This is a genomic window from Limnothrix sp. FACHB-881, assembly GCF_014698135.1.
In the GTDB taxonomy this organism is placed as follows: Bacteria; Cyanobacteriota; Cyanobacteriia; order CACIAM-69d; family CACIAM-69d; genus CACIAM-69d.
The window spans coordinates 1-115,343 of record NZ_JACJSN010000011.1; the positions used below are offsets into that span (position 1 = coordinate 1).

The window sequence follows — 115,343 nt, forward strand, 5'->3', positions numbered from 1 at the left end:
GGAGAAGGTTTGGTGGCAAGCTGGACAAAGATAGCGCTGATGTCCATTGGGCATCCTGCCGTGTTTATGGGCTTTGCTGTGACCGCACAGAGGGCATTCCATGGCGTGAACCTTCATCCATCAGTCTCTCTACTCTATCAATCCCACATTAGATTGACGTACGACCAAAATGACGACTTTTGCCCCGATAGCGACATCGATGTTTTAGTCAGCTTCGCCCCTACCGCTCAACGGGGCCTCACGGAAACCCTGCAAATCCGTGATGAACTAGAAGCACTATTCGGCCGTCCCGTTGACTTGTTGGTAAAGGCCGCGATCGACAGGTTAACGATCAGCAATTTCTCTCAAGCTATTATATAAACCAGGAAGATCAGACTGAATGGTTTCCCAGATAATCATCAAATCCACCTGAAAATATTCGTGAATAGCAATGTTTCGCAGTCCGCGCATTTGTCGCCAGGGAATTTGTGGATATCTTGTTGCTACCTCTGGAATTAAATTGGCCGCCGCTTCTCCAATCACAGCCAAGCTATAGAGAGTTGCTTTAATCGTCCGCCGATCTTGACAAAAAGATTCAAAGGTTAAACCCTCAACCATTTGCTGAATTTCTTCAATCTCAGTCAAAATATCTTTGACCCGCTCTGCAAAACTTCTAGAAGGCACGCACCGCCTCCTGTAGCACAATATCTTTCAGGTAGGGTCGCAGCGATTGTGGTGTCCCTAAGTCAACCGAACAATTTAAAATTTCCTCCAGATAGTCCTTCAGCTCAATAAACGTAAATAATCCCACGGGTTTCTCGAACTCCACCAGTAAATCCACATCACTATCAGCACCGGCTTCATCTCGTGCCACGGAGCCAAATAGAAATAGAGTTTTCACCGCAAATGTCTGAATTTGCTGCTGATGGGCTAATAGCGTTTCGATGACCGTTTGCCGACTCAGCATTTTCAGTGCCCCCATCATTGGTTGAACCGACGCTAGCCTTTCTCGTTATACCAAAGAGAAGCGCGATCGCTGAGTTGCAACGGCTCAATCTCGAAGACGATGCCAGCCTCCCCGATCGCCCAGAAGCTCACCGATTAAAATACTAAGTAGATTAGCCGTCAGGAAAAATGACAATTACAGCCAGCACAGCAAGAAATCGATCATGCCCGCCAAAGATATTTTCCATAATTGCGTCAAAAATTCTCTAGTCAAAGCAGGCTGGACAATCACCCATGATCCCTTCCGGATTCGATTAACGCGCAAAAACCTCTTCGTTGACCTCGGTGCCGAGCGCTTAATTGCAGCCGATCGGGGTACAGAAAAAATCGCCGTTGAAATCAAAAGCTTCACCCGCGCCTCCGACATCAAAGATTTAGAAGATGCCCTCGGTCAATTTATTCTTTATGAACGACTCCTCTTGCGCTACGCTCCCGAAAGAACCCTTTACTTAGCTGTCACTCATTCAGTCTATAAAACTGTTTTTGAAGAAGAAGCTGGTCAAATACTGCTGGAAGATAAGTTAATTCGCTTGCTGACATTCGACCCTAATCAGGAGGTGATTAAGCAATGGATTTCAACTTAGACACCGACCAATCAATCATTCAGAAAATCTTCAATGGCTACATTGAATTCTTAGGAACCAGTGACGATATTCAGCTAGAAACGATCATCGACACCCACAATCACCATTATCTGCTGGTCGAAGTCGGCTGGCACAATGGGCGACGCATCTATGGCACGCTCCTACACATTGACATCATCGATCAGAAGCTTTGGATTCAACAGGATGGAACAGAAGAAGGAATCGCCGATGAACTAGTCGCCTTAGGAATTCCCAAAAATCGCATTGTCCTGGGATTTAAACCCAGCGATCGCCGTCAAATCACTGAATTTGCTGTTTCCTAAACCACTTGTCAGAGTCATCACTCAGCACTGTCCGAACCACCCAATCTGGAGCGTTGACCATGCCAGCCTCCTCGATCGCCCACAACTCAACCGATCAAGACGCGGTACTGATGCGATCGCTGGCTGGGCAATCACGCCATCCTCACCTGGGTCAAATCGCGATCGCCCTGCGCGACAACCTGGTCAACATCTACGGCGATCGCCTAGCCCACCTCATTCTCTTTGGCTCCCAAGCCCGAGGCGATGCCAAACCAGACTCCGATCTCGATTTGCTGATTGTTCTGCACGACCAGAAAGCCAAAATCGATCGCCTGCAAGAACAAGAACGAACCCAGTTCATCACTGATCTTTGTCTAGACTATGAATTAGTCATCTGCCCCATTTTCTGGCTAGAGCATCAGCTAGATTGGGAACACCATCCACTCCTGCAAAATATCAAAGCTGACGGAATTCCACTGATCAATGTCTAGCGAGATTATTGACCGAATCCAAAAAGCCTGTGACAGCCTACGCGCGGCCCAATTATTGCTAGGCGAAGGGCTTCCAGATTTTGCAATGTCAAGAGCCTATTACACAATGTTCTATGTTGCAGAAGCCTTTCTAATTTCTCGGGATTTTCGATTCTCTAGCCACTCAGCGACTATCAGTGCCTTTGGGCGTGAGTTCATTAAACCCAAAGAATTACCCGTTGAATTTCATCAGTTTTTATTGCAAGCGTTTCAGTCTCGGGCGATCGGAGATTATGGCGCTTGTGGCTCAATTGAAATCGAAGAAGCACAAATTCATATTGAGCGTGCACAAAAGTTTATTGATTTAGCAAACAATTATTTTCAGGTTGAACCCGATCCAGATAAGTAACAAGAGTCTTGCACTTAGTCTACAAAACTTCTAGAAGGCACGCACCGCCTCCCGTAGCACAATGTCTTTCAGGTAGGGGCGCAGCGACTGTGACGATGCCAGCCTCCCCGATCGCCCAGGAACTCACCGATTAAAATACTAAGTAGATTAGCCGTCAGGAAAAATGACGATTACAGCCAGCACAGCAAGAAATCGATCATGCCCGCCAAAGATATTTTCCATAATTGCGTCAAAAATTCTCTAGTCAAAGCAGGCTGGACAATCACCCATGATCCCTTTCGGATTCGATTAACGCGCAAAAACCTTTTTGTTGACCTCGGTGCTGAGCGCTTAATTGCAGCCGATCGGGGCACAGAAAAAATCGCCGTTGAAATCAAAAGCTTCACCCGTGCCTCCGACATCAAAGATTTAGAAGATGCCCTCGGTCAATTTATTCTCTATGAACGACTCCTCTTGCGCTACGCTCCCGAAAGAACCCTTTATTTAGCTGTCACCCATTCAGTCTACAAGACTGTTTTTGAAGAAGAAGCTGGTCAAATACTGCTGGAAGATAAATTAATTCGCTTGCTGACATTCGACCCTAACCAGGAGGTTATTAAGCAATGGATTTCAACTTAGACACCGACCAATCAATCATTCAGAAAATCTTCAATAGCTACATTGAATTTCTGGGGACAAGTGATGATGTTCAGCTAGAAACAATCATCGATACTCAGAACCACCATTATCTGTTGGTCGAAGTTGGCTGGCACAATGGGCGACGCATCTATGGCACGCTTCTACATATTGACATCATTGATCAGAAACTTTGGATTCAACAGGATGGCACAGAAGAAGGAATCGCCGATGAACTAGTCGCCTTAGGAATTCCCAAAAATCGCATTGTCCTAGGATTTAAACCCAGTGATCGCCGTCAAATCACTGAATTTGCTGTTTCCTAAACCGCTTGTCAGAGTCATCACTCAGCACTGTCCGAAACACCCAATCTGGAGCGTTGACCATGCCAGCTTCCCTGCCCCAATCAACCATTCAGCTAGAATCGATCAACCACTCATCCAACATCATTCTTGATCATTGGCAGCGCGGAACCTGGGAAGAATTCATCGAGATCGCCCAACAAACCAACCCCGATAATTGTCAGAATTCGCGAGGCTACTACTACAACGGATGGATGCGCCTAGAACACACTCGATCGGGTGCGGATCAAGCACGTAGCCATGCCATGGTTGCCAGCTTGGTCGGCTTGTACGCAGCCCTTGCACCAATGAAGCTGGCGGGCTACGTGAATCCCATTATTCAACGGTGTCAACAACAGCAAGCACAACCACACCTAGCGTTTTATATCGATCGCGACCTCAAAGACCTGCCAACCGGCAATGCACCGATCGACCTCGATTGCTTTGATCCACCCTCCCTCGTAGTCGAAGTGGGCGCAAGCAGTTTTGCCGATGATGTGGGTATGAAACGGCTGCTATATGAGCGGCTTGGCGTGGCGGAATATTGGGTAGTGAACGTCGAAGCGCGATCGATCATTGGATTTGCGATCGCCGATCGGGGCAGTCGAGAAATTCAAGTCTCCCAAGTGTTGCCCGGTTTAGAATTGTCGATTATCACTGAAGCGCTGCAACGGCTCGATCGCGAAGACGACGGACAAATCACCCGCTGGCTAATTGATCAATTCCAGGAGAAACCTTGAGTCAAAATGCCAAAGTTATCAATTCCTTACTTGGTCATCTGCCCCATTTTCTGGCTAGAGCATCAGCTAGATTGGGAACACCATCCACTCCTGCAAAATATCAAAGCCGACGGAATTCCACTGATCAATTAAGGTGCATTTTCCCAATCAGGAGAAAGGGCACGGAAATTAAAGAAATCAGCACGGGGATGACAACGAATGCAGGTGCTGAGTTGAACGGGGTCTGGTAGCTGAACGCGGGGGTGCAAAGCCTTGAAAGTGGTGGTTCTGCCAACGCGGTAGTTAATTTGTTCGTTGTTTTCGGCGGGACGTGAATATTCTTTCAAATAGTTCCAAATGATTTGGAGGCTGGGATCTCGGGGTGTTTCAATCGTGGTTCCGTAGTGGTCGCGATCGCGAATCAGATTTCGCCAAACCTGACTAGGCATCAATCCTGGGGGCACGCCGATATGACAGGAGGCGCAATTTTCCAGGTACAGTTCTCGCCCCAGCGTGAAAGAGGGCGCAACGCGATCGATGTCGCCGTTGGGGTCGATGAGCACCGATCGCTCGGCTTGGGCGATGACCGATTGGCCAGAATCCGCGATCGGGAGCGAACTCGGCGCGATCGCCCGGGCCAGCCCGACCCCAAACAGCATGGCCAGCAGTGCCAGCAAGAGCGCAATCCCCCAGGATGCACGCCGCGATCGGATGAGATGCCCAAATTTGCTGTCTGCCATGCCCGATGGTTGCCGTGAAGGATTTAGAGGAAAGAAATGGGTGGGAGCTAGTCCACGGGAATCGTTTGCAGGAGCCGATCGACCACGGTGCGGGCGTTTTTGCCCCCAGCGGGAATCAGACGGTGCGCCAAAACCGAGAGCGCCAATTGTTTCACGTCATCGGGCAAAATATAATCCCGATTTTGCAAGAAGGCGAGGGCTTGGGCGGAACGTTGCATGGCAACCGCGCCCCGGGGACTGACTCCAAGGGTGATTTCGTCATCTTGGCGGGTCGATCGCACCAGGCGCAAGATATAGTCCTGGACTGCGGCGGAAACCTGCACTTGGCGACAGGCTTTTTGCAGTTCCCGCACCGACTCCAGCGTAATGCAGGGTTGCAAATCTTGGTCGATCGCCCCCATCTGGTGTCGCTGCAACATCCGCAGTTCATCTTCCGCCGACGGATAGCCTAGGGAAAAGGACAGGGCAAAGCGATCCATTTGGGCTTCCGGCAGCGGAAACGTCCCTTGATACTCGATCGGGTTTTGGGTCGCAATCACAAAAAACGGCTCCGGCACGGGCCGCGACAACCCATCCAAGGTCACCTGCCGCTCTTCCATCACTTCCAACAACGCCGCTTGGGTGCGCGGTGTGGCTCGGTTAATTTCATCGGCCAACAGCACATTGCTGAAAGCGGGCCCCGCCACAAACTCGAATTGCCCCTTTTGGGGATTCCAAATATTGGTACCGGTCACGTCGGCGGGCAACAGGTCGGGGGTGCATTGCAAGCGCTGGAACTTACCATCAATCGATCGCGCTAGGGACTTGGCCAACAGCGTTTTGCCCACCCCGGGCACATCCTCCAGCAGCGCATGGCCACCCCCCAGCAGCGCCACCAACACAAGCTGGATTGCCCCATCTTTGCCAACGATCGCCCGTTGGAGATTGTTCTGAAGTGCTTGCAGTGCCTGTTTGTGCGACTCGATCGTCGGCGAACTTTCACCCATAATTCAATCCTAAAATTTGGCCGAATTGGGCCGAACTTGGCAACGCCAGCTCCAGAGCTTCCGCCCTGAGGGTGCAACCCCAAGGACATGGCCCCAAGCCATCGGCAAGCCATGAAACTGTCGGTCTGAAGGCGGCGGAGGGGCTGGGAAACCAAGCCTTCCGTCAGCTTAACTTAAGGGAACGGCAGTGAGGCGATCGCGGGCCTGTTGACGATCCTGCTCAATTTGAGTTTTCAGGTCTGCCAAAGATACAAACCGCTGCTCCGGGCGCAGAAAATCAACTAACTCGATCGTCACCCATTGTCCATACAAGTCTCCTGACCAATCCAGCAGATGCACTTCCACGGTCACCGCCGCCTGTTCACCGACCGTGGGCCGCCGACCAATATTCGTGACTCCCGGCCGCAGGGAACCATCGGCCAAGGTGACCCGCACCGCATAGACCCCCAATCGGGGCAGTAGTTTTTCCGGGGGAATGGTTAAGTTGGCTGTCGGGAAGCCCAATTGCCGCCCCAGTTGTTGACCCGCTTCCACCCGTCCGGCGATCGCGTAGGGCCGGCCCAGGAGCGCTTGGGTCTTATGCACATCCCCATCCCCAAGGGCGGCCCGAATTCGGGAACTGCTGATGCGCCCTTCTTGGTCAGACATCAGCGACACAATTTTGACCGGCACGCCAAATTCGGCGGCAATTTCTCGCAGGCGATCGGCTGTTCCCGATCGACCTCGGCCAAAATGAAAGTCGGCCCCCACGGCGATCGCCCGGGCCTGCAAGCCCCGAATCAGGATCTCCACCGTAAAATCTTCGGGGGTCAAATCCGCCAGCGATCGACCAAAGGGCAAAATCACAAATTGCTCAATGCCCAGGCGATCGAGCACCTGCGCCTTCTCATCCATCGGCGTGAGCAAAGGGTGCGATCGCCCACTGAAAAACGCCTTGGGGTGGGGCGAAAAGGAAACCACCGTGCTCACCGGCATCGAACCTGGCTCAGCGGCAGAATCACTTGGGTCGATCGCCGGGCCATTCAAAATGGGCGCAATTACCCGTTGGTGACCCCGATGCACACCATCAAAATTACCGAGTGCGATCGTGGTCGGCGACAGTACCGAATCCAGTGCAGACGTGATCCAAACCAATAGGACTCTCTAAGCTCCCCGAACAACAAACTCCTGCGAGCTGCGCCCTCTAGATCGATCAACAACCTAGAGTGATGACCTAGACCGAGATCCAGGTTCATGACTCCGATGCATTACCTAGCTCAAGACTGGCTAGCTCAAGACCCGATCGCGGCAATCTCAGCTTAGTCCAGGTGTGCAATCTAGGGATGGCTGTCAGTCATCTAGGCGAGCACCGTCACCTCTGGGCGAATGGTCGGTTGTTCCGGTCGTCGGGGGGTCAGTTGAATCGTCATCCCCTCCATTGCAATCAACGCATGGGGGAAAGCCGCTGCCGCCTGCCGACCCATTTCATCCAAGAAGGCATCCGTGTGCAGAGGATCATGATGGAAAATGACCAACTGGTCAACATTGGCCGCCTGCGCCACCTTCACCGCCTCTTGCCAGGTGGAATGGCCCCAGCCCACCTTGCTGGTCTTAGGCGAATTGTATTCATCATCGGTGTAGGTGGCATCGTAAATCAGCACATCCGCATCCTTGGCCAGGTGCAGCACGTTCTCATCCAGGCGATCGGAAAAATGTTCTGTATCGGTGACGTAAGCCACAACTCGCCCTTGCCAGGTGATGCGATAGCCCACCGCTTCGCCAGGGTGATTGAGAGACGCATTTTCCACATGCAGATCATCGATCGCGATCGTGTCTCCCACCTGCATGTCATAAAAGGCCAAATCCGCCCCCATCACTTGCAGGGGAACCGGGAAGTTGGGATGCAACATTTGGTCATTCATGCGCTGCTTAATCGTCGCCCCATTGGGCGCGGGCGCTCCATAGATGTGGAAGCGATTGCCCTTGATAAAAGCAGGCACAAAGAACGGGAAGCCTTGAATGTGGTCCCAATGACTGTGGGTGAAGAACATGTGGGCTTCAACGGGCATCTCGGCTAGCATGGACTGCCCCAAGACCCTTAACCCCGTACCACCATCAAAAATCAACCGACGATCGCCCACGCGCATTTCGACACAGGGGGTGTTACCGCCGTATTTAACCGTCTCAGGGCCGGGGCAGGGAATACTGCCACGAACACCCCAAAAGCGGATCTGGAACTGGCTGTTCGGACTGGACATGGGTAAGCGGATAAGCCAAATTTCAGTGCAGAGTGACGCTCCCCGATGCCATACAGCCTAGCGCGATCGGTCGCATGACTGGGGAAAACATTGCGGTGGGTCAGCAGATGGAGATTCAGGCGGAATTCATACGGAGCATGACCAACGATGTTTGCCGAAAGCATTGCCGAAAACAACCGACGGTCGCAGCCCGGCCCTAGGCATAGATTGCATTGCTGAGGAATGCATCTCTAGAATTTTCAGCAAGAATTCCCAGTGAGGAATCTCGGCTTGAAGCTCTAGATTGACTTTGCATTAGGCCAATTGATGCACAGGGATTCGCAAGATGCAAGGTGGTTGGACTGTCACCCAGGTAGAGTCTGGTGAAACCAAAACTAGAGTAAAGCCGCATTCGCACAGGCGAGGTGATTTAAATCAAAGCTTGTCCCGATTGCCGTCAGATTTGTAGTCTGGGATAGCATTTGGGCAATTCTAAAATTTTCATCGACCTAGAGCTTTGACCCAGATCCTCGACCCAGATCCTCGCCTCAGATGCCAAAGCTATGTTGGGCCCTGAGCGGCTCCGCAACCTCTGGATCCAGATCCTGAATCCGGATGACGGATTGATCAGACAGATCGACTAGCAAGCGTGAAATTCCAGCAGCGCTGGGTGACTTCGATTTTGACCCGTTGGGCCCCGATCGTGCCAGGTTATGACCCGACAACTATATTGACCTAATCTGACTCAATTGGGCACTAACCGTTTTGACGAATCGGAACCGATGGCGGGTGGGGGTGGCCCAAGGAAGCGATCGAACCTGAACCTGTTGAACCTCCCAGCATCTTAGCTGACATTCTCCGCCGGCCTGTGAGGGAGAACACAGGCGATCGGGGCAATTTCCGCAAGGATTTAGGGTAGGTTATCCCTCGTTTCGCAGATTGGGGAACAGCGTCCGGAATCCTTAAGGCTTCCAGCGCAATTCCGACCCAGATGATTCGGGCCAAGCGCCATCGCCAAACCTCATGGCCCAGACTTGGCTAGGATCCCTGTGGTCAAGATCTGCCGCTAGACATCGGAGCCGTCTTTGGTTCATTCTGGGTCTGATCTGACCGGGCTTGATTGGATTTGAGGACAAGCGGAGGCTAACCCCTACCATTGGCTTGGGCTGAGTTCACCGATCGGGGGTCATCCTGGAGTCATTGCCTGAGAGCGATGACTGGGGAGCGATGAACTTGGGGAGAACTGCTGGGGTGTGAGTCTGCCTGGGCTGTGCCTCTGTTTAAGCTTTCCTGGAGATCTCCATTTTTGATCCCTGCGCTGTTGACTGCGGGTGTGGCTGATCGTGATCCAACTGCTACTTAGTCTATTGAATTGCTCTAACCAGTGCCATTAGGAGACCATTTACCATGCGATCGCGCACTGTCCGAGAGGGGGCCGTTGGTCTGCTGGTGCTATTGGGACTGGGGCTGGTTGCGGTGCTGAGTTTGTGGCTCAGTGAAACCTATTTGGGTCGTCGTCCCTATCGTTTAATTGTTGAGTTTGCCAATGCCGATGGGCTGAAGGTTGGCTCGCCGGTTTTGTTCCGTGGCGTACCGGTTGGCAAGGTGACGGACATTCGGGCGGCTTCCAATTCGGTTGATGTGGTGATTGAGGTTGAAAATCCGGAGTTACGGATGCCTCGCCAATCCTCGGCGGAAGTCGATCGCACCGGGTTGATTGGCGAAGCATCGTTGGCCATTCGCCCCCTCAACGACAGTCGGCCAGTGCCCACGGTGGGGCCGGGGCCAGCCCAAGGGGATTGTGATTCCCAGTTGCTGCTTTGTGGGGGCGATCGCCTGGTGGGCAGCCCGCCCATTAACTATGGATCGCTGATTCGGGCGATCGTCAAAATTGCGGATTTGATTACGGATCCGACGTTTCAAGGCAAGGTCGATCGAGCCATGGGCAACCTCAACGCCACCACGGCCGAAATTCGCCAGCTCAGTCGAGATGCGGCCAGTTTGGCGCGGTCTTTGCAGCAGGAGGTGCGCACCTTTGGCAACACCGCCCGTTCGATCGCCCGCACCTCAGACACCATTAACCGCGCCACGGGCAGCACCACCACGGCCATTGTCCGCACCGCCAATTCCCTGGAGCAGACCAGTACGAGCGTTAATGGGCTGATTGTCAGTAATCGAGGAAATTTGAGCCGAACGCTGACCAGCTTGGCGGAAACCAGTGCGAGCCTGCGCAATGCGTTGGGAGAGGTTGCGCCCGCCATGCGTCAGTTACGCGGTAGCAACCTGCTGCAAAATCTGGATGCGCTGACGGAAAATGCGGCCCAAACGGCGGCCAATTTGCGGGACATCACGGGGGCGATTAAGAGTCCCCAGAGTCTGTTCATGTTGCAACAAACGGTGAATTCCGCGCGATCGACCCTCCAAAATCTTGAAAAAATCACCAGTGATTTGGATGAGCTGACGGGCGATCCACAATTTCGCAGCAGCTTGCGGGTGATTATTACGGCGCTGGGGCAATTTCTGGCCACTACGCAACAGCTTGAGGAACAGGTGCAAGCTCCGGGCCCGGGGCCGGAACGGGCAACCCCGCCCGCCAATCGATCCACCAACCGGCCCGCTAACCGATCCGAGAGTGAACCGGATGCGGATGTGCGGTTTGAGCGTTAGTGGCTTGAGCGTTAGGGATTTGGGCGAGTGTTCGTGGCTTGAGTGTTAGGGATTTGGGCGAGTATTCGTGAAGAAAGCCGATCGGCCACTTAATCTGCTTCGGGAGCCTCGTAGTCCGGGGGAAAATCCGCTGCGGGCCACAACAATCGCAGACCCATAATCGCAAACCCGATCGCGGCGGCGGCCTTCACCAAGCGGGTGGGCAAAAGTTGGGCCGTGCCCTCGCCAATCACAACCCCAATCAGGCTGGCGAACACCAGGGCGGCCGCCGTGCCCGCAAACACGGCTCGGGGCGATCGGGAACCGCCACTGAGGGCGATCGCGGCCAGTTGGCTCTTGTCGCCCAATTCCGCCAAAAACACGGTGATAAAACTCAGTCCCAGTAATTGCCAGTTCATTTCCCTACCCTCCAACCATGGCTTCCCACAACAGGGAGACGGATACCATCAACAGAATTGCGCCCACGATGGTTTCCAAGGTTTTGATCGACACCCAACGCGCCAGGAGCTGACCCAACAGCACACCAACCAAACTGGTGGAAATGAGGGCGATCGTGGCCCCCAAAAACACCACCCAAGGTTGATGGGACTCAGCAGCCATCAGCAGAACAGCCACTTGCGTTTTGTCCCCAAATTCCGCCAAAAAGATGGCGATGAAGGTGGAGGCAAAGGCGCTGAGGAAATTGCTGCGGGCGCTGGTGGCGGGCGATTGGGCCGCTGATGGGCGATCGGGTTGTGCCTCGGACTGGGCCGGGGTGAGGGCAGAAGGATCAGACAAGTTCACGGGATCTCGTAACGGCGGCGGGAAACGGCGAAAACAAGGCGAAAACAAATGAGATCAGCAGAAATCAGCAAGAATTAACGCTAATTTTCACAGTGCTTTCATTTTTGATGACCCTATTCTATCGCTGATGTAGCAGATGGTTTGGGGAATTGCGGTTCAGGAATTCCAGCGGGCTGAGAACTGGATCAATGGCAGCCGGGCCATGGCCAACCGGCCCTTCAGAGGCAATTGATTTGACCAGTTCCGCCACAGCGGTGAGTTTGGTGAGTTTATGGAATGGGTGCGCTATGGTTGGGGCGATCGAGCGTTGCCGGAATTGCCGAAACCGGACAGCGGCGATCGATCCAACGGGCCAACGGCCCAACCGTGGTGTGAAGGAGACAATCGAACATGTTAGTGCAGCAACAGCCGTCCCTGACTTGGTTGCAGCGCGAGCGGGCCTGGGTGGAAATTGACCTGGCGGCCCTGCGCCACAATGTGCGCCACCTGAAAACCTGGGTGGGCGATCGGGTGGAATTGTTGGCGGTGGTCAAGGCCGATGCCTATGGCCACGGGGCGGCGACCATTGCCCGATCGGCCCTGGCGGCGGGGGCCCAATGGCTGGCCGTGGCCACGATCGAGGAAGGCGGCCAACTCCGAGAAGCCAACATTGATGCACCCATTTTGGTGTTAGGCGCAGCTCACACCGCCGATCAGATCAAGGCGCTGCTGCATTGGAAACTGCAACCCACCCTCTGCACCTTGCAACAGAGTTTCACCTTTGCGGAGGTGCTGAAATCCTTAGGGCGATCGCTGCCGGTACACCTCAACATCGACACAGGCATGGCCCGGCTGGGAACCCGCTGGACGGAAGCCGCTGATTGGGCCCAATGGGTTGCCCAAGCGCCGCCCCTGCGCCTGGCCAGTTTGTACTCCCACTTCGCCACGGCCGATGAACCGGATCCCACGGTGATGCGGCTGCAATATCAGCGATTTCAGGGATTTTTGCAGGATTTTTCCGAACGGGCCCGATCGAGCGGCCTGACCCTGCCCAAAATTCACATGGCCAATTCCGCCGCCCTACTGGCCGATCAGGCTTACCACTTCGATCGGGTGCGGGCTGGCCTGGCGCTTTATGGCTTGGCCCCCGCACCACACCTGGCCGGTATTTTGCCCCTGCGGCCGGTGATGAGCATCCGGGCCCGCATCACCCAACTGAAGACGATCGAACCCGGCGAGGGGGTGAGCTATGGCCATCGTTACGTGGCCCAGCGGCCCACCCGGGTGGCCGTGGTCGGAATTGGTTATGCCGATGGAGTGCCGCGCAACTTGTCTAACCAAATGCAGGTTTTGATTCGCGGGCGATCGGTTCCGCAGATTGGGTCAATCACCATGGATCAGTTGATGTTGGATGTGACGGATTTTCCCGGCGATCTGATGCCGGGTGAAGTGGTCACCCTGTTGGGAGAGGATGCCGGCCAGCAAATTCGGGCAGAAGATTGGGCCGATCGCCTGGGAACCATCTCTTGGGAAATCCTTTGCGGCTTTAAGCATCGCCTACCCAGGATTACGGTTAATGATTAATAGGAGGTTGAAAGATTAATAGGGAGCTGAAATGAGCTGGGGGCGGCAATTGCGGGATTTTGGAGAAGCTTTCGCAGATACTAAAGAAATCCTGCTTAACCTTGCGCCCTATCCCGCCCAATGACCTTTCGGGTAAAACTCTCGCTTCATGGTCGCCTGGCAACGGAGGGACTGTTGGCCCGCTTGGACTTGTGGCGCAGCCCCCATCACCAACAAACTTGCGATACTCGCCTGCCGCCCGCACCGGAATTGGTCCAAGTGGCCACGGAATTTTGGGACTTGTGGGCGAGTTATCCCAACCTGCGAATTAAGGTGAAGAGCGTTCAGCGACAGTTGCCCCTTTCTTTGCATCGTCAACAGTGCCAACTCGCGGCCGATCGCCTGCAAACTCTGTTTAACAACTGGTTGGAGGGGGAAAGCTTTCGGGAAATTACCCATGAAATTCTGCGATTTAGCAATCCCGATGATGATCTGTGGCTGTCGATCGCCACGGACGATCGCCATGTGCCAAGGCTGCCTTGGGACGAATGGAAACCCCTGAAAAGTCACCGGCTTGCCTGGGGCTGTTGTCCAACCAGTGGCAAAACACCACCCATTCAGGCGCGATCGGCCCCTAGGGGCTTGGTTCGGATTTTGGCGGTTTTGGGCGATCGGGAGGATTTAGACCTGGATCCCGATCATCAGGCCCTTCAACAACTGAGCCAAGCGGGGCTGGCGAATGTGCAGTTGCTGGATGCTCCGACTCCTGAGCAGTTTTTTGATGCCCTGCGCGATAACCAACCGCAAGTGCTGGTCTTTGCGGGCCACGGCTATCCCGGAACTAGCAGCCGATCGGGTCAGATTGGCCTTAACCTTCGGAACAACATTTCCGTAGAAAACTTCAGCCATGCCCTGGAAGGCGCAGTTCAGCAGGGTTTGCAACTGGCGATTTTTAACTGTTGCCACAGCGTGGACTTGGCGGAAGCACTGCATCGATCGCACCTACCGGCCGCCATTGTGATGCGGGCTTCGGTTCCCGATCTAGTCGCTCAACATTTCCTTAAGGACTTTCTGACTCACTACGCCCAATCGCGATCGCTGCCCCTATCTCTGTACGAAGCCCGTCGATCGCTCCAACGCTCCAGCGCCCAATATCCAAGGGCCGATTGGTTGCCGCTGGTCTTTCACCATCCCCTGTTAGATTTGCCCACTTGGCCCGATCGCTCCCACTCGGAAGCTGATTTCCAAAGCTGGATTGAACCCGTTGGCCCCAGTGCAGCTCGGCCCAGCAGCGATCGGCCACTGAGGCAGGATCCAATCCAGAAATTCAGCCAGGAACCCGGTCAAGAAATCAGTCAGGAAATCAATCAGAAATCAAGCCAGAAATTAGATCAGGAAATCAGTCAGAAATCTAGTCAGGAATCTAGTCAGGAGTCAAATCAGAAATTAAATCAAAAACTAAATCAGGCACTGAGTCCAGAAAACAATCAGCGTCCAGAAAACAATCCGCAAATTAGCCCGAAAGTTAGCCCCAAAATTAGTCCGAAACCGTGGCAACTAGTCGGGCAGTCCCTTTTAGCCACGGGGATCACCATTGGCCTAGGCGGCATCATCCAGACCCCGGAATTTTGGGTTTATGACGCAATGTTGCAGCAGTGGCCGTTGGAATTACAAGATCAACGTATTTTGCTAGTCACGATTGATGAAAATGACGTGGCTTATCAAGATCGTCAAGGTTGGCGACGGATTCCAACGGCAGATGGCGGGTTAAATTCCTTGGCTCCGGAGGCCTTGGCCAAGCTTCAGGAGCGACTGGCCACCCTGAAACCCAGCGTCATTGGAGTGGATATTTATTACCCCTGGCCGCTGACCTCCGCTTGGCAAAAGCGCCTCTGGTCGAATTCTCGGGTGGTGGGTCTGTGCAAATTAGCTGACCCAACGGAAGATACTTCGGAAATTCCGGCCCCAGTGGGCTTGACGCGCGATCGGGTGGCTTTTTCTGACCAAGCCAGTGATTCAAAAAGGGTGGTGCGACGGCAACTCTTGGCCATGGCGGCTCCCCAGTCTAGCCAAGCTTGTCACGCCACCTATGGGCTGAGTGCTCTGTTGGTGGATGATTACCTGAAGCAACAGAGGGTGGCATTTCAGGCCGTGGGCGATCGATGGCGGTATGGTTCCGTTACGATTCCCCAAATTACCGCCGGAGCGGGGGGGTATGGGTGGTTTGATGACCAAGGCAATCAACTGCTGTTGGCTCCTCGGCGGGCGGATTGGGTGCGTTTGCCCCTGCGAGAGGTGTTGCAAAGTACCGATCGAATTCCTTGGACTGGTCAACCCAACCCGATCGTATTAATTGGCAATATCCAAGCCAGTTCCGAGGATCGATGGAAACTACCGGGTGGGCAGGAGATTCCGGGCTTGGAGATTCAGGCTCACGGCATCAGCCAACTGATAAGCGCGGTGCTGGACAATCGCCCCTTGCTCCAGGCGATCGCTTGGCCGCACAAGTTGGGGTGGATTTTGCTTTGGGCGGGTCTTGGGGCAGGGCTGTTGGCGGTTGGGCAGGCAAGGAACCCGCAGCCTCGTTGGTGTGATCGACTTTGGATCGGGGCGATCGGCTCGCTGGCGGTGGGGGCGATCGGGATGGTCAGTTTTTTTTGGGCGGCTTGGTGGTTACCGGTGGTGTCGCCCATGGTGGCCATGGGCTTGGTGTTGTTGCCAGTCCCCGGGAGAAAGGGCCGTTCCCAGTTCTCCCGATGGCTTGGCCTGGTGCAGCGACTCCCTAGGCGATTGCTGAGGTCTTCTTGAGGGGCATGGCTAGGCGATCGCCCGGTTTGGGTTCCAGGATTTGGGCTGCCAACCCTGCTCCCTGCAATTGGGTCTGAAGTTCTGCGGCATTGCCCTTCGCCCGCAACAGGGACACCAGCAATCCTTCGTATTGCACATCACCCGCCGCCGCCGTCGGTAACATCACTTGGGGCCGCAGCATGGTTGCCAGCTTCAAGGCGCTGTTTGTTCCCTGAATAATCGGCAGGAATCCCCCGATCGACAGATCCATCAGCGGGCAAAGGGTCACATCCACCGGCCCCAACTCGCTCAACTCCGCCGGGTGATAGCCGTGGGGTTCATAGTAAAGACTTTCGCCGGTTTCAGGCCCCGCGATCGCCCGCAGAATGTAGCCATTTTCTAGGGTTTTGGGCCCCGTGGGGGAGCCGGTGGTGGCGCGGATGGCCACCTGTTGATCCAGCGTCCAAGTTTGACCGTGATCAAGGGCGATCGTCGTTTGGAACCCCAACTGTTCGGCGACCTTGGCCGCGCTGGGCGATCCCAACACCGGCACGGTGCGATCGATCTGTTCCAAGGTGGGGCGATGGGCGTGATCCTCCAGCCCTTGGGACAGCAAAACCAAGTCCAAATTGGCGGGAATTGGACGGGGGTTGAGATGGGTGGCCTTAAAAAACCAAGCGGCATTCCCAAACATCAGCGGCCCCACAAACCAGGGATCGAGCAAAATGCGCTTGCCCGCCAGTTCAATTAACCAGCTATTGCTATCAAACCAAGTGAGGTGCATGGGTGCGATCGGGAAGTTTGCGAGTGGATCTGCCTTGTATCGTAGCGCTGGATTTTGACTGTCGATCCTGTCCGTCACCGCTCGTCCACCGGATGGCTAACTGGCGCGATCGGCAAACGTTCGATCATCCTGCCAACCGCGATCGAGCAAACCACGCAGGGCCCGCCGACAAATATAAGCCGTGGCTCGGGTGGCAGACTCCCGCTGCCAACGCTGGCAACAGTCCCAAACAAACTGCGGCTGCGATTTAGCCGCGTCATTGAGCCAATTGGCGACGCTGTTTTGCACATACCGCGCAGGATCCGCCCGCAGGGGTTCCAGCAGCGGCAACCCTAAGGATGGCTCGCGCTTCAGGGCTTGGATGTGCGCACACCACACGCCCCGCGGCCGGGTTAACTCCGTGGCGAACCGACGCAGATTGGCGGATGGGTGAAGCGTCCAGGGAATTAACTGGGCGATCGCCAGTTCCAATTGATGGGCCGCATGGGGCCGCAACGCCATCCAAGCCCACTCCCGCACATTGGCGTTAGGATCATCCGCTAAGTTGGCGATTTGGGCCAGGCGATCGGGCAACGACAGCCCCGGAGCCAAGCCCACCATCATTGCAGCCCAACTGCGGGCCGTGTCACTGCGGTGGGTGGCAAATCGCTCCGAGCCGGCCAAACCATACCGATCGAGCAGCAGTTGCCCGACAATTTGCATCCGAGCCTTGATTTTCAAGTGGTCATGGGCGGTCACCTGTTCCAAAATCGGCGCTCCCACGTCGGGGGCGATCGCCCGGAGCAGTTGCCCATGGTCGATCGCCAGCACTTCCGTGAGGGTCACCGCCTCCAGCGTGCCGTGGTTCAGTTGCTGCAAAATAGCCGGGGCAATTTCTGCGATCGACTTCGCACCGGTACGCGCCGGAGCCGGGGAAACGGGACGAGTTTTCATGCCAGATGTTGTCATGCCAGATACCAGTGGGTGAGGTCAGCCGGGGAGGTCAGGCTTGGATCCAGCAGCCGATGCGACCACCTGCACCAGATCCTAGTGAGGCGATCGCCCAAAAACAAATTTCAGTCAGGAATTTCAATCAGGAATGGGCTGCCCCTCGCGCCAATGGCTGATTAACCCCGAAAACTGCGGCTAGGGAACCTGTCAATCAACTGACCAATTACTGACCCATGAATCATGGGTTCAATGAGCACTGATTCAGGATGAATCATCCGGTGATTTCAAATGCTTTAAACACCTTTTTTTCAAGGAATGTTTTAAAACAACATCAAAGTCAAAAATGATTGCGATCGGGCCAGCATTCCGCTAAAACTAGTGACTGTCGTGGGCAGTGACACCCATCAAAGTTGACGAAACCGGCTGGGTTCATCGAACTCGCGGGGGAACTCAAAAGATTGGGTTGCTGCCAACTCCCGATCGCCCGGGGAGCCTTGGCCCAAGATTTTGTTCTGCATGGTCATCGCGTACCCCATCCCTGGCCCGATCGCCCGATGGTCGAAACTCAAACCGACCATTTCTAGATGCCCGAACACTAATGAATCCTTCAATCTCTTAAGGCTTCAATTGCCCAATATTTCAACAGTGAATGATTGAATCATTGGATGATGGAAAACCTTGAGAGATTCTAGTCAGGCTTCATTAGTCCTGCGCAGTGCCCCTAAATATCTAACCTGACTCAACAATTCATCTAAGATTCCTTGGATTCAGTTGAATGAATTCATTCAATTCGTCCATGCTTGTTCATGAGCTGAGGGTCATTGACCAAAGTTTGTGAACCCGATCGCCAATTATTCTGTTTTTCTGGGCAAAGTCTCTAGCCAGTTTTCGAGGGAGCCAGAGGTGCAATTAACTTCCGGCTCGCTTGGGCTGCTGTGAACTGGAAAAACTGAAAACTCGCGTACCCATTGCGATGATTGATGGACATGGGCTGATGATTGATTCTCGATCAATTTTTGAATTGTTGTGAGATATAGCGGCTGTCTGTGTTGGGCAAGGGTGATTTTTGCTGTTTTGCTGCCTGGAATAATTACTACGATGGCCAAAGTCGAGTGGAGCGATCATTTCTGTATTGGTGACGATCGAGTGGATCAGGAGCACCAAGACATTTTTGAATTAGTGAATGAGTTGCAGAGTGCTATCGATCGTCAGGAATCGATGGACCAGCTAGCGATGATGTTGGAAAAACTAGCTGAACACACGATCGCCCATTTTCAGCATGAGGAATCACTCATGCAGGATCATGCTTACCCGGGACTCGATCGCCACAAACATTGCCACGATCGCCTAATTCAGAAAGTGACCAAACTGATTCAACAGTTTCAAACGGGTGAAACCAGCGCTATTCAGAATCTGATGAATTTCCTAGCCGATTGGTTGCGCCACCACATCAAGGGCGAAGATCAAAAAATGATTCAGTTTATGCAACAAAAGCACCACCAACTCACGACGGTCGGTAAAGCAGGTGAACTGATTGGAATTTAATGGGGAATTCATTGGGAATTCATTGGCCTTTGATCAGGAATTGACCTGAAAATTTGCCAAAGATTCCACAATGACCCGAGCAACGGTTTCCGTCGAAAAGTGCTCCATGGTGGTGGCGTATCGATCGAACTGTCGATCGATGCCCATCACCTGTTGAATCGCGGTTGCCAGGGCCGTCGCGTCCCCGATCGGGATTGTTTGAACTGCGGGTAATTCACCAAAATCCACCGTGGATCCCACCGCTTCAGTGGCAATGAAGGGTAAGCCCGCTTGCAGACCTTCATTAATCACCAATCCCCAGGTTTCTCCTGCCCGATTAGAGGGCAAAATCAGCACATCCGCTGCTAGGTAAAAGGGAGGTAACTCCTGCTGATTCCGAAAACCTAAAAACTTGACTGCCAAATCTGGCATAGTTTCCGCCTGGGCTTCCAGTTGTGGTTGCAATTCCCCAGCGCCCAGATACAGAACCGCTAATTGGGCTTGCAATGCCGGGGGTAACTGGGCGATCGCCTGGAGAATTAAACCGGGATTTTTTTTGGGAATTAATTTACCGCTAAAGAGCAAAACGGTTCGCTCTGGATTGAGCCAAAGGGCGGCACGGGTTTTGGCCCGAATCGTTTGTTTTTTTTCAGGAGATAAATCTGCGAACCGATCGGGCACACAGTAGTAAGCCATGGCAATTCGGCGGGCGGGGATGCCGTGACGAATCAGGTGCTCGCGATTTAGGGAGCCGATCGCCACGGCCGAATCAAACAACCCATATAGCAATCGATAAACCAGCGATCGCACTAGGCTTTTCCAACCCTGGCGCGGCACTGCCTGATCATTGGTTTCCACCCGCAAGCTGCAAGGAATTTTCCGAAATTTAGCGGAAATGGCAGCGGTAACAGCTCCCTTATAAATCAAGCTGTGAATCAGCAGGCGATCGGGTTTTTCTTGGCGCAAGAGGGCCGGAAAACCGGTGGCTCGCAAACTCCAAAAGCCTTTGGGTTGCTTTGTTTGATTGGGATTCAAAACGACCGATCGATAGCCATTGAGTAGGGGTTCATCCCAAGCAATACTTTGGCCAAACTCCCGATCGCGATAGCCCTGAATTGAAAAATCCGAGAGATAAACCACCAACAATTCATCACCTCTGGCGGCCAATTCTTGGGCCATGCACCGAAATACCGGAGCGTGATATTGCACCGGATGGGAAGCCAAAACCAAAAGCTTCATTGTTAGACCTGTGAGACCTATCTATTGCATTCGATCGACAATGCGATATTGCACCGCTTCAGCCACGTGGCCCGGTTCAATCGTCTCGCTTTGTTCTAAATCCGCGATCGTTCGGGCCACTTTCAGGATCCGATCGGTCGCCCTTGCCGATAATCCTAACCGTCGAATTGCGTTTTCCAATAGCGATCGAGTTTGATCCGTCAGGGCACACCAGCGGCGAATCTGGCGACTTTGCATTTCCGCATTGCACTGCACGGGCGATTGCGATTCCTCTTGGGCAAAGCGAGACTGGGCCACCTGCCGCGCCGCCAACACCCGATCGCGCACGGCCGCCGAGGGTTCTCCACCGCTCGATCGGGTCACCTCTTCCGGTTGCAGCCGATTCACCACCACCTGCAAATCAATCCGATCCATCAGCGGCCCCGACAGCTTGGCCCAATAGCGTTGGCGCTGCATGGGCGAGCAGGTACAGGCCTGCACCGAATCGCCGTAATAGCCACAGGGACAAGGGTTGGTGCTGGCCACCAGGGTAAACCGCGCCGGAAATCGCACCGTTTGCCGGGCCCGGGAAATGGTCACGCAACCTTCTTCGAGGGGTTGGCGCAAAAACTCCAGCACGTCCCGCTTAAATTCCGTTAGCTCATCCAAAAACAACACTCCTCGATGGGACAGGGAAATTTCTCCCGGCCGCGGAAAGCTGCCACCACCCACCAGCGAGGGGCCAGAGGCGGAATGGTGCGGACTGCGAAAGGGGCGATCGCGCACCAAGGTTCCCCGCTCCTTCAGCAAGCCAGCCACCGAATGAATTCGCGTCACCTCCAGGGCCTCCGCAAAGGTCAACCGGGGCAAAATACCCGGCAACCGCTGAGCCAGCATGGTTTTGCCACTTCCCGGCGGCCCCACAAAAATCAAGTTATGGCCACCAGCGGCGGCAATTTCCAACGCCCGCCGGGCCTGGGTTTGGCCCTTCACATCAGCCAAGTCCAGCAACGCCAAGGGATCGGGCAATCGCCCTTCTGGGGGCGGTTGATGCGGCGCGATCGTTTGCGGTTGGTTCAAAAACCGCGCCACCTCCGACAAATGCTCAAACCCATAAACCTTTAGCTCCCGCACGATCGCCGCTTCGTCCGCATTGGCCGCCGGCAACACCAAGCCCACAATGCCCAACTGAGCCGCCGCCGCCGCGATCGCCAACACACCCGTCACCGGCCGCAAGGCTCCATCCAGCGCCACTTCTCCCACAAACAAGTGATCCCCCAACAGGGCCGCGCTCACTTGTCCAGAGGCGGCCAAAATTCCCACCCCGATCGCCAGGTCAAAACTCGGCCCCTCTTTCCGCAAATCGGCCGGAGCCAAATTCACAACGATTTTGCGCATGGGATAAGCAAATCCGGCATTTTTCAGGGCCGCTTTCACCCGTTCGCGAGATTCTTGCACCGCCGTATCCGGTAGCCCCACGATCGCAATTCCCGGCATCCCATTGGAGACATCCACCTCCACCCCCACCTTCACCGGGTCGATGCCCACCAAGGCCGCACTCCATACTCGGGCTAACATCGATTCCCGATCGCCTCACATTTTTGTGCAAAATCCAGGCTTTAGTGTATCAGCAGCGCCGGTCTCTCGTGAAACGATCTAATTCACTTGTCGGTTCATGATCAATAGAATTCTATCTTTAAAAACTCAAGAAATGTTTGCTGAATTGTTCTTGTTTAGTACCTTGTTTGATTGATTAAATTATTAATTCAATGATTAATTTTTTCTTTAGCTTTTGTCGATTTATTTTACTAAATTAAGTTACCAATTAGATAAAAAATAACCTAATGAATTAACCGATCATGACTCAATGATGGTTTGTTGGTTACAATCATGGGTTGGCAATTCAGTAATCAAGAATTTTTTCGGGTATCAAAACGTACCTAGTATTAATATTTCTTGACACAATCGAATTGAACTGATGGCCACAGGAATTCGCTGGATTGATTCCTTCAGCACGCCCCCCTTGATAGACGGAATCTTTCGCCATTTCCAGGAACTTGGATTACCGTAAAGCGAAGATGCAATCTTTCCTGTGGCAGTTTCGTTCCCGTCCTGGGCCACAGATCCGAATCCCTCACCCTTGAGCTTTGAACACCCGAGCCATCCTGGCGATCGCGAATCAGTTCCTATGGTCAGCTCAGAAATTCCACTGACACAAGTTTCATCTCAGTCCCTACCTGTACCCGTGCGCCGCAAGTTTCGTCTCCGTACCACCCTGGTTTTGCCCTTTTTAGTCGAGTTAGTAACCGCCGTGGGGTTGGTGGGTTGGCTGTCGTTTCAGAGCGGCCAGGAAGCGGTGCGAGATTTGGCCAACCAATTGCGCAATGAGGTGACAGCCAGGGTGAGCGATCGGGTGCGATCGTATGTGGAAACTCCCCAGTTGGTGAATCAGGTGAATCGCGACGCGATCGAGCTGGGAATTATTGATTTACAAAAAATTGCCGAAGCTCGCACCTATTTTTGGCGACAAACGATCACCTACAAAAACATTGGCTATGTGGGGTTTGCCAATCAACAGGGACAATATTTGCGGGTGGGTTGGATCAATCGCCTTTCCACAACCGAAACGCCCCAAATTGCCGAACAGCTCATTCCCGGTGGCGGCAACTTAAACTATTACGAAATTGACGAAAAAGGGCAACGGGCCAAGTTAGCCAAAAGCGTGCCTAACTATGATGTGCGCAAACGGCCCTTTTACGAAGTGGCTTTCAAGGCCGGAAAACCCACCTGGAGCAAAATTTATCTCAACTTTGGCAATCCCCTGTTGCAGATTAATGCCAGCTTGCCCATTTACGATCGCAACGGGCAACCTGCGGGCATCTTAACCAGCCAATTTGGTACGGATCAGATTCGTGGCTTTTTGCAGACCTTGAAAATTGGGAAAACGGGTCAGGTTTTTATTGTCGAACCCAGCGGCGAGCTGGTGGCCACTTCCCTGAAAGATCAGCCCCTTTGGGTGGAGCAGTCCCAAAAAGCCAAAAAAGAACTACAACGGGTTCATGCGCTCCAAAGTAACAATCAGCTTTTGCGATCGAGCGCTGAGTTCTTATATGGTCAATTTGATCAACTCTCAAATATTCAGCGCGATCATCAGTTTGAATTTTGGCTAAACAATGAACGTCAATTTCTGCAAATTTCGCCCTTCAAGGATGCCTATGGATTAAATTGGCTGATTGTGGTGGTGGTTCCTGAATCGGATTTCATGGCCAAAATTAATGAAAACACCAGAAACACGATCGCCCTTTGCTTTCTAGCGCTTTTAGTTTCGGTTCCAATTGGAATTTTAACGGCCCGTTGGATTACGCAACCCATTTGTCGAATTGCCCAAGCTTCGGGAGAAATGGCCAAGGGCAATTTAGAGCAAACCGTTGCCAGCAGTCCAATCATTGAAGTCGATCGCCTGGCAGATGCTTTCAACAGCATGGCCACCCAACTTCAGCAGTCCTTTGAAGAATTGGAGCAACGGGTGGAGCGGCGCACCGCTGAACTGCGCAAGGAGAAGGAGCGATCGGAATTATTATTGCTAAATATTTTGCCCAGTCGGGTGGCAGACCAGCTCAAGGATTCCAACGAATCACCAGCGGAACAATTTGAAGAAGCAACGATTCTTTTTGCCGACATTGTAGGATTTACTTCCTTGGCGGCGCAACTAGAGCCTTTAGAATTAATTAATTGCTTAAATCAAGTTTTTTCCACCTTTGATCGGCTTGCGGAAAAGCACCATCTCGAAAAAATTAAGACCATTGGGGATGCTTACATGGTAGTGGGGGGCGTGCCGGTTCCCCAGGCAAACCATGCGGAATCCGTGGCTGATATGGCCTTGGAAATGCGATCGAGCATGGCCCATGCACTGGGGCCCTTGGGTGAACGGTTGGAAATCCGGATTGGCATCAACACAGGCCCAGTGATTGCCGGTGTGATTGGCACGAAAAAGTTCATCTACGATCTATGGGGCGACGCGGTTAATATTGCTTCGCGGATGGAGTCCCATGGGGTTCCTGGTTCGATTCAAGTCACCGATTCCACCTATGAACGGCTGAAGGATCGCTATCACTTTGAAGAACGGGGTTCAATTCACATCAAAGGTCGTGGTGAAATGAATACCTATTGGCTGTTGGACAAGCGATCGACCCTTTAGCCCTTCTTCAGCCCTTTTGGTTTCTGGGGCAGTACTTTGGGGTTGGGTTTCGGATCTGATTTTTTGAGGTGCATTGCTGAAGTTCCGGACTGAGATTTTCCAGGTGGAAATTTTCCAGACCGGAATTATTAGAGGCTGCTGGAAAAGTATTGTTCAGGACTTGATCAGCACTTGCCCAGCTCCAATGGTTGTGGGAGCAAGGGGCTTGATCCTCTGGCTTCCGTCGATCGCTGGGGCCAGTTCTGGGTATCAATTTTGGCTTTTCAGACATTCTCTGATTCGGTTGAGATTCCTCGTTGACGTTTTTGGGCTAAAGGCAATGACCGATCGATTGGGACTGGCGGTATTTGGGGCGGGCCGGTGGGGAACACACCTCATTCGCAATTTTTTGGAACATCCCCGATCGCACCTGAAGGCCGTGGTGGAAACCAATCCAGACCTGCTAGCCGCCGTGGGCGATCGATTTGCCAGCTATCCCGGTTGGGCCGAGGTGCAACGGGTCAGCGATCGCCGATCGATCTGGGGCAATCCGGACATTGGGGCTGTGGTGATTGCCACGCCGGCCGCCAGCCATTTTGAACTGGTGCGATCGGCGCTGTTGGCGGGCAAGCATGTGCTGGTGGAAAAGCCCCTAACCCTGGATGTGGCTGAGTGCGAGGATTTGTGTACCTTGGCGCAACGGGTCGATCGTCGGCTGATGGTTGACCATACCTATCTTTTTCATCCGGCGGTGGAAGCGGGGGCCAAAGCCCTGCAATCGGGCGCGATCGGCGATCGGCGCTATGGCTATGCGGCTCGCACCCACCTGGGCCCCGTGCGCCAGGATGTGGATGTGTTGTGGGACTTGGCCATTCACGACATTGCCATCTTTAACCATTGGCTGCAGTCAACCCCGATCGCCCTGCAAGCCAAGGGGCAAACCTGGTTACAACGGGGGCGCGGAACCGGGCTTGAGGTGACCGATCGCCCCAGTCCTGCGGCGGGTTTGGCGGATTTGGTTTGGCTCACCCTTTACTATCCTGAGCAGTTCACCGCCACGATCCATCTGGCTTGGCACAATCCCGATCGGGCCCGGCGCTTGGCCCTGGTCGGAACCCGAGGCACATTGGTTTTTGATGAAATGAACGCCCGATCGCCCCTGACCCTGTGGGCGGGATCTTTGGAACAATCTGGCAGCCAATGGCTTCCTTGCAACCAATCGGAGCAGTCGATCGAGTTGGCGAGCGGTGAACCCCTTGGGCAGGTTTGCGATCAATTCCTGGCCGGCGTTTTGGACGGCGCACCGCTCGATCGCTCCGATGGTTCCATCGGCACGGCCCTGGTGCGGTTGTTGGCGGCCGCTTCCCGATCGTTAGCCCGTCAAGGGGAACTGGTTTGGGTTGCTTAAGGCGATCCCAACCGAACGATCCCAACAGCGATCCCAACAGCGCTCCCAACGGTGCTCCAAATTCCGGCAGCGGGTTCCAGTCGCTGGCTGCTGGCCCCCAGGTTAAGGGGCAACTTGCGCAAATCCGCATTGCCCGTTTGGCCCTTCGGTGGGACACTGAGACTCGATCGAATTTCAGGACGACTTTTAGGACGACCCACGGCGATCATGCGAATTCTGTTCTTGCATCCCAACTTCCCCGCACAGTTTCGCCACGTCGCGGCGGCCCTCGGGCGCGATCCCGAAAACCAAGTGGTTTTTGGCACGAAAAACGAAAACCCCGAGTGGCAAATTGCCGGCGTTCAAAAAGTATTGTTCAAGCCCAGCCGCGACCCCGCCCCTGGAACCCATCACTACATCCGCCCCTTCGAGGCCGCCGTGCTTCAGGGGCAATCCATGTTCCGGGTGGCCGACGCGCTGAAGTCCAATGGATTTGTGCCCGATGTGGTCTATGGCCACTCCGGTTGGGGATCCACCCTGTTCATGAAGGATGCCTTCCCGGACACCAAGTTCTTGGGCTATTTCGAGTGGTTTTATAAATCCAAGGGAGCCGATGCGGATTTTGATCCGGCGGAACCCTTGTCCGTGGATGATCAGGCCCGAATTCGGATTAAAAATGCGTCAATTTTGCAGGATCTCTACACCTGCGATCGGGGAATTTGCCCCACGGCCTGGCAGCGATCGCAATTCCCCGCTGAATACCAATCCAAGCTGCATGTGCTGCACGATGGTGTAGACACCGATTTCTTTGTGCCCGAGCCGAACGCCAAGCTCGTGCTGCCGAATCTCGACTTATCCCATGTGGATGAAATCGTTACCTATGTGGGTCGGGGCATGGAACCCTATCGCGGTTTCCCCGAGTTCATGGAATCGTTGGTTTATCTGCAAGAGAAGCGCCCCAACTGCCATGTGGTGATTGTGGGGAGCGATCGGGTTTGCTATGGCCGCGCCCTGCCCGATGGCAAAACCTATAAGCAACTGATGTTGGAACGGTTGCCCCTGGATCTGTCGCGGATCCACTTCGTTGGCTCCTTGCCCTATGGCCTGTACCTGAAGGTACTGCAAGCCTCGAAGGCTCACATTTACCTCACGCGGCCCTTTGTGCTCTCCTGGTCGATGATTGAATCCATGTCGGCCGGTTGCTTGGTGGTGGGTTCGGCCACTGCGCCCGTGCAGGAAGTGATTCGCGACGGGGAAAACGGCCTGTTAGCCGATTTCTTCTCGCCTAAGCAAATTGCCGATCGGGTGTCGGAAGTGCTGGAGCACCCGACTCAAATGGCCCACATTCGCCAAGCGGCCCGCAACACCGTTCTGGAGCGTTATTCACACCAAGCGCTCCTTTGGCGACATGTGCAGTTCCTGAAGGATTTTGCGGCCGATCGCCTGCCGCCGATTCAATATCCTCCCGCCAGTACCCTGGTGGATTACTACAACGAACCCAGTCGCGAGCCGGCCACGGTGGTCTAGGGATCTTCAACCCCTGTCAGCCGGGCTGAGCACTGGAGGGCCCAAGCGGGCGGGGGTTAATCAACGGTCGTGATTCTGGCCAATTGTTTCCCTCCAACTTGCGCGTTTTGCCAACTTCGCCTCCCTCTGCCCTGGATTTTGTCATGGATGATGCTGCTGTTTCTCAGGCCCTTACGCGGGCGATCCAACTGCTGCGATCGGGTCAGCTCGAACAATCGGGCCTGATTTACAAAAAAATCCTGGAGCACCATCCCAACCACCCGGAGGCGCTGCACTGGTTCGGGGCGATCGCCTATCAGATGGGTGAAATGGCGATCGCGGTGGAATATGTGGAAAAAGCCCTCACCCTCACCCCCAATGATCCGGCGGTGTTGAACACCTCGGGGCTAATTTGCCACGCGATCGGCAGTTGGGATCAGGCGCTTCAGTATTACACCAAGGCCCAAAAGATCAAGCCCGACAGTCCGGAGGTGTTGGATAACCTGCGAGCCTTGGTGGCGGATCTGTTGCCGGCCTACAGCCAATATGCCCAGTGGCATTACTTGGCGGGTAGTTTCGATCGCGTGGCCGAAATTGAGCTGGTGTCGGGCAACCTGCTGCTGGAAATTGGTGACCTGGCTGGCGCTGAACAACACTATCGTCGCGGGTTGGCCGTGCGCCCAACCCTCTGGGGCATTGAAGCTCCCGCCGCCGTGATTCAGGCCGATCGCGCCGGCCAGCCCGTTCCCCCCAAAGCCAGCCAAACCACCTGTGATTTGGGACGCGAAGCCGACCTGCGCACCATGGCGAGTGCGGTTCCCTTTGCCCAGTTGTTGGAGCGGCTGGGAGCATTGCTGTTCGATCGGGGCGAATTGGACGCGGCCCATGAGCTGGTGACCGAAGCCCTCGCAATCCAAAATGCCTTCCCGGAAGCCCACAAGCTGCTGGGTAACATCATGCTCGGCCGCGGCAACTATCAAGAAGCTGCCGACGCTTACCAAACCGCTGTGCAGTTGAACCCCAACTACGCGGAAGCTTGGTCAAACTTGGGCAGCATTCTGCTCGGCAAGCGGCAAACGGACGAGGCGATCCAATGTTTTCAGCGGGCCATTCAGGCCAATCCCCAAATGGCCCAAGCCTACTGGAGCATGGGTTGCACCTTTGAAGTGGCCGACAAAAAGGAAGAGGCTATCCAGTGCTGGCAGCAGGCCTTGGCGGTGGATCCAAAAGTGCAAGGGATTCAGGGCTACATCCGAATTGCCCAAACCCTGGTCGGCATGGGCAAGCGCCCGGAAGGGTTTGAATGGTATGAGCGGGCGATTCACTTCGATCGCAAGCACTTGGATGCCCATTGGGACTTGATGGAACATCTGCTGTTCTGGGGATATCTGCCCCAAGCCCGCCAAGTGGCCGATCGCTGTTGGCGCACCTTCAATGAACCGGGCAGCAGCCCCCGGGAGCGCGTTCTCGCGGGCATTATCTCGACCAAAGCCTTTTGTTTCATTGGCTTGGGCCATGTGGCCCGTCAGCGGTTCCTGGAAATCGAAGGCGAGTTTATTCAGGTTATTGACCAGCTTTCTCCCTTTGACATCACGAAGCTTTACGGGAACGTGCTGTTTGATATGCCGCACTTGCGGGACGATGTGGCGGCCAACACCAGGGTGGCCAACGCCCTGGCGGAAGCCTATCGCAAGCTGGTGGAAAATGCCTTTAAAGACCACCAAGCCGCCAATAGCCCCCTGTATGCCATGCCCACGGCCCGATCGCCCCGCACGTCCGATCGGCTGCGCATTGGGTTCATGTCTCGCCACTATCGCCGCCATTCCGTGGGGTGGTGCAGCGGCGAAATCCTCACCGCCCTTAAGGAACATACGCCGCACCTGTTCCTCTACGTTACCGGCGACATGCCCAAGGACGATCGAACCAAGGTGTTTGAAGGCTTGGCCGAAAAGTTCTACATGCCCGGCGAGGAAGGATTCCCCGATGCCAACTCCCCCACCATCATTCGCCGGGCCCGGGAAGACAACCTCGATATTCTGTTTGACCTCGATTCGATCACGATTCTGCCTCACGCGGAAGTGCTCTACCACCGGCCTGCGCCCGTTTGTCTCACCTGGTTGGGCTACGACGCGCCCCACATTTGCCCCGATAACTACAACCTGGTGGACTGGAACACCCACCCGGCCGGCGTTGAGCACTATTACATCGAAAAGCTAGTGCGGATGTCGGGTTCCTTTGCGGCCCTGTCCTATCTGCCCAGCGTGCCGACCGATCGGGCCAAACAGCGCCAAGCGTTCCGGATTGATCCCAACCAAACCATTTTCCTCAGCGTGCCCACGGGACAAAAGGTCAGCATGGAAATGCTGCAAGCCCAAGTCCATGTGCTGCGCTATGTGCCCGATAGCATTCTGTTCTTCAAATCGCGGATTGGGGATTTGGAACTGATGCTGAGTCTCTATCACGAGGAATGCCGTCGCCAAGGCGTGAACCCCAATCGGGTGCGGATGTTGCCCCGCACCGCCAGCGAGGAAGAGCACCGGGCTGTGTATCAAATCACCGATGTGTTGTTGGATTCCTACCCCTACAGCGGCGCAACCCACAACCTGGAAGCCCTTTACTTCAACCAACCGATCGTGACCAGGGTGGGCGAGCAGTCCTTCTCTCGCTTGGGCTATTCCCTGATGCGGGCGGCGGGCCTCGACCAGGAGGGCATGGCCTGGACTTGGGATGAATATATTGAGTGGGGGGTGCGCTTAGGGCGCGATCGGGAGTTGTGCAATGCGGTGCGCCACAAGTTGCAACAGGCTAAAAATCCGGCCAATCCCGCCCCGCTTTGGAACCCCAAGGGCTTTGCGGCGGAAATGTACGGAATTTTGCAAGATTTACGCAGCAAGGCGGAATTTAGCCAAGTTTAAGGGGTTATGCTGCGGCTCTTTTGCTCCGCTGCCCGCTTGCTATCCTGAGTTCTGGCCATTCAAAAGGCACATTATTCAACATTACTCAAAAGGCGCATTCAGGCAGCGGCTAACCAGTTGATGGATTTTGTCAAAGGCAAAATCGTAAATCAGTTGGCCCAAATAATCGGACAACGGGGCCTGTTCCTCGGGAATGGTCTGGAGTAATTCGCGCATGGAATCTTCAGCGCAAAGGGCTGCGGCATGTTGTAACTGCATGAGCCAATCGCGGGGCATTTTGGCCAACAATTCTTGGCCCCGCTGGTGATGCCGAAGGCCTGAGAGTGCGTCAGCGCGATCGCCCAATTGATCGGGAAAGGAATCCATGAAATGGTCGGAAAAGGGATCCGGCCGCTGATTTAGCAGTTGATTCAATGGATCTAATGGATCTAATAGATCTGGTGGATCTAATGAATCTGGAGGTTCTCGACTATCCAAAGCACCATTGAAGGGCGCAACCAATTCCGGGGAATGAGCCGGTTTTGTCAATGAAAAATCAGATCGATCCCTAGAGACCTGATGCAGCGGATCCGAGGAGCGATCGGCTTGCTGACAGTAATAGTCCAGTTTTTGGATCAGGATTTGATCGGAAATCGGCTTGCTTAAATAGTCATCACAGCCGACCGCGATCGCCTGATCTCGATCTTCCACCAACGCCTGGGCCGTGATGGCTAAAATTACCGTCGATCGCGAAGACTCCAACGCCCGAATTTGTTGAGTTGCCTGATAACCATCGCAACCGGGCATTCTTAAATCCATCAAAATTAAATGCGGATGCCAATCTTGCCACCGCTGCACCGCATCAGCCCCGTCCATGGCTTCCTGCACCACAAACCCCAATTGACTCAACAATTGCACTAACAACAGGCGATTATCTGGGCGATCGTCCACAACCAAAATGCGATAGCGCGATCGAATGGCTGCCAAACCGATCGTTGGTGATTCTGTTGGGCGATCGTTCGCCAGAGAATCAGCCACAGTTCCCGATTCCCGGTGATTCAGCCTTGACGGAGACAACATTCTAGAATCTAGGTGATCGCCCCAGAAGGATGCGGGCGATCGAGCTGATTCAGCGATCGTCGTTTGATTTTGAGGCGGCCCCCAAGGCTGATGTTCAGATTTTTTTCCAGGCGATCGGCCGGTACGCAGCGGCAAGGTAAACATGAACGTGCTCCCCAAACCAACGGCACTTTCTACCGTCAACACTCCACCCATTAACTGCACCAACTGTTGGCTAATTGTTAGGCCTAAACCAGTGCCTTCCGAGCTTTTTTTGCCGGCTGCCGATTGGGAAAAAGCATCAAAAATCGCTTTTAAATCCTCAGATTCAATCCCAGCTCCCGTATCAATCACCTGAAACTGAAGATAGTCATGATTACAAAACTGCCCTTTATAGGACTCGTTCTGGCATGACTGAAACGTTGCAGCCTTGAAATTTGAATTCTCGGTTAATGCTGGGTCGCAAGCATCGGAATCAGCCGGTGATCGCCCCTCTACCAAAGATGGATAGGGATAGACTTGAAATGTATTAACAATTAGGGTTGAAATTAAATCAACTCGAATCGCGATCGATCCTTGGGTGGTGAACTTAATCGCATTACCAACCAAGTTAAACAGGATTTGCTTCAGTTTTTTGGAATCTAAAATAATATATCGAGGAACTCTATCGCCAATTTCCAAAATGAGTTGATTTTCTCGCTTAAGAGCCTGTTGTTGAAAAGCGATTTGCAAAGAATAGAGAATTTCATAAAGATCTACTTCTTCTTCGTCAAGGGTAAATTGACCCGCTTCAATTTTAGAAAGATCCAAAATATCATTAATGAGCATTAGTAAATGAGTGCCGCTATTCTGAATTAAATTCATATATTCGCGATGGCTTTCTGATAAATGAATATCGCGGTTGATGAGTTGCGAAAACCCCAAGATAATATTTAAAGGTGTTCTGAGTTCATGGCTCATATTTGCCAGAAATAGACTTTTTGCCCGATTAGCCGCCTCAGCCTTATCCTTCGCTTCCTGAAGTTGCAGTTCGGCCAGCTTGCGATCGGTAATGTCGCGAGCTGCCGCATAAATCACCGAGTTAACCGGCACGGAGCGCCATTCAATCCAACGATAGGAACCGTCTTGGCAACGATAGCGGTTCACAAATCCATGAAGCTCCTTTTGATTAACCAGTTCATTCAAAGCCAGCATAGTTTCTTCAACATCGTCTGGATGAACATAGTCCATAAACCGCGATCCCTCCAATTCTTCTAAGGGATAGCCCAGAATTTTAGACCACTGTAAATTCAAGCGTTGGAAGCGCCCGCTAATATCCGCAATACATAGTAAATCCAGTGCCACCGAAAAGAATTGATCGAGTTCTTCCGTTGTTTTAGCCAAGGCGTTGGCGATCGCCTTTTGATCTGTAATATCTTGAACAACCCCATGCCAAACGATTTCTTGGTTTCCACGAAGCTCTGGGCGTGAATTGGCTTGCAACCACTTCACCTTGCCAGAAGGTGTAATAATTCGCCATTCATGACGGAAGTTCTGTAAATTTCGGCTGGACCATTCCACAGCCTGGATATAGTTTTCTTGATCATCCGGGTGAATTTGATTAAAAGTAATCATGGGATTTTGGATCGCTGCACTGAGAGGAACTTCATGAATTTCCTCAAAAGCAGCGCTAAGATATTCATACTCCACCGGTTTCCCCGGTTCTTCCACCACGGAATAGATCACCACAGGAGACACACTAGAAAGCCGTACTAGCCGACTTTCACTTTCATTCAAGGCATCTTGAGCAATCTTGCGATCGGTAATATCAATTGCAACGCCATACCAAGCAATTTCGCCATTTTCTCGCCGCTTTGGGCTAGCACTTCCCTGCAACCATTTCACCTTCCCCGATGGATTAATGACGCGCCATTCATGCTCAAAGGGTCGTAAGTTTTCAAGGCTGCGTTCAACGGCTTGGTTATAAGCTGCTTGGTCATCGGGGTGGATGCGATCGAGCAGAATATTGGCATCCTGAAGAATCGTCGCTACGGGAATTTCATGAATGGTTTCAGCCGCCCGACTGATGTGCTCAAAATAAAAGGAACCATCCAGGCGACGCACCAAAATATAGATATTAGCCGGTGAAGAATCGGAAATATCGAGAAATCTTGATTCACTTTGCTTCAGGGCAACTTCTGTTAGCTTGCGATCAGTGACATCAATGGCGGTAATTGTCACGTGCCAACAATCTCCTAACAAATCCCAAACGGCATTATTCGTTTGGGAAATCCACCGAATCTTCCTTTGGTGATCATGAATCCGATATTCATAAGTTCCCGTTCTTTCATGAAAAATATCTTCAATAATTTGATCTTGAATGTTTTGCAAATCTTCCGGCTCAATATCTTGCATCCAAAGATTTTGATTGGCTAATAGCTCTTCGCAGGTATAGCCAAATAAGGTTTCACAACCGGCAGAAACACGATCAATTTTCCAGGTGTGATTCTTAAAAAACCGCAGACTCACGATTCCCGCGATCGCGCTGTTTAAAATGTCCTTTGCTTGGGCCTCCGATGTTTTGAGGGCCCACTCTAGCTGCTTGCGCTCTGTGATATCTGCAATGATTCCGGTAACTTGAATAATTTCTTGCTGTGCATTCAGAATCGGCTTGCCTTTAATTTGAATGTAACGGGAATTGCCCTTAGCCGTGATGATTCGTAAATCAGCATCAAAAGCCCGATGAGCAATCACTGAATCAATGACATCTTGCTGAAATCGTTCTCGATAGGCCGGATGGATGAGGTTGATTAGTTGCTGAGCTTTTAAACCCTTGGTGGGTTTGTCAAGTTCACAAATTCGATAAATTTCTGGTGACCAAACGATCGCCCGCTGGGCCACATTCAGCTCCCAATGGCCCACATGGGCAATTCTTTGGGCTTCTAAAAGACGGGCTTGGCTTTTTTGTAAGGCGGCGGTTTTTTCTTCAACCTTTAATTGCAGGGTTTTTTCATAATCTGCCTGGGCTTGTCGAGATTTTTTCAGTGCTTTCAGAACTTTTTGAATGGAAAGATTGAGCAGATCAAATTCCAAAATCTGGACATTTTCAATTGGCTGTAATTCTTGGGTGTGGTGATCATGGTTGAGAGCCTTGGTCGCCACTCGCAACCATTGGAGCGATCGACTAATTCGATAGCCAGTCCAAATTCCTGTGGCTACTGCTCCCAACAAAGCCAACAGGCAAAGCAAGATTGTGCGGTAAATATTGCTATGGATTTGATCCATAAATGCCGACTGGGGCAGCACAATCACCGTGAACCAGTTCAGCTCGCCTCGGATAGGAATAATTTGTACAAAATAGTTTTGCTCTTGAATTTGAATTGTTAGCTTAAGCTTTGTTTGAATTTGTTCTAGATTAATTTTGTTGTTTCTAATAATTTGTGCCGTTTTTGAAATTAAACTATCCTTGCTTTGAGTGGCATCCAATCGCCGATTATGGTGTTGAGTATTTTGGGCTAATATTTTTCGAGGACTGGCATCAAAGGGCAATTCATTGGCAGAGCTGGCCACCAACAGCCCGTTGGGTTCCATTACAAAAATTTGCCCCTGACCATTGGTGTTAATGGACTGGAGGAAGTCTCCAAATTGCTGTAAGTAAAAACTCGCTCCTAAAACTCCTTGAAACCGACCCGACTGGTCATAAAAAGGCACAGTCCGAATCAAGTGCAAGATGGGATTTTGCTTGCCCTTAGATAGACTAATTCCCATCGTCCAAAGACCAGCAGGGTTGCGCTGAGCCTTCAAGTACCAAGGATCGTGGGGGGGATCGCGATGGGGATAATAATCACGGCGAACTTCGAGCAAAACGCGCTGCTGGCCCTGACGATTTGCCCAATAGCGGAGGAGCGATCGATCGGGTGAGGCAGCTTGCAACCGACGAATAATCAGCGCATTTGGATCCGGACGCTCAACGGCTAGAAAATCGCCCGCTTCATTAGACAGGGCCAAAGTACTCAGTTTAGGAAATAGTTTAAGCTGTTCAATAAAAAATGACTCAAGCTCGTCTAAATCTAGGCTATTCAGGTGACCTTTACGGATCAAAAAAGCATTGTTTTGAGTTGTGATTTTAGGAATCGATAGGTAATGATCTAAATCCTGCTGAACTTGGTTTGCTTTATTGTCTAGCAGCCGATCAACCAAAGATTCAACAGCATCGCTGCCACTGCGATAGGACAAATATCCCACCAAGCCCACCACGATTCCCACTTGCAGCACAAAGGGAACCGTAATGACGTAATTGAGGGGAAGTTTATGTGTCGCAATTCGCCGAGCCAGCCTTTTCAGATACCTGGGAAAACTGACCTGCTGTAGAGACCCGAAATTCATAAGTACCCAAAATAAGACCCAGAGTTAGAAGGGGGGCGCTGGTGTCCCGGGAAATGTCGCATGGGTCTAACCAGCTTTTGCAGGAAGCTTTTGCAGGAATTAATCCCACCATAACTCTGATAACAAGCAAAAGCGCCCTCCTTTTTAGCAAGGAAAGCGCCCTAATTTAGCGATGTATGAAGCCTGCCGCGCTCCGGCGTAAATGCACGGGAACTCTTTAGAAACTGACTTTCCCTGGCAGAATTACTCCAGTCCAAGGCTTCAGACAAGCTTGTTTTAGTTTTGATTTTGGCTAGTGTTGGCTTTGCTGTTTTACGAATCCCTGGTGTTAAGGAACGATCAACACCGGACAGGGAGACAAATCAATGACGCGATGGGCAGTGCTTTCGGCGGCTCCTTCGGTGGTTAGACCCATGCCCCGGCTGCCCATGACGACCAGGCTGGCTTCCACTTCATCGGCCACATCACAGATGGTGAACGCAGGCATTCCCTCGCGCTCAATCACTTCGGCTTCGAGGCCCCGCTCAGCAAACATGGCTTTAGCCCGGCTGAGGAGGGTTTCAGCCGCTTCAATGGCCCCTTCATCGGGGCCGGGAACGACCGACAGAATGACTAATCGACTGTTGTGCAGTTGCGCCAGTTGGGCAACGGTTTCGGCCGCCTCACGAGATTCGGGCGATCGATCGATCGGAAAAAGAATCGTCTCGAACATCTTTAGGGGAAAATATTCACCGCGTGAACTTCCGCGAAAACTCCCGCGCGAATTTCCGCGAGACGCATTGAAAGGAGGTTTTTATCGTGTCAAAGAAAACTGTAGCAAATTTGTCGGCGGCTGATGTAGCTGGCAAGCGCGTCCTTGTGCGCGTTGATTTCAACGTACCTCTCGACGATGCTGGCAAAATCACCGACGACACCCGGGTTCGGGCCGCCCTGCCCACAATCCAAGACCTGACCGGCAAAGGCGCGAAGGTCATCCTGGCCAGCCACTTCGGCCGTCCTAAGGGTAAGGTTGTTGATTCGATGCGTCTCACGCCCGTGGCCGTGCGCCTGTCGGAACTGCTGGGCAAACCGGTAGTTAAAACCGACGACTGCATTGGCGACGAGGCAGCAGCAACGGTTGCAGCCATGAACGATGGCGATGTGGTGCTGCTGGAAAACGTGCGGTTCTACGCGGAAGAGGAAGCAAACGATCCTGAGTTCTCGAAGAAGCTGGCTTCGCTGGCTGATTTGTACGTGAACGATGCGTTCGGTACGGCTCACCGGGCCCATGCCTCCACCGAAGGCGTGACCAAGTTCCTCAGCCCCTCCGTTGCGGGTTACCTGATCGAAAAGGAACTGCAATACCTGCAAGCGGCGATCGAAAGCCCCAAGCGTCCTCTGGCGGCAATTGTGGGTGGCTCGAAGGTATCGAGCAAAATCACCGTGATCGAAACCCTGCTGGACAAGGTGGACAAGCTGTTCATCGGCGGCGGCATGATCTTCACCTTCTACAAAGCACGCGGCCTGGCCGTGGGCAAGTCGTTGGTGGAAGATGACAAGCTGGATCTGGCCTCCGCTCTGGAAGCGAAGGCCAAGGACAAGGGCGTGGAACTGTTGTTGCCGACCGATGTGGTGTTGGCCGATAACTTTGCGCCCGATGCCAACAGCCAAACCGTCAGCGTGGATGCAATCCCCGATGGCTGGATGGGTCTGGACATTGGCCCCGACTCGGTGGCGGCGTTCCAAAAGGCGCTGGAAACCTGCCAATCGGTGATCTGGAACGGGCCCATGGGCGTGTTCGAGTTCGACAAGTTCGCGGCTGGCACCAAGGCGATCGCGGAAACCTTGGCGACCCTGACTCCGAAGGGCGTGACCACAATTATTGGTGGTGGCGACTCGGTGGCAGCGGTGGAAAAGGTGGGTGTGGCTGACCAGATGAGCCACATTTCGACCGGTGGCGGTGCAAGCTTGGAGTTGCTGGAAGGCAAAGTACTGCCCGGGATTGCGGCATTGGATGAAGCCTAAATCTCAGGCTAGGATCCATTAACCGCTGAAGATTGCGGGAATCCCTGAAGATCGCAGGAACAAGGGGCTTAAGCCCCTTGCCTTGCAATCCTCATATGGAATGTGGGGGCACACCATCGTTGCAATCCTCCTGCGGGGGCGCACGACGGTGTGTCCCCACCCGGGTTTCCGCTTTCCTGCTTGGGGTTTTTGGAATGACTCTTGAGTTTGAATAACTTGAGTTTGAATAACTTAAGTTTGAATAGATTTAAGCCGTTAAGTTTGAGCCATGAAATTTAGCGAATTATTAAAGCAGTTAGAAAAGCTGAGCGATCGCCCCTTCGATCAATTTTCCTTGGCGGATGATCCTGAACTGACAACGATCGCCCCGATCGCCCAGGCCCAGGGCGGTCAGTTGACCTATTTGGAAGGCGATAAATTTGCGGACTGCTTGGAAAGCACCCGAGCTGCCGTGATTTTGCCCAACCGTCCTGAGCTAATTAGCCAAGCTCGCGAGCTGGGGTTGGCCTGGGTGGCGGTGCAAGATCCCAAAATGCTATTTGCCGTGGCGGTGCGGCTGTTCTATCAACCCTTTAAACCCAAGCCGGGGATTCACCCCAGCGCCTGGATTGATCCGACTGTGCAACTGGGTCAGGAAGTGTCGATCGGGCCCCATGTGGCGATTTATGAGGGGGTGACGATCGGGGATCGGGTTTGCTTAATGGCCAATGTGGTGATTTATGGGGGTGCGTCGATCGGGGCCGATTCCTGGCTCCATGCCAACTGCACCATCCACGAGCGATCAATCATTGGGCAACATTGCATCATCCACAGTGGCGCAGTCATTGGTGATGAAGGATTTGGCTTTGTGCCCACGGCCCAAGGCTGGCAAAAGCTGGATCAAACCGGGCGCGTTGTGCTCGAAGACGGTGTGGATGTGGGAGTCAACAGCACGATCGATCGGCCAGCCATGGGTGAAACCCGCATTGGCCGGGGCACAAAGCTTGACAACATGGTTCACATTGGCCATGGCTGCCAACTGGGCGAAGGCTGCGCGATCGCGGCCCAAGCGGGCTTGGCAGGGGGCGTGGAATTGGGCAAAGGGGTGATTCTGGCCGGGCAGGTGGGCGTGGCCAACAACGTCAAAATGGGCGATCGGGCGATCGCCTCCTCCAAGTCCGGTTTGCACAGTGACGTACCGGCCGGTGAGATTGTCTCCGGCTACCCAGCCATTGCCAACAGTCAATGGCTCAAAACTTCTGCCATCTATCGCCGCTTGCCCGAAATGCACAAGCTGCTGCGACAGATTCAATCTCACCTGGGCCTCAAGGACTAGAGGGAAAGGCTAGATGATTGGGAGCAGTCTTCAGTGAAATTTCTTCAGTGAAATTTCCTATTCCGTCGGCCCACAATCAATCACCCCAAGCTTCCGTATTCAGAGGACGAATTAGACGGCTTTGAATCAAATGTTCAACGGCCCGCTCGATCGCATCCAGCGCATAGCCCGTGTTCACTTGAATCAAATCCAACGTGGCTGCAAAACCCTTGCGATCGCACTGTTGAATAACACGTAAAACATCCTGCTCGATGGATGTTAGCTCCTGGGGAGCAAGGTGCATTGAAGATGCTCTAGACATACCAAACCCTCCGACAACGTAGCAGTTCGGTGGCAGATCTGTGGCGAGGAACTGGTATTTTCACCGACTCCATGGAAACCAATCCAGGAATTTATCTAGAAATTCATCCAGGAATCAACTCAGGAATTTATCCAGGAATTCATCCAGAAATCAATCCAGAAATCAAAGAAGTCGGTGAATGAACCCATGGCAAAATGAATCGACCATGGTGCTCATCCAAGAAAAAACCAGAACGAAGGAAAGCCCACCTGAAAAAGCCACAGGAAAAGAGGCTATCCTTCTGAACTCTACTGTCTTTTAGAGAGCTTGACGGCGATTTCCGGACAATGTTCTATTTTGGTTACGTAATTTTACGTAGGACAGTGCTATCGCCCCGATCGCAGGTGGTAGACTTCCTCGGCCACGCGCTTCAGACGACGGAGCTGGGCTTGCATGTCGCCTTGCACCCACCCGGCCGCCACCCGATCGAACCCCCAGCGAACAAGGGGATTGGGGATCACGAACTCAAACCGATTGATTAACTGAGTGCCGGATCCATCGGGAATACATTCCCAAGAGTCGCGCCCCACAAAAAAGCCAGAAAAAGCCCAAACAATTTTGCCAGGCGATCGCTCCGCCACCGTGCATTGCAGCGCCGGTTCCAGCAGGGGAATTTGCAACACAAATCGGGTGCGATCGCCCAAATCAGTTCCCCAGCGATCGCCCACGGGATCACAGCGCAGGGCTGGGTTCAGCCACCGATGCATCAGCTCGCGATCGGTGAAGCACCACTCCACCGCCGTGGCACTGGCCTGAATTGCGATCGACTGTTCATAAACTCGCGGCACAACCGATTTACCTTGGCCACGAGCCAGTTGAGTTCGAGTTGTAAAAAGACGGGAAGACATGCCAGGGGCCAAGGAAAAGTGAAAATGGACGGCTGTAGTTCTAGCCGTATTTCTAGAAGTTGCTAGAGGTTTTTTAGAGACTTCTAAACTGGTGGTTTTAGGGACTGTTGAGCATTCCCGACATTCACGGCCGGTTACCCTGTCCTAATTGGCAACTGACGCACCATGACTGCGAGGATCCGTTGCCGCCGATTTTTGGGCCGCGTCTCCAGACAACGGAGCATCAAACTCGGAGGTTTGACCTTCGTTGACCTTCGCATAGGGCAGGATGGCGGTTCCGTCAGCCAAGGCCGCCAAATTCGCCGCCATGATTGATTTCGGCTGCTCCCCGATCGCCTGGGCCAACTCCTGACCCTGGGCATTCAAAAAGACAAAGTGCGGAATCCCATCCACTCGATAGCTCAGAATTTCGGGTAGCCATTTGGTGTTGTCCACATTCAGCATCGAGAAATTGACCCGATCGCCATAGTCCTGCTTCAACTCCCGCAAATCATTCGCCATGGCCTGGCAACTGGTACACCAATCTGCATAGAACTCCAGCACCGTCGGCTTGCCATTGACGATCGCCTGATCCAACGGCACAGAATCACGTGCCAGCCGTTCCAGAATGTTGCTGTTGGGTTCCGTGCGTAGCCCTAAAAACAACACCACCCCCAACAACGCCGCCACAATGGCCACCACCAAATTTGGCAGACGACTACCGGCCGCGGCAGCTCCGGGGATCACGGTTGAGGGCTGGGAAGTCGGTTCAGGAGAAAGCTGGCTCATGGCAGAATGGCAAGACAAGAGGGCAAAGCGGAATGGCGGCTCAGTTCTGGTGCTAGGCTAGCGATACAGTCCTCAAGAGCCAAGGACGATCGGTCCCGAACTTTTTTGGTTATTCGTTTTTGGTTCCCCGTGGCTGGTGCTCCAGAATTTTCGGCGCAGGTTGGGCCGATCGCCCAAACCCCGCAACTCCGAAACCAACGGGATCGCCCTCATAACCCCAATCACGACCGCTTTCGGTGATTGGCGCTTCGGTCAGTGTTCTAGGGTTAACAGTATTCTGCAAGGGCTATTTTGATTGTAACAACTTCGTTACATGTCTTCATGGGCTTGTTGAATCACCGCTGGATGGGCCGCTGGCTATTTAGGATTTAGGGGGGCATTGGTCGCTGAAGGCTCGATCGGCCTGTCCGCTGGCCCGAGCGCTGTGGTTTTCCCTAATTGAATTGATCTGAATCGATCTGAACTAATCTGAACCAATTTGAACTAAGCCGAATTAACCTAAGTTGACCTGAAGTGACCCGATTGCCCTGGTTCCCCCGATCGTTCGTTGGCGGTGATTTGTTTTGAAAAAGCGCGTCACACTCACCTTTCCGAAACATGCGGTGCAAATGCCAATCACCTATCGATTGGCGAAAGAATTTAATGTGGCTGCCAACATCATTCGAGCGCAAGTGGCCCCCGATCGCGTTGGAAAATTAGTCGTTGAACTCATTGGCGACATTGACCAAATGGACGCGGCCATGGAGTGGATGGAATCCCTCGATATTGATGTTTCTTCTGCCAATCGAGAAATCTCGATCGATGAAGCAAGCTGTGTCCATTGCGGTCTTTGTACGGGCGTTTGTCCCACGGGGGCGTTGTCGCTGCACCCAGAAACTTTCCGCCTAGAATTTGCTCGATCGCGCTGTGTAGTTTGCGAGCAATGTGTTCCCACCTGCCCGGTTCAAGCCATTTCCACTAGCTTTTAACTTCTCCGATTTCCTAAAATTCATTAGCCTCTCAATTACGCATTGATTTTCCCGGGAAATTGCCTTTTTTACAGACAAAACCTTGTAGTTGAAGAGGAAACAAGGTTCCATGCGCTTATACAACAACCACACCGGACTATCGCTATTCATCCTGGCGTTGGTTTATTTAGCCCTGAGTTGGGTGGCGTTGCTGGCTGTGCCTCGGCCCCCCTCGCTGGTAGAGGTGGCGGGAGTGGCTTTGTTGGTGGCCGTGGCTTTGGCGGCCCTGTTTACCCTTAAGTTGCCTTGGCCAGAGTTTGGGCGTTTTTCTTGGTTTCAAACGGCCACCAAGTCTTTCGGGGGCGCAATTTTGGCAGCGATGGGCGTGGTGATTGTGCTGTCGCGGTTGGACATTACAACGGATGTGATGTTGTTGTTGGCGGCGGAATTTTTGGCCAAGGTGGAATTGCGGGTGGCGGGCCGATCGCGCTGGCAATCGTTTTGGCAAATGTTGGCGGCCAGTGCTGTGGGCATCGGGAGCGCGATCGGGCTGGCCCCTTGGTTTTTGATGTCGCGGGTCAGCGAGTAGCTCATTCACCGAATGCTTTACTGAGCAGTTTGTTGAGCAATTCATTGAGCAATTTACTGGGCAATTAACCGAGCAAAGCCCCCTGAGTAACCCCCTGTTGGGCAACCCATCATCATGACTCAGCCTCAGACTTCAGAATCGGGATGGTCACGGGTGGTGCTGGTGACGGGGCCGGCGCGATCGGGCAAGAGTGAGTGGGCGGAACGGCTGGCCGCGGCCTCGGGGCGATCGGTCATCTATGTGGCCACCTCGTACTTGGATCCCCAGGATCAAGAGTGGGGCGATCGTGTGGCCCAACACCGCCAGCGCCGCCCGGAAACTTGGCAAAATTGGGAAGTGCCGCTGGAGTTGGCCGCAGCCCTGGGTCAAGCACCCGCCGATAGTTGCTTGCTGGTGGATTCACTGGGAACTTGGGTGGCCAACTGGCTCGATCGCCCCGATCCCGAATGGCAACAAACCTGTGCAGCGCTGTTGGCCACCTGTGCTGCCTTGCCAGCCATGTGTATTTTTGTGGCTGAAGAAACGGGCTGGGGTGTGGTTCCGGCCTTCCCCGCTGGTCGCCTGTTTCGCGATCGCCTCGGCAAACTAGTGCGGGAATTGGGCAGTCGATCCGATGCCTGTTATCTGGTCACAGCGGGCTTTGCAGTGAATTTACGGGTGATCGGTCAATCCTTAACAACTGGATAAAAACTGTTTAATTTCCTTAAATATTGTCCAAAAATTGTCCAAAACTTTAATCTAAGCTCAAGATTCTTTGTCAGTGACCCCTCTAACCTTAGCTTAGGATCGAAAGCAGGATAGTTAGTAACTCAATTTTCCATTCAAGCTTTTCGGTTAACCTGTTTTCATGCGAGCTGTTCACTCAGGTTTCCCCCAATTATTTCTTTAGATGTTTCTCCGAATACCCTCCAGATATTTCCCTAGGCAGTCTCCCAGTTATTGTCTTAATCCAGAAGCTGGCGCTTGGGAAATAAACCCGCAATCTGGAGTTTTAGTTTGCTTTTTAAAGCCAGTTTTGAACTGATTTTTAGTCAAGTTTCTCAACCTGGTTTTGTTTAGCGAAGCTAGCTCTAATCCCAAATCCTGGCCATCAGTGCTTTAACCTTTGGCCCTCGCCCCCGGACTCCACACCAAAATGGCTCCTGAAGAACGCGTCAAACAATATCTTGCTCTTTGGTTGCAGTTGGGTAAGCAAGTGGTGTGCGGTCACGACGATCGCTTGCTCGGGACTCGCCGCACCATTGACGGTGAAGCTTACTCCGCAGAATTTGAGCAACTTTGGCGGCAAATTCTCGAAAAACCCCAGATGTATCACCTGGCGGGCACAGTCTGTTCCATGAAAGATTTATTGTTGGGCCATTGGAGCTTGCTGCCCTGCGCGCGGTGTAGTTTGCTCTATCCCATCAATGACAGCTACTTGGAGGCGGGGCCCTGTCCCTGTCAGGATTTGGCCTCTTGGCCCGATGATGGGCCGCCGCCACGGGGGCCCGTCTGTGTGCAGGATTATTTGGATCAAATTCGGCTACGGCTGTCTCGCCAAAAGTTGATCCCCACACCGCCCAACGAGGAAACGACCGGGGGCGAGGCTCGCGAGTCAGATACTTGTAGTTTGCATGGGGGCGGCTTGCATGGGGGGCGATCGGAACATTCCCTGCCCTAGGGGTGCTTGATCTGAGCTACAGACTGCTGACCAGAGACTGCTAATCACAGGCGATCGATCGGGTCGATCGGCATTGGTCTTAGGGGCGGAATGGGCTTCTGGCGGGCTGGGCTGTCCGGGTTGGGTTGCCATCTGGGTTATACTGATCAATCGCGCTCTCAATCGGTCATCGATCGCCCGCTGAAGGATCGCCCGCCTAAGCCGACCGCCATGGCCGATGCTGCCAACGGGCCATTGCCTGGAGAGGCATCTTTTGGGTTGGAGTTGTGGTGAATCTTATCCCGATCGCTTGATGGGCCGGGATCAACACAACCGCTAAGTTTTACCTTTTCGTCCTGCTTGGAGAACGTCATGTCCCGTGTTTGCCAACTGACCGGCAAAAAGGCGAACAACGCCTACGCCATTTCCCACTCGCACCGCCGCACCAAAAAGCTCCAAGAAGTTAACCTGCAATGGAAGCGAATTTGGTGGCCCCAAGGTAATCGTTGGGTGCGGTTGCGTCTTTCGACCAAAGCTCTGAAAACCCTGAACACCAAGGGTCTGCAAGCATTTGCTAAGGAAGCTGGCATTGATTTGAATAAGTGCTAATTCTGAATTAAGTGCTAATCCCATACAAAAATTCAGCACTGAAAATTAAGCACTGAGCTGTTTAATTAATCCCGCCCAATTTGTCCTATGTGGCAGCTTTTGTTGGGTGGGGTTTTTTATCTTTTATTCTTTTATTTCTTATCTTTTATTTTTCATTGTGGAATCTAGAAAATCTAGGAAATTTAGCCAATTTGGGGATTTTGAAAGTTGCCACAGTCAGCCCGATCCTTGGTTTTGTTGGGGGGCGGCCACAGCCACGCGATCGCTCTGCGACAGTTAATCCAAAACCCCCTGCCCAGCGGCGCGATCGACTCGGTGACCCTGATCAGCGAAGCGCCCCAAGCACCTTACTCGGGCATGGTTCCCGGCCACGTGGCGGGGGTCTATGGCCGGGAAGATTGTTTTATTGATTTGCGGGCCCTGTGCGATCGGGCGGGGGTGGCGTTGCGGGTCGATCGCGCTGTGGGGTTGAATTTGGGCGATCGACAAGTGCAACTAGCCAGCGGGGAAACGGTTGGATTTCGCTGGCTCTCGGTTAATTTGGGCAGCACGCCCCTGGTTCCCCCGGGTGTTCAACCTCTTCTGGGGCGATCGATTATTGCCGCGAAGCCAATCCAAGCCCTGTTGGCCAACTGGGATGCGCTATTGTCGGCCTTGCCCCAATGGGGATCCAGGCCGCTGCGGTTGGTGGTGGTGGGGGGCGGCGCGGGTGGTGTTGAGCTAGCCTTGGCGGCCCAGCGACGTTTGCAACCCCTGATGGGCGATCGCCTGTCGATTACTTTGATTCAGCGAGAGGCAAAACTCCTGCCCCATTTGGCCCCGGCAGTGGGCGATCGAGTGGCCCAGGTGCTGCAAACCCAGGGAATTGAGCTGGTTTTGAGTGAAACCATCACCCACGCCACCCTCGTAGGCACAGATACCCAGTTGCGGGCCGCCTCGGGGCAACTGTTTTGGGGCGATCGGGTGCTGTGGGCCACCCAAGCCGCAGCAGCCCCTTGGTTGGCGGCCACCGGCCTCGCCACGGATCCCCAGGGATTCATTGCGGTTAACCACTATCTGCAATCCTGCTCCCATCCCCAGGTCTTTGCGGCGGGAGATGTGGCGACGATGGTGGAACAGCCACGCCCCAAGGCCGGCGTGTTTGCGGTGCGTCAGGGCCGCCCCCTAGCTGACAACTTGCGAGCAGCCATTTTGGGCCAGCCGCTGAAACCCTTCAAAGCCCAAAAGCAGTTTCTCAGCCTTATTAACTTAGCCAATGGCCAGGCGATCGCTACCCGTGGCCGTTGGGCTTTTACGGGAGCTTGGGCTTGGGTTTGGAAAGACTATCTCGATCGGAAATTTATGCGGCAATTTCAGCAGCTTTAAAGGCAGTATTTTCAGAGTTTCCATCCCAATTCTCAAAATTAGCTATCCCGTAAACATTGCGCATCTAACAACACCCAGGTTTGATCTTGCAACACGGCGCAACTATTCATGAGGGATTGCACGAGGGGTGTTTGTTCCTGCCTCAGGGTTTGCAGCGCTGGTTCACTGGCCTCTGGATATTGCTCTAGCCAAGAATCTTTAAGGTAATTTTCTGAAAAAGCGGCTCGATCGATCAGCCAAAATGAAATGTGATATCGGGCCAGAAAGAATTTCATAGATTGAGTATGGGTGCTGTATTGGGCTTCAATGGTTCGTAAAATTCGTTCCCGAAATAGACGGTAATATCCCAAGTGGTAGGGCACGGCATATTCTTTGCCCGTGAGGATTGAACGTCCGGCAAAGGTGGGAATATCATCCCCAATACTGCTCAGGGAAGCAATTTTGATATCCGTTGGTTGCCCCTGAAGAAATTGATAGAGCTTGACGGCACGACCCGTTTGGTAACTATTTGCTGGGAAAGTGGGAACCAACAGCGGATATCCCAACACCAGCACAATTAAAATCATGCTGAAGCTTCTGGAAAGATAGACTTTCCAACGAAGGGATTTCGGTTTTGGTCGAATGGCTTGCGCAATTGGAGTATTGAAAAGCGGGGGCAAGGAATAAACCGCAGAGGAATCAAAGTTTGGAATCGATCGCCCGGCCCAGCGCTGGAGAGCTTCCCAAACAATCACAAGGCTAATGGCCGCCGCGATCGCGATTATGATTCGGAAGCTGTGCCCCGTGTAGCGACTGGGCAAGTGGAGCCGAAATAGCAATCCATGGGCCAACAAAAACCACCCGATCGAAGCCAAGCCCAGTTGCCATAAATTGTTGACCTCCGGCGTAATTCGGTGACTGAGGGGAAATCGCGCTTGAATACCTTTGAGCTGCGAAAGGGAAAGTTGAAAAAGAGGTAAAGCAAAGCCAAAAATTAAAGTGACTGGCGTAAGGAGCGATCGGGGAATGAGATTAGTGCCACGACCGAAAAACCAGTAATCAATCCAATCACGATCAAAAATATTCGTGCGTCCTCCATCCAGAAATTCCGGCATGGTGCGGGCAATTTTTTCAGAAACCACCGGCCCAAAATCCTGCCCTAAAAAGAGCACCGGCAACAGCACCAAAAACAGGCTACCCAAAGCACCAATATATAAAAATAGTTGTTGGCGTTCCGCATCAATGAGGCGGCTTTGAATTGCCAAAACTAGATCTGATTTCTGTAATGCCAAGTCTTCTGCCACTTTCAAGTCTGAAGGATTGCGAATTGTCCAAGCGGCTGACAACCAGGCGCGTTCCAACTTTTGATAGCCCACCCAAGCAAGTTTTATCGAAATTAAACCGCCAGAAACCAAGGCATAGGTTGGACAAATTAACCCCTGAAGGGCAATGGAACTCCACAACAGTTGAGGCGACTTGCGAGCTAATCCATCCAAAATTGCTAAAAAGAGCGGAAAAGCAAAGGCGCGCGACGTACCAGAAACCAAGTCATCTTTTAGCCAAAGACTTTGGTTGAGCAAGACAGTTGCTAGAAAACCGGCTACCGGAACTGGGAAAATAGCAAAAGTGACCCGATAGGTAAAGAAGGTGATGATCAGTCCAAGAATGGGCGGTAGGAGTTTATTAAAAATTAGGGGATTAATTTGGAAGAAAGCAGCCAGTTGATAGAGTTTGGTGTAGCCGATCGGGGCGATCGATTCAAAATAATCGGCAATCAGATCATTGTGAAAAAGGCTAGGATTTAAAAATCGCTGCATCCAAAACACATGCTGGCGAGCATCATCTTGCACCACAAATTCACCGCTGAATCCTTGATGCAGAGACAGGCCACCATAGAGCGCCGCGATCGCGAGACTCCACAACAAGGGCCAGGGCGATCGCCCCGATCGATCAAAACAAATTTGCATGAGGCGATCGCGCCAGTTCCGCCCTTGGGAATGGTTTACGGAATTGCTCACGGCATCAACCCAAATTGATTTTTTGATAGCTTGTCAATTGATCGATCGCCAGTTGATTGGTAACCGATCATCAATGGACAAGTAATATGATTCTACTGAATTTTCAGAGAACCTAGCTCAGCAAGACTAACAGGACAAGAATCAAGGCTCCCAAGCACAAAATTAGGAAGAAATCTATCGATCCAATTTTGTCAACCTCAGGATTCTGTAATTTACTTGCAGGAATTTATTTGCAATTGAACGCCAGGGCTACAGCAGTCCCAAAGTTCTGAGGCAGCGGTAGGTAATTTCCTTGCGAGCAGTTGCTTGGGCTGGCTCCGGAAGTTCCAAGTTTGTGGCAAAGAAATAGACCTGCTGATTTTGCTCTAAATAGCCCACATACCAGCCAATTTGGGGGGTTGCGCGCATGGCCCAGCCCGTTTTCGCCCTGACGGTATATTGCGCTGTTTGATCCATAATCATGATGTCTTTCACGATCGCGATCGAGCATTCAGAAAAAGGCAACTGGTTCAAATAAAGACGCTGAAGAAACTGAATTTGTTCTTCGGGCGTGATTTTGAGCGGGCCCGATAGCCAAAATTGATCAATATTGGCAGGATCGCCAATGTTGCGATCGCCGTAATTTGCCCCAATTACCCCGGCTTTCATGCGTTCATAGCCGATACGCCGAGCCAAAATTTGGTAGAACCAGACGGCTGAAACCTTGAAGGCCTCGCGCATGTTCAAATCTTGGTTCCAACCGGGAAAGGGGCGCTGAATGCCATCCCAAGTGAACCGTACATCTTGATCGGGAATCACTTGGGCATCGAGAGAAATCAGCGAATTCAAAATCTTAAAAGTGGAAGCGGGAGAAAACGGCGTTTGGTTGCGGTTTGGGTTATGTTCATAAATTCGATTTTTCTGGGGATCGTAAATAATAATGGAGCCTTCAACTTTGAGATCTTGAAAATGTTGACCGAATTCAGGAACCACTCGCCGCTCAATCACAGGTTGTGGTTGCGATTTTGGGATCAATAATTTTGGTAGGAATCTTTGATCGGTTATCGACGGGTTAACTAGTTTTTCATTGGTTGTTGCTAAACCAGGCAAGGAAAAACTCAAACAGCAGAAACCCACAAGTGAACCAACCGCGATCAAGACTCGATCACCAATTTTAGAATTTAATCGGTTCCTTTGCCGGCTTTTTTCTGGATGATTGAATTTTTGATGATTAAATTGGCAATCTTTCATGATTTTTTCAATTTTTCTCATGATTTTATAATTAATCAAAATTCAAGATTGATCTAGATTGACCTAAGCCTTGATCAGATGACTCGAACTGGGTTGGCCGCCTCAGCATACCACCAATTTGATCCCCCTGAAGCCTGATCAAAGATGGTTTCAGGATTAAAATTTGAAAGTGAATGAAATACCAAAAGATCTCAATTAACCATGAGTGATCATCACCCCAGTTTAGAAACTGAGACAACGCCAGCGGAAAAGCCCGATCGCCTGCAAAAAATTAAGGCTGCCAAGGACGCAGCTCGCGACAATCGAGCTGGAAATGAACGGGGATTATATTTGCTATTCACCGGGTTGGGCAAAGGCAAAACAAGCAGCGCCATGAACTTGGTCTATCGCCATTTAGCCCATGATTTGCCCGTGGCGGTGGTGCAATTTGTGAAAAATAACGAGGCGTTTCCCGATGGCGATCGCCTGTTGCTCACCCGGTTGCAAAACTTGGGATTTCCGGTGCAAATGCACACCATGGGCGGCGGGTTCACCTGGGAAACCCAGGATCCCGATCGCGATCGGGCCATGGCCGCGGCTGCCTGGGAACAGGCCCTGATCTATATCCAAGATCCGCAAATTTCCCTCGTGGTGCTCGATGAGTTGCACATTGCCCTTAAGCATCAGCAACTGGCCCTGGAACCGGTGCAAGCGGGAATTCAAAATCGGCCGCCCCATTGCCACGTGGCGAGCACGGGGCGCTATGCTCCTCAGGGGTTAATTGAAATGGCGGATTTGGTGACTGAAATGAACCGCATCAAACACCCGATCGCCCAGGGAATTCCTGCCCAGCAGGGTATTGAGTTTTAGGATTGAGTTTTGAAAAGCCTCAGGGCGCAATCCTGCGCCCTGCATTCATCATAGGTTACGAATCCGGAGTGATTGCAATCTTGCTTGATATTTCTTAACCCAAAAGACAACGAACTCTGAAGATTTCCAGCCGTTTGTGAACTGTACCTTTGGCTCCCGCCGATCGGGAAACTGTTTCAAGCGATCCGGTTGCCTGCCTTGGGTGACTGAATAGCCAATCTGCGATCGATAGCAGTGAAATTGGGTAAGTTCGGAAGAGGCTGAAGGTTGCTGAACGTTGCCGCTGAAGGCTTGACCCTTCACCACGCCCCTTCGCCATCGCATCAATCAGGCGGACACCCCAGGACACCCCAATCGAGAACCTGGCCATGAACTGGGCAATTGAAACCCGTGGTTTAAGTAAACAGTTCGATCGCAAGCTGGCCGTCAATCAGGTGGATCTGAAAATTTCCCCTGGGGAAGTCTATGGGCTAATTGGCCCCAACGGAGCAGGCAAAACCACCCTGATTCGGATGTTGGCGGCCGTGGAGGAACCAACCCTTGGAAAAATTTTGATTGATGGTGAATATTTAACTGGTGAATCTCTCAGCAGTGAAGATCCCAATCGGCGCAGTCGGCGGGCAAAACTGAAACAGCGAATTGGCTTTTTACCGGACGATTTCCCGGTCTATGAAGATCTGACCGTTTGGGATTATTTGGACTATTTTGGGCGACTCTATGGCCTGCGGCGATCGCACCTGCGGCAGCGGCTTTATGAGGTGCTGGATTTGGTGCAACTGTTACCGAAGCGCGATAGCCCGATCGCCACCCTCTCGCGCGGCATGAAACAACGGTTGAGCCTAGCTCGCACCATCATTCACGAGCCGATTTTGCTCCTGTTGGATGAACCCGTTTCCGGCCTTGATCCGATCGCCCGTTTGGAATTTCGCAACCTGATGCGGATTCTGCAAGGGGCTGGCATGACCGTGCTGATTTCCTCCCATGTGCTCAGCGACTTGGCGGAACTTTGCACCGCGATCGGGGTGATGGAACTGGGACGGTTGGTGGCCAGCGCACCTCTGGAAACCCTTTACGCCCAATTTGCCCGTCACACCCTGGTGATCACAGCCCTCGATCGGCTCAATGATTTGCAAACGATCCTGAGAACCGACCCAAGGGCGATCGCCTGGGAATGTCATCCCACCACCGGCCGCATTACTGTGGACTTTCAGGGTGATGAAACCGACTGTGCCGACCTGCTCGGGGAAATGGTGCGGGCCCAAATTCCGATTGTGGAATTCCGGCGCGATCGAGAAAGCCTGGAGCAAATTTTCTTGAAACTGGGACACCAACAAGCCTCATGAACCCCCGCCCCTCAAGCTGGCTGAATCGCTTGCAAACCAGCCAACGATCGCTCAAAATTCAGCTCGATCGCTGGCTCGATCGGCTCGGAAACTGGAATCCCCAACTGTTGCGAGAACTTAAAGGCAACTGCACCTCGCGCAACTTGACCTTAGCCACCCTCAGTTCCCTGATTGCCCAAGCAGCCTTTTGGATGAGCTGGCAAAGGATTGCCGTTGAAACCGCCACCGTTTCCACCGAAACCGAAGGCATCCTGCGGTTTTATTGCACCGGCCAGGCCGATGAAGAACTGCGAGCTTGTGAATTGCTCTCGTCCTCAACCTTTGCGGTGAATTGGCCCCTGTGGTGGTTGGACTTGTTCTTTTGGCTGTCTTCAATTCTGGTGGGCCTGTTAGTGCTGGGTGGCACGCAAGCCCTGATCACCAACTGGCTTGAGGAAAGCAAACAGGGAACCCTCGACTTCATTCGCATGACTCCGGAACCCAGCCACCGGATCCTGTGGGGAAAACTCTTGGGTGCGCCGGCCCTGATCCATTGGGCGGTGCTGCTGGCCTTGCCCCTCCAGACCCTCGCCGGACTGCAAGCGGGCCTTGGCCTCGGCGGTCTGTTGCTGGCGGATGGGGTGGCGGTGGCTTTTCTGGGTGCGCTTTATCTGTTGGGGTTGTTTTATGCCAGCGTCAGCGACAGCAAACAGGCCATATCAAGCTGGGCCTTTGGCATTCTGGGCCTCTTCCTGTTTGCCCCCGCCCTGACGATCGCCCGAGGGGTGATGATCCGAGGCACAATGGACACCCCCGTATCCCCTTCCTGGTTCTGGTTTGGTCAAGATTTAATCCTCCAGCCGCAGCTTTGCGCCGCCATCGCGATCGCAGGGTGTGCGGGGGTGGCGCTGATCTTTTGGCAAGCCGTGATCCGGCGTTTTCAGAACCCCGCCAACACCTTCATCACCAAAGTGCGAAGCTATTGGCTGACGATCGGGTTCAACCTGTTGGCCATGGGCTTTTTTATGCCCTGGAATCCCAACCACTTCCAGGGCTGGGCGGTGGTGGGCTTCTTTTGGCTGATCCAAATGTTCGCTTGGGTTGTGTTGCTGTTGCCGACACGCCAAACCCTGTTGGATTGGGCCCGCTATCGCCATTTCCAAAGAACCCGAGACGCGCGATCGAGCCAACGGGCGATCGATGACTGGCTTTGGGGAGAAAACAGCCCACCCCTGTTGGCCTTGCTGGTGAATGGTGGGTTGACGATCGCCCTTTGGTCGCCTTGGGCCCTGGCCTTTTGTTTCAATAGTTCCACCCAAGGCCTGTTGGTGTTGGTGGCGATCGGCTGCACCACGGGTTTGATGCTGTTCTATGGAGCACTGGCTCAATGGGCCTTGCTGTGGCAGGTGCGCCGACCGGTCGCCTGGGCTGCGGGATTGGTGGGAGCGGCGATTGTCGGTTCGCTCTTGTTGGGTCTGATGATGCGATCGCGCGATGCGATCGGGTGGACGAATGCTTGGGACTGGGTTTGGCTCATGACCCCTGTGGCTCCGATGCTGATGGGGATTGTTTCTGATCCGCTTTCCCTGAGCATGGCGGGAGTGGCCTTTGCGATTAATGGTGTGGCGGCCGTGGGGATCAGTTATGTGGCCCTGAACCAGCTCGATCGGTTGGGTCGATCGGAGTCGGCGGCGCTAATTCAGGACGATCGCCCCCAAGTCTAGGAATTTAATAGGAATTCATACCCGCATGATTCATCAACAACTCAAGCGGGTTCCATCCATTTTTTCACTCAAATCAAACCATGAAATATTTTGTACCGAACCTCAAGCTCAGTGCCGATCTACCGCCTCAAAATCAGTTAGAAGATAAGCTGGGGGGACTCCCTTGGGGCCTACCGCCAGAGCAGTATCCAATCTGTAGTCACTGTGGAAAAAGTCAGTCCCTTTTGGCACAACTGGTTCACCATCCAAAGCGACTAGATTTGGGGCGATCGGGTCGTGTGCTGCTCGTTTTTCAGTGCAATCACGACCCGGGCACATGCCCCACCTGGGAAGGGGGATCAGGAGCCAACGCCTGTTTAATTCTGGATCCGGAAGTATTGTCCGATCGGCTCGTGCCCATGCCAGCCGACTCACCGCCGCTAGAGCTAGAAGCCCGAATTACGACCTGGATTCCCAAAAAAGATGCGGTGACCAAGAATCAAAAACCAGCATTTTTCGATGATGATCAATATTGGGACTTGCCCGATGCTGCCACCGACAGTGTTGATTGTGTGACCAAGTTAGGTAGCGTTCCGGCATGGTTGCAAAGCCCGAGTGAGGGCCCTGGGGAAGGCTGGGTTTTTGTGGGTCAACTCAGTGATTCATACCAATTTTTAGAGCAGCCCACTAGTCCAATCGATATTTTTTGGGATGAAGCAGACAATACTTGGATTTGCGAGGGGCCGAACTTTGGTGATGGTGGAATTGGCTATATTTTTCTGCGATTTGGTGCTGACAAACCCGAAGGTTGGTTCTTTTGGCAATGTGGTTGAGGGTGGGCAGTTCATTCCGCTGTCGGAGCCGCAGAAAATAGCCTTGATCTGGCCGAGTCGGTCAGTTTCCTGACTCATTCTTGAGAGTCGGCGGCTGGGGTTAGGTTGAGGCCGCGATAGATCTGCTCGATCGGGAAGTGCAAATCAATGCTTTTCAGGGCGATCGTGTCACCGGCTTGATAGTTGAAAATCAGCCAATCGCCGGCCTCATTTTTTTGGTACAAGTCCACGGCGATGCTGGTGGAGCTGACCAAGAGATAGTCAATCAGCATGGGGTTTTGGCGATAGCGGCGGAATTTTTGACCGCGATCGTAGGCTTCGGTTCTGTCGGACAGCACTTCAACAATTAGGCAGGGGTAGGTGATGTATTGGCTGGTGATTTTGTCGCGATCGTCGCAACTGACACTGGCATTGGGGTAGGTGTAATCGTTGGTTCCTAGGATATTTATCCGAACGTCAGAGTTACCCGTGATGCAGTTGCGATCGCCCAAATGAGCATCAAACAAACCAGTTAACCGAATGGCAATGCGACCATGGTTAACGCTGCCACCGCCCATAGCATAGACTTGGCTGTCAATTAGTTCATATTTTTCAAGTTGCTGCTCTTCCCAAAGAAAATATTCTTCTGGTGTAAAGGCGTGATAGTTATCTCTAACAGCGATCATGATTTACCTCTTATGAATTAAGTAAAAAGTTCAGTAGTCATCATTTTTCTGAAACGTAGCAGGTTTCGGCAGTTTCTAGAATATGATTGCGAATTCTGGAGTTTAGCGATTTGAAGGTGACTAAATCAATTGAGCGGTTGTCTAAGCAGGCGGATAGTTCTTCTTGGAGTTGATGGAGCTTTAGAAAGCCTGGGGTGAAGCCGGGTTCAAACTCGACTAAGACATCAACGTCGCTGGCTGGGGTGAAATCATCACGCAGCACTGAACCAAACAGCGACAGCTTAGAAATATGCCACCTTTGGCAAATATTTGAAATTGGTTCAACTGAAGCTTTAATATTTCTAATTCTCATATAATTTTAAACCTCTAAATGCCAAACTGGCCTTTGGCTTGAATTCCTTACTGACCTTGGTTCACGTTTACTGACCAGAATTACTCAAAAAATATCTCGGAGTCTTAGTGTATAACCACAACCACTAGTGCAAGCCAAGAAAATCTTACCCGTGGTACTGTTCTTGCATCCTTTTAGAGCTGCACCACACTCACCGCAAGTCCGACCATTAATTTGAGCGAACTGAGTTGCATCATCCTGGTTCATTCTCCTCCACTTGTAAGGATGTTTCTCACAAGTGATGATCGGCTCTGCGTTGGGAATATGCTCAGGTAGCTTAGTCCACAGGAGTCCTTTACAGACTTCACATGATCCAAATCCATTTTGAATTCTCTGTTTAGCACTTCCTTTCTTACTATCGGCAGGCACGAGTTGCAAGAAGATATATAGTAGTTCGATCGTCTTGGGAAGAGTGATTTTAAATACAAGACTTTGAGCACTAGGATTTGTATAAATCCAGAGAATTTTTCTGTCAATACCAAGAATTCCCATAGTGCTGAAAGAATCAGACTTCTCGAATCGATTATTTTTCAAAGCAGCAATACTTCTCTGAATCTTAGACCCACGAGCGAAAACCTGGATTCCTGCTTTTAGTACCGACCATGAAAAATACCGTTGCTCATCAAAAATCGTGGGCCAATCAATAGCAACTTCATCCCTGGCATTCCTCAGATCTGCCTGAATCATCTGTTTGACTTGGCTTGACTGTAGATAGACTTCAACGCCGGGGATGGAGAATTGCCAAGCTGTAGAGTTCGCTGAACCGGAAAAAGTTAGGGGCACAACTTGAGAGCGAGTGTGCAGGCAATCTCTAAACTTACGAAAAATATTGAAGGAGTCTAGATTTCTCTGTAGATAGCCATTATTAAACAATCCAATAAATTTACCTTGGGCACGGCTAATTGCTACATTTGCCAAGCGAGATGCTGTGCTGTTCAGCCCTCCTTGCAACAACTTACCAACTTCCTTTTTCGGTGTGCTGTCAACTGCATCAAAGATAATGAGATGTTGTTCTGATCCTTGGAAGCGATGGACGGTTGAAGCCTTAACATCATCTAGCTTTGAATCTCGAAGAATGCGATGAATTAACCGTGCTTGATCTTTATAAGGCGTAATGATACCGATACTTTCTACTTCTGATCCTTGCGACTTATATGCCAAATCAGCAGCTACAAGGGCAGAAACTAGATTAAACCGACTATGGGACTCTTTCTCACTGAAACAGAATGCAGAAGAATGACTGAGATCATAGAGAACTAAAGCTTGACCTGCATGAGGCTCTGAATCAACTATTGTTTGTGTTTGCGCTTTTACACCCTCTCCATCTCGTAGCTGACCATTATAAAATAGGCGATTAGAAATAGCAGAGATTGAGGGATGCATTCGGTACTGAGTTTGTAGCAATACCATACGCTTATCTGGTTCGTTTCGGTTGACGCGATCAACGATTCCCGCTTCTTCAAAAATATCGCGCTTTAGCCATCGTTCGACACTATCATCCTCAGATTGAGCAATGGGGCCTAGCTGTCGAAAGTCCCCAAAGATAGCAATTCTTTTTTTTGCAAGTGTTGCAGCATAAATGCAATGTGGAATGTAAGCCATACTGGCTTCATCAACAATTACTGAGTCAAATTGGCGATTAAAAATTTCTGATGCAATCACTGCTTTTGATAAAGTGCAGCCAACAACTGTAGCTTTTTGAACTAATTCAGACTCTTTCTTTTTTAGTAAGTCTTTTAGAGGATGTAGCTCTGCTCTAATTGCTGCAAGACGATCTCGTAGACTAGCCTGATCAGAAGAGCGAAGCTGATGAGTTAGGATTTTTCGCTCTTTTTCAAGCTGCTCTATTTTCTCAAGCAACTGAGGATTCTGATTGCGAGTAACACCTCGAACATCTAGCAATGGATATTTTTTATAGGTATCAGTAGCAGCAACCCCAAAGCGAAGGATCAAACCTTCTTGGTAATAGCTAGATCTGTCTAAGTATTTGCCAAGACTTTGCATTGCCGTGTCAACGGCTGCATTGCTATGAGCCAGCACTAATACAGATTCTCCAGCATGAACAAGAGATGCGACTGTCAATCCAAGAGTACTCGTTTTCCCTGTTCCAGGTGGCCCCCAAATAAAGCTCACTGGATATTGTAAAACGTGAGTGACTGCTTCTGACTGATATTGGTTGTAATTGAGACGTTGTTGAATTTGACTTTGAATTTGCTCAGAAAAGTCGGAGAATTGGCGATTATTAGTAGCAGAATGCTCTGAATTTAAAGCAAGTAATTGTAGAGCAAGCTGGCGATTCGTCGACTCAATTTTAGTAGGATTTAAGAGCCGTTCTTGCAATGTTTCCAGTAAGAACCAAGGTTCAGTGGATATTTTCGCCAATGGAATATGATTTCCATTTTTTTGATCAAGTGCAATGATGAGATCAAATCCTTCAATGGATATCAAAGTACCTTCATATTTTCTCTTGTCTATCTCCACGTCAATTTTTGTGTCATCAGGTAGGCGAATCTCAGTATCAGCAGTAAATGAATAAAGGTGTTTGTTGCTCGACGCACCAAGATAGTGACCATCGGTAACAATAGTTTTCTGACTACCTTTTTTTCTAATGCACTTGATTTCATCGCTAAGAGCTTGGTGAAATTCAGCTTGATATCTTTTAAAAGTCCATGAAGCTGAAGACTGGTGAGGAGTACGCATAGCCAATGACGAAGATCTATCCTTCGTAAAATCTGGTGCTTTACCGAATGAATACGACAGAAAGCCATGCAGAGGCGCAAGGTCAAGATTAGGGTGGCCTCTGTGAAACCCAACCTATATGGATGACTGTCCAGGGGGAGATATCGCTAGTCTTTCAAGGCTTGATAGATTCCGTAGGCTGCGAGGCCGGCTAATGCGCCAGCGGCTGCACCTACCGGCCCTGCTGCTGCACCAACACCAGCGCCGCTACCAACCATCCCAGCCGCAGTCATGCCAGTTGCCGTAACAACACCATAACCAGCAGCAGCTCCTGCGCCGCCTGCGCCCGCCGCGCCCAAAGCCTTTTTGGCTTTCCGCTTGACTTTGCCCAACAGCTTTTTAGCCTTGCCCATAACTTCCCTCATGCCGAAGAGCTAGCTTTTAGATACCCATATCATATTCAATTTTAGAGGAAATTTGTATAAGTGAGGAATGCAACCGATTACTTTCAAAAAGCCAGGTGATGATCGATTACTGAGTCCGTTAAGGTTTGGCGGGTGGGGTGGGGGTGATGGTGAGCCGATCGCCCACTTTGAGACCTAACTGAGCCGATCGCCCCGCTGGCAACTCCAACACCGCATCCACCCACAAACTCGGGCCATAGCTCGGGCAGGGATCTTCACGGCAGGGGGGCACATTCGCCTCGATCGCCACCACGCGCCCCTCCCGCAAAAAGACCATATCCAACGGAATCAGCGTGTTTTTCATCCAAAACCGCGCCATCCGCGATTGCTCAAAGGGAAACAACATCCCCCGATCGGGCGGCAAATCGCGCCGAAACATCAGACCAATTTCCTGTTGCTCCGGCGTGCGGGCCACCTCCAGCAAAATCTCCTGAGTCCCAATCAGGGTGCGGGCTTGAATCGGCAACTGCTGCCCGCCCGGTTCCGGTGTGCTCGCCTCCAACGGCGCACAGGCCATCAAGCCGATCGCCCCCAACACCAGGAGCGATCGCGCTATTTTGTGAGCCACTGCAACAAATAGATCCGGCAAATCCGGTTGATCGGGCGATCGCAGGGTCATAGATTCAGAGCCAATCCTTGAGCGTCCTAGACACTCACTAACGCCGCCGTCATGGTTTGGAACAGCGCCAACCCGTCCGTACTGCCCAACGCCGCATCGGCTGCCCGTTCCGGGTGGGGCATCATCCCCAACACATTGCCCCGATCGTTGCAGATGCCCGCGATCTGGTTCCAAGAGCCGTTGGGATTTCGCCCTGCGTAGCGGAACAGCACTTGGCCCTTGTCCTCAATTTGCTTCAGGGTGTCCGGATCGGCGTAGTAGCGACCCTCCCCGTGGGCGATCGGCAGGTTCAACACTTGCCCCGCCGCGTAGCCCTCTGTCCACAGGCGGGCGCTGCGTTCCACCTTTACGGACACCCGATCGCACACAAAGTGCAAATTCTCATTGCGGATCAGCGCACCCGGCAGCAGTCCCGCCTCCGTCAGGATTTGGAACCCATTGCAAACCCCCAGCACCGGCTTGCCCTGCTCCGCCGCTTCAATCACCGATCGCATGGCTGGCGAAAACCGGGCGATCGCCCCGCAGCGCAGATAGTCGCCATAGCTGAAGCCGCCGGGAATCACAATTGCATCAAGATCGCCCAGGTCGCTGTCTTGGTGCCAAACCATGCGCGTGGGCAGGCCCAATAGCCCCTGAAACACCCACTGCATATCCCGATCGCAATTGGAACCCGGAAAAACGATAACGCCAACTTTCATGGACTGGAGCAAACCCGCGACTTGCGCTCCTATCCTATCGTGCGATCGGTTAACTTTAGTTTCATGCTGCTAACCGCTGACGACCTACTCTTTTTTCAGCGCTGCCCCCGGCGCGTCTTTTTGGATTTCTATGGCGATCCCCGTCGGCGCGCCCCCACGGCCGGTTTTATCCAAAAACTCCACGACGAGAGCGATCGCCACAAGCGCGATGCGGCCCAGCAAATTGCTGAGAAGCTGGAACTGGAGCTAGTGCGGCCGCAGTTTCGCCGGGGCGATCGGGACGCGGGCGCGGCGGCTACTTTGGCCCTGATGGAAGCGGGGGCGGGGTTGATCGTCGGGGGGCTGCTGCGGGTGGAGGAAATCCCCGGTGTGGAGCTGGTGGGCCATCCCGATTTGTTGGTGAAGCGGCCGGGTCAGTCGGCCTTTGGTGATTGGATTTATGAGCCGGTGGATATCCGGTTGGGCAAGAAGCCGAAGCTGGAATATCAGCTCGTGGCGGCGCTCCATGCGGATTTGTTGACGATGATTCAGGGAGCGGCTCCGGCTAAGGCGGGGGTGGTGTTGCGCGGTCGATCGCCCCATTGGGTGGACTTGCGGACGCGGCTAAAGCAGGTGCAAGACTTGCTGGCGAACCTAATCGACACGCTGATGGAGGACGATCGGGAGCCGGATCTGTTCATTTCCCGCAACCGCTGTTCCCTCTGCCATTGGGTGGGCGACTGCACTGATCGAGCGCGGCAAGCCAAGCACCTGTCGCTGATCCCGGGCGTGACTCCTGCCCGCTACCGGGTGTTGGAGCGGCTGAAAATTGAGACGATCGAGCAGTTGGCGGCCACACCGCTCGATCGGCTCCAGGAGTTTCCCGAGTTTGACGGCGCGGCGGAGGCGGTGTTGGTGCAAACCCGCGCCACCTTGACCCAACAGCCGATCGCCCTGGCCCGCCGTGAAGCTTGGTTGCCCGATCGCCTGCCGGCCGCTCCGGTGGAACTCTATTTCGATATTGAAGCGGAGCCGGATCTTTCGCTGGATTACCTGCTGGGCGTGTTGGTGGTGGATCGATCGCAGCCGGAGCCGACGTTTCACCGCTTCTTGGCGGAAACCCCCGAGGATGAGCAGCGGGTTTGGGATGACTTTTTGGCGCTGGTCGATCGCTACCCCACCGCGCCGATTTTCCACTTTTGTGAGTATGAGCGGGATGCCAGCAAGCGCCTGGCCAAGCTCTATGGTTGCTCCAGTCAGCGGCTAGAGCGTCTGCTCGATCGCTTCGTAGATGTCCATGCTTGGGTGACGCAAACGGCGGTGTTGCCGGTGGAAGGCTATGCCCTGAAGCAAATCGCGGGATATTTGGGGTTTGAGTGGCGCGATCGCACGGCCAATGGATCCCAGGCGGTGTATTGGTACGATCGCTGGCTGAAAACGGGCGATCGATCCTATTTAGAGGCGATCGTCACCTACAACGAGGACGATTGCTTGGCCACCTATCGGGTCAAGCATTGGCTCGAACAATTTCATCAAAAGCAACTCGCAACGCGATCAGAGTTGGCTAATCCTGTTGCGGTTCCGTAGAAATAATTTTGGCAGTGAATTTAAAATTCTGGTGATGAATGTAAGTGATGAAAATGATTGCGCGGCAGATCAATTGGCTGGCCCCGATGGCATGATTGACAATCTGGTACTCATGGCGAAAATCCAGTCGATCGCCCCCATCAGTTCAGACAATCGATCGAGCGTATAGCCCGTCGGGTGTTTTGTGAAGGTTTCGCCCCAAAGCCGCCCAAATTCCCATAACTTCCCATTGGAGACAATGCCAAACAACGGGCGATCGCCCTCTTGGTTCAACCGTTGTGCCGCCCACAATTCCGCCAAACATTGACCCCAGCCCGCTTCAAAATCATCTCGCTTGGCTTCAATCAGAATCAAATAGGGCTGCTCAAACAACACCTTCCCTCTGGGCGATCGCCGCGCCACCACATAATCCGGTGTGCCCGAAAGCTGATCGCTGTAGCGCAACGGTTGATGACTCCAAATCAGCAACTCTCCCACATACGATCGCCACACTTCCGTCAAAATCGGCGAAATAATATTTTCGCAAATCGCATATTCCGAATTGAAAACCATGCCTTCAGTCAAAACCAGTTGCAAGCGATCCACAAAGCTGGGATCGATCGCCAGGGCATGATGTTCAAGGAAAGACGCTTCCTGATAAGTCATCGGGAACTCTGCCAAAACATCCGCGATGGTTTTGTACTGTGTGAATGGCATGATTAGGATTGAAATTGGATGAGCTTTCGGAATCAGAAAGGTGCTTTTAGAATTTCGGTTTAATGCAATAAATTTCCCGATCAATGATTGAAAACTCAACCACCGTATCGGGAATCATTGGGGGCTGCATGATCACTCGGTCAACCCGCTTGACGGATTTCGTTAGCTTGAGCGTGCCTGATCCAACAAAGCAACCAAGTCGTTTTTCTTGGGGTTCGGTTTGCTCGCCAGACCATGCAACCGCGCCAGATCCTTGAGTTCTTTGACCTTCAAGGATTTCAAAATTGATGATTCTGGAATTGGAGGCAATGGCGGCGGCGTAATGTAAAAAACGCGCTGTAAATAATCCAGCTTTGGCCCCTTGGTGATGCCGCACTTTAGCTTTGTGATTGGCTCCAAATCTGACCAAGTTTCTCGGGGGGCTTCGCTGATCCGGGGAGCTGCGAGCTGTACTTTCAAGGTTTTGAGCGGTGTGTCTGGCTGGCTCACCACATATTCTAGCGCTTCAATAATTTGGTCATAGGATGCAGAGCTAAGGTTAATGCGGGGTGCAATTTCCTGCGATAAAACCCGCGCCACCTCGATCGCGAGTTCGCTATCTTCCGCCACCACGCACCAAATGCGATCGAGTCCGGCTTCTGCGGCTGCCGAATAAACAAAAGAGTTGCCGATTACTTCATAGTCATATTCAGGGTCTTGAATTTCTCGAACCACCACGGGCAACCAGTTTGATCCGCCCGATCGCGTCAGAATATCTGCTGCGCCTTGCACCAAAAAGCTGGGCGCGGCTGTGGGCAACCCAGACCGAACTTTGTGCATCCAAAGATGCATCAGATTCCCAACATTGCTCATTGGATGAAGTACTCCTTGGCAAGATTCAGGTAATAGTCACGAGCGGTTTTGTGGGCATAGACCGCTGGCAAGCGCGAGAAGCTGGCTCCAGAAATTTCGGCATGATTTTCCAGCTCAAAAACCCGATAGTCTTTTCGAGCATTGGTCAATCGCGGAAAAAAGTAGGGTGTAAGGTCAAATTTATAGTCTTTCTTATGGCGTGCAATTAACTCTTCTAGGTAAACTCGCACGCGCTGGTGCTGAGAATTGGAGAGTTTTTCGCCATTGAAGAAAATCGGAAGGGCGATCGGGCCGCCATCTTGTCGCTTGGCCTGAATGGCTGGAAAAAATTCGCGAATTGCTTCGGCGGCGTTGTCGATCGAGTAGACATTGTTGGGCTTGACTGGCATCAAGATCACATCAGATGCATAAACCGCCTCTTGGCTGAAATATTGCCAGTTGGGTGGTGAATCGATGAAGATGTAGTCATACTCAGAACGCAGGGAGTCGATGGCTTTTTTGAGTTTGTGATAGCCAATTTTGCGAATCAAATCGTTGATGTCAATGCCCTTGCTATTCGGGTCATCGGTCTTGAGATCTTCAACTTTTGGGGCAGGTAGGATGTCAATGCCATATTCTTTGTTGGCTTTTTTGTCGAGCTTGCGATAGGTCGCGATCGCCTCATGAATATCAAGTCGATCGTCATCCAGACAGTCAAACAGAGTTGGCGATTGACTGGTAACCTCCAGGGTTTCGGTTAAATCCCGTTGGTTTGGGTCAAAATCAATCACCAAGGTTGAATAGCCAATGAAGTTGAGAAGGCTGGCCAGGTTAATGGTGGTGGTGGTTTTGCCTACGCCGCCTTTGTTGTTGTAAACCGCAACCACCAAGGCGCGGGACGGTTGGCGCAACAGGGGAGCAATCTGGTCATGAACCACTTGATCGATCGTTTCGGGTTTGATTTCCAAGCAGGGAGTGGCCGGAAAAATCACCTTATGGTGCTTCCGAAAAAGTTGCATGTGGACTGAATTAATGATCAATCCCCATTGGGCATTTTTGCACTTGGGCGCTAGCAAATAGCGCCGCAATTGATTGAAGGTCGATCGATATTGCGGCGTGCCATAACTTAAATTGCTATCGGTTCCCTTCGCTTCCAGCAAGAAGTAGGGATCCACGGGAGATTGAATAAACGATCGCCCTTCTGAATCGTCATAGCGTGCGGCAAAGTCAACGTGATCTGCACCCTGGCCCGTGGCGAATTGGGGAATTCGTTTTTGCTTGTCGAACCCCAAGGCATCCATCAGAGCGTCAACAAAGTTATCGACAACAACCGCCTCAGGAGCGGGAGCGGGCAAAGTGCGGAGTGCTTGAGCTAGGACTGGTTCATTGGCCATAGGACAGTTAAGGGAGTTCGATCGCCCATATCATCTTAACGGCGCTCACTCAGAAAGGCGACACATTCCACATGGGGCGTTTGGGGGAAAAAGTCCGCTGGCTGCACCCGATCGAGCTGATATTGTCCCTGTTCACAGAGCAGCTTCAAATCTCGGGCCAGGGTGGCTGGCTTGCAGCTCATGTAAACAATGCGGGATGGGGCGATCGCCCATAAGGCTTCAATCACGCCCGGCTCACAACCTTTTCGGGGCGGATCCAACAACACCACGTCCGGTTGCAGTCCCAATTGGGGCAGCAGATCCGCCACTTTCCCCACCTGAAATTCAACATTGGTGAGCTGGTTGCGTTCGGCGTTGTGGCGGGCTTGGGTGACGGCTTCCGCTTGGGCTTCAATCCCGATCGCCCGGCCGGCTCGCTGGGCCAAGGGCAGGGTCAGGGTTCCCACGCCGCAATAGGCATCCACCAAAATTTCCCGGCCGGTCAGGGCCAGTTGTTGGTGAATGGTTTTCAGCAGTTCTTCCGTTTGGTCGGTGTTCACCTGAAAGAAGGTTTCCGGGCGAATTTCAAACACCAATCCATTCAGGTGTTCCTCCAGGGCCGGCCGCCCCAGAACGCAGCGGGTTTCGGGCCCAAAAATCACGTTGTTGCGCTGGGGCTGCTGATTCACACAGACCCCCACCAACTGCGGAAATTGCTCGCGCCACAGTTCCGCTTGGGTGGCCAAACCGGGCAGTGCTTCCCAGTCGCGCACCACCAGGGTGAGGAGCATTTCGCCCGTGCGCCGCCCAATCCGTAGGGCCAAGTGACGCACCGTGCCCGTGTGGGTGGTTTCGTCGTAGGGTTCCCAACCGCTGGCGGTCAAGTCCTGTTTCACCTGTCGCAGCAGGGGATCGAGTCGATCGTCCTGCACGGGACATTGGTTCAGGTTCACAATCTTGTGGCTGCCCTTTTGGTAATAGCCCGCCCGAATTTGATCATCGGGGCCGGGAGCCACGGGATAGGTGGCTTTGTTGCGGTAGGCCAAGGGGGCAGCGGCGGCCAAAATGGGCAAAACGGGTGGCTCTTCAAAGCCGCCGAGCCGGGTGAGGGCCTGTTCCACCTGTCGCTGTTTGGCCAGCAGTTGGGATCCATAGGCCACGTGCTGCCATTGGCAACCGCCGCACTTGTCCGCCACGATGCAGCCGGGTCGGACGCGATCGGGCGAAGGATCCAGAATCGACAAAATTTTGGCCCGGGCAAAGGTGGGCTTCACCTGCAACAGCCGCACCGATAGGTAGTCGCCCGGTACGGTTTCCGGCACAAACACCACCCGATCGGCCCAACGGCCCACGCCATCCCCCGAATCGGCCAGGTCGGTAATTTCCAGCTCGATCGCCGCCCCCTGTTTCCATTCCGGTTGGCTCATCTGATTGTCAAGGGTGGTGGTCATGGCTCGATCGGCCTCAATCTCAATAGCGTGCAACGGCGGGCCAATGCGGTTGAGTGGCGTTGTGGGCCCTGGGCCTCCGGTCGATCGTGTCCTTGCACCGGCCGCGACGGGAAACCGAACCGGCCCGGCGCAAAGGTGCGGTGATACGATGGAGGCGCGCCACAGCTCGATCGCGTCATGACGCTCGATCGGGCGATCGCCACCGGCCAACTGCATTGGCCCCCATTATCTCGCCTAGTACGCCACCCGATCGCCTGCCATGTTGAAAGCTCTGCTGGGAGACCCCAACGCCCGCAAACTCAAGCGGTTCCAACCCGACGTGGTGGAAGTCAACCTCCTTGAAGAGGACATCGCGAAGCTGTCGGACGACGAACTCAGGGGCAAAACCGCCGAATTTCGCCAAAAACTGGCCCAAGCCCGCAACGACAGCGAACGCAAGGAACTGCTAGACGACATCCTGCCCGAAGCCTTTGCCGTGGTTCGCGAAGCGGGCAAGCGGGTGTTGGGAATGCGCCACTTTGATGTGCAACTCCTGGGCGGCATTGTGCTGCACAACGGGCAAATTGCAGAAATGAAGACCGGGGAAGGAAAAACCCTGGTGGCCACCCTGCCGTCCTACCTGAACGCCCTCACGGGTCGTGGGGTGCATGTGGTGACGGTGAACGATTACCTGGCCCGCCGGGATGCCGAGTGGATGGGCCAGGTGCATCGGTTCCTGGGCCTGTCCGTGGGGCTGATTCAGCAGGGCATGAGTCCCGAAGAGCGTCGCCGGAACTATGCTTGCGACATCACCTACGCCACCAATAGTGAGCTAGGGTTTGATTATCTGCGCGACAACATGGCCACCACCATCAACGAAGTGGTGCAGCGGCCCTTTAACTATTGCGTGATTGACGAAGTGGATTCGGTGCTGGTTGATGAGGCCCGTACCCCGTTGATCATTTCCGGACAGGTCGATCGCCCCACCGAAAAATATCTGACCGCCGATGAGCTGGTGCGGCAACTGGTGCGCGATGACCACTACGAAGTGGACGAAAAAGCCCGCAACGTGATCATGAGTGATGAGGGATTCATCGCCGCCGAGCAAATGTTGGGGGTTACGGATCTGTTTGATTCGCAAGATCCCTGGGCCCACTACATCTTCAACGCCCTGAAGGCCAAGGAACTCTACCTGCGAGATGTGAACTACATCGTGCGGGCCGGGGAAGTGGTGATTGTGGATGAATTCACTGGGCGGGTGATGCCGGGTCGCCGCTGGAGCGATGGCTTGCACCAGGCGATCGAAGCCAAGGAGCGGGTGGAAATCCAAAACGAAACCCAAACTCTCGCCTCCATTACCTATCAAAACTTCTTCCTGCTCTATCCCAAGCTGGCGGGCATGACCGGCACGGCCAAAACCGAAGAAGCCGAGTTTGAGAAGATCTACAACCTGGAAGTGACGATCATCCCCACCAACCGCACCAACTCGCGGAAGAATTACTCGGATGTGGTTTACAAAACCGAGGTGGCCAAGTGGAAGGCCGTGGCCGAAGAGTGCTTGGAAATGCACGAAATGGGTCGCCCCGTGTTGGTGGGAACCACCAGTGTTGAAAAGTCGGAATTGCTGTCGGAACTGCTGGCAGAGCGCAATATTCCCCACAACCTGCTGAACGCCAAGCCGGAAAACGTGGAGCGGGAGTCGGAAATCGTGGCCCAGGCAGGTCGGCGCGGAGCTGTGACGATCGCCACGAACATGGCCGGTCGCGGCACGGATATCATCTTGGGCGGGAACGCGGACTACATGGCCCGGCTGAAGGTGCGGGAATACCTGATGCCCAAGCTGGTGCGCCTGGAAGAGGAAGATGAGTTTGAGGTGATGCAGGTGGCGGGCCTGAGTGGCCGGCAAAAGGCCCAGGGCTTTGGCAACTCGGGCAAGAAGCGCAAAACCTGGCAAGCGGCCCCGGAAATTTTCCCCACGCCAATTACGACCGGGGCGGAGAAGATGCTGAAGGATGCGGTGGCCTTTGCGGTCAAGACCTATGGCGAGCGATCGCTCCCGGAGCTAGAAGCCGAAGAACTGTTGGCGATCGCCTCGGAAAAGGCCCCCACCGATAATGAAGTGGTGCAAGGTCTGCGGGAAGCCTACAACCAAATTCGCCGGGAATACGAAGCTTTCACCGACAGTGAACATGAAGAGGTGATCCAACTGGGTGGCTTGCATGTAATCGGTACGGAACGCCACGAATCGCGCCGGATTGATAACCAGTTGCGCGGGCGGGCAGGCCGCCAAGGTGACCCCGGTTCCACTCGGTTTTTCCTGAGCTTGGAAGATAACCTGCTGCGGATCTTTGGGGGCGATCGGGTGGCCGGCCTGATGCAGATGTTCCGTGTGGAAGAGGACATGCCGATCGAGTCGGGAATGCTGACCCGATCGCTCGAAGGGGCCCAACGGAAAGTCGAAACCTATTACTACGACATTCGGAAGCAGGTTTTTGAATACGACGAGGTGATGAATAACCAGCGTCGGGCCATCTATGCCGAGCGCCGCCGCGTCCTTGAAGGGGAAGACCTGAAAGAGCGGGTGATTGAATATGCCGAGCGGACAATGTTCGACATTGTGGATGCCTACGTGAACCCCGATTTGCCAGCGGAGGAATGGAATCTGGAGAAGATGGTGGACAAGGTAAAGGAATTTGTCAGCACCATCCAAGACCTGACTCCCCAACAGATTGAGGACTTCAACCCCACGGAAATCAAGACTTTCCTGGCCGAGCAAGTGCGGATTGCCTACGACATCAAGGAAGGGCAAATCGACAGCCTGCGCCCTGGCCTGATGCGCGACGCGGAACGCTATTTCATCCTTCAGCAAATCGACACCCTCTGGCGCGAGCACTTGCAGCAGATGGACGCGCTGCGGGAAACGGTGGGCCTGCGCGGCTATGGCCAGAAGGATCCGCTGGTGGAATATAAGAGCGAAGGTTATGAACTCTTCTTGGACATGATGACCAACATGCGCCGGAATGTGGTTTATTCCCTGTTCCAATTCCAACCGCAAGTCCAGGAACGCGAACCAGAAACGGTTTAGGGCAGATCGAGGGTTAATCAACAGCAAATCTAGGGCGACTGCTTAAGGTCGATCGAGAGTTGCGCGATCTTGGTTGGGGGTGGAATCACTTTCACCTCTAACCACCCATCGGCCAACTGAATTCGGAGTCGATCGCCCGGTTGGGTTTGGGCTGCCCGCCGAACGATCGCCCCTTGATCATCGCGCACCAAGCTATAGCCCCGTTGCAACACTTGGTTTGGATCCAGCGATCGCAGGGTCTGGTTGAGGGCCCGTTGCCGTTGCTGTTCCCGATCAAGCCGGTGTTGCATAGCCATGCCCAACCGCCGCCGAAGATCCGTCAGCCGCTCCGTTTCCCGCTGCCATTGACGATCGGGGCGTAGCCGTCCCAACCGTTGCTGGAGCAGATCCACCCGATCGAGTCGATCCTGTAAGTAGCGATCCATGGCTAACTTCAGGCCCAAGGCCTGTTCAGCCCAGCGGTTGCGCAACTCCGCCAGGCTCGGCACGGCCCGTTCCGCTGCGGCCGTGGGCGTGTGGGCACACCAGTCCGCCACCCGATCGCAAAGGGACTGATCCCGTTGGTGACCAATGCCGGTGATCACGGGAATCGGACAATCTGCCAGGGTGCGCACCAGTTGCTCATCGTTGAAGCAGGATAGATCCTCCGTGGCCCCGCCACCCCGGGCTAAAATCAGCAGATCGGCTCGACCATCCACCACCACTTGCGCGATCGCCCGCATCAGACTGATTGGGGCCCGATCGCCCTGCACCAAAGTGGGCACAAACAACACCCGCAAGCCGGGATGGCGCTGAAGCAAGGTGCGCTGGATGTCTCCCCAGGCCGCCGCGCGGGGAGACGTGATCACCGCCACGGTTTGGGGAAAAGCGGGCAGCGGCCGACGGCGATCGGGATCAAACAACCCTTCGGCGGCCAGGCGATCGTGGAGCTGTTGCATTCGCAGCGCCTGCAAACCCGCCCCGGCCGGCAGCAGTTGCCAGGTCACTAGCTTCAGCTCGCCCCGTTTGGGCCAAAGCTGCAATTCTCCCAAGGCGATTACCTGCTGACCCGGTTCGGGCAAGCTCGCCAGTCGATCGACCTGACCTCGCCACACCACGCAGCCGATCGCAGCCGTTGCCTCCCGATCGGTCAAAGTGAAATAAATGCCGCTGGGAAATGGCTTGGCGCTGGACACCTCCCCGATCACCCAAACCCGATGAAGCGCCGGTTCCGCCTCCACGCAATCCTTCAGCCACTGGTTGAGGGTGGCCACTGACCAAGGTTCCGTGGCGCTGCTGGGGACCAACTCCGCAGCCCAATCCTCCGCCATGGCCTATGGCTCCTGGGGACGGGCCGCCAAAATCCGCTCCACCAAACCGCTGGTGCTGCTGGGCACTTCAATTTTCACCAGCTCAATGCGGCCACCTCCGGCAAAGACGGCCGGCGCTTCCGGCAAGGTTTCCACCTGATAATCGCCCCCTTTGACATAGATGTCGGGCTGCAACGCTTCGATCAGTGCCGTGGCTGTGGGTTGCTCAAAAATCACCACCGCCGCCACCGCCCGCAGCGCCAACAACACCTCCGCCCGCTGGGCTTGGGGCACGATCGGGCGAGGGGGGAACCCGGGCCGCGCTGGTTTCAAGCCGGCCACCGATTGATCACTGTTCAACCCCACCACCAACGATCGCCCCAATGCGCGTGCCGCATTCAGGTAGCGCACATGGCCCGCATGGAGCAAATCAAAACAGCCATTGGTGAACACCAACGGTCGCCAGCGATCGGGATCCTGGGCGATCGCCCGTTGCAGTCCTGCCAAGTCGCTCACCATTGAGGGCAACTCAAACCCTTCCGTCAGGGTCGGAGCCACCAGGGCGATCGACTGAGTAGCATTTTCAACGGGTGAGGGGGCGGTCATGGGAATAATTTCAAGGCTCAATTTCAGGGTTTGATTGTTGGGAGTTTGATTATTGGGAGATTGTTTGCAAATTAGGGATTGGAAGTCAGCCACTTTTAAGCGCTTTCAAGCTCCCCTTTCAAGCCACCTAACTTTCCTGCTTGACAGCACTTTCATGCCAATCTTTGAGAAGGGCATCGGACAGGGCCGAAAGACCCACAAAAATCAAAATCCCCAAGCCTGTCACCAACAACAATGCTGCAAACATTTTCGGAATTTGTAGATTGTAACTGGCAATCAGAATTTGATAGGCAATGCCTGATTTTGCGCCACCGGTTCCGGCCACAAATTCCGCCACCACGGCTCCAATTAAGGACAGGCCACCGCTGATTCGTAATCCTCCTAGGAAGTAGGGCAACGCGCTGGGTAACCGGAGATAAATCAATCGCTGCCAAGGATTGGTGTTATAGAGCTTAAAGAGGTTAGTTAGGTTCCGATCGACACTGTTCAGCCCCAAGGTGGTGTTAGCAACCACCGGAAAAAAGGCCGCAATCCAGGCACAAAGCACCAATGCTCCCAGCGTATTATCCTTGAGCCAAATCACAATCAGCGGCGCGATCGCCACCAAGGGTGTAGTTTGCAGAATCACCGCATAGGGAAACAGGCTCCGTTCAATCCACTTGTTCACCGTAAACAGCACGGAAATCCCTAGGCCAGAAACCGCCGCCGCCAAAAACGCAATGATCGTAATTTGCAGCGTCACCATTAGGGCCGAAAACAGCTCATTCCAGTTTTCAAATAGGGTTTGTAACACCAAACCAGGCCGAGGGAGTAGATAAGGTGGCAGTCCGGTGATTTGTACAAATAAATCCCAAGCCAACAGAAAAGTCAGTCCCACCCCCAAGGGGGCCAGCACGTCGGCGGAAAAAACGCGCTGAATGAGCGATCGCTTGGAAATTAGGGGAGAACGACTGCGACTCATAGGCTTTAAATTGCGGGAATAATTCAGAAGATTCAGGATCAGGAAGGAATGCTCAAAACCGATCTTTCAGCGGATTTTCAGCAGTTCTCAAGCAGTTTTTAAGGAATTGCTGGGTGGCTCTGGAATCATTTTAGGGAGTTTCCCCGCCATTCAAAACCAGAATTTTGCAATTCAAGCTCAATTAATGCTCAGTCAATTTTGAGTAAATTGGGTCAACTTTGCGAAATCGACATTTGCACCATTCCCATTGACACCCTTACAAGGGAACCGTCGCACCCATGCCGAGGGCCAACGCTTCCGCCAGTTGGTAGCGATATTGGCCAAAAGTTGGAGATTGACGGAAAGTTTCCGATCGGGGATAGGGTTCGGGAATGTCCAGCTCCGTGACGATGCGCCCGGGATTAACCCCCATCACCGCCACCCGCGTTGACAGATAAACGGCTTCATAGATGTTGTGGGTCACAAAAGCGATCGTCCAGCGCTTTTGATGCCACAAATTCATCACGTCTTCATTCAGTTTGTTGCGGGTAATTTCATCAAGGGCCCCAAAGGGTTCATCCATCAACAACACCTTGGGTTGGGTGACGATCGCCCGGGCGATCGAAACCCGCATTTTCATCCCGCCGGAGAGTTGCCGGGGAAAGGATTTTTCAAACCCCTTTAACCCCACCAGCTCGATCGCCTCGGCCACGCGGTCTTCGCTGGCCGATCGGGAAATTCCCGCCAACTTCAATGGCAACCGAATATTTTCCTGCACCGTTGCCCAAGGCAGCAGGGCAGAATCTTGGAACACAAAGGCCAAATTCCGGCGAGCGTCCGGCATCTGCCAAGTCAAATCTCCTTGGGTGGGACTGCTCAGACCCGCAATCAGGCTCAAAATGGTGCTTTTCCCACAACCGGAGGGCCCCACCAAGCTCAAAAATTCGCCCTCGTGGATTGTGAGGGACACATCTTGTAGGGCAACGGTTCCCGTGGAAAAGGCCTTGGTGACGTTGCTCAGGGAAATGGCGGGTTGCAAGGTCGATCGCACTGGAGGAACGGTGGAACTCACGGGGCAGGCACTCAAAAACAAACTTCAGCGCTGTTAACCAGCATGGTTGGCTCCTGCTGTTCACCAGAACGCGGCCAACGACCGTTCAGCACGGCTGTTAACCATTGTAGCGGCTTGCTTTGACCCGTCTGGGGAGCGAAGGAGCGCGAATCGGTTCCTCCCGAACCACCCAAACTCCCCTTACCCGGCCGGTGGGCGACGGGGCCGCGGCGGGCGCGGGGGCAACTCTTCGTAATCCACCACCACTTCATCGGGCAAATTGGCCCCGTCGAGTTTGACCGTGCGCGAGGGGGTGGGTCGGGGGCGGGGTGGTCGGGGGGCGATCGGTGCTGAACTGTCCGGTCTTGCAGCAGCGGGCGACGGTGAATCCGCCGACGCATTGGCAGGCGTTACGGGATTTGCACTGGGGACAGAATTTGGACTGGGGACAGGAGATGAGTTTTCCAGGGCCTGACGATATTTCTTGCGCACGTAAACGGGCTTGGAACCCTCGGGCACAGGCTCAGGGGAAGGAGCAGGCGACGGCGTAGTCTGGTTGGGGGGCGAACCTTCCGGCGGTTGACGATATTTCTTGCGCACGTAAACCGGTTGCCCTGTGCTTTGCTCTGCACTTTGCCCTGTGCTGCCTGTGGTGGGGCTGACCGGAGCGGGCGGCGCGGCCGCGGCGTTGGTCGGGGGTGGCGTTGGGCTGGGCGTTGGTTTGGGTGCTGGGCTAGGCGTTGGTTTGGATGCTGAGTTGGGCGTTGGGGCAGGACTGCTGCCGGGCGATCGGGAAGCTCGCAGGTTGGCCAATTGGGTCTGGATCTGGATCCAAAGCACGATCCCAAAACCAGTGAGGGATTGGCGGAAAGCTTGCCAACCGGTCAAGTTAGGTTGGCCGGGGCGAAAGAGATTCAGCAACCCGGCCCAGCGATCGAACTGGGGCAACGCGGCAACCAGCACCTCATCCAGGCTCGATCGCGCCACTTGTTCGCGCAGCACCAGGGTTTGCCACCCTTGCCAGGCCATCAACCCCACCACCACCCCTTGGCTGAGCAGCACGGCCCCGTGCAGTTGACCACTGCAAACCCACAGCACGAGGGCATAAAACAGGCCAAAGCTGCTCCAAATCACGTCACTACGCCGTGACAGGATCGGAAACCGCAGGGCGATCGCGTAGAGCAACAGGCTCCCGATCGCCACTAAAATCGCCAATCCATAAGCCAACATCCCGTCTTTATTCCCCCGTGGGTCACGCTAGAAACGATCGCTTTCTTGGGCCGGAACCACGCCGGGCTGATTCAAGAACAGGTTCCCCGCCGAATCGTTTTGATAAACACAGTCCACGCGGGGTTTGCTGTCAATGCTGCCGGTGAAAGCAAAGGTATTCATCCGGTTTTTGCATTCGGAAATCTGCTTATCCGTCACCACGCCCCGTTGTTGCAGCACGGCCCAGTTGTTGCTGCGCATGACGCAACCGGGCTGCATTTCCGGCTGGGACACGTAAACACTGAAGGGGCTGAGGGTCACAAAAATGCGCGCATTCATGGAAATGGCGCTGGCTCCAAATTGGGCACAAAGTTCCGGGTTGGGAGCCGCCCGATCGATAAATTCCCGCGAAGCCACATTTTGCGGATCAACACTGGCCGAAGAGCTGAACCCAATGCCCACGCCCATACCCAGGATGAACACGCCGGCCAAAATCGCCACCACCGTGTAGTTAAAGCCTTTTTTCTTGGGTGGTTCAGGCGATCGCCCTTCCGATCTCGGTTCGCGATCCGCGTCGCGCCCGGCCGACTCGCGAGCGCTTCCCCGATAATCACTGCGATAACTGTCGCGATCGCGGTAGGGATCGCGGGCGGGTTGCCGTTTGCGGTTCATAGCCAATGGTTAATCACCGATAGGAATTTACTGATCATCAAACTGATCATCAATCTGAATCTCAGTCTAGATTTCAGTCTAAATTGATCCAGTCTGGATTGATGCATGGTTTGTGGATCTCTTGGGGCCCCGATCGGGATTCCCAGCCCCAAAGTTTCAACGAGTCTGGTATCCTGCAAGCGATCGCTCACCTACGAAAAAGCGCCCCACCGATGGGACGCTCGTGTGCAGAGGAGCGATAGTCGATCGTTTTGATGAGTCACATGCGAGTCTAACATGGGAGTCAGACCCCTCTGGGCCGGAATTGTTAACCGGTTTGGGGTTGATTTTGCTTGCCCATTCTTGCCTATTCTGGGGCGATCGCCAGATGGGATCGCAGATCCAAAAGCTTCTGCCAGGCTAATCCTTGATCCAAAATCGTGGCCGCCTGAGCCAAGTAATTCTTCAATGGCGTTCGATCGGTGAAGTCAGTGGGCCGATCGGAGCCAGTGCTGCTCAGTCGCCAAAGATAGAAACCCGCATTCCAAATCACACTGGTGCGCCAGGGGTGATCTTGGCCATGGCTCCCTTGGAACAGGGAACTCAAGTTTTCAGCCCATTCAGCAGCCGTCCCCAGGGGCAAATTGCTTTGGCTATATCCCAAATCCCAGGGGTTGAGACAGAGGCGATCGAACCGGCCCGGTTGCCCCAATCCCGTGATCACCGTCCGATCGTGCGGTAAGTCGGGACTGCCTTCGAGGCCCTTGACCGTGGTGAAGGACTCAATTTGATGCAGCGCCAAGGCATCACGCATCATCTGTTCCGTGGGCGGATGCACAAACCCCATCACCCGATGTTGGGGCCCTTGGTAGGGCGACCACAACAGCTCCAGGGTGGCCAGGGGCGGCCGTTTGCCAATTTCATCGCGGTAGGCCGCCAGGGGCAAGGTTTCGGGGAAATGCTTCGGCAGATAGCAGTAGGTTAGGCCTTGCTCTGCCAAGCACCGTTCCACCTGCTCCCAACTGGCCCGAGTCCAATCCAAACCCAAGGCCTGCCACAGTTCCGTGAGGGTAATGCCATATTTTGTGGCCATGCGATCGCCCCCATGAAACAGCAAGGGAAACCCCGCCGCCGCCAAGATCAACCCCGTGGCGATGCCCAAAGGGGCCGTGCGCGATCGCCCGTCATAGGGAATCCCAAAGCTGACCAAGGGCCGATCGAGGGCGATCGGCCCCAAGCGCGGCCCCAACTCAGCATAAGCATCCAACATGCCCGCCAACTCTTCGCCCGTGGGCCGCTTAATCCGATGGGCAATCAGAAACGCACCAATTTGGGCTGGGGTGGCCGCCTGGGTCAACATCAGTCGCATGGCTTCGGCGGCCTGCGATCGATCCAAATTTTTGCCTGTGTGGGGCCCGCTGCCGATGGTTTTCAGCAGCTCGCGGAAGACTTTGCTCATGGGAAACGGCAGGTTACTTGCGGGTGGTTGAAGGTGGTTCAGCGGAGTTTGGCGGGAGAGGCGGTCGGGGCCTGGGCAGTCCGGGGCGTATTATCAAGGGCGATCGAGAGATTAGCAAACTCCCTTGGTGGCCGATGTAGCCTGTTGCGTTCTTTTGGTTCAAACCGGATTCGCCCCGGATTCGCTCCGGATTCGCCCTGAATGTCCCCCAACTTTGCCCCAACCGAATTTGCCCAGCCTTGACCCAGCCGCCGCAACCATCGCCACAACCATCGCCAAAACTGTCCCGATCGGCTCCTTTGACCCGGAATCAGGCTCAATCCCACTGTGAGGATGATTAGGGATGGGTGATTGCCTCAAGCATCCCAGCAGTGATACATTCCGGCTCAATTCCTTTCTCGATCGCGTTCCACGCCGCAGCCTATGCAAGCTCCGATCGCGTCTCCTGTCATGCGCCATAACGCCGTGGTGACTCCATTTCGGCCCAAGCAACCGCAACCCCTCCGCATCATTGCCATGGGCGACAGTGTGATTTATGGCTACGGCGATCTCAGTGGCGGCGGTTGGGTTGAACGATTGCGCCGCCAGTGGATGGCTCCCGACTCAGCCGGCCATGTGATTTATAACTTGGGCGTTCGGGGCGACAAGGTGAGCCAAGTGAGCGATCGACTGGAGTTGGAATTTCGCAGCCGGGGCGAGTTGCGCAATCGCCTGCCCGATCGCCTGATTCTTTCCGTGGGCACCAATGATTCGCCGCGAGTGGGCCGGGCCGATGGCAAAAACATGACCCCCATTGAAATCTTTGGCCCGCAAGTGGAAGCCTTGCTCGATCGGGCCCAGGGTCTCTGCCCCGTCTTGTTTGTGGGCATGATTCCCGTCAACCCCAGCAAAATGCCCTTCTTAGAGTGTTTGTATTACAACCACGCCGATCAGTATCAATATAAAGAAGTGATCCGTCGGGCCTGTGAGGCGCGGCGGATTCCGTTTTTAGACTGTTTTGAATTGTGGCTCGCGCGTGGGGCTTCCTGGGTTGAACAGCGCCTCGGCTCCGATGGTTTGCACCCCAATGATTTGGGCTATGAAAGTCTCCTGGCTGATGTGACCGCATGGCAACCGATCGCCCAACTTGCCGCCATGGACACCAAGCCGATCGCCTAAAACCAGTTTTGGTTTAATCCATCCCCAACCACTCGATCGCCCTTTCTTTCAGTCCCATCCTCCAATCTAGCCATCGGTTGGAGGATTTTTATGAGGTGATCAGCACAATCAGCCACGATTGAGCCTCCCAGCGCAAATAGGCGCGTTCTGCTTAGAAAACAGCCGAAAACCTCCCTTATTTGCTTCCTGAGAAATCAATTTCATCCTCTGGTAATAGATTCATCACAGGTTTAATTTTTATTTCGCCTTTAAAGCAAATCTCAAAAAATCATTTTCAAAATTCACTTTTTCTAGATTTCGCAAACCGCAATCAGCAAAATCGTTTACCATGGTTTACGTGATCCATTCATCCATGCACGGGTCACAAAGGAGTAAGGCGAGATGCAATCAACGCTGCTGTTGCTGGTCTTGTGGGATCTAGAACGCATGACGGGGGCGGGCGTACCTCGCAAAGGCAAAGTTAGTGGCAAGGGTAAGGACGACACGGCGCGATCTCGCTGTGGCAGCAAGGTCAAGGTTTCGGATTTTGAGGAAGCGGTGGATGCACTGCTCCAAGCGGGAGCTGTGAGCGAGAACGGGGGACGGTTATCCCTGACGGCGGCGGGCAAGGCGCGGCTGGATCAAGAATTGCGGGCGGGCAAACTGACGTTTTGGACAAAGGGACAAAAGGGCACGGTGGTGAGTGCCAAAAATGCTCAGGCGGCGTTGAATTGGTTGCAACAGGCTCCCGCTCCGGCGGCTGGGGCTGTTTCGGCGGGCGAAAAAATTACGTCCTACGACGAATTTAAGACGGTGGTTTTGGACACCCACAAGTTCTTGAATGAGGAACATCGCTGCGAAAATTTTGTGCCGATCTACCAAATTCGTCGGCAACTGGGCGATCGAATTTCGCGCGCACAATTCGATGAATGGCTACTGGAAATGCAGGGCGATGACATTTTTCAATTGGAAAAGGGCAATGCATCCGATGCGTCGAAGGATCAGCTCAAAGACTCAATTGAAACAAAAACTAGTGGTTTACGGTTCTATGCCAAGTTGCTGTAAAGCGGCTTGATTTGTCCTGTTTTGTTCCTTGCACACCAGATCGCAAAGTTGAGTTTTGGGTTATGACGAATGCTTCCCCTTTGCATGAAATTCATCAAGCCATTCAGGAATATAATCCGTTCAACTTGCGATCTGTTGTCAAGCATCAGGATGTTTGGAATACAAACTTTATCGATTTTGAATTTTTGCACGCTTCGGCATCGGAATTGATTTTAAAAAGACTGAAGGAAGTTCAAGAAAATTCTGATCGAGAAAAAAAGATTTCATCTTTCGTAATCACTGCCGAACAGGGGATGGGAAAAAGTCACTTGGTTCGGCGGCTTCACAGGCGGATCTATGAAGCCCAAGATGCTTTTTTTCTCTACATGAGTTTTTCTCTATGTGGAAATATTGATCTGATCAATTATGAGCTACGTCAAGCTATTTCCCGAAGCTTGTCACAACTTACTGTGCTAGGCATTTCTCAGTGGCAAGCATTGGCAACTTCTATTATCGAGAAAAGAATACTGAACACCAAAAGTAATCAGAGTCTCGATTCAGTACGCTTTGTTAAGCAATTTGATGAAAACTGCCGTAGCTATCAAGCAAAGGGAAAAAGCTTAATTGAGACGCTGTTTGCTAAGTGCCAGCCTTGCTTTCCAGACGTTGATCCTGACATCCTCAAGGCCTTAATTTGGACTCTATCAGAATCTTATGCTCCTTATGCTATTAAATGGCTGAGCGGCGATGAACTATCGACAGCCTATCTTGAGAAAATGGGTTTACCCAGTATTCCAGCTTCTGATTCATCTAGGGAGTCGGAATCTTTAAAAGCGAACCTGGCAATTTTAAAGCTTTTGGTTGCTCATCGTCCTGTTTTACTTTGTTTTGATGAGACTGAAATTTCACAATTGAATAATCAGGGCTTGACCTCAACGCAAGTTTTAGCTTATTTGATCAAGTCTATCTTTGATTCATTACATCTTTCCGAGGAAGATTGTGGATTAATTCTAACCTCCTTCTTATTTCCCAATTCATGGCAATCTGAAATACCGTCTCTGGCTGGTGCTACTGATCGAATGACAGCGGGTACTGGTCAGCCTATTAGCCTGAAGCAACTAGATAGTCAGTTACTCCTCAAGCTAGTTAGATTCTTACTAGAGAAGAAATTTTATGAGCCACGCAATTTAACGCCGCCTCATCCGTTCTATCCCTTTGATGAAGATGAGCTGAGGGAACTTGGTAAAAAAGAACGCCCACCAATTCGTTACGCCCTGCGTTGGTGTGCTGAAAACTTTGTGGTAACAGCGCCACCGATTCCGCCTGAGGAACGTTTTCAAAAGGGATTTGAAGAGAAACTCCAAGATGACTATCGCGAAGCAATGGCCGATGGCACTACTGTTGCTGAAACCCTGCGCTATTGCTTTGAGTTAGTCGTCAATCAAACCATCAGCGGTGAAACAAAATCCGGCGAGAAAATCGAAGGGGCTACGATTACCGCGATCGCCAATATTGAACCCAAAGCCAAAAATGCTGGCTACATCAACTTCAAGATTGTCGGAACCGAACAGGACAAACCCTTCGCGATCGGGGTAGCCGTCCTGCAACAATCGGGCCTCTCCTTTGCCGCCGGTTTGAATCGCCTAGTGGACTACAAAACCTATGGGCTGACGCGCGGCTGTCTGATTCGTGGCGCAGACTTCAAGATCAAGACCTTCTGGGATTCCTACAAAACCTACCAGAACTTTATCCAGCGCCAAGGCGGCGAACACATTGAACCTGACCCGAAACAGTTGAAAGTCTTGATGGCTCTAAAAGCCGTCTTTGAAAGCGCTTCAATTTATGGCTTGACGGAAGCAGAAGTACAGGAGTTTTCTCGCGAAATTGCACTGAATAATGAAATTTTGCTGGAAATTCTCAGTGATCCATCGGGTTTGATTGATCCGAGCATTATCGATGATGAAACCCTCGTCAGCATCATTATTGGTGACGATGATTTGATCGATACCAGCGCGATCGAGGACAACGAAGAAGACCTGATCGATTTTTTGGTGGGTAGTGGCGACGATGATTTAGAACCAGACGGCGCGAGCCAGTCCACAACTCCACCCACTGATGCATCGACAATTCAGTCACTCACTCTCAAGTCTGATTACAAAGGCAAAAAACTTTGTGCTTTTACCCTGCGTGGCGAAAATTATTCGGTCAAGAGCTGGCGCGAGTTCTTTATCACCATTAACCAAGTACTGGCAGAGAAACACGCCGAGAAATTTGTCAAAGTTGCGCTGGAGTCCAATGGCCGAAAGGCTCGGTTTTCTCAAAAAACTGAGGGGATGTTTAAGCCTATCTTCCTAGAAAAGGTAGAGCTATACATTGAAACAGATTTGGGAATTTCTAGCGTTCTAACCCTCACGGAAAAACTGCTAGCTCCTCTGGGGTATTTGGAGGACGAATTGACTTTGCAAGTGGTTGACAAAATTAATTAGTAATCCAGCCACATGGAACTACAACCCAAACCCACCGCCGCCCTCTGCTTGCCAGAATCTGAGATTTCAGCACTGTTGCAAGGGCGAATGTTGGCGATGTTGTCCGCCACGTTCATCAAGCCCCAGCGTATGTTGGCGCTTCAGCCGATTCCCGATCGCCTCAATCCCCGATCGCACGATCGCCCCTACCGATTCGCAGATTTGGGTTCCGAGAGCTTTCCCCCCGCCATCCGAGCGATCGTCACCTGTGTGGAATGCCAAATTATTGACGACTTGGCGGCCGTTGACGCGATCGCCGCCCTCACCATTTGGTCTGAGGATTTCCTCGCTCGCTCGATCGCCACCAAAGGACATTTATTCCTAGCCACCGTCCGTGCTTTTCGACTGCTCACCCCCCACCCGCTGGAGCACGATTTTGAAGACCTCAGTACGATCGGAAAATGTGTGGTGATGCCCCGTCCCTTCACAGGCGAAAATCCTGAGCCGGTGCTGCCAGAAGCGGTTTTCAAACGGCGATCGCAACAACTTCGCGATCGACAGCCGCCCGAACATTCAGAACTCGAAACCCTGCAATCCACCCTTGCTGATTTAGCCAACACACTGCCCAGCGCCACACAATTAGACAACCGCATCCAAGCCTTTTTGGGGTGGCGCGTGCCAGGGCGATCGTCCCGTCTCAGTCCCTGGATGAGCAAAATTTCTAAAGTCGGCGCATCCAGCGAAGGCAATGAATTCGAGCGGCTGGTGCGCCAAGCCATGATTTCTTTGGGATTTTCTAACCGCAATCAAAACCCCAAGGCCAGCCTTGATCCCGATAGTGTTGGCGGCGCAGGCGGTCTAGATTTTGTTTGTGAATCGCCCTATTTAATCATCGGTGAATGTAAATCCAGCAGCCGCGACACGCTACCCGATGGGGTGTTTTCGCAGCTTATGAAACTTGGTAACAAATATCTCAATCCTGAAGACTATGAACAAGCCATAAAATTAGTCATTTCTGTTGGTAAACCCAACCACCATGCTCAAAAAACAGCCCAAGGCAACCGTATGAATTTGATTAAACCCACTACCCTAGAACGCTTGGTTAAGCTCAATGTTTCCTATCCTGGTTCGTTGAATTTATGGGAGCTAGAAAATTGCCTAAAAAATCCGCCCTATGCTCAAGAAGCCGATGACCAAATCAATAACTTTATAGATGAAAAAATCGAACAATTGCGAATCCGTGCATTTTTGATTGATTGCCTGAAACGACTAACAAGTAACAATCAAAATAAAGGAGCCAGCACAGTCGAGCTTCACGCGGTCTATATCACTTCCCAGCCACCAAAATTACTGGAAATGGAAGATCTGCACAGCGTGGCGATCGAACTGGCTTCCCCACTCACCGGTTATCTAAGCCGCGAAAAGGGTCGTGAATGGCGGGACGATCGCTTTTTTTGGTTGCGCGACCTGGCGATCGAAAAAATCTAGGCGATTCCTTTTCAGTCCTCATTCTCGGGCTACTTCAGTGCAGGTTTCCCGATCTTTCTGTGAATTGGGCTTGCCTTCCCGTTCTCGCCCAACGGAAAATCGCGTTTCAATATAAGGCAAATTGATCGTAAAACAACTACCCACATTCACTTCACTGGTCAACCCCACACGACCACCGTGAAGTTCAACAATTCGCTTCACCAGAGCCAAACCCAAACCCGTTCCCTCATATTTACGATTGAGGGCACTATCAATTTGCACGAACGGCTGAAAAAGACGCTTGATATCTTCTGGCGCAATCCCAATACCCGTATCAGTGATCGAAATTCGCACAAAATATTTTTGTAATTCTCCATTTTTTTCTGCCTCGTCCTCGCTCTCTTCCTTTTGGCAAGTCACTTCTAGGGTGATGTGTCCCCCTTCTGGCGTAAATTTAAAGGCATTATTGAGCAAATTCAACAAAACTTGGCGGATACGACGTTCATCGATATATAGATCTGGCAAATTAGGCGATAGATTGGTTTCCAGTCGAATATTCTTCTGTTCGGCTTGGGGCTGAATGAATGCCACACTTGATGTGCAAAGCGCCCCGATCGCGACGGTCGTGCAATTCAGCTCCAAAAATTCCGACTCGATTTTGGCAATATCCAAAATATCGTTAATTAGAGCCAGAAGATGCGCGCCGCTTTTTTCAATATTTTCTAAGGCTTTGTGCTGTTGCTTATTAACTCCACCAAAGATACCCTCTTGCAAAATTTCCGCCACTCCCAAAATTGTATTTAACGGAGTGCGGAGTTCGTGGCTCATGGTTGCCAAGAAATTATCTTTCAGTCGATTTGACTGCGCGAGTTGATTGTTGGCTGTTTGCAACTTGCGCAGTAGGGTTTGCTGCTGATTAACCATATTGAAAAAGACATCAGACAAATGGCTAATTTCATCGCCTGAATTGTTGATGTCCCTATGATCCCCGATCGTGCGATCGCAAACATCTAAAATGGGTTGCAAGCGGCGATTTAAAAATTGAATAAATAACCAAACAACCAAAAGTAAAAAGACGGCTGCAATGATTGTGGCGCTAATGGCTCCTAGCAGAGCAGGCTTGGCAACCATCTCATAGGGAATCGCTTCCAGCATCACCCATTGAGTTCTGGGAACTGTTTGATAAACCCAATAGATTGAATCAGATTCAAAATGTGATTTTTCAATGCCTTGGTTAATTCGGTAACGAATTTGTTCCCAAACCGGTTTTAGGGATGGAATGGATGAAACATTAGCCATTTGGGCAGCCTGACGAGGATCAAGAGAATAACTCAAGAGTTGCCCATTTTTTGTAATTAGGGCATGGTAGCCATTGCTATTGAATGAAGGATCATCTTGACTCAAATTAAGATCACTAGCATCAATATCTTTATTAAGATCATCAATATTAATATCTCCGTTCATCACGGCAATTAATTGACCTTTTTGATTACGAATCGTCCCTGAAAAGGTCATGAGCGGAATGGGATAATTATCATTCATATAAGGCTCTGACCAAAGATAGCGATCGGCCTTAACCGCGTCTTTAAAATATTGCATCTTGGGATATTGATCTACTGCCCATAGATCAACCAGCGTAAATTTAGGATTTTGAGCCAGGCTAACCCCGCGATCGGGAATAGATTCTTCAATATAGGGCCCAAACCACTCACGATCGACCAAACCCTTGGGGAACTGCATCACCCCAAATCCAGTGATCAGCTTAGGACGAGCTGACATAAATGAAAGTACTAATTTCTCGTAGGCCTCGGGCGATCGCACACCACTATCGTGCAAGAAGATCGTTGCGGAAACCAAACTCTTTAAAAAAGTTTCACCACTGAGCAGCTCCGCATCAAGATGTCGAACCTTGTTATCCGTTTCCGACGTTAGTTGCAAAATCCGAACGGACTTCAGCTCACTATAAAATAAATACCCTAAGCTGCCGAGACCAATGGCAGCGGCAGAAATCACCGCCACAAACAAGCGAGTGCCGATCGAACGAAGTCCAAATTTCATTGATTTAGCCGGAACGGTTAGACCGTTTTGGGTTGAATGGCTTGTCATTGCTTAGCCCAGTAGCCTCAGTGGTGAACTGTGCAAAGTATAAAGAAGCACCTCTTTAACTAAAGAAAACCTAGTCTGAAACGCTTGTTAAGGCACATGGCAAAATCACGAGGTATAAAAACATAATTGAGTCCTAAATTTATGGATGCTAAATTTTTAAATTAGACTGAGAAAGATACAACAAATCTAACAGCAGTTAACATTTTTGCCCACGATCAATTAACTGTTGAATGACCTAATCAACAGCTCATCTGCGGCCCGCTCTTGGCCGGCCAACCAATACCCATAGCCCTCGTCTGCTGACTTCGGACAGCGGGCTAACTGTGGGGTGTTTCGCGTAATGCTTTTCCGGCCGTTTCCGCTCAGCCCTCGCCCTCAGACTCTTTAGGAGCCAGCTCCCCGATCGCCCGGCCCAAGTAAGCCTCAACAAATGTCCGCGCGGCTTCCGGGTTCAACTGCTCCAGGGCATCCACAATGGTTGGAATCGATTCCGCTGTTGGGTCGCGTGTTTCCGCCACCCAATGGCTCATCGTGCCGCGCGCGATCCCCATCGTCACGGCTAAACGATTTTGCGTGAGGTTGTGCTGTTGTAGCGTTTCGCGTAGTGCTTTCCCGGCTTTTCCCATGCCGCTCATGGTGTCAAACTCGGGAAATCGCGTAAAGGTTGCGAGTTGACAACTTGATCGACTACAGTGAATTTGTTGTCAATTCGCAGCACTCAATCGATATGACTACCCCAACCAACGGCGATCGCCCCATTCTGGAGCGCCTGAATCATCTGGACGATCGCTGCAACCGGATCATCCTCGTGGGTCAAAGTGAGTGGATCGATCGCCTAGTCAAGAGCCTGCACCTTTGCGGCATCGGCGAAACCATCCTCTGGAGTCCCGCCGTCCCCACGGGCCAACCCGATCAAGTGGTGCGAATCCTGTCGCGATCACGTGTGTAGCTATTCGTCTCGCAACAGATCTACGGCATATTTTTGCCTAGCTATAAAGCAATTCCCTCGCGCCGGATATTTCGCAGCAAGGGGGAATTTTCGGTTTCAAAGCGTGATCGCCCCATAAAGAGTCGCGATATCAAAATGTTGTGATCCAAGCAAAGTTGACCGATGAATTTGCTGGTTTGGCTAATTTCTCGGCTGGGTGAAACCGGATCGCGCAAAACTACCAATAGATCTAGGTCTGAATCAGCGGTTGCCTCTCCCCGTGCCCATGAGCCGAATAGCACTAGTCGATCGAGGCGATCGGGGTAGGTTTGCTGAAAGTATGCCCGCAGTTGATTGGTGATGGGAATCAGAGCTGCTGGTAAATCGGGGGCTTGCATGGGATGACAAGGGCGATCGCGAAATCTGCTCTGATTCTAGCCGTGGGACAAGATACAGCGCCGTGCGATCGTCCTTCAGTCTTCAAGCCATAGCAGCATAAGTACCTCGATGATTGAAGCAATGGGCTGCATTCCTCAATTTCTGAAACAGAATCGAATGATACTTTCAACTTTTAACGTGTTTAACTCTCCTTGGATAGAGAGCCATAGCGATTTGGTGGCCAATAAATTAACTTAACCTTTCCAATCACATTGGAAGCCGGAACGAACCCCCAATCCTTACTATCGTAAGAATTGTTTCGATTATCTCCGAGCATGAAATATGAGTTCTGAGGAACTAGGATCGGCCCATATTGATAGTCTGGCCTTTCAGCAATATATTTTTCCTCAAGAGGTTTCTGATTAATGAATGTTTTACCATCTCGTACTTCTACTTGCTCATTGGGCAAAGCAATAATTCGAGAGATGATTACACCTGTGAGTCCTCTTGATATCAATGCCTCACTGGGACGGAAAACGACAATTTCTCCACGCTCTGGATTTCTAGATCGATAAGCTCCTTGATCAGTCATCACTCGATCATGAACCTCCAGAGTGGGCTGCATTGCCCTAGATGCAACATAGTAAGGCTTTGGTGATTCAAAGCTGTTTAATGCAACCCCAAAAGTGTAATGAAATGCAATAATTAACGCAATAATTACTAAAGCAAAAGGATATCCAGTTCGTTTCATTATGTTGGTGAAGTTTGAGACTTGTGGATCTCGCTTCATGCCAACGATACAAGCAACTACCGAAAGCGTAATAGCAGTGACTGCCAATAAAACATCAAGACCTGCATGTCGAATAAAAAACATGGCAATGGCAGCACCTAATGCTAAGTAGGTCAGCATATCGGCATACGTCAGACCAAGCCATTCAGTTAGTTCTCGTTTTTTCACTGAATACCTCTATTCTTGATATTTCCGAGAAATTTCTTCACAACAGTTTTACGAGATGGCTTAAAAATCTGCCATCTCAATGATCTGGCAATAAATGGCGTGAAGCTTGATAGTGAATCAAAATTGCTGTGTAAGCCAAACCCACATCGTGATTGCGCACTTGATCAGGGTTTTTGCCTGGATTGCTCCATCGGCACACCTAAGAGCAACACCCGCCGATCGCCTCGGTTGTACAATTAGGGCGCTTTCTGAATCGCGCCACCAAAGCCGTGTCAACCCCCGAAACCGTTCTCGAATCTGCACCCTTCCCGATCGCTGAGATCACCGCCGAAGGCATCAAGCCCGATGAATACGTCGATATTGTGAATCGACTGGGCCGCCACCCCAACAAAGCTGAACTGGGGATGTTTGGCGTGATGTGGTCGGAACACTGCTGCTACAAGAATTCTCGCCCCCTACTCAGCCAATTTCCCACCAGCGGCCCGCGCATCCTCGTGGGCCCCGGCGAAAACGCTGGCGTGGTGGATCTGGGCGATGGGCTGCACCTGGCCTTCAAAATCGAATCCCACAACCACCCGTCCGCCGTGGAACCCTTCCAGGGGGCGGCGACTGGTGTAGGCGGCATCCTGCGGGACATCTTCACCATGGGGGCCCGCCCGATCGCCATTTTGAATGCCCTGCGGTTTGGCTCCCTGGATGATGCCCGCAACCGTCGCCTGTTTGAAGGGGTGGTGGCTGGTATTTCCCACTACGGCAACTGCGTGGGCGTGCCCACCGTCGGCGGTGAGGTCTACTTCGACCCCGCCTACAGTGGCAACCCGCTGGTGAATGCCATGGCCCTGGGGCTGATGGAAACGCCGGAAATCGTCAAGGCGGGAGCCTATGGGATTGGCAACCCGGTGCTGTACGTGGGATCCACGACGGGGCGCGACGGCATGGGCGGGGCCAGCTTTGCCAGCGCGGAGTTAACCGATGAGTCGATGGACGATCGCCCGGCCGTGCAGGTGGGCGATCCGTTCCTGGAAAAATCCCTGATCGAAGCCTGTTTGGAAGCCTTCAAAACCGGCGCAGTGGCGGCGGCCCAGGACATGGGCGCGGCGGGCATCACCTGCTCCACGGCGGAAATGGCGGCCAAGGGCGGCGTAGGCATCGATTTGGATCTCGACAAGATTCCCGTGCGCGAGTCGGGGATGGTTCCCTACGAATATTTGCTGTCGGAATCCCAGGAGCGGATGCTGTTTGTGGCGCACAAGGGCCGCGAACAGGAGCTGATCGACATCTTCCACCGCTGGGGTCTGCAAGCGGTGGTGGCCGGGGAAGTGATCGAAGAGTCGATCGTCCGGATTCGGTTCCAAGGGGGAATTGCGGCAGAAATTCCGGCGACGGCCCTGGCGGACAACACCCCGATCTATCGCCGGGAACTGATGGCGGAAGCGCCGGCCTACGCGCAACAGGCTTGGGCTTGGTCGCCGGAGTCGTTGCCCGCTTGTTCCGTGGCGGGGTTGGCCGATCGCCCCTGGAGCGCGGTGCTGCAAAGCCTGCTGGAAACCCCCTCGATCGCCTCGAAATCCTGGGTCTATCGCCAATACGATCACCAGGTGCAAAACAACACGGTGATCGTGCCCGGTGGAGCCGATGCGGCGGTGGTGCGGCTGCGGCCCCAACTGGTGACCGACGCGACCACCCCCTTCACCAAGGGCGTGGCGGCCACGGTGGACTGCAACGCCCGCCATGTGTACCTCGACCCCTACCAAGGGGCCTTGGGTGTGGTGGCGGAGGCGGCCCGCAACCTCTCTTGCGTGGGGGCAGAACCGCTAGCCGTGACTGATAACCTGAACTTCGGCAGCCCCGAAAAGCCCGTGGGCTATTGGCAGTTGGCCAATGCTTGTCGCGGCCTGGCCGATGCCTGCCGGGAACTGGGCACGCCGGTCACGGGTGGCAACGTGTCGCTCTACAACGAAACCCTGGATTCCGAGGGCAATCCCCAGGCGATCTATCCCACGCCCGTGGTGGGCATGGTGGGGGCGATCGAGAATATTCACCAAATCGCCGGCCAGGGCTTCCGATCGGCCGGTGATCGGATTTATCTGCTGGGGGCAACGGCTCCCGTCACCCTCGGCGCGTCGGATTATTTGGCGGCGATTCATGGCACGATCGCCGGTCGGCCGCCCGTGGTGGAGTTCGATCGGGAGCGGGCCGTGCAAGCCGCCTGCCGTAACGGGATTCGCCAGGGCTGGATTCGATCGGCCCACGACTGCGCGGAAGGTGGCCTAGCCGTCACCCTGGCCGAGTCCTGCATTGGCGGCAACCTGGGCGCAACGGTGACGATCGACCCTGGAGCCGATCGCTGGGATGCGGCCCTGTTTGGCGAAGGCGGCGCGCGGATCGTGGTGTCCGTGGCGAGCGATCGCGCGGCCGAGTTTGAAAGCTGGCTGACCGAGCAGCTCGGTTCCGATTGGGCCAAGCTGGGAGCCGTCGGGGGCGATCGATTGGTGATCAACGCACCGGACGGCGCAACGGCACTCGATGCGGCCCTGGCGAATTTGACCGAGGGTTGGAGCGAGGCGATCGCCCGCCGGATGGAACGGTTGGTTTAAGGGAGATTGCCCCGTCATCTCGCGCCGCCCGATCGTCCACTGAGGATCATCGTTGATCGTTGTCGATCGTCAGGTTGATGATCGATTAATGATCAACAACGATCAATCAGCAGTTCAATCAGGTTATGAATTGCTGATCATCAGTCACAGGGGCGAGCTTGGTGCTTGCCTGGCGATCCGCTTGGGAGCCAACAGAATCATGGGAAGAGCGATCGGGATGCCATGGAAATTGCCCCGATGATGATTGCCCTTGAATTCGCCATCGCCACAGCCGATCGATTCCGCAACTTCTGTTACTGTTAAGGCGGGATCGTTAAGAGCTTGTTAACTTCCTGAGTGGCCGATTTTTTGGCTTCCAATCGCTGCACCAGGAATCACCTGGCTCAGGAAACGCTGCGCTAACCAGCCGCGCCAGCCTCACTCGATCGCGATTCTGACCGTCTTTTTGCTAATTCACCCGCTCTTGCTGCTAGGAGTCATTGTCGCCCAATGTTTCCCTCCGAGTCTGAAGACCTGTTCGATCTGATGGGCGATCGGCCCGACAAACCCGAAGAAGCCTGTGGCGTTTTTGGGGTTTACGCGCCGGGCGAAAACATCGCCACCCTTGCTTATTTTGGCCTCTTTGCACTCCAGCACCGGGGGCAAGAATCGGCGGGGATTGCCACCTTTGATGGCTCAACGGTGCATGTCCACAAGGATATGGGCCTCGTTTCGCAAGTCTTCAACGAAAAAATTCTGCAAGAGCTACCGGGAAATTTGGCCGTGGGCCACACCCGCTACTCCACCACCGGATCCAGCCGTCGTGTCAATGCACAACCGGCCGTGGTGAAAACGCGCTTGGGGTCTTTGGCCCTGGCCCACAATGGCAACTTGGTCAACACGGCGGAACTGCGAGATTCCCTGGCCGCCCGCAACTGTGAATTTGCCACCACCACGGACTCCGAGGCGATCGCGATCGCCATTGGCCAAGAGGTGGACAGTGGTTTGGGTTGGATGGAAGGGGCCATTCGGGCCTTCCAGCAATGCCAAGGGGCCTTCAGTTTGGTCATTGGGACTCCCGACGGCATGATCGGCACTCGCGACACCAACGGCGTGCGACCGCTGGTGATTGGCACGCTGCCCGGTGCGCCCGAGCGCTATGTGCTGGCTTCGGAAACCTGTGCCCTAGACATCATCGGCGCGGACTATCTGCGGGATGTGGAACCGGGGGAAATGGTTTGGATCACGAACGATGGTCTCGCCTCCTTCTTTTGGGCCACGCAGCCGGAGCCGAAGCTGTGCGTTTTTGAGATGATCTATTTCGCTCGCCCAGACAGCAAGTTCCACAACGACAGCCTCTATAGCTATCGAATGCGGTTGGGACGGCGTTTGGCGATCGAAACCCCGATCGATGCGGACATTGTGATTGCTGTGCCCGATTCCGGTGTTCCTGCCGCGATCGGCTATTCCCAGGTTTCGGGCATCACCTACGCCGAAGGGTTGATCAAAAACCGCTACGTGGGCCGCACCTTCATTCAACCGACCCAAACCATGCGGGAATCGGGAATTCGGATGAAGCTGAACCCGCTGCGGGATGTGCTCGCGGGTAAACGGGTGATTATTGTGGATGATTCGATCGTCCGGGGAACCACCAGCCGCAAGATTGTAAAAGCCTTGCGGGATGCGGGAGCCACGGAAGTTCACATGCGCATTTCTTCGCCGCCGGTCACCCATCCTTGCTTCTATGGCATCGACACGGATAACCAATCGCAACTGATTGCGGCCACCAAGTCAGTGCAGGAAATTGCCGATCAAATTGGTGTGGATACGCTGGCTTACCTGAGCGAAGAAGGGATGCTGGAGGCGACCCAGGATGCCACGCAGAATTTCTGTACGGCTTGTTTCAATGGTCGCTACCCAATTCCAGTGCCAGCCCTGTTGAAGCGATCGAAGCTGATGTTGGAAAAGCTGGAACCGGCTACGGTGGGTTCCTAGTCCCAAGGGCCTGTTATCAGTGACCCATGCATTAACCAGGAATTAACCAATGGGGCGATCGAACTTCTTGATCGCCCCATTTTTGATGGTTTTGATAGTTGGGATTGTGTTGAGTTGAATTGTGTTGAGTTGTTTTGAATTGGATTATTTCTAGGGGGTTTGGGGTTCCCGATCGCCGGGTGAATTTTCCAAGGACGGCAACTCCAGGGGAAGTAACTGCTGGGCCGGTGTGCGTATGTCGGTGGGTTGTTCAAAAAACAGCTCGATCGAGCGGTGAATTTTGGTTAGCACCGCCTCCGCCGTCGGATTTTCACGGGGGTTATAGCTCCCCACCAGCAACAAACTCAAGCGCGGGGTGACGGGAATCAGGGTGAGCCAGGTGCGATCGAACTCTGGGCCCGCTTCTGGTTTTGTGTCCTTTGCGTCTTTGCCCTCTGAACTCACCGGATTTGGCATCGCCTGATCCGAGATTACTTGGTCTGAAATCACCCGATCTAAAACCATCCGCACAGCCGATCGCCCGGCCAAGCTCAGAGTCGATCGCTCGGTTAAGGTCAAGCCTGCCGCTTCTGCCCGAGTTGTTAAATCCGTTTCCGCCGCTTCCATGGATTGATCTAGCAGCACCAAATCCAACCGAATCAGCGATCGGGGCAGGGGTTTGGGTTGCCATCCTCGATACGGGGCGATCGGCTCGCTATAGAACACCGAGTGATAATCCCGATGGAGCGGCATATTCCAATCGATCGGCAGTTCGATCGCCCAAAAGCCTTGGGGATGGCGCACTTTGCGATATTGATAACGCCAGTCCAAGGGCGTTTGGGGCGCTTGCACAGCCGGCCCCGGCTCGGCCCCGGCTGGGGTCAGGATTCCACCCCACAGCCATCCCAGGCAGCCCACCAGCCCGATCGCTCGCCAACACCAACCACTCCGCACTCCTTTCACCATTCCCAAATCCCGACTACCGCCGAATCATCGCCCAAACGCCGCCCATTTGCCCCGATCGCGCGATCGATCGCTTCCCTAAAACTCCCCTCGTCCCACCACGCCTCAGGAATGCAACGCAATCGATACCCGATCAGCCACCATTCCGCTAGGCCGGCCAGCGGTCGGTTATCTCGCCAGAGCCGCCCCCGCTCCACAGGATAAGCTGGACAGTAGGCAAGCCAAGGCTTGCACGCTTTTGGATTTTGAGCCACTCCTGTTGCATTCAATTTGTATTCAACTTGCATTCAAACCGGATTGATTTGATCTCGAATCAGTACCGAGTCAAGACTGAATCAAGACCGAATCAGTACCGCGTCAACATCGCGTCAATAGCGTTCCAGAACCATGAGTTTAGGTGATCAGTGGAATCGACTGACGGGCAAAAGCCGCTTCGTCGTCACCCGCATTTTTGTGCATCTAGCTGGGTCAGAAGTGGCCCCCTTGCTGGGCAAGCTCAACCAAATTGCTCGGGAGGCGATCGAAGCGGAAGGGGACTTGGACGTTTTGGGCCAGGGCCTGTCAGACCTTTGCGAAAGCCTGCTGCAATATCGAACCTATTGGCAGTCCGCCAGCAATGAGGGGGATGTGTTTTGGGATGAAGGAGAAGCGGGCGATCGGTTCAATGACCTATTCACCGACTCGGCGGCCCGCTATCTCAGTCAACCTGACCTGGATTTGCCCAGCCAACTGGATGACGACCTGCTGACCCTCCCGGCCACGAGCAACCTGTTGGTGATGTTGACGGTGGGCTATGAAGGCGAAGTCCCCAGCCTCGAAACCAACCTGGCCGATTCTGAAGCCTTAGCAACGGGTCTCAAGGCTCTGGCAAACCTCCACTACAATCAAAAATTGCGGGCTGTGCAGGTACACTTTGCCCCTGCCCGTCTGGGAGATGAGCTAACGAATGATCAGCTCCTGCAAAATTTCCCGGAACTGATTCCGCTGTAGAAACTCCCGCTTAGGGGGTCTTTTGGAGGAATGCCGTCCCATCGGAATCACAATCCGAGAAATCAGGGTCGGTCTTTTTTAATCAATGCTCGCTTGCTGTTTTGGCTTGCTGTTTTGGGGCTGCGGCTCTTGGTTCGGCCGCCACCGCGCGATCGATTCGTTGCTGGCGGATTGCAGACTTGGCCCATTGCCGGCTTGGCCCACAGAACTCAGCTTCTTGGCCGCCCAATGGCCTCAAGCGTGATTTTGTTGTTTTGAGATAGCCCTATGCTCCGAAAATTATTGGCTTTGGTACTGGCGATCGCGATCGCCTGGGTCACGATCACTGGCTCACCAACGGTGGTGCGAGCGGAAGCCTTGCCCAGCGCCATTGTGGCCGCCGCGCCCAGTGCTGCCAAATCCCTGCCCACGGGCGACTATCCGGTTCAGCAGGCTGCCTATGACGACGGCACGGGGGAATATGCCCTGATGCTGTTAAACACGCCCGCTGGTGCTTCGCCGGTTTTTCGCACCTCCGAGTTGCAGATGGCCCGGCTGGATGACGAGGCGATCGCCCAAGGGAAAAAGCCCTACCTGGCCATGAAAGACGGTCAGCCCGTGCTGTACCTCAACGAAGACTTCAAAATCGAATATCTCCATAGCGAAACCGCTGTCCAAACCAATCCCCAAACGGGTGAGCAACAAACGGTGATTGTTCGCCGTGAGTCTAGTTTCTGGTCTCCCTTTGCTGGGGCGATCGCGGGTCAAGTGGTGGCGAATGCTTTGTTTGCACCCCATTACGTGCTGCCCCCGGCCTATTTGCCCGGTCGCCCCTTGGTGGGCTACGGCGGCTATGGTCGCAGCTACGGTGATGCCATCAGCAGCTATCAAAACCGCTACAACGCTGCCCCCGTGGCCGAGCGCAACCGCCAGCAGTTCCGCGCCACCGGCAATGTGGCTCGCAACGCCACGGGGCTGAACCGCCCGGCCGCCAACAACCGAGCCAAGGCCACTGGCTCCGGCTTTGGGAGCAGCACCTTCCGCAGCACCCCTAACCGTCGCGTGGCTGCTCCCCGACCCCGCAGCAGCTTTGGCAGTAGCTTTGGGCGATCGCCCGTGCGGATGCGATCGAGCTTTGGCAGCTTCCGCCGTCGGTAGGTAATTGCTCCCAGTTGATTACTGATCCCAGTTGATTAGCGCTCCATTACCACCGCCCGATGAACGGTGGTTTGCGGAACAATTTCCGAACAATTGCCAGCGTTACTCACCGTTTGGCACAGCGCGATCGATTCCTGAAACAGGGGAGTCGATCGCTTTTTGATCCCTGACTTTTTCAAACTGGCTAACTGCGTTGCTAACCGCTTGGCTAACTGCATTGCTAACCCCTGGCAAAATGGCTAGCAATGCAGTTAGCAAAATGAGCAGCGATGCTGGGTTGCACGATGCAATAGCACCTCGTAGTGGCGATCGCGGATGTTGTAAGCCCCAAATCGTTCCAAGTGTGGATTCATCATCTGGGCATCAAACAACAGAAAATCGCGACGGCGCAGATGCTCAACCAGCTTGACCATTGCCACCTTCGAGCCATCGGGAATTTGATAAAACATCGATTCGCCAATGAACGCCCCACCAATCACAATCCCCAAAACGCCGCCGGCCAGGTGGTCGCCCTGCCAGGTTTCAAAACTGTGGGCATAGCCAGCGCAATGGAGCGCCCAATAAATTTCCTTTAGCTCTTCCGAGATCCAAGTGGTGTCCCGATCGGCACAGCCTTCCACCACATCCCGAAATGCTCGATCAATCGCCACCGTAAACCGATTTTGATTCAGCACTCGCCGCAGGGACTTGGGATATCGGAAGCGATCGTCCAGCGGAATCAGTGTCCGTTCCCGGCTGCAATACCAGCCCAAATCGTTACCCGTTTCATCGGCCATTAAAAAATAGCCGCGCGAATAGCCAGCAATCAGCGCCGGAATATCGTATTGGGACATGCAGGAGTCGGTGGTGTTGCCCATCGGCCCTTGAAATAGCACAGTGGAGCCGATTCTAGCGCGATCGCCTGATCCCTATGCAACCAATCCTCTGAATCTCTGCAACTGATCAGCCAGCCCCATGCAAATTAGAAATACTGGTTTGGGCGATTTCGCTGCGATCGCTCGCTTAATCTCGCAATTGATGCCTTATTTCTATGCTTCGCTCCAACCAAGCGGTAACGTAATTTTAAAAGTTGTCCCTACATTAAGCTTGCTGTCTACTTTGATTGTTCCATGCTGCAAGTCTACAAAGCGCTTGACAATATTCAAACCCAAACCAGTTCCAGGAATATTACTGACATTCTTACCTCGACGAAAAGGTTCAAATAAGTGGGGTAAATCTTCGCGGGGAATGCCGATGCCTTGATCGCAAATTTGGAACGTCACCTGGCCGCTGCGCTTTGACAGTCGCAAACAAATTGGGCTTTGACGGTGATGGGAATATCGAATTGAATTAGAGAGAATATTGGTCAGAATTGATCGCAATAGTTTTTCGTCTAAATTGGCCATCACATGACGATGCCGACTCAACATCGATAGTGATTGTTGAGCAGATGTCGCTTGCATTTCTGCTACCAAGCTATGGCAAAATTGCACTAGCTCGATCGGCTGAGGTTGAACCATGAGCTTATGGGCCTCAGTTTTACCGATCACTAGAATGTCATCAATCATTTGAGTCATGCGCTCTACATCGTTCTTGACTCCCTGAAGATAATTTTGGCGCTGCTCATGGGAAAGCTGTGCATCATAACGGTCAAGCGATGATGCTGACAGCAAAATATTATTCAGTGGATTGCGAAATTCATGACAAACCATCGAAACAAAGCGAGATTTGAGATCGCTTAGCTCCTGGAGTTCTTGATTGGCACGATGAAGTTGAGCCGTGCGATCGCGCACTTTTAACTCAAGCTCCTCATTGGTTCGCTGCAACAAAGTCTCTGCCCATTTTCGTTGGGTAATATCTTGGAAGGTAACCACCGTTCCAATCACATTTCCCTGCTGATCTTGCATGGGCGTGCTGATATATTCAACGGGAAAACTTGATCCATCCTTGCGCCAAAAAACTTCCGTATTGGCACGATGAATTCGTCCGTCTTGAAAAGCTTGATAGATTGGGCAGTCATGGATGGGATAGGGTTGGCCATCGGGTTTGGAATGATGCAAAACCGAATGCATGGACTGACCAATTAAGTCCTGAATTTCCCAACCAATCATGGTGGCCGCCGCTGGATTCACAAAGGTTACTCGACCTGCTAAATCCAGCCCATAGACCCCCTCGCCCACCGCATTCAGGATTAACTCATGCTGGCGACGCAGGGTTTCTAGGTCAGTTTCCGGCGATGCTCTTAAGGCGGAGATATGCGCCTCAGCCGGTATCGTGGTCGGCTTTGAAACAGGCTGTGACCAATAATATTGCCGCATGATGTCCAGAATCCCTGACAAATTTTGCGACTGATGAGGATGTGTATCCTCTTACACTACACGGTTTGGAGAATACGCCCGAAACTTGGCCGGCATGGTACACCACCCAGGTCATTACTGTAAATCAGGCAGTTCATGACGAAAGTTTTGGTGATTGAAGACGAAGCGCAAACCCGCAGCATCTTCATGGGATGTCTGACGTTTGAGGGGTTTTGTGCGATCGAGGCTGAGAACGGTTCGATCGGGATCAAGTTAGCCCAAATGCATCTGCCAGATTTGATTATCTGCGACGTTATGATGCCTGATCTTGATGGTTACAGCGTTCTATCGGCCATTCGTCGCCATCCGGCCACCGCTGCAATTCCATTTATTTTCCTCACTGCCAAAGCAACCATGGCAGATTTGCGCCAGGGGATGGAATTGGGCGCAGATGATTATTTAACCAAGCCCTGTAGCGTTGAGCAATTGTTGGCGGCGATCGCTACTCGCCTAGAACGAAAAGCCCAATTGGCAGCGAGTTTTCATGCATCCCCAGCAGAAAGCAAAATAAACAGTCAATCCGAAAACGGAATTTTTCCTGACTGTTCTCGTTTATCACAAGTATTTGCATTCATCGAAGCCAACTATCACCGCCCGATCGGGTTAAATGATGTGGCCAAGGCGGTCGGCTATTCTCCCGCCTATTTAACGAATTTGACCCAAGAGCTAACGGGCTACAGCATCAAGCGTTGGATTACAGAACGCCGTATGTCCCAGGCACGAATGTTACTTTGTGAAACCGATCAACCCGTGCGCCAAATTGCAGCGGGAGTGGGCTATGCAGACGTGGCTTACTTCACTCGCCAATTTCGGCAGCTCTATGGCGATCCGCCCCAGTCCTGGCGAAACTCTGTGCGACTACGATTCGCATAGGAATGGTATTGAATACAACAAAATAGATCAATTATTTGTGTATAGAACTATCTCTGCATAAAGCGCAGGTGTGATTCCAAAATTTCAGAAAAATTGACGCTTTTTGCCTGATTTTTCCGAAATCAGGAGATTCTAGCGCATTATTTTCCAAATGAGAATTTTCTAAACTTCCCACAAAGTTCTAGGTTGTTCTTTGAAGAGCGAAAAAAAATCCTACTCTTGCCAAAAAAATTCTAATGCGATCGCCCATTATTCCTTGGTATTGTGCAAAGCAACAGACCCGAATGTTGTCCTGCGCAATACCAATTGGAGCAGCTCATGTCATCAGTGGATATTCGCTCTCAGGCTCAAGTCGAACTCAGTCGTTGTCCCTGCGGAGGAACTCATTTTCCTCAGGATCACTGGCAAGCGGCCGAAGGAATGCCCCACGATCCGGCAGAACTCGTTAATGATCTCATTCGGATGGGTTTGTACAAGCCTGAAACCCTAGAGCTGGCCAGGACACTGACTGAAGTGGAGATGAAAGAAGCGCTGCTGCTACGACAGATGGGCGGCAACCCAGAGCGAGAACGCTTTTGTCAGGCGCTGATTAAGGAAGCAGGCGGGCTTGATCAGGTATTTGCAGCCGCATTCGGTGTTCACTCCACGGAATTTTTTAGCAACACCATTCACAACAGTGAATTTAGCCGACGAGAATTCCTAAAACGGGTGGTGGTGGCTGGAGCATTGATCGCCGCTGCTAGCTGCGGCCCACAACAGGGTCAAGCCCCCACAACAGATCAGTCCCCTGCGGCGGATGCTCCAACGAATTTGGAGAAAAAGGATTTAACGATCGGGTTCATTCCCATCACCTGTGCCACCCCGATCGTGATGTCGGAGCCGCTGGGTTTCTACAGCAAATATGGCTTGAATGTGCAAGTGAAAAAGATGCCCAACTGGGCTGCTGTTCGGGACTCCGCGATCGCGGGTGAACTCGATGCTTATCACATGCTTTCTCCCATGCCGATCGCGATCACCCTCGGCTTAGGTTCAGCAGCATTTCCTATCAAGCTGGCCAGCATTGAAAACATCAATGGTCAGGCAATTACCGTTGCTGCCAAGCATAAAGGCAAGGTGAAGGAAGCCAAAGACTTCAAGGGCTTCAAAATTGGCGTGCCCTTCCCATTTTCGATGCACAATATGCTGATTCGCTATTACCTAGCGGCTGGGGGACTGAATCCAGATAAAGATGTGCAAATTTCACCCGTGCCACCGCCGGACAGCGTTGCCAAAATGGCAGCAGGTGAAATTGATGCCATGTTGATGCCTGATCCCTTCAATCAACGGGCTGTTTTTGAACAGGTTGGGTTCATTCACATGTTGACGAAAGATCTGTGGGATGGACACCCCTGCTGTGCTTTTGCCGCTAGTCAATCGTGGATTGATGCAAATCCCAATACCTTCCGGGCCGTAAACAAGTCGATTATTGATGCGGCTGCCTATGCAAATACGCCAGCTAATCGTCCTGAAATTGCCAGGGCTTTGATTGAGCGTAAGTATCTCAATCAACCCTTGCCTGTGGTGGAAGCTGTGCTAACGGGCAAATTTGAAGATGGGCTGGGCAATACGCAGGATGTGCCCGATCGTATTGGCTTTGATCCCTATCCTTGGAAGAGTTTTTCCAAGTGGATTGCAGCACAATTAGTCCGCTGGGATCTGATGCCCAAAGACAAAGCAGATTACGACAAGATGGCCCAAGATATCTTCTTGACGGATTTGGCAGCGGAACTGCAAAAAGAACTGGGTCAAACGCCGCCCAGCACTGCCGAACGGTCTGAAAAACTGAAGTACGATACCTTCGATCCCAAAGACCCCGCCGCTTATGTTGATGAGCAAATCAAGCGGTTTAAAGTCTAGCGAGGTTTACCATCGTGACCAATGAAGTACTCCGCTCTGCTCCATCAAAAGTTAAGCCATTTCGGCTGAATACCGACCAACAAGCCTTCTTGTTGTTTGTGGGAATTCTGCTAGTGTTTTTGGGGCTGTGGGAGTTGGGCGCAAATTCCAAACTCTTCTTGCCCATCATGCCCTCGGCTAGCCAAACGATCGCCGACCTTTGGTTTTGGATCTCAAACCCGTTTTTTGATAATGGGCCCAATGATCAGGGCATTGGTCTTTTGTTGTTAACCAGTTTGCGCCGAGTTTTGAGTGGTTTTTTGATTGGCACGGCGATCGCCATTCCCCTGGGAATTTTGATTGGTCTATCGCCCGTGGTTTCCAAAGCCGTTGATCCCTTCATCCAAATTTTGCGTCCTGTTTCTCCGCTCGCCTGGCTGCCATTGGGTCTGGCACTCATGCGAGATTCGGAAAGAACAGCCCTGTTTGTCATCGCAATCACCAGCATTTGGCCCACCCTAATTAACACCAAGTTCGGGGTCAGCAATGTGGATCCAGCCTATCTGAACGTGGCCCACACCTTAGGCGCTTCCCGCTGGCGAATCATTACCAAGGTAATTTTGCCGGCCGCTGCCCCCAATATTGTGTCCGGGCTACGAATTAGCCTAGGAATTGCTTGGTTGGTAATTGTGGCGGCGGAGATTTTGCTGAGTGGTGGAATTGGCTATTTCGTTTGGAATGAGTGGAATAACTTGAAGATCACCAGCATCATTACTGCCATCTTGATTGTTGGGCTGGTAGGGCTGTTGATGGACTACCTATTTGGTGTGTTGCAACATCGAGTTTCCTTTGGCCAAAGGTCTTAATCCATGCAAGTTCCTGCATCTAAAATGGCGCTCCCCTCCCTTGAACCGCCTGTAGCGCATCTGACACTGCACGGTATTTCCAAAGTATTCCCGGGACGCACGGGCAAGATGGACAAATTGCTGCGGCGCACCTCAAAATCTTTTGTGGCGATCGCGGATATTGATCTGGAAGTGGAGCCTAACACCTTCGTTTCGATCATTGGGCCATCGGGTTGTGGCAAGTCCACGTTGCTGAACATTATTGCGGGATTATCTCAGCCCACCACGGGACAAGTCAGCATCAATGGTCAGCCGGTTTCTGCACCTGGGCCCGATCGCGGCGTTGTGTTTCAAAACTATGCCTTGATGCCCTGGATGACGGTTGCTGAAAACATCGATTTTGCGGTGAAAACAGTCTACCCAACCATGGGAATTGCCCAGCGAAAATCGATCGTCCAAGACTACATTGGTTTGGTGGGGCTACGGGGAGCTGAGGCTAAACACCCCCATGAACTTTCAGGGGGAATGAAGCAACGGGTGGGCATTGCTAGGGCGCTGGCAATCAATCCACAAATTTTGTTGATGGATGAACCCTTTGGCGCTTTGGATGCGCTCACACGCGGTTTTCTCCAAGACGAAATTGAGCGAATTTGGGAACAAGAACGCAAGACCGTGATCTTGATTACTCACAGCATTGAAGAAGCGCTGCTGTTGTCTGACAAGATTGTGATGATGACACGGGGCCCGGCTGCGGGCATTGCTCAGGTGCTGGATGTGCCATTTCCTCGGCCGCGCCGTCGGGAAGAACTGGATCAATATCCGGGCTACCACGAACTAAAAGCGGCAATGGAGCAGCATTTGTCCTACGAAACTCGGGCTGTGGAAGAGTCTCGGGTGCGGAAATAACCACCGTTGGCCGCAGACAGAATCAACCCCGTCAAAATCAGCAACGCAACCCAAACATTGAAAGGAAAAAATATGTCTACCACTGAAATTCCCGCAATCACCGCAACTCTGTTGGCAGCTAAAAAGGCAAAGGGGGTGACATTCACGGAGTTAGAACAGGCGATCGGTCGGGATGAAGTGTGGATTGCAGCGGTGATCTATCGCCAAGCTTCTGCCTCTGCTGATGAAGCTAGCAAGCTACTCAACGCTCTGGGACTCAGCGAAGATTTAGTGCCAGAACTGACAGAATCTTCGGTGAAAGGGCTGGGGCCCGTGGTTCCTACCGATCCGCTGATCTATCGGTTCTACGAAATCATGCAGGTCTATGGAATGCCGATGAAAGCTGTGATTCATGAGAAGTTTGGTGATGGGATCATGAGCGCGATCGACTTCACCTTGGACATTGAAAAAGAAGAAGATCCCAAGGGCGATCGCGTGAAAATCACCATGAATGGAAAATTCCTGCCCTACAAAAAATGGTAACCAGGAGCATCAACCATGAAACAGCGCCATGCTGCTGCTAGGTCAACAGCTAAAACTGACTGGCTGGCCTACATCACCAAAATCTTAGCCTTCATCGGACTTTGGCAAGTCATTTCTAACAGTGCCCAGTTGTTGACTCATTGGTTTTGATAGGTGCAAAATTTAGTGTGGAGGCGATGCGATGCATTACCTCCACACTAAGATCAATAATGAAATCGATATTCTTAAACAGGGCGATCGGCTTGTAGTTTCTTCAATGCTCTTCCTGATCCCTAGTTCCGTACTATCTCGGCCAGCCCGTAACCAGCTACATCAACAAAAATGTTTTATCGCATCCCTTTTTTGTTCATATTAAACCCATAAACGTAAAGGTCAGCAAAGCGATATCGCTCATCCTTTGAGCAGGAAAAAGCAAAGGTCATCAACCAGCTGGTGGTAGTCAGCAAGTAGTATTGAGAGATGAGCTTTTAAGGTACACCAGTGCGCTTCATGCCAAAGCCATAAGCATAGATATCAGCAAACCGATATTTATCATCTTTGGGTCGATATTCTATCAGACCCAGTTCAATCAAGAGTTTTTTAAAAGATTCATAGTCTGTCAAAGACGTTTGATCATCAGTGATGTCTTGAGAATTCAATAATTCCCATGTACTCTTAAGCTCATCATTAGTGAGTAGTGCAGAAAAGTTTTGCAGCTGATCAAAAAACTTCTCAAGCTCTGGATATTGAGCTTGAATTTCAGTCCTAATAGCATCACATCTTTCTTCTGATGCTTTTTTCAATCCAGCAACTAAAGAATCTGTTCGTAGTAGTTGTTGCTTAGGTGTTCTGTTAGCAGCTTCACCCTCGTACTCTAGTTCTTTTTTACTAGCAGCATCCAACAGAATAGGTAAGCTTCTCGGAAAAGCTGTACCGCTAGTATCCATCAAGCGTTCATACATCCAACGGTAAACTTGCTTCCCGCGACTTCCTTTTCGAATTCTATCGCCCCAAAAAGGTCTAAGTGCTTCAGATAATTGAGTTTCATTAACATTGTCAATCTCCTGTTCTGGAATAATCCGAACTTCATTGAGATATTCGTGAATTTCAGGTGATTGAGTAATGAAGCGATAGGCTAGGCGAAGAAAGTCAATATGCTTCCATTCAATGACAACATATCGACCATTAAGATGACTCTTGTTCTCAAAAACTAAACTCTTCCAGATATCTTCTCGTAAAAAGATTTTGAGCTGTAGTCTAATCATATTCCTGGCATCAAGCTCTTGCAAAAACTCAAAAAGTCCTTGCAGTGCAAGTTTTTGTAAGCTGCCTCTCGCAGAAAAGTCTTCATCTAGATCGTCATATAATATCCATAAGCTTTTACTTTCTTTGGAAAGATTTTCATGGATGATGCGAAAAACGTCAGGTATACGATTACACTGAGCTGGATTAGACAAAATCTGAATGAATGACTCAAGCTGCTTATTACCAAATTGGGGTTTCAAGAAAATATTGAGAGATTCTTTTAATGCTCTCAAGTCAGAATGGCGTGAGAGCTTTAGTAAAGATTTTTCTTGTCGTTTTTGACTTAACTGTTGATAAATTCTAATCAAGGTATACAAACGCCAAAAAGAAGACCATGAGCTGTTCAAACTCTGGATAGCTTGATTAATTTGGCTAAGGTAATCCTTTGAGGGGCGTTCGATACCATGGATTTGACCATAGCCAGAAACAATATAGATATCTTGTAGTCGGCTTAGTAGCTGACCATCTCTAAATTTTTCTGAAATTGTAGTCTGGCAATATTGATCAGTCAAAAATCGATATATGGCAGTTTTTCCTGTTCCTTTTTTACCGAGAATTAAACAAGTTGTTTCTTCTAGAAGACGATTAAACTGTGTTGTTCGTTGAAAGATTCTTTCAAGATTAGATTGATTTCGACCAGCATCAAATGATCGGGGGAAATTTAAAGATTTCAGGATAGACCATCGATTAGCCGAGACTTTTAGATCAGGTTTATCAAAGCCATTTCGGGTAATATAGTTTGCAATCTCTTGATAGTAAGTCGCTAGTGGAACAACAGGATAAGATTCTGCGCGGGCGATCGCAGGTAGATAAGGGATGACAATGCGCTGATCACTCAGATCTTGGGTCTCAATTGAAAATCGATCAGATTCGTTCAATCCATCACTTAAGTCCTTATATTTAAGAAAAATTCTATTTAATTGATCATGCAACTGATCAACCTTGAATAGGGTATCTTGATTGAGGTCGGGTACTGGAGAGAAAACAAAGTTAATTTCTTTTTGACTATACTTGGCTAGTAACTCGACTAGCGTAGATACCCCTTGCAAATTTTGCAAATTTGGAAATAGAAAAATGAAAATCTCATCACAATTTTGAATCAGTGAAAAAGCGCTCCATTGATTAATTCCTGTCCTGGAGTCAACCAAGATAATATCTGGGCGAACTTGTTTGATGATATCTTGCTTGAAAACATCCCATAGTGACCCAATGCCATCAACTCGTGATGTAGACTTGAGATCATCTACTTTAGCAAAGTAGCTAAAACCTAACCGCCCTGCAGAGACAACAATTAGTTGTCCAGATGTTTCATCAACATGAACTTCTGTAAAAATGTCACCAATGGAAATTTGAAAATTCGAATTCTCCAAAGCATAAGCTCGTTCGTAAAAGTAGTCTACTAGTCCTAACTGAGGAATGTCTCTGAGATTGAATGCAGTATTTAGCCCCGGGGCTTCAAGATCTAAATCAACAACGACAACCTTCTTTCCATTTTTTGCAAGTAACCAAGCAACATGAGTTAAGGCTGTGGTTCGTCCAACGCCACCTTTGAAGGAATAAAAAGCTACCACTTTGGGATGGTTAACAATAGGTAAATTTTCTGTACTCTCATGATTCTGTGACCAAGCAACTAGATCATGCCAAGTTCTTACTGAATTATTTTGAATCTCATCTGGATAATCAAGCTCTAAGACTTCAGCCTCTTGAATTGTGTAGAGAGATAAAGAGCCAGTTGGACAGTTTACAAGTTGCTGTACCTGCAATCGACGATCCTGATGGCTCAAACCTTCGAAACGATCACTAACTACAGTTATATTTGTCAGCCCTGAGACTGATCGATAAGCATAAATCCAACTCGCATTTTTAGTGAACAAGTTGTCGTTAGATTTCGTATTGATATAGTAGTTGATCAATTTTTTTTTGATTTCACTGATAGAAATTTCATCCATTTTAAGTTCTCCGATTCTTTAGAAATTCAAGTGATTTATACGAACATAAACTCAATTAGACACGGAGCCTAAGGAGTAATACCAAGAATACGATTGAGCCGTTTTTGAAGAGTACGGAAATCGACTTTCCATTGCATATAGTCTTGATCTGTTGGGCTAATTCCTAGGTATCGCAAGTGGATGAAAGGACGGTCAAGAGGAGCATTTATTTTCTGGATTAGCTCTATTGTCTCTTCATCAAATTTAGGACGTGCTAGATGTTGTTGCTCTGCTAAGTCATTTAACCCTATCGCAAGTGCTAATAGATCATGAGTTCTTCTAGGGGAGGTCTGAAAGGAAGACTGGTAATCTGCTTTCAAACGACATTCAATGACAATACCGCCCATGTGCATAGCCGCAATTCGACGATCGGCTTTGGCGAGAACAGCTTGGTCTTGAGCGCGTTCCACAAAGGCGCTTGCATAGTCTTCAATCATCAGCTTATCGCATACAACAAAGGGTAGACAGGTTGCTGTCTACCCTCGAAGTTTAGTCTAGCCTAGACTCACAATAGGGTCTACAGCCGCCCTTACTCGATGCCTTCGATGCGGTCTTCCACTTCTTGGTAGAGATCCCGCAGGCGATCGAGGTTTTCATCGCTCGTATCCCAGTAGCCGCGGCCGTTGGCTTCCAGCAGCGTGCCCAGCATCCGGCGGAAGGAGTGAGGATTCAGATCCATCAGCCGCTTGCACATTTCGGGGTCGGCGATGAAGGTGTCGTTTGTGTCCTCATAGACCCAGTTGTCCACTGCGTCCGCCGTGGCGCTCCAGCCCAGGGTGTTGTTCAGGCGCTTGGCCAGCTCGCGCACCCCTTCGTAGCCGTGGGACAGCATCCCTTCGTACCACTTGGGATTCAACATCTTGGTGCGGGCATCCAGGCGGACGGTTTCCGACAGGGTGCGCACCTGGGCGTTGGCGGTGCTGGTGTCGGCCATGTAAGCGGCGGGCTTTTTGCCGTCACCGCGCAGGCTGGCCACCACCTTGGTCGGGTCGGAGTCGTAGTAGTGCGACACGTCAGTCATGGAAATTTCCGACGAATCCAGGTTTTGGAAGGTCACGTCCACGGTTTTCAGGGCGCGTTCCAGCAACTCGCGGGACTGCTCCATTTCGCCGGGGTTGTCGGCGGAGAAGGCAAAGGACTTGCGCGACAGATACATGTCTTGCAGGTCTTTTTCCTGTTCCCAAGTGCCGTTTTCCACGGCTAGACCAACGTTGGTGGAGTAGGAGCCGGAGGAGTTGGTGAACACGCGGGTGGCGGCTTGGCGCAGGTTGATGCCGAGTTCTTCCGCTTGGGCCATGGCGTGCTTGCGGACAAAGTTCATTTCCAATGGCTCGTCGGCTTCGGCGGCCATCTTGACGGCGCGATCGAGTAGGGCCATTTGGTTCACGAACAGGTCACGGAACACGCCGGAGCAGGTGATCACCGTGTCGATCCGCGGGCGACCCAGTTCCTCAAGGGAGACCAGTTCCAGCTTGTTGACGCGACCCAGGGCATCGGGCACGGGTTTCACGCCCACCAGCCACAGGATCTGCGCCAGGGATTCGCCGTAGGTCTTGATGTTGTCGGTTCCCCAGAGGACGCAGGCGATCGTCTCGGGGTATGCGCCACCGTTTTCTTGGCGTTGCCGATCGAGCAGCCGATCGACCACCACCTTGGCCGACTGCACCGCCGCCGTGGTTGGAATCGACTGGGGATCGAGGGCGTGCATGTTCTTGCCCGTGGGCAGCACTTCCGGGTTGCGCACCGGGTCGCCGCCGGGGCCGGGCAGGATGTATTCCCCTTCGAGGGCCCGCAGCAGGGAGGCCATTTCGTTGTCGGCCACGATTTGCTGGAGGCAGAATTCCAGGTACTCGAACAGCGGCTTGAGGGAGTCGCGATCGACGTTGTTAAATCCAGCCTCGCTCAGGGCTTCAACCCAGGGCTGCTTTTGGGTTCCGAAGCCAAAGAAGTTGAACTTGGTCAGCTTCGAGAGGCGACCATCGGTGTCGATTTGGGCATCAACCATGGCCTTCACTGCTGTGCGGGTGGCCAGGGTGATTTGCTGCAACAGTTCCACATCAGCCAGCACGCCCTTATCGCTGTTGCGATAGATCTCTTCGATATCGCGATAGATACTGTTGGCGATGATCCGGGGCAGGGCGATGATCCCGTCTTCGGGGCGATCGAGGGCGGCAATGTTCACCAGGGTGGCCACCGCTTCCTCGGCCGTGGGGGGCTTACCGATCACGTGCAGGCCGCAGGGCAGCAGGCGCGACTCAATTTCCATCAGCTTGCGGTAGACGGAGCCGACCACCGTATCCCGTTGCTCGGAACTCAGATCCTTACCGGGCGTTTCCGGCAGTTCCACGTCCTTATCCAGGTTGACGGCGCGGGCTTGCTCGATAATCGCATCGACGATCGAGGGGCCGCGGCCCGTGTCCTTCAGGGTTTGGTAGGAGCCGATCAGATCGCTCAGTTCCTTCAGACCCTTATAGAGACCGGCATTTTCGGCGGGCGGAGTCAGGTAGGAAATGGTTTCCGCATAGCCCCGGCGCTTGGCGATCGTCGCTTCGCTGGGGTTGTTGGCCGCGTAGTAGTAGAGGTTGGGGATCGAGCCGATCAGGCTGTCGGGATAGCAGTCGTTGGACATGCCAATTTGCTTACCGGGCATGAATTCCAGCGAACCGTGAGTTCCGAAGTGCAGCACCGCATCCGCGCCCCAGACCTTTTCCAAGTAGGTGTAGTAGGCGGCGAATCCGTGGTGCGGGCTAGCCGATCGCGAGAACAGCAGCAACATCGGGTCGCCCTCGTAGCCGAAGGTGGGCTGCACGCCGATGAACACGTTGCCGAAATGCTTCCCAAATACCAGCAGGTTTTGACCGTCGCTGTTCAGGTTCCCCGGCGGTTTGCCCCAGTTTTCTTCCAGCTTCTTGGAATAGGGGGTGAGCTTTTCGTATTCCGCCACGCTCATGCGGTAGGCCACGTTCAGCTCGGGGCTGGCGTATTGGGCCTGGGCATCCTTGAGGACGGCTTCCATCAGCTCCTTGGGCGACTCGGGCACGTCTTGCACGTCGTAGCCTTCGCGCTTCAGGCCTTGCAGCACCTCGTGGATCGAGCCAAACACGTCCAAATAGGCCGCCGTACCCACGTTGCCCTTGTCCGGCGGGAAGCTGAAGACGGTGATCGCCACTTTCTTGTGCAGCTTCGGTTTGCGGCGCAGGTTGGCCCACTTGAGGGCACGCTCGGCGATCGCCTGGATCCGGTCTTGCAGGGCGATCGCCTTGCCGGTGTTGCCGTCGCGACCAGAGACAATAATCGGCTCGATCGCCCCATCCAACTCAGGAATCGCGATTTGCAGCGCCACTTGGATCGGGTGCAAGCCCAGCTCGCTTTCTTCCCACTCTTCGGTGGTTTGGAACACCAGAGGCAGCGCCACCATGTAGGGACGGTTGAGGCGCTTCAGGGATTCGATCGCCTTCGGGTGATCTTGCCGGGCCGGGCCACCCACCAGGGCAAACCCTGTTAGCGACACCACCGCATCAACGATCGTCGTCGGTTCACCGCCGTTCTTGCTGGGCAAATAGAAGTATTCATCCACCGGCTTCGAGAAGTCCAAGCCCCCCGCAAACACCGGGATCACCTTCGCGCCCTGGGCTTCAAACTCTTGCACCATGCCCACATAGTGCGCATCATCACCCGTTACCAAGTGAGTCCGCTGCAACACCAAGCCCACACAGGGCGCATCGGGATCGCGTACCGCATCGGGCACGACTGACGAGCTGCGATACCAAGCCAAATACTCGTTGGTATCCTCAAACATCTTGGGAGCTAGCGGGTGCCAAATTCCCATGTCGGGATAGGTGACCGGCTCGGCATAATCCAAATCAATCTTTTCGCGTGACTGATCGCGGCCCGATTTGTCCGTTTTAAAGACATATTTATCGGCCAGCATTAGCAGGAAGTTTTCCAGGTTCTCCGGCGAACCACCCAGCCAATACTGGAAACTGAGCATGAAGCTGCGGGCATCCTGCGCCTTTTCCACGGGCAGGAATTTCAGCACGTTGGGCAGCGTCCGCAGCAGCTTCAGCATCGCGTCTTCAAAGCCGCTGCCGTTTTGCTGTTTGCGCTTCTTCATGAATTCGCCGATCACGCTCTTGGACTGGCCCAATTGCGCCATCGAGAAGGTGCCCAGCTTGTTCAGCCGCATCACGGGGGGCATGGAGGGGAAAACCACGGCCGCATCGAGGCGATCACGATGGGGCTGCACGGCGGCCACCACTTTTTCGGCCAGGTCTTCAATAAAGATCAATGAAGCAATGAAGATGTTGGCTCTGGCCACATCATCACAAAAGGCTTCGTAATTTTCGGGGCTACGCAGCTCTTCAATCAGGTAGCCGCTGATTTCCACGGCCACATTCGGATTGTTGGCATTAATCGACTTGACTGCTGCCGTCAAGGCGCTCTGGTACTGCGCTTCCAGAACGACATAGACCACCTTGACTAAAGACCGCCCCCGAAGATCTTCGGGTTGGACGTGGCGCACGGCGGGCTTGACGTAGGTGAACATCCGGTACTCTCTCCTGCGGCTGGGTTGGATGAGGATGGAAACTCGAAAACGCTTGCTCTCTAGGCACTTTTACCAGATCGCCGATTGGCGCTGATCTGCAATTCTAGGATCTGACACAATTCGATAAAAATAATCCTGCTAATTATTTCAGTTTGTTGCAAATCGGAAACTGTAAGCGATCGCCTGATTCGGCAGATTTGTCTTGAGTCATTGATGGGCTGGATCTTTAATTGGGAGGGGTTTTTACAGGTTTCGGAATCGACAGAAACGAGAATCTTTTGCAATTAGGATTCAGATAAAAATATGGACAAAACCAAAATCATTCTGCCACTAACTGGCACAAGCTTCTCTGAAATGGGGTCGATTCGATCGGGCTGGCTTGGGTCAATCCTTAAGAATTAGCGATCGCCATGGGTCACAAAACGAGCTATCCCAAGCACTTTGGGCGATCGCCCGGGACTTTTGGCATCTTGCTTGGGAAGATTGGGAACTGAGCACGGCGCGAAAGACCAATTAAACTGGCAAAAATTGAGCAAAAGCCAGCGATTTTGGTGATCAATCGATCCTGTGATCTTGATTAATCCATGTTGATCTATTTTGGTTAATTTAAATTCGTTAAATTAGCCTGTTAGCCTTTGATCTTTAATTTTCTGATCAAATCAGCTTTGGGTTTGCCAATTTCTAATCAGCTAAAGCTGATGACTAAATTACTTTCTTGGTTAACTGCGATAGCTTTTTCAGAAAATATTCAAATGGAGAAAAAGAGTTGATAGTGAGTTTAATTTGGAATCATTCAAAGGTTATTGAAATTGCTTGAATCATTTGAATCTATTTCAATATGAAACCAAAACCACTAGTTTGGTGGTTATAGTCAAACTGCTAATCATGAAAAATTGATCAATACGAAATGAAAATTCGATCAAGCATTGATCGATGAAATTGATTGATGATGGTTGACCAATCGAGCGATCACTCCTGATTGATCATTGATTCTGGATTATTCTTCGCCTTTGGCAGCGTTGCTCAGAGGGCCAACGGCTGGCAGATTCAACGACCAGTGATATTCGATCGGGAGCTGTTTGTTTTGGCAACTGGCTTCCAACTGTTTTTGAACGGCAAGTGCCCGGCGGAGGGTGGCCACCAATTCTTGGAGCTGTCGGTGTTCCTCCGTGCCTCGTTTGAGAGTGCCACTGGTTTCTCGTTCCAGCAACTGAAGAAGTAGTTCGTAGTGAATGTGTGAAGGCAGCGGAATTGGAGTTTGGGACGGCCGATCCATAGGACATTCACGAAGTGATTCTGAAAAGATTCTAAAGTCAAATTCAAGGTTAGTGGGATTTGGTTACCGTTTTAGTTGCAGCTTTTGCTCCAGTGATTTTGTGGGAATCAATTCTGTGGCAATATTTTGTGGCAATAGATAATATTGAACCATTTTACTGCTATTGTCGGGGTCTTTATCGGGAAAATTTCGATTTAGGTCTTTTAACTGTCTAGGAAGAAGAGAACGAGGAAGGGAATATAGATTCAGGATTTATCGAGTAGCGATCGAGCAAAGATCAAGCTAAATTTCAAGTAAGATTTTCCAAAAATTTTTGATGACTTGATGGCTGTCAGAAGCAGATTTATAGATGCGGATTTTTATAGACGGAGAGTATTGGGGGGCTAAAACGAGGGATTTCTTGAAATTCACCGATTTGGGGCTGAGGGAGGCTGGTTAGCGTGCAGGCGTTCTTGGAGTGGGTTTTATCGGAAATTATGCATTTGGGGCCCTGGAGCGGTGTCGCTTTCATGGTTGTGTATGTGGTTGCCACGGTGGCGCTGGTTCCCGGATCGCTGTTGACCTTGGGGGCCGGGGTGCTGTTTGGGGTAGGTTGGGGGTCGGTGATTGTTTTCTGGGCGGCCACGCTGGGGTCGCTGGCGGCGTTCCTGGTGGGACGCTATGGCATTCGGGATTGGGTGGAACAGCGCTGGATTGCTGGAAATCGACAATTTCAGGCGATCGATCGCGCCATTGCAGAAGATGGCCTCAAGATTGTGTTGCTGATGCGCTTGTCGCCGCTGTTTCCCTTTAATGCCTTGAACTATATGTTGGGGCTAACGCAGGTTTCGATCCGAGACTACCTGTTGGCTTCGATCGGGATGTTGCCGGGAACGGTTGCCTATGTCTATATCGGGGCTTCTTTTCGGGACTTGGCCAGCCTGTTTGCGGGGTATGGAGAACGAGCCAAAAGCCCGATCGAGTGGTTGCTCTTTATTTTGGGTTTGATCGCCACCCTAGTTGTAACCGGGATCGTGACGAAGGCGGCCCGCTCGGCGCTCGATCGAATTGCCGCTTCCACCCCTCCCGATTTACCGTAATTGGCAGCTCCCGCTGAAAAAAGCGATAGGCTGGAGAAATCAACACCCATTCAAGCTCAACTTAGCCTGAACTCAACCGACTGGCGACTTTTAGCCTGCGGCCCCATTTCCAACCCCGCCCTTGATCCAGCAACGGCTGATCCAGCGACGGCATTTCTACGGTATTGGTATCGACAGAGGCAACCACTGCCAGCTCCATCACCCCCCACTGCCCTTGATGGGCGTTTGCATGTAGTTTGATTGCAACTGGCTTGCAGCTTGATTTTGATTGACGTTGATTGTAAAGAGTTTGCGCCTTTTTGGCTGGAATGCGGGTGGATGGTCACGGTGCAGGCCCGCCTCGATCCATAACTTATTGATCTTATGGTTCATCGCTTATGTCGGTTTCGCCCGATCCTTTCCCTGCCTCACGCGCGCCCTTGCAACTGCTTCTGTTTGTGGATCACCGCTCCAGTTCCTGGGAGCAAGCAAGCCTAATTCAGGGTCGATTACAGGCCCTAAAAGCCCGCTATCCCTTTGCTTTCGACATTGTGGACGTGGCCGAGCAGCCCTACGTGGCTGAACATTTCCGGCTGATTGCCACACCTGCGCTGGTGAAGGTGCATCCCCACCCCCGCCAAACCCTAACGGGGATGGACTTGGCCCAGCAACTGGATGCTTGGTGGGAGCGGTGGCAAGAGGCAATTCACGACAGCTTGGACTCGCCGGAGAACAACCAGCCGATGGACATGATGCCGACGGATGGTTCGCCCTCGTCGTTGGCAACGGCGGCGGAGGTGATTCGTCTGTCAGATGAAGTCTTTCGGTTAGGGCGGGAAAAGGCGGAGTTAAGGGAACTATTGCGGTTTAAGGATCGGGCGATCGAGATTGTGGCCCACGATTTGCGAAACCCTTTAGCGGCGGCTTCGATGGCGATCGAGACCCTGGAGGCCAGCTATCGACCCAACACCATTCAGGCGGCCCAGATGACCGACAGCCTGCGGGAGCGACTGTTGATGCAGGCGCGATCGCAAATTCGGGCGATCGATCGCTTGATTGCCAACCTGTTGGAAGTGTCCCAAGGGGAGGGGCAAGAGGCCGACATTCAACCCCAGTCCGTTGATCTCAAGGCCCTGTGTCACGCGGTGATCGACACCTTCAGCAGTCGAATTCACCTGAAGCACCAAACCCTAGAAACGGATATTCCCCAGGACTTGCCGGTGGTTTATGCCGACCCCGATCGGATTCGGCAAGTGATTTCCAACCTGCTGGACAATGCCGTGAAATACACGCCGGATGGGGGCACAATCCATGTGGCCGCCCTCCACCGTACCACCCAGAATGTGCAGGTCAGCATTTGCGACAGTGGCCCCGGCATTCCCGACAGCCAACGTAGCTCCATCTTTAAGGAGCGATTCCGACTGCAACGAGATCAACGCTCAGAAGGATATGGCATTGGGCTAGCTGCCTGCCAGCGGGCGATTCGGGCCCACTATGGACAAATTTGGGTTGATGAGCGGCCGGGCGGCGGGAGTTGTTTTCATTTCACCCTCCCGGTTTACCAAAAGCTGGGGTACAAGCCGTCTGCTTTATAGGGCAACCATTAACTGATCGAGAAGATGTCTGAGCAATAACTTGGGGTACTGGCAAAGCACCAGTGTATTGGCAAAGCACCAGGATTGGTGGGGGCAAGGGGCTTAAGCCCCTTGTCTTTGGTTCCTTAGAATCGCTCAAAACAACTGATGAATTGGTTCCTATTCGTCTGGCTCGATCGTGCTGGTTAGCCCTTTGTTTTTGAGGGTTTCGCAATAAAATTCTGCATGTTCCTGGGCACAGGTAATCACCAAAGCCAAGCCGTTAAAATGGGCTTCCATCATGATGTTAACGGCTTGGGGTTGGGTAAGGCTGCTAACGGTTTGTAACAGCGTTTCCACCACATATTCCATGGAATTAAAGTCATCGTTATGCAGCAGCACTTTGTAGCGAGGTGCTGGTTTACGGATGGTGGCGGCTGACTTCTTTTCTATGATTTCAACGGACATGGCGTAGTTCCTCGGTAAACGGCATAAGTAACCATTGGGGCGATCGAGCCGTTGGCCTAATTGCTTAAACCCGATTAGCAAGAGGAGCGATCGCTCACTGCAATTCACTCTTTATTATTATCAACTTTTCTCGACAGTCAACTTGCGATCGCGGTTCTGAAAATGCCTAGGTCTGGGGGTTGGTTAAAGCGTTTACGCCTGTGACCCATTTAGGGTTTATGCGGGTGATCGGGCTGCTGATCACAGAAATAATGGCGACCGTAATCGATCAGCGTGGTGACGGTCAGCCCCAGGCAAACGGACAGGCCAAAAACCGGCCAGCGGTTGAAAAAAATGGCATAGCGCACCGCAGCCCAGGTGAAATAGGTGCGCCAGAGGTCAAACTCTTCGCGCATTGCCCAGAGACTAGCTAGGCCGATCGTGCCCCAACAGAGGACGAGCAGCAACCAGCGCGATCGACTGGGCAAGCGAGAGGAAGAAGGAGCAGGCACGCTTGGGCAAGGGGCGAGGAAGAAAAGACAAACGGCCGATCAAGAAGTCTTTGGGGTCGAGCAAGAAACTGGCATTGGGGCAATCAGCAACAGCAAAGTTGCAGAAGCTCAGAAAACCCGTTCAGTAGCCCTGTTCAGCCAACCAATTTAGCCAACCGATTCAGCCAACCGATTCAGCAAAGAAGGGAATGGCTAAATAGAGTCTTGGAGCTTGGTTTCGGTTTCCGTGGCAGGTTTGGGGGGCACATAGCCTGGGCGCGATCGCCACCAGGCTAGCAGGGTACTGGCGATGAAAATACTGGAGTAAGCCCCAGAGATGAACCCAATGATCAGGGCTAGCGAAAAGTCCCGCAGGGTGGAACCCCCAAACAGGAAGATCGCCACAACCGAAAGCAAGGTGCTGGCGGTGGTGTTGAGCGATCGGGTCAGGGTTTGATTCACCGCATCGTTCACCACTGTGTCGATCGGGGCGGTGGGATTTTGGGCAATGTTCTCCCGCACCCGATCGTAAATCACCACAGTGTCATTCACGGAAAAGCCAATGATCGTCAGCAGGGCCACGATAAACAGCGTGTCAATTTCCGTGCCGCCAAACCAGCCCATGGCCGCAAATGCCCCGACCGTAATCAACACATCGTGGATTAGGGCCACCACCGCAAAAATAGCGTAGTCCCACTGGAAGCGAAAACGCAGATAGATCACAATGCCCAGCAGGGACAGCAACACAGCCATCACCCCGGAGTTCAGCACCTGCTGCCCCAGCACGGGCCCCACCGTGTCAATCAGCGTTCCTTGGGCATCAAACTTGCCCAATTTGGCTTCCAGGGCGGTCACCAAGGCCGTGCGCTTCTCGGCCGCTAAATCCTGCGATCGAATGGCGATGATATGTCGGTCTTGGGCCTTGGAGTCCACATCCAACAACTGAACAGCCGCGCCGCCCAAATCCTGTTCGTTCAGCACGGCCCGCACATCGGCCAGCTCCACAGGTTTTTGGCATTGGGGTTGGGCCCCGGTGGCTGGGCAGTCCAGTTGCAGTTGCAGGCGAGTTCCCCCCACAAAGTCCAGTCCCAACTTCAGGGGCGTGCCAAAGGTGACCATGCAACCAATCACGGCGATCGCCCCGGCAACG

At 52.6% G+C, this 115,343-nt stretch carries 101 protein-coding genes and 1 pseudogene (1 of these 102 running past the window's edge); 49 read left to right on the forward strand and 53 right to left on the reverse strand.

Annotated elements, in window-relative coordinates; genetic code table 11:
• On the reverse strand, window positions 1-117 hold a 117-nt coding region (locus H6G52_RS11405; protein ID WP_206753603.1), incomplete at its 3' end, for an IS1 family transposase.
• A 54-nt stretch (window positions 118-171) separates the two neighbouring features.
• On the opposite strand from H6G52_RS11405, the pseudogene H6G52_RS19105 reads away from it, so the two are divergent.
• Window positions 172-360: pseudogene (locus H6G52_RS19105) on the forward strand (nucleotidyltransferase family protein); the annotation flags it as partial.
• On the opposite strand, the gene H6G52_RS11415 reads toward H6G52_RS19105, so the two are convergent.
• A complete protein-coding gene (locus tag H6G52_RS11415) occupies window positions 325-663 on the reverse strand; it encodes a HepT-like ribonuclease domain-containing protein (RefSeq protein WP_190528391.1) in 339 nt (112 codons plus the stop codon). The pseudogene H6G52_RS19105 and the gene H6G52_RS11415 sit on opposite strands and share 36 nt — an antisense overlap.
• A complete protein-coding gene (locus H6G52_RS11420; RefSeq protein WP_199312348.1) occupies window positions 653-946 on the reverse strand; it encodes a nucleotidyltransferase family protein in 294 nt (97 codons plus the stop codon). Before H6G52_RS11420 ends, H6G52_RS11415 begins: the two co-directional genes overlap by 11 nt.
• Window positions 947-1,148: 202 nt before the next feature.
• On the opposite strand from H6G52_RS11420, the gene H6G52_RS11425 reads away from it, so the two are divergent.
• The 7 genes from H6G52_RS11425 (at window position 1,149) to H6G52_RS11455 (ending at window position 4,445) form a co-directional block, all read left to right on the forward strand.
• On the forward strand, window positions 1,149-1,568 hold the full coding sequence (locus H6G52_RS11425) for an element excision factor XisH family protein (RefSeq protein ID WP_099531937.1): 420 nt from the start codon (window positions 1,149-1,151) through the stop codon (window positions 1,566-1,568).
• On the forward strand, window positions 1,553-1,891 hold the full coding sequence (locus H6G52_RS11430) for a XisI protein (RefSeq protein WP_190528393.1): 339 nt from the start codon (window positions 1,553-1,555) through the stop codon (window positions 1,889-1,891). Before H6G52_RS11425 ends, H6G52_RS11430 begins: the two co-directional genes overlap by 16 nt.
• Before the next feature lie 59 nt (window positions 1,892-1,950).
• Window positions 1,951-2,361, forward strand: coding sequence for a nucleotidyltransferase domain-containing protein (locus H6G52_RS11435; RefSeq protein WP_199312350.1), 411 nt, complete (start codon window positions 1,951-1,953; stop codon window positions 2,359-2,361).
• Window positions 2,354-2,749 carry a HEPN domain-containing protein gene (locus tag H6G52_RS11440; protein ID WP_099531938.1) on the forward strand — a complete coding sequence of 132 codons (396 nt, stop codon included), beginning with the start codon at window positions 2,354-2,356 and terminating at the stop codon, window positions 2,747-2,749. Before H6G52_RS11435 ends, H6G52_RS11440 begins: the two co-directional genes overlap by 8 nt.
• A 198-nt stretch (window positions 2,750-2,947) precedes the next feature.
• A complete protein-coding gene (locus H6G52_RS11445; protein ID WP_099531937.1) occupies window positions 2,948-3,367 on the forward strand; it encodes an element excision factor XisH family protein in 420 nt (139 codons plus the stop codon).
• The gene (locus H6G52_RS11450) at window positions 3,352-3,690 is read left to right on the forward strand and encodes a XisI protein (protein ID WP_190355067.1); all 339 of its coding nucleotides are present in this window, start codon (window positions 3,352-3,354) and stop codon (window positions 3,688-3,690) included. The genes H6G52_RS11445 and H6G52_RS11450 overlap by 16 nt, the downstream gene beginning before the upstream one ends.
• A gap of 59 nt (window positions 3,691-3,749) precedes the next feature.
• The gene (locus H6G52_RS11455) at window positions 3,750-4,445 is read left to right on the forward strand and encodes a Uma2 family endonuclease (protein ID WP_190528395.1); all 696 of its coding nucleotides are present in this window, start codon (window positions 3,750-3,752) and stop codon (window positions 4,443-4,445) included.
• A 128-nt stretch (window positions 4,446-4,573) separates the two neighbouring features.
• Here the strand turns inward: H6G52_RS11455 and H6G52_RS11460 are convergent, their stop codons facing one another.
• The 4 genes from H6G52_RS11460 to H6G52_RS11475 form a co-directional block, all read right to left on the reverse strand.
• Window positions 4,574-5,164 carry a diheme cytochrome C gene (locus H6G52_RS11460; RefSeq protein ID WP_190528396.1) on the reverse strand — a complete coding sequence of 197 codons (591 nt, stop codon included), beginning with the start codon at window positions 5,162-5,164 and terminating at the stop codon, window positions 4,574-4,576.
• 47 nt (window positions 5,165-5,211) lie between these two features.
• Window positions 5,212-6,150, reverse strand: coding sequence for a MoxR family ATPase (locus H6G52_RS11465; protein WP_190355069.1), 939 nt, complete (start codon window positions 6,148-6,150; stop codon window positions 5,212-5,214).
• Window positions 6,151-6,318: 168 nt separating this feature from the next.
• Window positions 6,319-7,284 (reverse strand): bifunctional riboflavin kinase/FAD synthetase, encoded by a 966-nt coding sequence (locus H6G52_RS11470; RefSeq protein WP_190528398.1) that lies wholly within the window; start codon window positions 7,282-7,284, stop codon window positions 6,319-6,321.
• A gap of 203 nt (window positions 7,285-7,487) precedes the next feature.
• Entirely contained in the window at window positions 7,488-8,387 is a 900-nt protein-coding gene (locus H6G52_RS11475; protein ID WP_099531931.1) for an MBL fold metallo-hydrolase, read from the reverse strand.
• 1,386 nt (window positions 8,388-9,773) lie between these two features.
• Between H6G52_RS11475 and H6G52_RS11480 the strand changes: the two genes are divergently transcribed.
• On the forward strand, window positions 9,774-11,033 hold the full coding sequence (locus H6G52_RS11480) for an MlaD family protein (protein ID WP_190528400.1): 1,260 nt from the start codon (window positions 9,774-9,776) through the stop codon (window positions 11,031-11,033).
• 89 nt (window positions 11,034-11,122) lie between these two features.
• Here H6G52_RS11480 and H6G52_RS11485 read toward each other — a convergent pair whose 3' ends face one another.
• Both H6G52_RS11485 and H6G52_RS11490 read right to left on the reverse strand, forming a co-directional pair.
• The gene (locus tag H6G52_RS11485; RefSeq protein ID WP_099531929.1) at window positions 11,123-11,431 is read right to left on the reverse strand and encodes a TMEM165/GDT1 family protein; all 309 of its coding nucleotides are present in this window, start codon (window positions 11,429-11,431) and stop codon (window positions 11,123-11,125) included.
• 4 nt (window positions 11,432-11,435) lie between these two features.
• The gene (locus H6G52_RS11490) at window positions 11,436-11,816 is read right to left on the reverse strand and encodes a TMEM165/GDT1 family protein (RefSeq protein ID WP_190528402.1); all 381 of its coding nucleotides are present in this window, start codon (window positions 11,814-11,816) and stop codon (window positions 11,436-11,438) included.
• A gap of 390 nt (window positions 11,817-12,206) precedes the next feature.
• Between H6G52_RS11490 and alr the strand changes: the two genes are divergently transcribed.
• Together alr and H6G52_RS11500 are read left to right on the forward strand one after the other, a co-directional pair.
• The gene (gene alr, locus H6G52_RS11495; RefSeq protein ID WP_190355073.1) at window positions 12,207-13,379 is read left to right on the forward strand and encodes an alanine racemase; all 1,173 of its coding nucleotides are present in this window, start codon (window positions 12,207-12,209) and stop codon (window positions 13,377-13,379) included.
• A 120-nt stretch (window positions 13,380-13,499) separates the two neighbouring features.
• On the forward strand, window positions 13,500-16,166 hold the full coding sequence (locus H6G52_RS11500) for a CHASE2 domain-containing protein (RefSeq protein WP_190528404.1): 2,667 nt from the start codon (window positions 13,500-13,502) through the stop codon (window positions 16,164-16,166).
• On the opposite strand, the gene H6G52_RS11505 is transcribed toward H6G52_RS11500, so the two are convergent.
• Both H6G52_RS11505 and H6G52_RS11510 read right to left on the reverse strand, forming a co-directional pair.
• Window positions 16,141-17,007, reverse strand: a complete 867-nt coding sequence (locus H6G52_RS11505; protein ID WP_370567698.1) for an MBL fold metallo-hydrolase — start codon at window positions 17,005-17,007, stop codon at window positions 16,141-16,143. The genes H6G52_RS11500 and H6G52_RS11505 overlap by 26 nt on opposite strands.
• Before the next feature lie 18 nt (window positions 17,008-17,025).
• Window positions 17,026-17,877, reverse strand: coding sequence for a hypothetical protein (locus H6G52_RS11510; protein ID WP_199312352.1), 852 nt, complete (start codon window positions 17,875-17,877; stop codon window positions 17,026-17,028).
• Window positions 17,878-18,957: 1,080 nt separating this feature from the next.
• Here H6G52_RS11510 and H6G52_RS11515 point away from each other — a divergent pair.
• Complete coding sequence (locus tag H6G52_RS11515; RefSeq protein WP_099531923.1) at window positions 18,958-19,404, forward strand: bacteriohemerythrin; 447 nt, start codon at window positions 18,958-18,960, stop codon at window positions 19,402-19,404.
• Window positions 19,405-19,437: 33 nt separating this feature from the next.
• Here the strand turns inward: H6G52_RS11515 and H6G52_RS11520 are convergent, their stop codons facing one another.
• Both H6G52_RS11520 and H6G52_RS11525 read right to left on the reverse strand, forming a co-directional pair.
• Complete coding sequence (locus H6G52_RS11520) at window positions 19,438-20,622, reverse strand: glycosyltransferase family 4 protein (RefSeq protein ID WP_190528406.1); 1,185 nt, start codon at window positions 20,620-20,622, stop codon at window positions 19,438-19,440.
• A gap of 21 nt (window positions 20,623-20,643) precedes the next feature.
• Entirely contained in the window at window positions 20,644-22,179 is a 1,536-nt protein-coding gene (locus H6G52_RS11525) for a YifB family Mg chelatase-like AAA ATPase (protein WP_190528408.1), read from the reverse strand.
• Between the two features lie 514 nt (window positions 22,180-22,693).
• On the opposite strand from H6G52_RS11525, the gene H6G52_RS11530 reads away from it, so the two are divergent.
• Entirely contained in the window at window positions 22,694-24,799 is a 2,106-nt protein-coding gene (locus H6G52_RS11530; protein ID WP_199312354.1) for an adenylate/guanylate cyclase domain-containing protein, read from the forward strand.
• Between the two features lie 319 nt (window positions 24,800-25,118).
• Window positions 25,119-26,186, forward strand: a complete 1,068-nt coding sequence (locus tag H6G52_RS11535) for a Gfo/Idh/MocA family protein (RefSeq protein WP_190528410.1) — start codon at window positions 25,119-25,121, stop codon at window positions 26,184-26,186.
• Here the strand turns inward: H6G52_RS11535 and H6G52_RS11540 are convergent.
• Window positions 26,183-26,386 (reverse strand): hypothetical protein, encoded by a 204-nt coding sequence (locus H6G52_RS11540; protein WP_190528412.1) that lies wholly within the window; start codon window positions 26,384-26,386, stop codon window positions 26,183-26,185. The genes H6G52_RS11535 and H6G52_RS11540 overlap by 4 nt on opposite strands.
• Window positions 26,387-26,393: 7 nt before the next feature.
• On the opposite strand from H6G52_RS11540, the gene H6G52_RS11545 reads away from it, so the two are divergent.
• Window positions 26,394-27,692, forward strand: a complete 1,299-nt coding sequence (locus tag H6G52_RS11545) for a glycosyltransferase family 4 protein (protein WP_099533202.1) — start codon at window positions 26,394-26,396, stop codon at window positions 27,690-27,692.
• A 143-nt stretch (window positions 27,693-27,835) separates the two neighbouring features.
• Window positions 27,836-30,586 (forward strand): tetratricopeptide repeat protein, encoded by a 2,751-nt coding sequence (locus H6G52_RS11550; protein ID WP_190528414.1) that lies wholly within the window; start codon window positions 27,836-27,838, stop codon window positions 30,584-30,586.
• A gap of 81 nt (window positions 30,587-30,667) precedes the next feature.
• Here H6G52_RS11550 and H6G52_RS11555 read toward each other — a convergent pair whose 3' ends face one another.
• Entirely contained in the window at window positions 30,668-35,989 is a 5,322-nt protein-coding gene (locus tag H6G52_RS11555) for a PAS domain-containing protein (RefSeq protein ID WP_190528415.1), read from the reverse strand.
• 328 nt (window positions 35,990-36,317) lie between these two features.
• Window positions 36,318-36,701: a universal stress protein gene (locus H6G52_RS11560; RefSeq protein ID WP_099533199.1), complete on the reverse strand. Its 384-nt coding sequence runs from the start codon at window positions 36,699-36,701 to the stop codon at window positions 36,318-36,320.
• Between the two features lie 86 nt (window positions 36,702-36,787).
• Between H6G52_RS11560 and pgk the strand changes: the two genes are divergently transcribed.
• Window positions 36,788-37,993 carry a phosphoglycerate kinase gene (gene pgk / locus H6G52_RS11565; protein WP_190528417.1) on the forward strand — a complete coding sequence of 402 codons (1,206 nt, stop codon included), beginning with the start codon at window positions 36,788-36,790 and terminating at the stop codon, window positions 37,991-37,993.
• A gap of 268 nt (window positions 37,994-38,261) precedes the next feature.
• Window positions 38,262-39,308, forward strand: coding sequence for a UDP-3-O-(3-hydroxymyristoyl)glucosamine N-acyltransferase (gene lpxD / locus H6G52_RS11570; RefSeq protein WP_190528419.1), 1,047 nt, complete (start codon window positions 38,262-38,264; stop codon window positions 39,306-39,308).
• Window positions 39,309-39,384: 76 nt separating this feature from the next.
• Here the strand turns inward: lpxD and H6G52_RS11575 are convergent, their stop codons facing one another.
• Window positions 39,385-39,609 carry a hypothetical protein gene (locus H6G52_RS11575; RefSeq protein WP_158234428.1) on the reverse strand — a complete coding sequence of 75 codons (225 nt, stop codon included), beginning with the start codon at window positions 39,607-39,609 and terminating at the stop codon, window positions 39,385-39,387.
• Window positions 39,610-39,638: 29 nt separating this feature from the next.
• On the opposite strand from H6G52_RS11575, the gene H6G52_RS11580 reads away from it, so the two are divergent.
• Window positions 39,639-39,791: a hypothetical protein gene (locus H6G52_RS11580; protein ID WP_190528421.1), complete on the forward strand. Its 153-nt coding sequence runs from the start codon at window positions 39,639-39,641 to the stop codon at window positions 39,789-39,791.
• 183 nt (window positions 39,792-39,974) lie between these two features.
• Here H6G52_RS11580 and H6G52_RS11585 read toward each other — a convergent pair whose 3' ends face one another.
• Window positions 39,975-40,496: an SRPBCC family protein gene (locus H6G52_RS11585; protein ID WP_099533195.1), complete on the reverse strand. Its 522-nt coding sequence runs from the start codon at window positions 40,494-40,496 to the stop codon at window positions 39,975-39,977.
• 144 nt (window positions 40,497-40,640) lie between these two features.
• Window positions 40,641-41,264 (reverse strand): thioredoxin family protein, encoded by a 624-nt coding sequence (locus tag H6G52_RS11590; protein ID WP_099533194.1) that lies wholly within the window; start codon window positions 41,262-41,264, stop codon window positions 40,641-40,643.
• A 563-nt stretch (window positions 41,265-41,827) separates the two neighbouring features.
• Here H6G52_RS11590 and H6G52_RS11595 point away from each other — a divergent pair.
• The 6 genes from H6G52_RS11595 (at window position 41,828) to H6G52_RS11620 (ending at window position 46,413) form a co-directional block, all read left to right on the forward strand.
• Complete coding sequence (locus H6G52_RS11595; RefSeq protein ID WP_099533193.1) at window positions 41,828-42,232, forward strand: NIL domain-containing protein; 405 nt, start codon at window positions 41,828-41,830, stop codon at window positions 42,230-42,232.
• Window positions 42,233-42,341: 109 nt separating this feature from the next.
• A complete protein-coding gene (locus H6G52_RS11600; protein WP_099533192.1) occupies window positions 42,342-42,800 on the forward strand; it encodes a hypothetical protein in 459 nt (152 codons plus the stop codon).
• A gap of 114 nt (window positions 42,801-42,914) precedes the next feature.
• Entirely contained in the window at window positions 42,915-43,487 is a 573-nt protein-coding gene (cobU, locus tag H6G52_RS11605) for a bifunctional adenosylcobinamide kinase/adenosylcobinamide-phosphate guanylyltransferase (RefSeq protein WP_190528423.1), read from the forward strand.
• Window positions 43,488-43,935: 448 nt separating this feature from the next.
• Window positions 43,936-44,460: a hypothetical protein gene (locus H6G52_RS11610; RefSeq protein ID WP_190528425.1), complete on the forward strand. Its 525-nt coding sequence runs from the start codon at window positions 43,936-43,938 to the stop codon at window positions 44,458-44,460.
• 351 nt (window positions 44,461-44,811) lie between these two features.
• The gene (rpmB, locus tag H6G52_RS11615) at window positions 44,812-45,048 is read left to right on the forward strand and encodes a 50S ribosomal protein L28 (RefSeq protein WP_099533188.1); all 237 of its coding nucleotides are present in this window, start codon (window positions 44,812-44,814) and stop codon (window positions 45,046-45,048) included.
• 207 nt (window positions 45,049-45,255) lie between these two features.
• A complete protein-coding gene (locus H6G52_RS11620; RefSeq protein ID WP_190528427.1) occupies window positions 45,256-46,413 on the forward strand; it encodes an FAD-dependent oxidoreductase in 1,158 nt (385 codons plus the stop codon).
• A 38-nt stretch (window positions 46,414-46,451) separates the two neighbouring features.
• On the opposite strand, the gene H6G52_RS11625 is transcribed toward H6G52_RS11620, so the two are convergent.
• Both H6G52_RS11625 and blaOXA read right to left on the reverse strand, forming a co-directional pair.
• Complete coding sequence (locus tag H6G52_RS11625; RefSeq protein ID WP_190528429.1) at window positions 46,452-48,410, reverse strand: hypothetical protein; 1,959 nt, start codon at window positions 48,408-48,410, stop codon at window positions 46,452-46,454.
• 249 nt (window positions 48,411-48,659) lie between these two features.
• A complete protein-coding gene (blaOXA, locus tag H6G52_RS11630; protein WP_190528431.1) occupies window positions 48,660-49,640 on the reverse strand; it encodes a class D beta-lactamase in 981 nt (326 codons plus the stop codon).
• A 201-nt stretch (window positions 49,641-49,841) separates the two neighbouring features.
• On the opposite strand from blaOXA, the gene H6G52_RS11635 reads away from it, so the two are divergent.
• From H6G52_RS11635 to H6G52_RS11650, 4 genes are all read left to right on the forward strand, one after another.
• Entirely contained in the window at window positions 49,842-50,489 is a 648-nt protein-coding gene (locus tag H6G52_RS11635) for a cob(I)yrinic acid a,c-diamide adenosyltransferase (RefSeq protein ID WP_190355091.1), read from the forward strand.
• 362 nt (window positions 50,490-50,851) lie between these two features.
• Window positions 50,852-51,832, forward strand: a complete 981-nt coding sequence (locus tag H6G52_RS11640; RefSeq protein ID WP_370567141.1) for an ABC transporter ATP-binding protein — start codon at window positions 50,852-50,854, stop codon at window positions 51,830-51,832.
• Window positions 51,829-53,535, forward strand: a complete 1,707-nt coding sequence (locus H6G52_RS11645) for a hypothetical protein (protein ID WP_190528433.1) — start codon at window positions 51,829-51,831, stop codon at window positions 53,533-53,535. The genes H6G52_RS11640 and H6G52_RS11645 overlap by 4 nt, the downstream gene beginning before the upstream one ends.
• 80 nt (window positions 53,536-53,615) lie before the next feature.
• Window positions 53,616-54,347: a hypothetical protein gene (locus tag H6G52_RS11650; protein ID WP_190355094.1), complete on the forward strand. Its 732-nt coding sequence runs from the start codon at window positions 53,616-53,618 to the stop codon at window positions 54,345-54,347.
• Between the two features lie 74 nt (window positions 54,348-54,421).
• Here the strand turns inward: H6G52_RS11650 and H6G52_RS11655 are convergent, their stop codons facing one another.
• From H6G52_RS11655 to purQ, 6 genes are all read right to left on the reverse strand, one after another.
• Window positions 54,422-55,012, reverse strand: coding sequence for a Uma2 family endonuclease (locus H6G52_RS11655; RefSeq protein WP_190528435.1), 591 nt, complete (start codon window positions 55,010-55,012; stop codon window positions 54,422-54,424).
• Between the two features lie 40 nt (window positions 55,013-55,052).
• A complete protein-coding gene (locus H6G52_RS11660; protein WP_199312356.1) occupies window positions 55,053-55,364 on the reverse strand; it encodes a nucleotidyltransferase family protein in 312 nt (103 codons plus the stop codon).
• An 84-nt stretch (window positions 55,365-55,448) separates the two neighbouring features.
• Window positions 55,449-58,103, reverse strand: a complete 2,655-nt coding sequence (locus tag H6G52_RS11665; protein WP_242026348.1) for an ATP-binding protein — start codon at window positions 58,101-58,103, stop codon at window positions 55,449-55,451.
• Between the two features lie 146 nt (window positions 58,104-58,249).
• On the reverse strand, window positions 58,250-58,495 hold the full coding sequence (locus tag H6G52_RS11670; protein WP_190528439.1) for a hypothetical protein: 246 nt from the start codon (window positions 58,493-58,495) through the stop codon (window positions 58,250-58,252).
• Between the two features lie 130 nt (window positions 58,496-58,625).
• Window positions 58,626-59,165, reverse strand: coding sequence for a DUF192 domain-containing protein (locus tag H6G52_RS11675; RefSeq protein WP_190528441.1), 540 nt, complete (start codon window positions 59,163-59,165; stop codon window positions 58,626-58,628).
• 26 nt (window positions 59,166-59,191) lie between these two features.
• Entirely contained in the window at window positions 59,192-59,863 is a 672-nt protein-coding gene (gene purQ, locus H6G52_RS11680) for a phosphoribosylformylglycinamidine synthase subunit PurQ (RefSeq protein ID WP_190528443.1), read from the reverse strand.
• A 63-nt stretch (window positions 59,864-59,926) separates the two neighbouring features.
• On the opposite strand from purQ, the gene H6G52_RS11685 reads away from it, so the two are divergent.
• Window positions 59,927-61,429: a TM0106 family RecB-like putative nuclease gene (locus H6G52_RS11685; protein WP_190528445.1), complete on the forward strand. Its 1,503-nt coding sequence runs from the start codon at window positions 59,927-59,929 to the stop codon at window positions 61,427-61,429.
• Between the two features lie 69 nt (window positions 61,430-61,498).
• Here H6G52_RS11685 and H6G52_RS11690 read toward each other — a convergent pair whose 3' ends face one another.
• From H6G52_RS11690 to rlmD, 4 genes are all read right to left on the reverse strand, one after another.
• Window positions 61,499-62,125 (reverse strand): hypothetical protein, encoded by a 627-nt coding sequence (locus tag H6G52_RS11690; RefSeq protein ID WP_190528447.1) that lies wholly within the window; start codon window positions 62,123-62,125, stop codon window positions 61,499-61,501.
• Window positions 62,126-62,287: 162 nt separating this feature from the next.
• Window positions 62,288-62,944, reverse strand: coding sequence for an SAP domain-containing protein (locus tag H6G52_RS11695; protein WP_190355105.1), 657 nt, complete (start codon window positions 62,942-62,944; stop codon window positions 62,288-62,290).
• Between the two features lie 29 nt (window positions 62,945-62,973).
• Window positions 62,974-64,350 carry an AAA family ATPase gene (locus H6G52_RS11700; RefSeq protein WP_190528448.1) on the reverse strand — a complete coding sequence of 459 codons (1,377 nt, stop codon included), beginning with the start codon at window positions 64,348-64,350 and terminating at the stop codon, window positions 62,974-62,976.
• A 35-nt stretch (window positions 64,351-64,385) separates the two neighbouring features.
• Window positions 64,386-65,756, reverse strand: coding sequence for a 23S rRNA (uracil(1939)-C(5))-methyltransferase RlmD (gene rlmD, locus H6G52_RS11705; RefSeq protein WP_190528573.1), 1,371 nt, complete (start codon window positions 65,754-65,756; stop codon window positions 64,386-64,388).
• A 283-nt stretch (window positions 65,757-66,039) separates the two neighbouring features.
• Between rlmD and secA the strand changes: the two genes are divergently transcribed.
• Window positions 66,040-68,844 (forward strand): preprotein translocase subunit SecA, encoded by a 2,805-nt coding sequence (gene secA, locus H6G52_RS11710; protein WP_190528450.1) that lies wholly within the window; start codon window positions 66,040-66,042, stop codon window positions 68,842-68,844.
• A 29-nt stretch (window positions 68,845-68,873) separates the two neighbouring features.
• Here secA and xseA read toward each other — a convergent pair whose 3' ends face one another.
• From xseA to H6G52_RS11745, 7 genes are all read right to left on the reverse strand, one after another.
• Window positions 68,874-70,154: an exodeoxyribonuclease VII large subunit gene (gene xseA, locus H6G52_RS11715; RefSeq protein ID WP_190528452.1), complete on the reverse strand. Its 1,281-nt coding sequence runs from the start codon at window positions 70,152-70,154 to the stop codon at window positions 68,874-68,876.
• A gap of 3 nt (window positions 70,155-70,157) precedes the next feature.
• The gene (locus tag H6G52_RS11720) at window positions 70,158-70,652 is read right to left on the reverse strand and encodes an adenylyltransferase/cytidyltransferase family protein (RefSeq protein ID WP_190528576.1); all 495 of its coding nucleotides are present in this window, start codon (window positions 70,650-70,652) and stop codon (window positions 70,158-70,160) included.
• A 214-nt stretch (window positions 70,653-70,866) separates the two neighbouring features.
• On the reverse strand, window positions 70,867-71,700 hold the full coding sequence (locus H6G52_RS11725) for an ABC transporter permease (protein ID WP_190355109.1): 834 nt from the start codon (window positions 71,698-71,700) through the stop codon (window positions 70,867-70,869).
• A 256-nt stretch (window positions 71,701-71,956) separates the two neighbouring features.
• The gene (locus tag H6G52_RS11730; RefSeq protein WP_347278325.1) at window positions 71,957-72,751 is read right to left on the reverse strand and encodes an ABC transporter ATP-binding protein; all 795 of its coding nucleotides are present in this window, start codon (window positions 72,749-72,751) and stop codon (window positions 71,957-71,959) included.
• A gap of 180 nt (window positions 72,752-72,931) precedes the next feature.
• Window positions 72,932-73,960 carry a Ycf66 family protein gene (locus H6G52_RS11735; protein ID WP_190528454.1) on the reverse strand — a complete coding sequence of 343 codons (1,029 nt, stop codon included), beginning with the start codon at window positions 73,958-73,960 and terminating at the stop codon, window positions 72,932-72,934.
• A 27-nt stretch (window positions 73,961-73,987) separates the two neighbouring features.
• On the reverse strand, window positions 73,988-74,611 hold the full coding sequence (locus H6G52_RS11740; RefSeq protein WP_190528456.1) for a DUF3172 domain-containing protein: 624 nt from the start codon (window positions 74,609-74,611) through the stop codon (window positions 73,988-73,990).
• 346 nt (window positions 74,612-74,957) lie between these two features.
• Window positions 74,958-76,049 carry an anthranilate phosphoribosyltransferase family protein gene (locus H6G52_RS11745; protein WP_190528458.1) on the reverse strand — a complete coding sequence of 364 codons (1,092 nt, stop codon included), beginning with the start codon at window positions 76,047-76,049 and terminating at the stop codon, window positions 74,958-74,960.
• Window positions 76,050-76,499: 450 nt separating this feature from the next.
• Here H6G52_RS11745 and H6G52_RS11750 point away from each other — a divergent pair, with 450 nt between their 5' ends.
• The 4 genes from H6G52_RS11750 (at window position 76,500) to H6G52_RS11765 (ending at window position 82,183) form a co-directional block, all read left to right on the forward strand.
• Entirely contained in the window at window positions 76,500-77,207 is a 708-nt protein-coding gene (locus H6G52_RS11750; protein WP_234406988.1) for a GDSL-type esterase/lipase family protein, read from the forward strand.
• Between the two features lie 381 nt (window positions 77,208-77,588).
• Window positions 77,589-78,251: a hypothetical protein gene (locus tag H6G52_RS11755; protein WP_190528460.1), complete on the forward strand. Its 663-nt coding sequence runs from the start codon at window positions 77,589-77,591 to the stop codon at window positions 78,249-78,251.
• A gap of 62 nt (window positions 78,252-78,313) precedes the next feature.
• The gene (locus H6G52_RS11760; RefSeq protein WP_190528462.1) at window positions 78,314-80,716 is read left to right on the forward strand and encodes a hypothetical protein; all 2,403 of its coding nucleotides are present in this window, start codon (window positions 78,314-78,316) and stop codon (window positions 80,714-80,716) included.
• Window positions 80,717-80,728: 12 nt separating this feature from the next.
• Window positions 80,729-82,183, forward strand: a complete 1,455-nt coding sequence (locus H6G52_RS11765) for a DUF1802 family protein (protein WP_190528463.1) — start codon at window positions 80,729-80,731, stop codon at window positions 82,181-82,183.
• A gap of 18 nt (window positions 82,184-82,201) precedes the next feature.
• Here the strand turns inward: H6G52_RS11765 and H6G52_RS11770 are convergent, their stop codons facing one another.
• Together H6G52_RS11770 and H6G52_RS11775 are read right to left on the reverse strand one after the other, a co-directional pair.
• Window positions 82,202-84,268, reverse strand: coding sequence for a sensor histidine kinase (locus tag H6G52_RS11770; protein WP_190528465.1), 2,067 nt, complete (start codon window positions 84,266-84,268; stop codon window positions 82,202-82,204).
• A 362-nt stretch (window positions 84,269-84,630) separates the two neighbouring features.
• Window positions 84,631-84,903, reverse strand: a complete 273-nt coding sequence (locus tag H6G52_RS11775; protein ID WP_305068643.1) for a helix-turn-helix transcriptional regulator — start codon at window positions 84,901-84,903, stop codon at window positions 84,631-84,633.
• Between the two features lie 92 nt (window positions 84,904-84,995).
• Here H6G52_RS11775 and H6G52_RS11780 point away from each other — a divergent pair, with 92 nt between their 5' ends.
• Window positions 84,996-85,217, forward strand: coding sequence for a hypothetical protein (locus H6G52_RS11780; protein ID WP_190528467.1), 222 nt, complete (start codon window positions 84,996-84,998; stop codon window positions 85,215-85,217).
• Window positions 85,218-85,258: 41 nt separating this feature from the next.
• Here H6G52_RS11780 and H6G52_RS11785 read toward each other — a convergent pair whose 3' ends face one another.
• Both H6G52_RS11785 and lepB read right to left on the reverse strand, forming a co-directional pair.
• Window positions 85,259-85,594 carry a nucleotidyltransferase domain-containing protein gene (locus H6G52_RS11785; protein ID WP_190528469.1) on the reverse strand — a complete coding sequence of 112 codons (336 nt, stop codon included), beginning with the start codon at window positions 85,592-85,594 and terminating at the stop codon, window positions 85,259-85,261.
• A 182-nt stretch (window positions 85,595-85,776) separates the two neighbouring features.
• Window positions 85,777-86,532 (reverse strand): signal peptidase I, encoded by a 756-nt coding sequence (gene lepB, locus H6G52_RS11790; RefSeq protein WP_190528471.1) that lies wholly within the window; start codon window positions 86,530-86,532, stop codon window positions 85,777-85,779.
• Between the two features lie 269 nt (window positions 86,533-86,801).
• Between lepB and purL the strand changes: the two genes are divergently transcribed.
• Window positions 86,802-89,129 (forward strand): phosphoribosylformylglycinamidine synthase subunit PurL, encoded by a 2,328-nt coding sequence (gene purL / locus H6G52_RS11795; RefSeq protein WP_190528473.1) that lies wholly within the window; start codon window positions 86,802-86,804, stop codon window positions 89,127-89,129.
• Window positions 89,130-89,618: 489 nt separating this feature from the next.
• On the forward strand, window positions 89,619-91,103 hold the full coding sequence (gene purF, locus H6G52_RS11800) for an amidophosphoribosyltransferase (protein ID WP_190355122.1): 1,485 nt from the start codon (window positions 89,619-89,621) through the stop codon (window positions 91,101-91,103).
• Window positions 91,104-91,253: 150 nt separating this feature from the next.
• On the opposite strand, the gene H6G52_RS11805 is transcribed toward purF, so the two are convergent.
• The gene (locus tag H6G52_RS11805) at window positions 91,254-92,048 is read right to left on the reverse strand and encodes a hypothetical protein (protein WP_190528475.1); all 795 of its coding nucleotides are present in this window, start codon (window positions 92,046-92,048) and stop codon (window positions 91,254-91,256) included.
• Between the two features lie 384 nt (window positions 92,049-92,432).
• Here H6G52_RS11805 and H6G52_RS11810 point away from each other — a divergent pair, with 384 nt between their 5' ends.
• Both H6G52_RS11810 and H6G52_RS11815 read left to right on the forward strand, forming a co-directional pair.
• Window positions 92,433-93,035 (forward strand): DUF1517 domain-containing protein, encoded by a 603-nt coding sequence (locus H6G52_RS11810; protein WP_099532910.1) that lies wholly within the window; start codon window positions 92,433-92,435, stop codon window positions 93,033-93,035.
• A 267-nt stretch (window positions 93,036-93,302) separates the two neighbouring features.
• A complete protein-coding gene (locus tag H6G52_RS11815; protein ID WP_190528477.1) occupies window positions 93,303-94,172 on the forward strand; it encodes a hypothetical protein in 870 nt (289 codons plus the stop codon).
• A 35-nt stretch (window positions 94,173-94,207) separates the two neighbouring features.
• On the opposite strand, the gene H6G52_RS11820 is transcribed toward H6G52_RS11815, so the two are convergent.
• From H6G52_RS11820 to H6G52_RS11830, 3 genes are all read right to left on the reverse strand, one after another.
• On the reverse strand, window positions 94,208-94,390 hold the full coding sequence (locus tag H6G52_RS11820; RefSeq protein ID WP_190528479.1) for a hypothetical protein: 183 nt from the start codon (window positions 94,388-94,390) through the stop codon (window positions 94,208-94,210).
• A gap of 33 nt (window positions 94,391-94,423) precedes the next feature.
• Window positions 94,424-95,029, reverse strand: a complete 606-nt coding sequence (gene aat / locus H6G52_RS11825; RefSeq protein WP_242026345.1) for a leucyl/phenylalanyl-tRNA--protein transferase — start codon at window positions 95,027-95,029, stop codon at window positions 94,424-94,426.
• Between the two features lie 171 nt (window positions 95,030-95,200).
• A complete protein-coding gene (locus H6G52_RS11830; protein WP_190528481.1) occupies window positions 95,201-96,469 on the reverse strand; it encodes a PAS domain-containing sensor histidine kinase in 1,269 nt (422 codons plus the stop codon).
• Window positions 96,470-96,604: 135 nt separating this feature from the next.
• On the opposite strand from H6G52_RS11830, the gene H6G52_RS11835 reads away from it, so the two are divergent.
• The 6 genes from H6G52_RS11835 (at window position 96,605) to H6G52_RS18805 (ending at window position 101,679) form a co-directional block, all read left to right on the forward strand.
• The gene (locus H6G52_RS11835; RefSeq protein WP_190528483.1) at window positions 96,605-97,381 is read left to right on the forward strand and encodes a response regulator; all 777 of its coding nucleotides are present in this window, start codon (window positions 96,605-96,607) and stop codon (window positions 97,379-97,381) included.
• Between the two features lie 420 nt (window positions 97,382-97,801).
• Complete coding sequence (locus H6G52_RS11840) at window positions 97,802-99,277, forward strand: ABC transporter substrate-binding protein (protein WP_242026350.1); 1,476 nt, start codon at window positions 97,802-97,804, stop codon at window positions 99,275-99,277.
• A 14-nt stretch (window positions 99,278-99,291) separates the two neighbouring features.
• Complete coding sequence (gene ntrB, locus H6G52_RS11845; protein ID WP_099532915.1) at window positions 99,292-100,122, forward strand: nitrate ABC transporter permease; 831 nt, start codon at window positions 99,292-99,294, stop codon at window positions 100,120-100,122.
• Between the two features lie 24 nt (window positions 100,123-100,146).
• Window positions 100,147-101,007, forward strand: a complete 861-nt coding sequence (locus tag H6G52_RS11850) for an ABC transporter ATP-binding protein (RefSeq protein WP_199312368.1) — start codon at window positions 100,147-100,149, stop codon at window positions 101,005-101,007.
• A 72-nt stretch (window positions 101,008-101,079) separates the two neighbouring features.
• Window positions 101,080-101,529 carry a cyanase gene (cynS, locus tag H6G52_RS11855; RefSeq protein ID WP_190355131.1) on the forward strand — a complete coding sequence of 150 codons (450 nt, stop codon included), beginning with the start codon at window positions 101,080-101,082 and terminating at the stop codon, window positions 101,527-101,529.
• Window positions 101,530-101,544: 15 nt separating this feature from the next.
• Window positions 101,545-101,679, forward strand: coding sequence for a hypothetical protein (locus tag H6G52_RS18805; protein WP_255508527.1), 135 nt, complete (start codon window positions 101,545-101,547; stop codon window positions 101,677-101,679).
• A 317-nt stretch (window positions 101,680-101,996) separates the two neighbouring features.
• Here the strand turns inward: H6G52_RS18805 and H6G52_RS11860 are convergent, their stop codons facing one another.
• The 3 genes from H6G52_RS11860 to H6G52_RS11870 form a co-directional block, all read right to left on the reverse strand.
• Window positions 101,997-104,762 carry a P-loop ATPase, Sll1717 family gene (locus tag H6G52_RS11860; protein WP_190528489.1) on the reverse strand — a complete coding sequence of 922 codons (2,766 nt, stop codon included), beginning with the start codon at window positions 104,760-104,762 and terminating at the stop codon, window positions 101,997-101,999.
• Between the two features lie 68 nt (window positions 104,763-104,830).
• On the reverse strand, window positions 104,831-105,238 hold the full coding sequence (locus H6G52_RS11865) for a hypothetical protein (protein ID WP_190528491.1): 408 nt from the start codon (window positions 105,236-105,238) through the stop codon (window positions 104,831-104,833).
• A 92-nt stretch (window positions 105,239-105,330) separates the two neighbouring features.
• Window positions 105,331-109,347, reverse strand: coding sequence for a magnesium chelatase subunit H (locus H6G52_RS11870; RefSeq protein ID WP_190528493.1), 4,017 nt, complete (start codon window positions 109,345-109,347; stop codon window positions 105,331-105,333).
• A gap of 379 nt (window positions 109,348-109,726) precedes the next feature.
• Between H6G52_RS11870 and H6G52_RS11875 the strand changes: the two genes are divergently transcribed.
• Window positions 109,727-109,864, forward strand: coding sequence for a hypothetical protein (locus H6G52_RS11875; RefSeq protein ID WP_190528495.1), 138 nt, complete (start codon window positions 109,727-109,729; stop codon window positions 109,862-109,864).
• 480 nt (window positions 109,865-110,344) lie between these two features.
• Here the strand turns inward: H6G52_RS11875 and H6G52_RS11880 are convergent, their stop codons facing one another.
• On the reverse strand, window positions 110,345-110,623 hold the full coding sequence (locus H6G52_RS11880; protein WP_190355135.1) for a DUF5340 family protein: 279 nt from the start codon (window positions 110,621-110,623) through the stop codon (window positions 110,345-110,347).
• Between the two features lie 440 nt (window positions 110,624-111,063).
• Here H6G52_RS11880 and H6G52_RS11885 point away from each other — a divergent pair, with 440 nt between their 5' ends.
• Both H6G52_RS11885 and H6G52_RS11890 read left to right on the forward strand, forming a co-directional pair.
• A complete protein-coding gene (locus H6G52_RS11885) occupies window positions 111,064-111,702 on the forward strand; it encodes a TVP38/TMEM64 family protein (RefSeq protein ID WP_370567699.1) in 639 nt (212 codons plus the stop codon).
• Between the two features lie 377 nt (window positions 111,703-112,079).
• On the forward strand, window positions 112,080-113,276 hold the full coding sequence (locus H6G52_RS11890) for a histidine kinase (RefSeq protein ID WP_190528498.1): 1,197 nt from the start codon (window positions 112,080-112,082) through the stop codon (window positions 113,274-113,276).
• A 159-nt stretch (window positions 113,277-113,435) separates the two neighbouring features.
• Here the strand turns inward: H6G52_RS11890 and clpS are convergent, their stop codons facing one another.
• The 3 genes from clpS to secF form a co-directional block, all read right to left on the reverse strand.
• Complete coding sequence (clpS, locus tag H6G52_RS11895; protein ID WP_099533615.1) at window positions 113,436-113,723, reverse strand: ATP-dependent Clp protease adapter ClpS; 288 nt, start codon at window positions 113,721-113,723, stop codon at window positions 113,436-113,438.
• A 209-nt stretch (window positions 113,724-113,932) separates the two neighbouring features.
• The gene (locus H6G52_RS11900) at window positions 113,933-114,214 is read right to left on the reverse strand and encodes a hypothetical protein (protein WP_190528501.1); all 282 of its coding nucleotides are present in this window, start codon (window positions 114,212-114,214) and stop codon (window positions 113,933-113,935) included.
• Between the two features lie 192 nt (window positions 114,215-114,406).
• Window positions 114,407-115,343, reverse strand: the 3' portion of a protein-coding gene (secF, locus tag H6G52_RS11905; protein ID WP_190355137.1) for a protein translocase subunit SecF. The gene runs 59 nt beyond the window's last position; the window shows 937 of its 996 coding nt (coding positions 60-996); its start codon lies off the right edge, out of view; it ends in the stop codon at window positions 114,407-114,409.

Coding starts and splice junctions, on each gene's coding strand:
- purQ (WP_190528443.1), bottom strand. CDS start 59,863: ATGAAAGTTGGCGTTATCGTTTTTCCGGGTTCCAATTGCGATCGGGAT.
- H6G52_RS11695 (WP_190355105.1), bottom strand. CDS start 62,944: ATGCACAAAGTTCGGTCTGGGTTGCCCACAGCCGCGCCCAGCTTTTTG.
- cobU (WP_190528423.1), top strand. CDS start 42,915: ATGACTCAGCCTCAGACTTCAGAATCGGGATGGTCACGGGTGGTGCTG.
- H6G52_RS11445 (WP_099531937.1), top strand. CDS start 2,948: ATGCCCGCCAAAGATATTTTCCATAATTGCGTCAAAAATTCTCTAGTC.
- H6G52_RS11460 (WP_190528396.1), bottom strand. CDS start 5,164: ATGGCAGACAGCAAATTTGGGCATCTCATCCGATCGCGGCGTGCATCC.
- H6G52_RS11870 (WP_190528493.1), bottom strand. CDS start 109,347: ATGTTCACCTACGTCAAGCCCGCCGTGCGCCACGTCCAACCCGAAGAT.
- H6G52_RS11670 (WP_190528439.1), bottom strand. CDS start 58,495: ATGGGCAAGGCTAAAAAGCTGTTGGGCAAAGTCAAGCGGAAAGCCAAA.
- H6G52_RS11655 (WP_190528435.1), bottom strand. CDS start 55,012: ATGATCGCTGTTAGAGATAACTATCACGCCTTTACACCAGAAGAATAT.
- H6G52_RS11700 (WP_190528448.1), bottom strand. CDS start 64,350: ATGGCCAATGAACCAGTCCTAGCTCAAGCACTCCGCACTTTGCCCGCT.
- H6G52_RS11735 (WP_190528454.1), bottom strand. CDS start 73,960: ATGTTGGCTTATGGATTGGCGATTTTAGTGGCGATCGGGAGCCTGTTG.
- H6G52_RS11765 (WP_190528463.1), top strand. CDS start 80,729: ATGGAACTACAACCCAAACCCACCGCCGCCCTCTGCTTGCCAGAATCT.
- H6G52_RS11585 (WP_099533195.1), bottom strand. CDS start 40,496: ATGTCTTCCCGTCTTTTTACAACTCGAACTCAACTGGCTCGTGGCCAA.
- H6G52_RS11720 (WP_190528576.1), bottom strand. CDS start 70,652: ATGGTGAGCGACTTGGCAGGACTGCAACGGGCGATCGCCCAGGATCCC.
- H6G52_RS11425 (WP_099531937.1), top strand. CDS start 1,149: ATGCCCGCCAAAGATATTTTCCATAATTGCGTCAAAAATTCTCTAGTC.
- H6G52_RS11555 (WP_190528415.1), bottom strand. CDS start 35,989: ATGAATTTCGGGTCTCTACAGCAGGTCAGTTTTCCCAGGTATCTGAAA.
- H6G52_RS11590 (WP_099533194.1), bottom strand. CDS start 41,264: ATGAGCCAGCTTTCTCCTGAACCGACTTCCCAGCCCTCAACCGTGATC.
- H6G52_RS11575 (WP_158234428.1), bottom strand. CDS start 39,609: ATGTCTAGAGCATCTTCAATGCACCTTGCTCCCCAGGAGCTAACATCC.
- H6G52_RS11880 (WP_190355135.1), bottom strand. CDS start 110,623: ATGGATCGGCCGTCCCAAACTCCAATTCCGCTGCCTTCACACATTCAC.
- H6G52_RS11755 (WP_190528460.1), top strand. CDS start 77,589: ATGCAATCAACGCTGCTGTTGCTGGTCTTGTGGGATCTAGAACGCATG.
- H6G52_RS11500 (WP_190528404.1), top strand. CDS start 13,500: ATGACCTTTCGGGTAAAACTCTCGCTTCATGGTCGCCTGGCAACGGAG.
- H6G52_RS11890 (WP_190528498.1), top strand. CDS start 112,080: ATGTCGGTTTCGCCCGATCCTTTCCCTGCCTCACGCGCGCCCTTGCAA.
- H6G52_RS11750 (WP_234406988.1), top strand. CDS start 76,500: ATGCGCCATAACGCCGTGGTGACTCCATTTCGGCCCAAGCAACCGCAA.
- alr (WP_190355073.1), top strand. CDS start 12,207: ATGTTAGTGCAGCAACAGCCGTCCCTGACTTGGTTGCAGCGCGAGCGG.
- H6G52_RS11435 (WP_199312350.1), top strand. CDS start 1,951: ATGCCAGCCTCCTCGATCGCCCACAACTCAACCGATCAAGACGCGGTA.
- H6G52_RS11485 (WP_099531929.1), bottom strand. CDS start 11,431: ATGAACTGGCAATTACTGGGACTGAGTTTTATCACCGTGTTTTTGGCG.
- H6G52_RS11520 (WP_190528406.1), bottom strand. CDS start 20,622: ATGAAGCTTTTGGTTTTGGCTTCCCATCCGGTGCAATATCACGCTCCG.
- H6G52_RS11510 (WP_199312352.1), bottom strand. CDS start 17,877: ATGACAACATCTGGCATGAAAACTCGTCCCGTTTCCCCGGCTCCGGCG.
- H6G52_RS11650 (WP_190355094.1), top strand. CDS start 53,616: ATGAAATATTTTGTACCGAACCTCAAGCTCAGTGCCGATCTACCGCCT.
- H6G52_RS11725 (WP_190355109.1), bottom strand. CDS start 71,700: ATGAGTCGCAGTCGTTCTCCCCTAATTTCCAAGCGATCGCTCATTCAG.
- cynS (WP_190355131.1), top strand. CDS start 101,080: ATGTCTACCACTGAAATTCCCGCAATCACCGCAACTCTGTTGGCAGCT.
- H6G52_RS11465 (WP_190355069.1), bottom strand. CDS start 6,150: ATGGGTGAAAGTTCGCCGACGATCGAGTCGCACAAACAGGCACTGCAA.
- H6G52_RS11535 (WP_190528410.1), top strand. CDS start 25,119: ATGACCGATCGATTGGGACTGGCGGTATTTGGGGCGGGCCGGTGGGGA.
- H6G52_RS11560 (WP_099533199.1), bottom strand. CDS start 36,701: ATGTTCGAGACGATTCTTTTTCCGATCGATCGATCGCCCGAATCTCGT.
- H6G52_RS11860 (WP_190528489.1), bottom strand. CDS start 104,762: ATGGATGAAATTTCTATCAGTGAAATCAAAAAAAAATTGATCAACTAC.
- clpS (WP_099533615.1), bottom strand. CDS start 113,723: ATGTCCGTTGAAATCATAGAAAAGAAGTCAGCCGCCACCATCCGTAAA.
- H6G52_RS11665 (WP_242026348.1), bottom strand. CDS start 58,103: ATGCGTACTCCTCACCAGTCTTCAGCTTCATGGACTTTTAAAAGATAT.
- H6G52_RS11685 (WP_190528445.1), top strand. CDS start 59,927: ATGCTGCTAACCGCTGACGACCTACTCTTTTTTCAGCGCTGCCCCCGG.
- purF (WP_190355122.1), top strand. CDS start 89,619: ATGTTTCCCTCCGAGTCTGAAGACCTGTTCGATCTGATGGGCGATCGG.
- H6G52_RS11450 (WP_190355067.1), top strand. CDS start 3,352: ATGGATTTCAACTTAGACACCGACCAATCAATCATTCAGAAAATCTTC.
- H6G52_RS11850 (WP_199312368.1), top strand. CDS start 100,147: ATGGCGCTCCCCTCCCTTGAACCGCCTGTAGCGCATCTGACACTGCAC.
- H6G52_RS11770 (WP_190528465.1), bottom strand. CDS start 84,268: ATGACAAGCCATTCAACCCAAAACGGTCTAACCGTTCCGGCTAAATCA.
- lpxD (WP_190528419.1), top strand. CDS start 38,262: ATGAAATTTAGCGAATTATTAAAGCAGTTAGAAAAGCTGAGCGATCGC.
- H6G52_RS18805 (WP_255508527.1), top strand. CDS start 101,545: ATGAAACAGCGCCATGCTGCTGCTAGGTCAACAGCTAAAACTGACTGG.
- H6G52_RS11635 (WP_190355091.1), top strand. CDS start 49,842: ATGAGTGATCATCACCCCAGTTTAGAAACTGAGACAACGCCAGCGGAA.
- aat (WP_242026345.1), bottom strand. CDS start 95,029: ATGGGCAACACCACCGACTCCTGCATGTCCCAATACGATATTCCGGCG.
- secA (WP_190528450.1), top strand. CDS start 66,040: ATGTTGAAAGCTCTGCTGGGAGACCCCAACGCCCGCAAACTCAAGCGG.
- rpmB (WP_099533188.1), top strand. CDS start 44,812: ATGTCCCGTGTTTGCCAACTGACCGGCAAAAAGGCGAACAACGCCTAC.
- H6G52_RS11785 (WP_190528469.1), bottom strand. CDS start 85,594: ATGCAAGCCCCCGATTTACCAGCAGCTCTGATTCCCATCACCAATCAA.
- H6G52_RS11810 (WP_099532910.1), top strand. CDS start 92,433: ATGAGTTTAGGTGATCAGTGGAATCGACTGACGGGCAAAAGCCGCTTC.
- H6G52_RS11610 (WP_190528425.1), top strand. CDS start 43,936: ATGGCTCCTGAAGAACGCGTCAAACAATATCTTGCTCTTTGGTTGCAG.
- blaOXA (WP_190528431.1), bottom strand. CDS start 49,640: ATGAAAGATTGCCAATTTAATCATCAAAAATTCAATCATCCAGAAAAA.
- H6G52_RS11455 (WP_190528395.1), top strand. CDS start 3,750: ATGCCAGCTTCCCTGCCCCAATCAACCATTCAGCTAGAATCGATCAAC.
- H6G52_RS11815 (WP_190528477.1), top strand. CDS start 93,303: ATGCTCCGAAAATTATTGGCTTTGGTACTGGCGATCGCGATCGCCTGG.
- H6G52_RS11830 (WP_190528481.1), bottom strand. CDS start 96,469: ATGCGGCAATATTATTGGTCACAGCCTGTTTCAAAGCCGACCACGATA.
- H6G52_RS11430 (WP_190528393.1), top strand. CDS start 1,553: ATGGATTTCAACTTAGACACCGACCAATCAATCATTCAGAAAATCTTC.
- rlmD (WP_190528573.1), bottom strand. CDS start 65,756: ATGAGCCAACCGGAATGGAAACAGGGGGCGGCGATCGAGCTGGAAATT.
- H6G52_RS11600 (WP_099533192.1), top strand. CDS start 42,342: ATGCGCTTATACAACAACCACACCGGACTATCGCTATTCATCCTGGCG.
- H6G52_RS11760 (WP_190528462.1), top strand. CDS start 78,314: ATGACGAATGCTTCCCCTTTGCATGAAATTCATCAAGCCATTCAGGAA.
- H6G52_RS11645 (WP_190528433.1), top strand. CDS start 51,829: ATGAACCCCCGCCCCTCAAGCTGGCTGAATCGCTTGCAAACCAGCCAA.
- H6G52_RS11515 (WP_099531923.1), top strand. CDS start 18,958: ATGGCCAAAGTCGAGTGGAGCGATCATTTCTGTATTGGTGACGATCGA.
- H6G52_RS11745 (WP_190528458.1), bottom strand. CDS start 76,049: ATGAGCAAAGTCTTCCGCGAGCTGCTGAAAACCATCGGCAGCGGGCCC.
- H6G52_RS11865 (WP_190528491.1), bottom strand. CDS start 105,238: ATGATTGAAGACTATGCAAGCGCCTTTGTGGAACGCGCTCAAGACCAA.
- H6G52_RS11480 (WP_190528400.1), top strand. CDS start 9,774: ATGCGATCGCGCACTGTCCGAGAGGGGGCCGTTGGTCTGCTGGTGCTA.
- H6G52_RS11740 (WP_190528456.1), bottom strand. CDS start 74,611: ATGAACCGCAAACGGCAACCCGCCCGCGATCCCTACCGCGATCGCGAC.
- xseA (WP_190528452.1), bottom strand. CDS start 70,154: ATGGCGGAGGATTGGGCTGCGGAGTTGGTCCCCAGCAGCGCCACGGAA.
- H6G52_RS11840 (WP_242026350.1), top strand. CDS start 97,802: ATGCCCCACGATCCGGCAGAACTCGTTAATGATCTCATTCGGATGGGT.
- H6G52_RS11775 (WP_305068643.1), bottom strand. CDS start 84,903: ATGAGCGGCATGGGAAAAGCCGGGAAAGCACTACGCGAAACGCTACAA.
- H6G52_RS11690 (WP_190528447.1), bottom strand. CDS start 62,125: ATGCCATTCACACAGTACAAAACCATCGCGGATGTTTTGGCAGAGTTC.
- H6G52_RS11805 (WP_190528475.1), bottom strand. CDS start 92,048: ATGGTGAAAGGAGTGCGGAGTGGTTGGTGTTGGCGAGCGATCGGGCTG.
- H6G52_RS11550 (WP_190528414.1), top strand. CDS start 27,836: ATGGATGATGCTGCTGTTTCTCAGGCCCTTACGCGGGCGATCCAACTG.
- H6G52_RS11475 (WP_099531931.1), bottom strand. CDS start 8,387: ATGTCCAGTCCGAACAGCCAGTTCCAGATCCGCTTTTGGGGTGTTCGT.
- H6G52_RS11780 (WP_190528467.1), top strand. CDS start 84,996: ATGACTACCCCAACCAACGGCGATCGCCCCATTCTGGAGCGCCTGAAT.
- H6G52_RS11525 (WP_190528408.1), bottom strand. CDS start 22,179: ATGTTAGCCCGAGTATGGAGTGCGGCCTTGGTGGGCATCGACCCGGTG.
- H6G52_RS11440 (WP_099531938.1), top strand. CDS start 2,354: ATGTCTAGCGAGATTATTGACCGAATCCAAAAAGCCTGTGACAGCCTA.
- H6G52_RS11835 (WP_190528483.1), top strand. CDS start 96,605: ATGACGAAAGTTTTGGTGATTGAAGACGAAGCGCAAACCCGCAGCATC.
- H6G52_RS11820 (WP_190528479.1), bottom strand. CDS start 94,390: ATGCAGTTAGCCAAGCGGTTAGCAACGCAGTTAGCCAGTTTGAAAAAG.
- H6G52_RS11660 (WP_199312356.1), bottom strand. CDS start 55,364: ATGAGAATTAGAAATATTAAAGCTTCAGTTGAACCAATTTCAAATATT.
- H6G52_RS11675 (WP_190528441.1), bottom strand. CDS start 59,165: ATGACCCTGCGATCGCCCGATCAACCGGATTTGCCGGATCTATTTGTT.
- H6G52_RS11420 (WP_199312348.1), bottom strand. CDS start 946: ATGCTGAGTCGGCAAACGGTCATCGAAACGCTATTAGCCCATCAGCAG.
- H6G52_RS11545 (WP_099533202.1), top strand. CDS start 26,394: ATGCGAATTCTGTTCTTGCATCCCAACTTCCCCGCACAGTTTCGCCAC.